This window comes from Catenovulum adriaticum (assembly GCF_026725475.1).
In the GTDB taxonomy this organism is placed as follows: Bacteria; Pseudomonadota; Gammaproteobacteria; order Enterobacterales; family Alteromonadaceae; genus Catenovulum; species Catenovulum adriaticum.
The window spans coordinates 2,363,706-2,479,048 of the sequence record NZ_CP109965.1 but is presented as its reverse complement, the minus strand read 5'-3'; the positions used below and the strand labels follow the sequence as shown (position 1 = coordinate 2,479,048).

100 protein-coding genes, 10 tRNA genes and 2 pseudogenes (2 of these 112 cut by a window edge) are annotated in these 115,343 nt (G+C 38.3%); 63 read left to right on the top strand and 49 right to left on the bottom strand.

Going from position 1 to position 115,343, the window contains the following annotated elements; all coding sequences use genetic code 11:
- From lon to OLW01_RS10795, 3 genes are all read left to right on the top strand, one after another.
- Window positions 1–542 carry the 3' end of an endopeptidase La gene (gene lon / locus OLW01_RS10805; RefSeq protein ID WP_268073928.1) on the top strand. It extends 1,810 nt beyond the left edge of the window, so the window shows 542 of its 2,352 coding nt (coding positions 1,811–2,352); its start codon lies beyond the left edge, outside the window; its stop codon occupies window positions 540–542.
- Between the two features lie 229 nt (window positions 543–771).
- A complete protein-coding gene (locus tag OLW01_RS10800) occupies window positions 772–1,047 on the top strand; it encodes an HU family DNA-binding protein (RefSeq protein WP_268073927.1) in 276 nt (91 codons plus the stop codon).
- A gap of 217 nt (window positions 1,048–1,264) precedes the next feature.
- The gene (locus OLW01_RS10795) at window positions 1,265–3,169 is read left to right on the top strand and encodes a SurA N-terminal domain-containing protein (protein WP_268073926.1); all 1,905 of its coding nucleotides are present in this window, start codon (window positions 1,265–1,267) and stop codon (window positions 3,167–3,169) included.
- Window positions 3,170–3,279: 110 nt separating this feature from the next.
- Here the strand turns inward: OLW01_RS10795 and OLW01_RS10790 are convergent, their stop codons facing one another.
- From OLW01_RS10790 to pspF, 6 genes are read right to left on the bottom strand one after another with little or no spacing between them, the layout of a single operon-like run.
- Window positions 3,280–4,059, bottom strand: a complete 780-nt coding sequence (locus OLW01_RS10790; protein ID WP_268073925.1) for a peptide ABC transporter ATP-binding protein — start codon at window positions 4,057–4,059, stop codon at window positions 3,280–3,282.
- A 4-nt stretch (window positions 4,060–4,063) separates the two neighbouring features.
- Window positions 4,064–5,050: an oligopeptide/dipeptide ABC transporter ATP-binding protein gene (locus OLW01_RS10785; RefSeq protein ID WP_268076213.1), complete on the bottom strand. Its 987-nt coding sequence runs from the start codon at window positions 5,048–5,050 to the stop codon at window positions 4,064–4,066.
- 9 nt (window positions 5,051–5,059) lie between these two features.
- Window positions 5,060–5,950, bottom strand: coding sequence for an ABC transporter permease subunit (locus OLW01_RS10780; protein ID WP_268073924.1), 891 nt, complete (start codon window positions 5,948–5,950; stop codon window positions 5,060–5,062).
- Complete coding sequence (locus OLW01_RS10775; protein ID WP_268073923.1) at window positions 5,940–6,968, bottom strand: ABC transporter permease subunit; 1,029 nt, start codon at window positions 6,966–6,968, stop codon at window positions 5,940–5,942. Before OLW01_RS10775 ends, OLW01_RS10780 begins: the two co-directional genes overlap by 11 nt.
- Window positions 6,968–8,590 (bottom strand): ABC transporter substrate-binding protein, encoded by a 1,623-nt coding sequence (locus OLW01_RS10770; RefSeq protein WP_268073922.1) that lies wholly within the window; start codon window positions 8,588–8,590, stop codon window positions 6,968–6,970. The genes OLW01_RS10775 and OLW01_RS10770 overlap by 1 nt, the downstream gene beginning before the upstream one ends.
- The gene (gene pspF, locus OLW01_RS10765) at window positions 8,583–9,638 is read right to left on the bottom strand and encodes a phage shock protein operon transcriptional activator (protein ID WP_268073921.1); all 1,056 of its coding nucleotides are present in this window, start codon (window positions 9,636–9,638) and stop codon (window positions 8,583–8,585) included. Before pspF ends, OLW01_RS10770 begins: the two co-directional genes overlap by 8 nt.
- 179 nt (window positions 9,639–9,817) lie before the next feature.
- Here pspF and pspA point away from each other — a divergent pair, with 179 nt between their 5' ends.
- The 7 genes from pspA to OLW01_RS10730 all read left to right on the top strand — a co-directional run bounded on the left by pspA (window position 9,818) and on the right by OLW01_RS10730 (window position 14,026).
- A complete protein-coding gene (gene pspA, locus OLW01_RS10760; RefSeq protein WP_268073920.1) occupies window positions 9,818–10,504 on the top strand; it encodes a phage shock protein PspA in 687 nt (228 codons plus the stop codon).
- Between the two features lie 3 nt (window positions 10,505–10,507).
- Window positions 10,508–10,747, top strand: a complete 240-nt coding sequence (pspB, locus tag OLW01_RS10755) for an envelope stress response membrane protein PspB (RefSeq protein WP_268073919.1) — start codon at window positions 10,508–10,510, stop codon at window positions 10,745–10,747.
- Window positions 10,740–11,162: an envelope stress response membrane protein PspC gene (gene pspC / locus OLW01_RS10750; protein ID WP_268073918.1), complete on the top strand. Its 423-nt coding sequence runs from the start codon at window positions 10,740–10,742 to the stop codon at window positions 11,160–11,162. Before pspB ends, pspC begins: the two co-directional genes overlap by 8 nt.
- A gap of 86 nt (window positions 11,163–11,248) precedes the next feature.
- Window positions 11,249–11,587, top strand: coding sequence for a 4a-hydroxytetrahydrobiopterin dehydratase (locus OLW01_RS10745; protein WP_268073917.1), 339 nt, complete (start codon window positions 11,249–11,251; stop codon window positions 11,585–11,587).
- A 154-nt stretch (window positions 11,588–11,741) separates the two neighbouring features.
- Window positions 11,742–12,806 carry a quinolinate synthase NadA gene (gene nadA / locus OLW01_RS10740; RefSeq protein WP_268073916.1) on the top strand — a complete coding sequence of 355 codons (1,065 nt, stop codon included), beginning with the start codon at window positions 11,742–11,744 and terminating at the stop codon, window positions 12,804–12,806.
- 188 nt (window positions 12,807–12,994) lie between these two features.
- Window positions 12,995–13,085 (top strand) — tRNA-Ser (locus tag OLW01_RS10735).
- A gap of 425 nt (window positions 13,086–13,510) precedes the next feature.
- Complete coding sequence (locus OLW01_RS10730) at window positions 13,511–14,026, top strand: YgjV family protein (RefSeq protein WP_268073915.1); 516 nt, start codon at window positions 13,511–13,513, stop codon at window positions 14,024–14,026.
- Window positions 14,027–14,108: 82 nt separating this feature from the next.
- Here the strand turns inward: OLW01_RS10730 and smpB are convergent, their stop codons facing one another.
- Window positions 14,109–14,594 (bottom strand): SsrA-binding protein SmpB, encoded by a 486-nt coding sequence (gene smpB, locus OLW01_RS10725; protein ID WP_268073914.1) that lies wholly within the window; start codon window positions 14,592–14,594, stop codon window positions 14,109–14,111.
- 315 nt (window positions 14,595–14,909) lie between these two features.
- Between smpB and OLW01_RS10720 the strand changes: the two genes are divergently transcribed.
- The 3 genes from OLW01_RS10720 (at window position 14,910) to OLW01_RS10710 (ending at window position 17,447) form a co-directional block, all read left to right on the top strand.
- Window positions 14,910–15,341: a type II toxin-antitoxin system RatA family toxin gene (locus OLW01_RS10720; protein ID WP_268073913.1), complete on the top strand. Its 432-nt coding sequence runs from the start codon at window positions 14,910–14,912 to the stop codon at window positions 15,339–15,341.
- 76 nt (window positions 15,342–15,417) lie between these two features.
- Window positions 15,418–15,744 (top strand): RnfH family protein, encoded by a 327-nt coding sequence (locus OLW01_RS10715; protein ID WP_268073912.1) that lies wholly within the window; start codon window positions 15,418–15,420, stop codon window positions 15,742–15,744.
- A gap of 134 nt (window positions 15,745–15,878) precedes the next feature.
- Entirely contained in the window at window positions 15,879–17,447 is a 1,569-nt protein-coding gene (locus tag OLW01_RS10710; protein WP_268073911.1) for a SulP family inorganic anion transporter, read from the top strand.
- A 216-nt stretch (window positions 17,448–17,663) separates the two neighbouring features.
- Here the strand turns inward: OLW01_RS10710 and OLW01_RS10705 are convergent, their stop codons facing one another.
- On the bottom strand, window positions 17,664–17,996 hold the full coding sequence (locus OLW01_RS10705; protein ID WP_268073910.1) for an outer membrane protein assembly factor BamE: 333 nt from the start codon (window positions 17,994–17,996) through the stop codon (window positions 17,664–17,666).
- 118 nt (window positions 17,997–18,114) lie between these two features.
- Window positions 18,115–18,621 carry a primosomal replication protein PriC gene (priC, locus tag OLW01_RS10700; RefSeq protein WP_268073909.1) on the bottom strand — a complete coding sequence of 169 codons (507 nt, stop codon included), beginning with the start codon at window positions 18,619–18,621 and terminating at the stop codon, window positions 18,115–18,117.
- 183 nt (window positions 18,622–18,804) lie between these two features.
- Here priC and OLW01_RS10695 point away from each other — a divergent pair, with 183 nt between their 5' ends.
- Window positions 18,805–20,277 (top strand): TyrR/PhhR family helix-turn-helix DNA-binding protein, encoded by a 1,473-nt coding sequence (locus OLW01_RS10695; protein WP_268073908.1) that lies wholly within the window; start codon window positions 18,805–18,807, stop codon window positions 20,275–20,277.
- 119 nt (window positions 20,278–20,396) lie between these two features.
- Here OLW01_RS10695 and rrtA read toward each other — a convergent pair whose 3' ends face one another.
- Entirely contained in the window at window positions 20,397–21,023 is a 627-nt protein-coding gene (rrtA, locus tag OLW01_RS10690; protein WP_268073907.1) for a rhombosortase, read from the bottom strand.
- Window positions 21,024–21,157: 134 nt separating this feature from the next.
- Here rrtA and ggt point away from each other — a divergent pair, with 134 nt between their 5' ends.
- On the top strand, window positions 21,158–22,936 hold the full coding sequence (gene ggt / locus OLW01_RS10685; protein WP_268073906.1) for a gamma-glutamyltransferase: 1,779 nt from the start codon (window positions 21,158–21,160) through the stop codon (window positions 22,934–22,936).
- A 15-nt stretch (window positions 22,937–22,951) separates the two neighbouring features.
- On the opposite strand, the gene OLW01_RS10680 is transcribed toward ggt, so the two are convergent.
- From OLW01_RS10680 to OLW01_RS10665, 4 genes are all read right to left on the bottom strand, one after another.
- Window positions 22,952–23,920 carry a hypothetical protein gene (locus OLW01_RS10680; RefSeq protein ID WP_268073905.1) on the bottom strand — a complete coding sequence of 323 codons (969 nt, stop codon included), beginning with the start codon at window positions 23,918–23,920 and terminating at the stop codon, window positions 22,952–22,954.
- 37 nt (window positions 23,921–23,957) lie between these two features.
- Window positions 23,958–24,404, bottom strand: a complete 447-nt coding sequence (locus OLW01_RS10675) for a hypothetical protein (RefSeq protein WP_268073904.1) — start codon at window positions 24,402–24,404, stop codon at window positions 23,958–23,960.
- Window positions 24,405–24,618: 214 nt separating this feature from the next.
- The gene (gene cysK / locus OLW01_RS10670) at window positions 24,619–25,584 is read right to left on the bottom strand and encodes a cysteine synthase A (protein WP_268073903.1); all 966 of its coding nucleotides are present in this window, start codon (window positions 25,582–25,584) and stop codon (window positions 24,619–24,621) included.
- 299 nt (window positions 25,585–25,883) lie between these two features.
- Window positions 25,884–26,201 carry an isoamylase early set domain-containing protein gene (locus tag OLW01_RS10665; RefSeq protein WP_268073902.1) on the bottom strand — a complete coding sequence of 106 codons (318 nt, stop codon included), beginning with the start codon at window positions 26,199–26,201 and terminating at the stop codon, window positions 25,884–25,886.
- Between the two features lie 477 nt (window positions 26,202–26,678).
- On the opposite strand from OLW01_RS10665, the gene OLW01_RS10660 reads away from it, so the two are divergent.
- The 8 genes from OLW01_RS10660 to OLW01_RS10625 all read left to right on the top strand — a co-directional run bounded on the left by OLW01_RS10660 (window position 26,679) and on the right by OLW01_RS10625 (window position 37,979).
- Complete coding sequence (locus OLW01_RS10660; protein WP_268073901.1) at window positions 26,679–27,848, top strand: efflux RND transporter periplasmic adaptor subunit; 1,170 nt, start codon at window positions 26,679–26,681, stop codon at window positions 27,846–27,848.
- The gene (locus OLW01_RS10655) at window positions 27,848–30,961 is read left to right on the top strand and encodes an efflux RND transporter permease subunit (protein WP_268073900.1); all 3,114 of its coding nucleotides are present in this window, start codon (window positions 27,848–27,850) and stop codon (window positions 30,959–30,961) included. Before OLW01_RS10660 ends, OLW01_RS10655 begins: the two co-directional genes overlap by 1 nt.
- A gap of 383 nt (window positions 30,962–31,344) precedes the next feature.
- Window positions 31,345–32,748, top strand: a complete 1,404-nt coding sequence (locus OLW01_RS10650) for a mannose-1-phosphate guanylyltransferase/mannose-6-phosphate isomerase (protein ID WP_268073899.1) — start codon at window positions 31,345–31,347, stop codon at window positions 32,746–32,748.
- A gap of 145 nt (window positions 32,749–32,893) precedes the next feature.
- A complete protein-coding gene (locus tag OLW01_RS10645) occupies window positions 32,894–34,060 on the top strand; it encodes a nucleotide sugar dehydrogenase (protein ID WP_268073898.1) in 1,167 nt (388 codons plus the stop codon).
- A gap of 169 nt (window positions 34,061–34,229) precedes the next feature.
- Window positions 34,230–34,304 (top strand) — tRNA-Arg (locus OLW01_RS10640).
- A 494-nt stretch (window positions 34,305–34,798) separates the two neighbouring features.
- A complete protein-coding gene (locus OLW01_RS10635) occupies window positions 34,799–36,403 on the top strand; it encodes an IS1634 family transposase (protein ID WP_268073897.1) in 1,605 nt (534 codons plus the stop codon).
- A 252-nt stretch (window positions 36,404–36,655) separates the two neighbouring features.
- Window positions 36,656–36,826, top strand: coding sequence for a hypothetical protein (locus OLW01_RS10630; RefSeq protein ID WP_268073896.1), 171 nt, complete (start codon window positions 36,656–36,658; stop codon window positions 36,824–36,826).
- A 394-nt stretch (window positions 36,827–37,220) separates the two neighbouring features.
- Complete coding sequence (locus OLW01_RS10625; protein ID WP_268073895.1) at window positions 37,221–37,979, top strand: DUF4197 domain-containing protein; 759 nt, start codon at window positions 37,221–37,223, stop codon at window positions 37,977–37,979.
- Here the strand turns inward: OLW01_RS10625 and OLW01_RS10620 are convergent.
- The 3 genes from OLW01_RS10620 to mfd all read right to left on the bottom strand — a co-directional run bounded on the left by OLW01_RS10620 (window position 37,974) and on the right by mfd (window position 45,150).
- Window positions 37,974–40,334 carry an ABC transporter substrate binding protein gene (locus OLW01_RS10620; RefSeq protein ID WP_268073894.1) on the bottom strand — a complete coding sequence of 787 codons (2,361 nt, stop codon included), beginning with the start codon at window positions 40,332–40,334 and terminating at the stop codon, window positions 37,974–37,976. The two genes, OLW01_RS10625 and OLW01_RS10620, sit on opposite strands and share 6 nt — an antisense overlap.
- A 116-nt stretch (window positions 40,335–40,450) precedes the next feature.
- On the bottom strand, window positions 40,451–41,656 hold the full coding sequence (locus OLW01_RS10615) for a CsiV family protein (protein ID WP_268073893.1): 1,206 nt from the start codon (window positions 41,654–41,656) through the stop codon (window positions 40,451–40,453).
- An 8-nt stretch (window positions 41,657–41,664) separates the two neighbouring features.
- Entirely contained in the window at window positions 41,665–45,150 is a 3,486-nt protein-coding gene (gene mfd / locus OLW01_RS10610) for a transcription-repair coupling factor (protein ID WP_268073892.1), read from the bottom strand.
- 175 nt (window positions 45,151–45,325) lie between these two features.
- On the opposite strand from mfd, the gene OLW01_RS10605 reads away from it, so the two are divergent.
- Together OLW01_RS10605 and OLW01_RS10600 are read left to right on the top strand one after the other, a co-directional pair.
- Window positions 45,326–46,291, top strand: a complete 966-nt coding sequence (locus OLW01_RS10605) for a GGDEF domain-containing protein (RefSeq protein WP_268073891.1) — start codon at window positions 45,326–45,328, stop codon at window positions 46,289–46,291.
- A gap of 143 nt (window positions 46,292–46,434) precedes the next feature.
- On the top strand, window positions 46,435–47,652 hold the full coding sequence (locus tag OLW01_RS10600; RefSeq protein ID WP_268073890.1) for an aspartate aminotransferase family protein: 1,218 nt from the start codon (window positions 46,435–46,437) through the stop codon (window positions 47,650–47,652).
- 320 nt (window positions 47,653–47,972) lie between these two features.
- Here OLW01_RS10600 and OLW01_RS10595 read toward each other — a convergent pair.
- Window positions 47,973–48,944: pseudogene (locus tag OLW01_RS10595) on the bottom strand (integron integrase).
- A 240-nt stretch (window positions 48,945–49,184) separates the two neighbouring features.
- Between OLW01_RS10595 and OLW01_RS10590 the strand changes: the two are divergent.
- The 4 genes from OLW01_RS10590 (at window position 49,185) to OLW01_RS10575 (ending at window position 52,621) form a co-directional block, all read left to right on the top strand.
- The gene (locus OLW01_RS10590; RefSeq protein WP_268073889.1) at window positions 49,185–49,583 is read left to right on the top strand and encodes a hypothetical protein; all 399 of its coding nucleotides are present in this window, start codon (window positions 49,185–49,187) and stop codon (window positions 49,581–49,583) included.
- Window positions 49,584–49,628: 45 nt separating this feature from the next.
- Window positions 49,629–50,003: a hypothetical protein gene (locus tag OLW01_RS10585; protein ID WP_268073887.1), complete on the top strand. Its 375-nt coding sequence runs from the start codon at window positions 49,629–49,631 to the stop codon at window positions 50,001–50,003.
- Window positions 50,004–50,613: 610 nt separating this feature from the next.
- A complete protein-coding gene (locus OLW01_RS10580; RefSeq protein WP_268073885.1) occupies window positions 50,614–50,886 on the top strand; it encodes a hypothetical protein in 273 nt (90 codons plus the stop codon).
- Window positions 50,887–51,319: 433 nt separating this feature from the next.
- Window positions 51,320–52,621 carry a hypothetical protein gene (locus tag OLW01_RS10575; RefSeq protein ID WP_268073883.1) on the top strand — a complete coding sequence of 434 codons (1,302 nt, stop codon included), beginning with the start codon at window positions 51,320–51,322 and terminating at the stop codon, window positions 52,619–52,621.
- Between the two features lie 259 nt (window positions 52,622–52,880).
- On the opposite strand, the pseudogene OLW01_RS10570 reads toward OLW01_RS10575, so the two are convergent.
- A pseudogene (locus OLW01_RS10570) lies at window positions 52,881–53,893 on the bottom strand (IS91 family transposase).
- 34 nt (window positions 53,894–53,927) lie between these two features.
- On the bottom strand, window positions 53,928–54,839 hold the full coding sequence (locus OLW01_RS10565; RefSeq protein WP_268073881.1) for a tyrosine-type recombinase/integrase: 912 nt from the start codon (window positions 54,837–54,839) through the stop codon (window positions 53,928–53,930).
- A 1,013-nt stretch (window positions 54,840–55,852) separates the two neighbouring features.
- On the opposite strand from OLW01_RS10565, the gene OLW01_RS10560 reads away from it, so the two are divergent.
- Window positions 55,853–56,728, top strand: coding sequence for a YncE family protein (locus tag OLW01_RS10560; RefSeq protein WP_268073879.1), 876 nt, complete (start codon window positions 55,853–55,855; stop codon window positions 56,726–56,728).
- 506 nt (window positions 56,729–57,234) lie between these two features.
- On the opposite strand, the gene OLW01_RS10555 is transcribed toward OLW01_RS10560, so the two are convergent.
- Window positions 57,235–58,275 carry an IS110 family RNA-guided transposase gene (locus OLW01_RS10555; protein ID WP_268073878.1) on the bottom strand — a complete coding sequence of 347 codons (1,041 nt, stop codon included), beginning with the start codon at window positions 58,273–58,275 and terminating at the stop codon, window positions 57,235–57,237.
- A gap of 932 nt (window positions 58,276–59,207) precedes the next feature.
- On the opposite strand from OLW01_RS10555, the gene tnpA reads away from it, so the two are divergent.
- From tnpA to OLW01_RS10525, 6 genes are all read left to right on the top strand, one after another.
- A complete protein-coding gene (gene tnpA / locus OLW01_RS10550) occupies window positions 59,208–59,426 on the top strand; it encodes an IS66 family insertion sequence element accessory protein TnpA (protein ID WP_268073876.1) in 219 nt (72 codons plus the stop codon).
- A 330-nt stretch (window positions 59,427–59,756) separates the two neighbouring features.
- A complete protein-coding gene (mtnN, locus tag OLW01_RS10545) occupies window positions 59,757–60,464 on the top strand; it encodes a 5'-methylthioadenosine/S-adenosylhomocysteine nucleosidase (protein ID WP_268073875.1) in 708 nt (235 codons plus the stop codon).
- Complete coding sequence (locus OLW01_RS10540; protein WP_268073873.1) at window positions 60,461–61,447, top strand: cobalamin biosynthesis protein CobD/CbiB; 987 nt, start codon at window positions 60,461–60,463, stop codon at window positions 61,445–61,447. The genes mtnN and OLW01_RS10540 overlap by 4 nt, the downstream gene beginning before the upstream one ends.
- A gap of 16 nt (window positions 61,448–61,463) precedes the next feature.
- The gene (locus OLW01_RS10535) at window positions 61,464–62,465 is read left to right on the top strand and encodes an adenosine kinase (RefSeq protein ID WP_268073871.1); all 1,002 of its coding nucleotides are present in this window, start codon (window positions 61,464–61,466) and stop codon (window positions 62,463–62,465) included.
- A gap of 75 nt (window positions 62,466–62,540) precedes the next feature.
- Window positions 62,541–63,905 (top strand): adenosylhomocysteinase, encoded by a 1,365-nt coding sequence (gene ahcY / locus OLW01_RS10530; RefSeq protein ID WP_268073869.1) that lies wholly within the window; start codon window positions 62,541–62,543, stop codon window positions 63,903–63,905.
- A 244-nt stretch (window positions 63,906–64,149) separates the two neighbouring features.
- Window positions 64,150–64,659 (top strand): hypothetical protein, encoded by a 510-nt coding sequence (locus OLW01_RS10525; protein ID WP_268073868.1) that lies wholly within the window; start codon window positions 64,150–64,152, stop codon window positions 64,657–64,659.
- A 68-nt stretch (window positions 64,660–64,727) separates the two neighbouring features.
- Here the strand turns inward: OLW01_RS10525 and epmA are convergent, their stop codons facing one another.
- Both epmA and efp read right to left on the bottom strand, forming a co-directional pair.
- Window positions 64,728–65,696, bottom strand: coding sequence for an elongation factor P--(R)-beta-lysine ligase (gene epmA, locus OLW01_RS10520; RefSeq protein WP_268073867.1), 969 nt, complete (start codon window positions 65,694–65,696; stop codon window positions 64,728–64,730).
- Window positions 65,697–65,779: 83 nt separating this feature from the next.
- Window positions 65,780–66,346 (bottom strand): elongation factor P, encoded by a 567-nt coding sequence (gene efp, locus OLW01_RS10515; RefSeq protein ID WP_268073865.1) that lies wholly within the window; start codon window positions 66,344–66,346, stop codon window positions 65,780–65,782.
- A gap of 171 nt (window positions 66,347–66,517) precedes the next feature.
- Here efp and epmB point away from each other — a divergent pair, with 171 nt between their 5' ends.
- Window positions 66,518–67,513 (top strand): EF-P beta-lysylation protein EpmB, encoded by a 996-nt coding sequence (gene epmB / locus OLW01_RS10510; RefSeq protein ID WP_268076212.1) that lies wholly within the window; start codon window positions 66,518–66,520, stop codon window positions 67,511–67,513.
- 104 nt (window positions 67,514–67,617) lie between these two features.
- Here epmB and OLW01_RS10505 read toward each other — a convergent pair whose 3' ends face one another.
- Window positions 67,618–67,815 (bottom strand): hypothetical protein, encoded by a 198-nt coding sequence (locus tag OLW01_RS10505; protein ID WP_268073864.1) that lies wholly within the window; start codon window positions 67,813–67,815, stop codon window positions 67,618–67,620.
- Window positions 67,816–68,013: 198 nt separating this feature from the next.
- On the opposite strand from OLW01_RS10505, the gene OLW01_RS10500 reads away from it, so the two are divergent.
- Together OLW01_RS10500 and OLW01_RS10495 are read left to right on the top strand one after the other, a co-directional pair.
- Complete coding sequence (locus OLW01_RS10500; RefSeq protein ID WP_268073863.1) at window positions 68,014–68,337, top strand: hypothetical protein; 324 nt, start codon at window positions 68,014–68,016, stop codon at window positions 68,335–68,337.
- A gap of 55 nt (window positions 68,338–68,392) precedes the next feature.
- The gene (locus tag OLW01_RS10495) at window positions 68,393–68,746 is read left to right on the top strand and encodes a hypothetical protein (RefSeq protein ID WP_268073862.1); all 354 of its coding nucleotides are present in this window, start codon (window positions 68,393–68,395) and stop codon (window positions 68,744–68,746) included.
- 28 nt (window positions 68,747–68,774) lie between these two features.
- On the opposite strand, the gene prmA is transcribed toward OLW01_RS10495, so the two are convergent.
- From prmA to cutA, 5 genes are all read right to left on the bottom strand, one after another.
- Window positions 68,775–69,653: a 50S ribosomal protein L11 methyltransferase gene (prmA, locus tag OLW01_RS10490; protein WP_268073861.1), complete on the bottom strand. Its 879-nt coding sequence runs from the start codon at window positions 69,651–69,653 to the stop codon at window positions 68,775–68,777.
- 91 nt (window positions 69,654–69,744) lie between these two features.
- Window positions 69,745–71,094, bottom strand: a complete 1,350-nt coding sequence (gene accC / locus OLW01_RS10485; RefSeq protein ID WP_268073859.1) for an acetyl-CoA carboxylase biotin carboxylase subunit — start codon at window positions 71,092–71,094, stop codon at window positions 69,745–69,747.
- Window positions 71,095–71,108: 14 nt separating this feature from the next.
- The gene (gene accB, locus OLW01_RS10480; RefSeq protein WP_268076211.1) at window positions 71,109–71,558 is read right to left on the bottom strand and encodes an acetyl-CoA carboxylase biotin carboxyl carrier protein; all 450 of its coding nucleotides are present in this window, start codon (window positions 71,556–71,558) and stop codon (window positions 71,109–71,111) included.
- 43 nt (window positions 71,559–71,601) lie between these two features.
- Window positions 71,602–72,048, bottom strand: a complete 447-nt coding sequence (aroQ, locus tag OLW01_RS10475; protein ID WP_268073857.1) for a type II 3-dehydroquinate dehydratase — start codon at window positions 72,046–72,048, stop codon at window positions 71,602–71,604.
- A gap of 214 nt (window positions 72,049–72,262) precedes the next feature.
- Entirely contained in the window at window positions 72,263–72,589 is a 327-nt protein-coding gene (cutA, locus tag OLW01_RS10470; protein WP_268073856.1) for a divalent-cation tolerance protein CutA, read from the bottom strand.
- 129 nt (window positions 72,590–72,718) lie between these two features.
- Between cutA and OLW01_RS10465 the strand changes: the two genes are divergently transcribed.
- On the top strand, window positions 72,719–73,228 hold the full coding sequence (locus OLW01_RS10465; protein WP_268073855.1) for an FxsA family protein: 510 nt from the start codon (window positions 72,719–72,721) through the stop codon (window positions 73,226–73,228).
- Between the two features lie 161 nt (window positions 73,229–73,389).
- Complete coding sequence (locus OLW01_RS10460) at window positions 73,390–76,317, top strand: hypothetical protein (protein WP_268073854.1); 2,928 nt, start codon at window positions 73,390–73,392, stop codon at window positions 76,315–76,317.
- 96 nt (window positions 76,318–76,413) lie between these two features.
- Here the strand turns inward: OLW01_RS10460 and OLW01_RS10455 are convergent, their stop codons facing one another.
- The 7 genes from OLW01_RS10455 to OLW01_RS10425 form a co-directional block, all read right to left on the bottom strand.
- Window positions 76,414–77,403: an alpha-L-glutamate ligase-like protein gene (locus OLW01_RS10455; RefSeq protein ID WP_268073853.1), complete on the bottom strand. Its 990-nt coding sequence runs from the start codon at window positions 77,401–77,403 to the stop codon at window positions 76,414–76,416.
- Window positions 77,400–78,932 (bottom strand): inactive transglutaminase family protein, encoded by a 1,533-nt coding sequence (locus OLW01_RS10450; protein WP_268073852.1) that lies wholly within the window; start codon window positions 78,930–78,932, stop codon window positions 77,400–77,402. Before OLW01_RS10450 ends, OLW01_RS10455 begins: the two co-directional genes overlap by 4 nt.
- Window positions 78,932–79,723 (bottom strand): ATP-dependent zinc protease family protein, encoded by a 792-nt coding sequence (locus tag OLW01_RS10445; RefSeq protein ID WP_268073851.1) that lies wholly within the window; start codon window positions 79,721–79,723, stop codon window positions 78,932–78,934. The genes OLW01_RS10450 and OLW01_RS10445 overlap by 1 nt, the downstream gene beginning before the upstream one ends.
- A 293-nt stretch (window positions 79,724–80,016) precedes the next feature.
- Complete coding sequence (gene olsF / locus OLW01_RS10440) at window positions 80,017–81,723, bottom strand: bifunctional ornithine lipid synthase OlsF (protein ID WP_268073850.1); 1,707 nt, start codon at window positions 81,721–81,723, stop codon at window positions 80,017–80,019.
- A gap of 91 nt (window positions 81,724–81,814) precedes the next feature.
- Window positions 81,815–82,618, bottom strand: a complete 804-nt coding sequence (locus OLW01_RS10435; protein ID WP_268073849.1) for a UDP-2,3-diacylglucosamine diphosphatase — start codon at window positions 82,616–82,618, stop codon at window positions 81,815–81,817.
- Window positions 82,619–82,752: 134 nt separating this feature from the next.
- Window positions 82,753–83,223 carry a hypothetical protein gene (locus OLW01_RS10430; protein ID WP_268073848.1) on the bottom strand — a complete coding sequence of 157 codons (471 nt, stop codon included), beginning with the start codon at window positions 83,221–83,223 and terminating at the stop codon, window positions 82,753–82,755.
- Between the two features lie 12 nt (window positions 83,224–83,235).
- On the bottom strand, window positions 83,236–84,654 hold the full coding sequence (locus OLW01_RS10425; protein ID WP_268073847.1) for a M28 family peptidase: 1,419 nt from the start codon (window positions 84,652–84,654) through the stop codon (window positions 83,236–83,238).
- A gap of 179 nt (window positions 84,655–84,833) precedes the next feature.
- On the opposite strand from OLW01_RS10425, the gene OLW01_RS10420 reads away from it, so the two are divergent.
- Window positions 84,834–87,734 (top strand): putative bifunctional diguanylate cyclase/phosphodiesterase, encoded by a 2,901-nt coding sequence (locus tag OLW01_RS10420; protein WP_268073846.1) that lies wholly within the window; start codon window positions 84,834–84,836, stop codon window positions 87,732–87,734.
- A 141-nt stretch (window positions 87,735–87,875) separates the two neighbouring features.
- Here OLW01_RS10420 and rpsT read toward each other — a convergent pair whose 3' ends face one another.
- Window positions 87,876–88,136: a 30S ribosomal protein S20 gene (gene rpsT, locus OLW01_RS10415; RefSeq protein WP_268073845.1), complete on the bottom strand. Its 261-nt coding sequence runs from the start codon at window positions 88,134–88,136 to the stop codon at window positions 87,876–87,878.
- A gap of 313 nt (window positions 88,137–88,449) precedes the next feature.
- Between rpsT and murJ the strand changes: the two genes are divergently transcribed.
- The 12 genes from murJ to OLW01_RS10350 all read left to right on the top strand — a co-directional run bounded on the left by murJ (window position 88,450) and on the right by OLW01_RS10350 (window position 102,776).
- The gene (gene murJ, locus OLW01_RS10410) at window positions 88,450–90,006 is read left to right on the top strand and encodes a murein biosynthesis integral membrane protein MurJ (protein WP_268073844.1); all 1,557 of its coding nucleotides are present in this window, start codon (window positions 88,450–88,452) and stop codon (window positions 90,004–90,006) included.
- Window positions 90,007–90,092: 86 nt separating this feature from the next.
- Window positions 90,093–91,055, top strand: a complete 963-nt coding sequence (gene ribF / locus OLW01_RS10405) for a bifunctional riboflavin kinase/FAD synthetase (RefSeq protein ID WP_268073843.1) — start codon at window positions 90,093–90,095, stop codon at window positions 91,053–91,055.
- A gap of 23 nt (window positions 91,056–91,078) precedes the next feature.
- Window positions 91,079–93,922, top strand: a complete 2,844-nt coding sequence (gene ileS, locus OLW01_RS10400; protein ID WP_268073842.1) for an isoleucine--tRNA ligase — start codon at window positions 91,079–91,081, stop codon at window positions 93,920–93,922.
- On the top strand, window positions 93,923–94,429 hold the full coding sequence (gene lspA / locus OLW01_RS10395) for a signal peptidase II (RefSeq protein ID WP_268073841.1): 507 nt from the start codon (window positions 93,923–93,925) through the stop codon (window positions 94,427–94,429).
- 9 nt (window positions 94,430–94,438) lie between these two features.
- Window positions 94,439–94,876 carry an FKBP-type peptidyl-prolyl cis-trans isomerase gene (fkpB, locus tag OLW01_RS10390; protein WP_268073840.1) on the top strand — a complete coding sequence of 146 codons (438 nt, stop codon included), beginning with the start codon at window positions 94,439–94,441 and terminating at the stop codon, window positions 94,874–94,876.
- Between the two features lie 15 nt (window positions 94,877–94,891).
- On the top strand, window positions 94,892–95,821 hold the full coding sequence (ispH, locus tag OLW01_RS10385) for a 4-hydroxy-3-methylbut-2-enyl diphosphate reductase (RefSeq protein ID WP_268073839.1): 930 nt from the start codon (window positions 94,892–94,894) through the stop codon (window positions 95,819–95,821).
- A gap of 350 nt (window positions 95,822–96,171) precedes the next feature.
- Window positions 96,172–96,717 (top strand): type IV pilus modification protein PilV, encoded by a 546-nt coding sequence (gene pilV, locus OLW01_RS10380; protein WP_268073838.1) that lies wholly within the window; start codon window positions 96,172–96,174, stop codon window positions 96,715–96,717.
- Window positions 96,718–96,727: 10 nt separating this feature from the next.
- Window positions 96,728–97,768, top strand: coding sequence for a PilW family protein (locus tag OLW01_RS10375; RefSeq protein WP_268073837.1), 1,041 nt, complete (start codon window positions 96,728–96,730; stop codon window positions 97,766–97,768).
- Entirely contained in the window at window positions 97,756–98,238 is a 483-nt protein-coding gene (locus OLW01_RS10370; RefSeq protein ID WP_268073836.1) for a pilus assembly PilX family protein, read from the top strand. Before OLW01_RS10375 ends, OLW01_RS10370 begins: the two co-directional genes overlap by 13 nt.
- A 1-nt stretch (window position 98,239) precedes the next feature.
- Window positions 98,240–101,938, top strand: coding sequence for a pilus assembly protein (locus OLW01_RS10365; RefSeq protein WP_268073835.1), 3,699 nt, complete (start codon window positions 98,240–98,242; stop codon window positions 101,936–101,938).
- On the top strand, window positions 101,938–102,387 hold the full coding sequence (locus OLW01_RS10355) for a type IV pilin protein (RefSeq protein ID WP_326498577.1): 450 nt from the start codon (window positions 101,938–101,940) through the stop codon (window positions 102,385–102,387). Before OLW01_RS10365 ends, OLW01_RS10355 begins: the two co-directional genes overlap by 1 nt.
- Before the next feature lie 89 nt (window positions 102,388–102,476).
- A complete protein-coding gene (locus OLW01_RS10350; protein WP_268073834.1) occupies window positions 102,477–102,776 on the top strand; it encodes a TapY2 family type IVa secretion system protein in 300 nt (99 codons plus the stop codon).
- Window positions 102,777–102,811: 35 nt separating this feature from the next.
- Here OLW01_RS10350 and OLW01_RS10345 read toward each other — a convergent pair whose 3' ends face one another.
- The 8 genes from OLW01_RS10345 to gltX form a co-directional block, all read right to left on the bottom strand.
- Window positions 102,812–103,378, bottom strand: coding sequence for a GspH/FimT family pseudopilin (locus OLW01_RS10345; RefSeq protein ID WP_268073833.1), 567 nt, complete (start codon window positions 103,376–103,378; stop codon window positions 102,812–102,814).
- A gap of 105 nt (window positions 103,379–103,483) precedes the next feature.
- A complete protein-coding gene (locus OLW01_RS10340; RefSeq protein ID WP_268073832.1) occupies window positions 103,484–104,086 on the bottom strand; it encodes a GspH/FimT family pseudopilin in 603 nt (200 codons plus the stop codon).
- 101 nt (window positions 104,087–104,187) lie between these two features.
- Window positions 104,188–104,263: transfer RNA gene (locus OLW01_RS10335), tRNA-Glu, on the bottom strand.
- Between the two features lie 42 nt (window positions 104,264–104,305).
- Window positions 104,306–104,381 (bottom strand) — tRNA-Glu (locus OLW01_RS10330).
- A 42-nt stretch (window positions 104,382–104,423) separates the two neighbouring features.
- Window positions 104,424–104,499, bottom strand: a tRNA-Glu gene (locus OLW01_RS10325).
- A gap of 42 nt (window positions 104,500–104,541) precedes the next feature.
- Window positions 104,542–104,617 (bottom strand) — tRNA-Glu (locus OLW01_RS10320).
- A gap of 24 nt (window positions 104,618–104,641) precedes the next feature.
- Window positions 104,642–104,717: transfer RNA gene (locus OLW01_RS10315), tRNA-Ala, on the bottom strand.
- A 131-nt stretch (window positions 104,718–104,848) separates the two neighbouring features.
- Window positions 104,849–106,258: a glutamate--tRNA ligase gene (gene gltX / locus OLW01_RS10310; protein WP_268073831.1), complete on the bottom strand. Its 1,410-nt coding sequence runs from the start codon at window positions 106,256–106,258 to the stop codon at window positions 104,849–104,851.
- Window positions 106,259–106,600: 342 nt separating this feature from the next.
- On the opposite strand from gltX, the gene OLW01_RS10305 reads away from it, so the two are divergent.
- The 9 genes from OLW01_RS10305 to OLW01_RS10265 all read left to right on the top strand — a co-directional run bounded on the left by OLW01_RS10305 (window position 106,601) and on the right by OLW01_RS10265 (window position 113,232).
- Window positions 106,601–106,676: transfer RNA gene (locus OLW01_RS10305), tRNA-Val, on the top strand.
- A 16-nt stretch (window positions 106,677–106,692) separates the two neighbouring features.
- Window positions 106,693–106,768, top strand: a tRNA-Val gene (locus tag OLW01_RS10300).
- A gap of 18 nt (window positions 106,769–106,786) precedes the next feature.
- Window positions 106,787–106,862: transfer RNA gene (locus OLW01_RS10295), tRNA-Val, on the top strand.
- A gap of 109 nt (window positions 106,863–106,971) precedes the next feature.
- Window positions 106,972–108,306 carry a 23S rRNA (uracil(1939)-C(5))-methyltransferase RlmD gene (rlmD, locus tag OLW01_RS10290; protein WP_268073830.1) on the top strand — a complete coding sequence of 445 codons (1,335 nt, stop codon included), beginning with the start codon at window positions 106,972–106,974 and terminating at the stop codon, window positions 108,304–108,306.
- 15 nt (window positions 108,307–108,321) lie between these two features.
- On the top strand, window positions 108,322–110,523 hold the full coding sequence (relA, locus tag OLW01_RS10285) for a GTP diphosphokinase (protein WP_268073829.1): 2,202 nt from the start codon (window positions 108,322–108,324) through the stop codon (window positions 110,521–110,523).
- A gap of 136 nt (window positions 110,524–110,659) precedes the next feature.
- Window positions 110,660–111,466 (top strand): nucleoside triphosphate pyrophosphohydrolase, encoded by an 807-nt coding sequence (gene mazG / locus OLW01_RS10280; protein WP_268073828.1) that lies wholly within the window; start codon window positions 110,660–110,662, stop codon window positions 111,464–111,466.
- A gap of 66 nt (window positions 111,467–111,532) precedes the next feature.
- A complete protein-coding gene (locus OLW01_RS10275) occupies window positions 111,533–112,189 on the top strand; it encodes a hypothetical protein (RefSeq protein WP_268073827.1) in 657 nt (218 codons plus the stop codon).
- 141 nt (window positions 112,190–112,330) lie between these two features.
- Complete coding sequence (locus OLW01_RS10270) at window positions 112,331–112,618, top strand: hypothetical protein (RefSeq protein ID WP_268073826.1); 288 nt, start codon at window positions 112,331–112,333, stop codon at window positions 112,616–112,618.
- Window positions 112,619–112,665: 47 nt separating this feature from the next.
- Window positions 112,666–113,232, top strand: coding sequence for a CBS domain-containing protein (locus OLW01_RS10265; protein WP_268073825.1), 567 nt, complete (start codon window positions 112,666–112,668; stop codon window positions 113,230–113,232).
- A 108-nt stretch (window positions 113,233–113,340) separates the two neighbouring features.
- Here the strand turns inward: OLW01_RS10265 and bfr (OLW01_RS10260) are convergent, their stop codons facing one another.
- The 4 genes from bfr (OLW01_RS10260) to OLW01_RS10245 all read right to left on the bottom strand — a co-directional run.
- Window positions 113,341–113,808, bottom strand: a complete 468-nt coding sequence (bfr, locus tag OLW01_RS10260) for a bacterioferritin (RefSeq protein ID WP_268073824.1) — start codon at window positions 113,806–113,808, stop codon at window positions 113,341–113,343.
- 12 nt (window positions 113,809–113,820) lie between these two features.
- Window positions 113,821–114,285, bottom strand: a complete 465-nt coding sequence (bfr, locus tag OLW01_RS10255; RefSeq protein WP_268073822.1) for a bacterioferritin — start codon at window positions 114,283–114,285, stop codon at window positions 113,821–113,823.
- A 151-nt stretch (window positions 114,286–114,436) separates the two neighbouring features.
- On the bottom strand, window positions 114,437–115,036 hold the full coding sequence (locus OLW01_RS10250; RefSeq protein WP_268073821.1) for a paraquat-inducible protein A: 600 nt from the start codon (window positions 115,034–115,036) through the stop codon (window positions 114,437–114,439).
- 129 nt (window positions 115,037–115,165) lie between these two features.
- Window positions 115,166–115,343, bottom strand: the final stretch of a protein-coding gene (locus OLW01_RS10245; RefSeq protein WP_268073819.1) for a tetratricopeptide repeat protein. It continues 446 nt past the right edge of the window; the window shows 178 of its 624 coding nt (coding positions 447–624); its start codon lies beyond the right edge, outside the window; it ends in the stop codon at window positions 115,166–115,168.

The following is a 115,343-nucleotide window of genomic DNA, read 5'->3' as shown; positions in this document are numbered from 1 at the left end:
CGGAAGTCGGTGGTGAGCTTTTAACGATTGAAACCGCAGCTGTAGCAGGTAAAGGTAAAATGACATCAACAGGGTCGCTTGGTGATGTGATGCAAGAGTCGATTCAAGCTGCAATGAGTGTGGTTCGTTCTCGAGCTAGTAAACTTAGAATTGCTGAAGATTTTTACGAAAAACGTGATATCCATGTGCATGTACCAGAAGGTGCGACACCAAAAGATGGCCCAAGCGCGGGTATTGCTATGTGCACCGCGTTGGTATCAAGCTTAACGGGCAACCCGGTTCGATGTGACGTTGCCATGACAGGTGAAATTACACTGCGCGGCGAAGTACTTGCAATTGGTGGTTTGAAAGAGAAATTGCTGGCTGCACATCGTGGAGGAATTAAAACCGTGGTTATTCCTAAAGATAATGCGCGTGATTTAAAAGAGATTCCAAAAAATGTAATTGGCGATCTAGATATTCATCCGGTTCAATGGATCGATGATGTTTTAAAGTTAGCTTTAGAGCAGCCACCAGAAGGCTTTGAAGCGGTAAAAAAATAAATTAATTGAGCTTTACGGCTTCTTATTTATTTTTTTTATGGTAGCCTTAGTTTTGTTTGCTAGCCCTTTAAAAATAAGGGCTAGAGAAAATTTAATTTTTAAGTCATGTTGGGCTAATTTGCTTGATTAGTTTAATAAAGCCTGATATAAAACTGTGACTAATTTTGAGCTGCATCGGCCTTGTGTTCGATTTTGTGGCAGTATAATAACAATTGAAGGGGATGAAATCTTGAACAAATCTCAACTTATCGAAAAAATCGCATCAGGCGCTGATATCTCTAAAGCTTCAGCTGGTCGTGCATTAGATTCATTTATTGATGCTGTTTCTGGCGCATTACAAGAAGATGACCAAGTTGCTTTAGTTGGCTTTGGTACATTCTCTGTACGCGAGCGTGCTGCTCGCACCGGCCGTAACCCACAGTCAGGTGAAACAATTGAAATTGCAGCAGCTAAAATTCCTGCATTTAAGCCTGGTAAAGCATTAAAAGAAGCAGTAAATAAGTAATACTGTTTCTTAAATTGTGTATTGTTATGTGGGCTTCGATGAAAATCGAAGCCTTCTTTGTTTTGAGCCTGAATAAATTTTGCAATTGCAAAGTTTAGCAGGTTTAGTTTTTTTGGTTTTAATACTGTTCTATCTCATTAAAATTGGGTCTGTTTTCAGTCCAAGCTCATAAAGTTTGCAACGGTAAAAATTCTTAATATAAGAAAAGAGAAATCACATGTTAGAAAGAATCCGTGAAGGTAGTCAGGGCCCTGTGGCTAAGACTATTCTTGGTTTAGTTATTTTTAGTTTTGCTTTAGCGGGTGTTGGTTCATACATTAATGCTGGCGGCGAGCCCAATGCAGCAGAAGTGAACGGTTCAGCAATTAAACAAAGCCAGCTTGAGCGAGCATATGAAAATGAACGTTCAAGAATGGAAAGCCAGTATGGTGAAATGTTTTCAAGATTGTCTTCAGATCCAGCTTATATGGCTAACTTCAAGCAAGGCGTTTTAGAACGTTTAGTATCAGAAGAGCTAGTTAATGAGTTAGCACAACGTTTATCGGTACGCATTAATGATGAACAAATTAAAAAAGCTATTTTTGAAATGCCTGAATTTCAAGTTGATGGCAAATTTAGTAACGACAGATATTTACAATTATTAACTCGTGCGAATTACACCCCTGCTCAGTTTAGAGATATGATGCGTCAAGATATGACACGTCGTCAGTTAGTTTCAGCATTAACTGACTCTGAATTTGTATTAGAACGAGAAGCTAAACAGTTTCAAGCGTTGCAAGCTCAAACTCGTACCATTGACTATGTTGAAGTACCAGTTGACTTGTTTAAAGACAGTGTAAAGGTAGAGCAAGCTGAGATTGAAAACTATTACCAGCAAAACATGGTTAATTTTGAAACGCCGGAACAGTTAAAACTCAGTTATGTTGAATTAACGTTAGATGAAGTTGCGTCACAGGTTGACGTCAGCGAGCAAGAAATAAGCGAATATTACGAGGCTAACCAAGCAACATATAAAGCACCAGAACGTCGTCGAGCATCTCATATTTTAATTGAAAGTGGTGACGATAAAGACGCAGCAAAAGCAAAGGCGGAAGCATTATTAGCTCAAGTTGAACAGGGTGCTGAGTTTGCTGAATTAGCAAAAGAACATTCTGCGGATACGTTTTCAGGTGAAAATGGTGGTGACTTAGACTTTTTTGGTAAAGGTGTGATGGATCCAGCTTTTGAAGAAGCAGCATTTTCACTGGCTAATATAGGTGATGTTTCGGATGTCGTAGAATCTTCATTTGGTTTTCATATTATTAAGTTAACTGGTGTTGAAGAAGCTAAAATTAAACCGTTAGCAGAAGTAAAAAATGATATTATTGAGCAGCTTCAGCATAATCAAGCTCGTGATATTTTTGTTGAAAAACAACAGCAGTTAGCAGATACCGCATTCGAAGTGCCAAGCACACTAAATGATGCGGCTGAGGTGACGGGTCTTGAAGTTAAAACAACCTCGTTATTTGATGTGAGCAATCCTCCAGCACCTTTGAATACGGCTAAAGTAACAGATGCGGCTATGTCGGATGATGTTTTAAATCAAGGTTATAACAGTAGTGTCATCGAGTTATCAAACGATCATTTAGTGGTGGTTAGAGTAGAAGCTCATGAGCCTGCTCGCACTAAAAAATTGGCTGAAGTAAAACAGCAAGTGACTAATGCAGTGAAACTTGATTTAGCAAAACAAGCTGCGCAAGACTGGGTTGATTCTGTTAATGCTAAATGGCAACAAGGTGAATCAATTGAAAGTTTGCTAGCTGAAAAGTCGTTAACGATTAAATCAGAAGCTGATATGCCACGATTTGGCAGTTCAGTACCAGCGCCTATTGCACGTAAATCATTTGAAATGGCTAAACCAAGCGGCGAAGAAGCATCTACCACGTGGATCGAAGTTTCACCTGCACAGTTTGCTTTAATTAAAGTAAATGCGGTAGATACGCCAAAGGTTGCTTCGCCTGATGACGCAACTAAACAGCGTTTATTACAAGCAATGACTAACTATCATTACCAGTCAGTCATTAAAGCGTTAAGAGAAGCAGCTGAAGTAAAAGTTTTTACAAAAACCGATGAATCTGCTTAAAATATAATATTAGCCCCTTTAAAAAGGGGTAATGAAGATAAAAAAGCCAGCAATTGAGCTATCAATTGCTGGCTTTTTCGTTTTTAAGTTTGAGCTTTTGAAGGCAAGTTTTAAGCTTTTTTCAACATTTGTTGAGAGTATAATAATTTTTGGGTTAGCACATGGCGTGGCGATTTTAACACCTCTAACGTTTTCCCTTGCTCTACAACTTTACCATCTTGCATCACAAATAATCGATCGCTTATGTGTTTCACAATATTTAAATTATGAGATACAAAAATATAAGCAATCCCAAATGTTTGTTGAAGCTCGAGTAATAAATTAACCATTTGTGAGCGTGAAGATGGATCCATAGCAGCAAAAGGTTTGTCGGCAACGATGACCTTAGGATCTAAAATAAGCGCACGAGCAAGTGCGACACGCTGTTTTTGTCCACTGGATAACATGTGTGGGTAATGCCAAATATAATCAGATAATAAGCCCACTCTAGCGAGTGTCTTTTTAATTTTTTGCTCTCGTTCTAATGAAGTTAAACTTGTATTTAATTTAAGTGGCTCTTCTAATATTTGTCCAATAGAGACACTTGGATTAAGTGATGTGGCTGGATCTTGAAAGATCATTCTAATATTCTGGCAGCCTATCTTATGATTTTTAGTAAATATAGGCTGACCGTTTAAGAGAATTTTACCCGTTGAAGGCGCTTCTGCACCAGCCAGTAACTTAGCTAAAGTGGATTTGCCTGAACCGGTTTCGCCAACAATGGCTAGAGTTTGAAATGAATCCAGTGAAAAGCTAATTTTTTCAAGCGCGGTGATGGCGTTATGTTTCCATGGCAACACTCGCTTTTTATAGGTTTTTGATAAATCGTTAACTTCAAGTAACACTGACATGAATTTATTCCAAGTTAATCGGATGATGACAACTAAACTTATGGCCTTTAAGTTTGATGCTTTTAGGCGTCACTACACACTCTTTTTGGGCACGGGGACAGCGAGGTCCTAAACGACAACCTATAGGTAAATGTTGCAAAGGTGGCGTCGAGCCAGGCAAGGTTTCGAGCCGAGATTTTGGTCGCGTATCTGTATTAAACTTAGGGATACTTTTAAATAAGTTTTGGGTATATGGGTGATATGGCCTTTTTAATAAATCACGCACTGGGCCTGATTCTGCGCTTTGGCCGCTATACAAAATGGTCATTTCCTCTGCATAATTTATGACAGCCTCTAAATCATGCGTTATTAATAAAACCGACATGTTTTTTTGTGTATTGAGCTTTTGTAGTAGTCTCATTATTTGAATTTTTGTGGTGCTTTCCATTGCATCAGTTGGCTCATCGGCAATTAAAAGTTTAGGGCTGCGCACTAGCGCCATTGCAATCATCACTTTTTGGCATAAACCTTCAGATAATTCGTGCGGGTAACTCTCATAACATTTTTGGTAATCTTTGATCCCGACTTTAATTAGTAAGTTTTTGGCTATTTTTAGCCGTTCTTGGTGTCGGCTAAAAATACCACCGGTAAACTCGCTTTTGGGGATCACTTCGTTAATTTGTTCACCGATAGTGGCGGTTGGATCTAGACTGCGGCTGGGCTCTTGGAAAATCATTGCCATGTCACGATTAATAATTTGGCGTCGTTTTTGGGGTTTTAACTTTAATAAGTCTTCACCTTGCCAGAACATGCGATCGGCTTGAACTGTCCACTTATCAGATAAGGTGCCAATTAATGCTTTTGCAAATAAAGATTTACCTGAGCCGGTTTCGCCAACAAGACCATGAATAGAGCCCTCCCGCATAGATAAGCTCATTTTATCAATAGCATTAATGGTTAGGTTTGGGCTATTGAGCTTAACGGTTAAATTACGTACATCTAGTAACATGATTTTTCCTTATTAATCGCTTCTGTGTCTTAGCGCATTGCGTAAGCCATGACCAACACTATTAACAGATAACAAGCATAAAAACATGGTAATTCCGGGTAAAATAGCTAACCAAGAAGCGCGATAAATTAAATCAATGCTATCGGCTAACATAGCGCCCCACTCAGGTGAACCATGTTGAGCACCTAAACCTAAAAAACCTAAAGCGGCAATATCTAGCATGGCAGCCGAAACCGCTAAACTGTATTGTAGAATGATGCTTTCAATGACATTTGGAAAGATAGAATTTTTTAATATTTGAAACTCGGTCGCACCATCCAACCTAACTGCCGTTATGTACTCTTTTTTTAGCTCTTCTCTAATCACAATTTGGGTGCGGTGAACAAATTGGGGAATTAATACCAATAGCACAGCCCAAATAGTATTATCTAAACCTGGGCCTAATATTGCCACTATGACCACGGCTAATAAAAGGGAAGGGATAGAGAGAATGGCATCTAATAAATGGTTAAAAACACTTGAACGAATGCCTTTACTCATCCCTGCTAACGCACCTAATGCAACGCCAACTAGCAATGCGGCAAAGGCAACCAATAAACTAATACCAAAAGTTAAACTGGCACCATGAATGAGCCGAGATAGAACATCTCGGCCTAAATCATCCGTGCCCAATAAATAATATACATCGCCAGCGCTTTGCCACGACGGTGGCAGCAAAATAGATTGAGTGTCCTGATAATCTGATGAATATGGGCTAATAATGGGGGCAAGCAAGGCTACTATTATAAAAAAAACGACAATACAAAAACAGACCCAAGAAACATGGTTTTGTTTAAATCGGTTCCATGCTTGTTTATACGGACCCGGATAGTCAATTTCGTTATAGATATCGCTATGTGGCATTGATTTCTTTTCTCATCAGTGGATTAACCAGCATGTGGACAATTTCTAATAAAACATTAATGCTAATCATCATAGATGCAACTAGCAGTAAAGCTGCTTGGATAGCAGGGTAATCTCTTTGATAAATTGACTCTATTATCCAATGGCCAACACCAGGCCAAGAAAAAATAACCTCGGTAATCATAGTACTGGTAACTAGCGTGTTAAATAGCAATCCAAATTGTGGAATAATCGGTAGTAAAGCGTTCCTAAAAATGTGTCGGCTAATTAATTGCCAGCTGGTTAAGCCCTTTGTTTGAGCTGCTTTTATATAAGGCAAGCTCATTACATGGATAACTGAGCTGCGCATCATACCAATAACTAAGGTAACAGGCAGCACAGCAAGCGTTATAGTGGGTAAGAATAAATGCGACACTGCATCTAAATACACGTAACTTTTGTTATTTAAATTACTTAAGGCAATATCTATTAGTAAAAAGCCCGTATGTGTCGGCACTTCGTACAATAAATTTAGTCGGCCAGACATGGGCAGCCAACTTGAGTTTAAAGTAAAAATAAGAATAAAGAGTAAACCAACCCAAAATATAGGGATACTATTGAAAATAGTAGCTGTTGAAAATATTACTTTATCAATCAAACTATTATGTTTAACGCCAGCCCATAACCCAAGTGGCAAACCAATAACCAAAGTAACAATTAAGGCGTATAAGCTAAGCTCAACAGAGGCAGGTAATACACGTAAAAACTCATCAAAAATAGGTTTTTGTGTACTAAATGAAACACTTAAATCACCCGAGATGATATGCTTTAAATAAATTAAATATTGCTCAAAATACGATTGGTTGAGCCCGTACTTATCACTTAGCAATTCATATTCAGAATAAGTTAAACTTTGCTGGCCGGAAAAATTAATGACAGCATCGCCTGGAAACAAATGCCCAAGAGAAAAAGACAGTAAGCTGATTAAAAATAAAGTGGTTATTAGCAAGTTAAGGCGGCGCAATAAATAGATAAACATTATAGTTTCTCAGTTTCTCTGAATGAAATTGCGGAAAACGCAGAAAAATTCACTTTTAGGATGTTATCTTGTTTTGCTAAAAAGCTCATTGAGTGGGCGATAGGCATTACCGGAAGTTGTTGGTTTAAAATGCTCTGCGCCTGAAAATAGAATTTTTTTCTGGCATCTCTATTTTCGCTTAATTGCGCTTTGATTAGCAAGGTATCAAACTCAGGAGAGCACCAAGCTGCGCGGTTGCTCCCTAAAATAGCAGAGGTACAGGTTAAAATAGGGCGTAAATAGTTATCCGGGTCAGGAATATCAGCATTCCAGCCAATCAAGACAGAATCATGCTCGTTGGCAGATAATTTTTTACGTAAAGTTGTCCATTCATAATCCACGATTTTTACTTTTATGCCTACAGCTGCCAAATTCGCTTTTATCAGCTCTGCCATTTTGACGGCGTTAGGATTATAAGCTCGTTCAATATGAGGCGCCCAAACTTCCATTTTAAACCCTTTAGGGACACCCGCTGCACGTAGCTCTTTTTTTGCTAATTCAGGGTTATATTCATAGTGGCTTAAATTAGGATTAAATCCCCATGAGCTAGGAGGAACAACCGATTTTGCCGGAAATGCCATACCATAATAAACGGTTTTAAAAATGGTTTTAACGTCAATTGCTTTAGCTAATGCTCGGCGAACTTGTGGGTTATCAAACGGCGGTTTTAAGGTATTAAATGCCCAAAATGCTGTATTTTCGGCATTTTTGCTTTGCAGTGTGATATCTCGTCGTTCTTGCAATATTTCCATTTCGCTGGCAATAGGGTAGGCAATAACGTCACACTCTTTGGTGACTAACTTGGCTAAACGAGTTGAACTTTTGGGGGTGATATCAAAAATAAGTTGCTTTAATTGACTGCTCCCTCCCCAATAATCAGGGTGAACTTTAAACCGGATATACTCATCAGGAATAAATTCAGTAAATAAAAAAGGACCTGTCCCGACAGGCAATTCATCCATTTGAGATTTTTTATCCATCAACGTCAAATAGTGGCCATATTCAGCAGATAAAATAACCATATAATCTGTCGTGAGCTGAGTAATAAAAGAGCTGCTGGGTTGCACTAAAGAAATTTGTACATGGTAAGGGGAAACGGCTTTGATATCTTCGATTAGTAAATTGAGCTGATGGGTTTGAAAATAAGGATAATCTGCAGCTTCTTCATGAAAAGGGTGAGATTTTAATCGCCATCGGTTAAAACTAAATACCACGTCATCGGCGTTAAATTTTCGAGTCGGTTTAAAGTATTGGGTTTGGTGGAAATCTACATTTTTGCGTAAATATAAGTCAATAGTTAAACCATCGTCACTGGTTTGCCAGCGGGTCGCTAACCCAGGTTCTAATTCTTGGGTGGTCGAGTTGTAATTAATTAAGCGATCATAAAGTTGGCGAGCACTAGCATCTAAAGTAATCGCTGAAGTGGTTGTTTGTGGGTTAAAGCTTTCGGGATTGCCTTCTGAGCAATAAATTAAGCCATCCTGCAATCTAGGGTCATTTGTCACACCCTGAAATTCACAGCCAAGTAGGCAAAATAAACTAACACTAAATAACCAACAATATCTGATATCTGGCTTAATCATGCTTAAGCGAGTCCAATAATTTATATTTTTTTAAATAGCCACGTAACTGATGATAACTAACTTGTAATAACTGAGCGGCTTGCTTTTGGTTGTATTGGCTCTGTTTTAGCGCATTTTTTATCATGTTAATTTCAAGTTCAGCGGAAGCTTGTTTAAGACTTACCTTATAATTGTACGCTTCATTTTGAGAATTTAAATCATTTATTTGGGGTGAAGGCTTAGGCCGTTCACTTTTATTGGTTGAAATGTTAGTTGAAACGGGTCGAAAAGGAGATTCAAATGGATCAAATACGATCTCATTCAACGCCTGATTTGGGTTACCTGCTCGATATAAGCTGCGTTCAATTACATTTTTAAGCTCTCTAACATTGCCTGGCCAATGATAGTCAAGTAAAGCTTGAGTCGCGTCTTCACTAAAGCCTGAAAACAAATCGAACTTTAATTCTGATGCCATATTGATTGCAAAATGTTCTGCTAATAACAAAATGTCTTCTTGTCGGTACCGCAGCGGTGGAATGGTAATCACATCAAAGGCCAATCGGTCTAGCAAATCGGCACGAAAGCGTCCTTGTGTCGTTAAGTTGGGTAAATCTTCGTTTGTCGCAGCAATTAAACGAACGTTCGCTTGTAAGGTTTTATGTCCGCCTACACGCTCGTATTCTCCGTATTCAATTACTCTGAGTAATTTTTCTTGGACCGAGGTGCTGGTATTGGCTAATTCATCTAAAAATAAACTGCCCCCATGAGCTCGCTCAAATCGACCGGCATGTTGCTTTTGCGCGCCACTAAATGCGCCAGATTCATGACCGAACAGTTCGCTCTCAAGCAGGTTTTCATTAATTGCAGCGCAGTTAAGTTTAATAAGAGGCGCTTGCCAGCGACTAGATAAATAATGAAGCCGTTGAGCTACCAGCTCTTTACCTGTGCCCCTTTCACCTATTACCAAAACCGGCTTATTCAAGCTTGCTAGTTTGGAAATATGCTCCAGCATACTTGAAAAATAATGTGATTGACCAATTAATTTTAATGAGTTGGTTAAATTAGCCATAATTTCGTTAAATAAACTATAATTTGGTTTTTATTATTATGGGGGTTAGTAAGATAAAAAGCCAACATAACTTTTTTAATTTAAAATCATGAGCTTATAATTCTGGCATAAAATTCGCTATCTATATTAATTAACAAACCTAATTAAAGATTAGTTAATTAATAACGTAGAGGTAATTTATGGGTATTTTTTCTCGGTTTAATGACATTATTAATTCAAATTTAAATGCATTATTAGATAAGGCTGAAGATCCGGCCAAAATGGTGCGTTTAATTATTCAAGAAATGGAAGATACGTTAGTTGAAGTCCGTTCTAATTCAGCTAAAACTTTAGCGCAGAAAAAAGATTTAAATCGTCAATTAGACAGAGTGGCGCAACAAGAACAAGAGTGGCAGCAAAAAGCTGAACTAGCATTAAACAAAGGTCGTGAAGATTTAGCTAGAGGTGCATTGATTGAAAAAAATAGATTAGCCGATGTGGCTAAGTCTATTTCAAACGAATTAAATCAGCTTGATGTACAAGTGGAAAAGCTCCAGTCAGAAATCCATCAACTACAAAATAAACTAACGGATGCCAAAGCACGCCAGCAAGCTCTACTGTTAAAACAAAACACAGTCTCATCAAGATTATCGGTTAAGCGCCAGCTCGATAGTAGTAAAGTTGAAGATACGCTGAATCGTTTTGATGCTTATGAACGAAAAATAGATGATCTGGAAGCGCAGGTTGATAGCTATGATTTACAGCAACAAAATCTAAAAAATGAATTTGATGAGTTAATTGTTCAAGACGAGATTGATGCTGAAATTGAAAAAATGAAAGCAAAAATGAATACAAGCTCAACAGGCAATCATTCAAATGAGGTGTAAAGCATGACTGCAATAGTGGCTTTAATTATTACTCCGCTCATTTTATTTACCTTATTTGTAGCCCCTATATGGTTGTTTTTAAGCTATCGTAGTAAACGAGAAGTTAAGCAGGGGCTAACTGAAGAAGAAAAATATCAAATGAGACAATTGGCTCAGCAAGCGGAAAAACTGGCAGAGCGGATTAAATCACTTGAAAAGATTTTAGATGCAGAATCCCCAAGTTGGAGAGACCGACATGAATAAGCCAAATACGCGGCTAACACGAGATATCAAACATGCCAGAATAGCAGGAGTGTGCGCTGGTATAGCTCGCCACTTTTCATTAGAAACTTGGGTTGTACGAATTATCACGTTTGGCGCTTTGTTTTTTTCAGGTAGTTTGATTTTATTTGCCTACATTGCCGCTTGGCTAATTTTAGAACCCGATAATAAGCCGGATGACCGCCGAGATTCAAACTCATATGGCCAGAATAACTTTGGTTATGATGATTATCATTTTGACATCAAAGAAAATACCTGGCGCTCGGGTGAACCACCTAAGCAGGCATTAGTGACGATAGCTAATGGTTATCAAAAATTAGAGCAGCGCATTCAACAGATGGAGAAGCATGTAACTTCACAGCGTTTTCAAGTTGAAAGGGAAATAAATAAACTCTAATTTAACCTCAATTCGGGTTAAGGTTAATTTAAATAGCTAACATGTTTAGATTATAAGATGTTTTCTCAAGCAAGAGGCGTTATTTTATGCAGTCAACTCAGTTAAATACACAGGCATGCGAAGCGTGTCATGTAGAGGCTCCGCAAGCGACTGAGCAGCAAAAAAATCAGTGGTTGTCGGAATTATCAGGTTGGCAAATACAAACGGAACAAGGTGTTGAGCAGCTTTATAAGACTTATCAATTTAAAAATTTTGTTCACGCACTTGAATTTACAAATAAAATCGGTGAACTGGCTGAATCTGAAGCGCATCATCCAAAAATTGTTACACAGTGGGGTGAAGTAACATTAGCTTGGTGGACGCACAAAATTAAAGGCTTACATAAAAATGACTTTATTTGCGCAGCTAAATCAGACCAAGTTTAACCACTAAAGCCATGCTTTTTTGTTTTGTGAATTAGATAGTTTACAAAATTAACAGGGAAAACCGCAAAACAACAGGCATGAAACTGTACTTTGAAGCCTGTTATTGCGTATAATTCGCCTCAAATCAACTAGCTTACTTGATATAGTGATAGAAATGGTGCAATTGCAAACCCAAGCTGAATACGAATTTAATTTTCCGGCCAAACCGGCTCCGCTTTCGTCTGAGCAAAAAGCCCAGTATAAAGCGCGGATCAAAACGCTGCTCGCAGAAAAAAATGCGGTGTTAGTCGCGCATTATTATACTGATCCTGAAATCCAGGCGCTGGCTGAAGAAACCGGAGGCTGTGTCTCTGATTCATTAGAAATGGCGCGCTTTGGTCGAGACCACCCCGCAAAAACCCTGATTGTTGCTGGGGTTAAATTTATGGGTGAAACTGCCAAAATTTTAAGCCCTGAAAAACGTGTATTTATGCCGACGTTAGAGGCAACTTGCTCGTTAGACTTAGGCTGTCCAGAAAAAGAGTTCTCAGATTTTTGCGATGCTCACCCGGATCACACCGTGGTAGTTTATGCCAATACCTCTGCAGCAGTGAAAGCAAGAGCTGATTGGGTTGTTACTTCATCTATTGCGCTTGAAATTGTTGAGCATTTAGATAGTGAAGGCCATAAAATTATTTGGGGTCCAGATAAACATTTAGGCGCTTATATTGAAAAGCAAACAGGCGCAAAAATGCTTAAATGGAACGGCGCTTGTATTGTTCATGATGAATTTAAAGCTAAACATTTACATGATTTAAAATCAATGTATCCGCAGGCTGCGGTATTGGTGCATCCTGAATCACCGTCTTCAGTGATTGATTTAGCCGATGCGGTTGGCTCAACTAGTCAGCTAATTAAAGCCAGCCAAGAAATGGACAATGAAATGTTTATTGTGGCAACGGATAAAGGCATTTTTTATAAAATGCAGCAATTAACGCCAGATAAAACCTTTATTGAAGCTCCGACAGGCGGTAATGGCGCTACTTGTAAAAGTTGTGCGCATTGTCCGTGGATGGCGATGAATGGCTTAGTTGCAATTGAAAATGCGCTCATTGCGGATGATTTGTCTGAACATGAAATTTTTGTAGATGACGATTTGCGTGAAAAAGCATTGATTCCATTAGATCGAATGCTTAATTTTGCACAAGAACTTAAAATGAAAGTTAAAGGCAACGCATAAACTTATTGTACTATTAATAAGTAAATTAAAGGCATCGCGATTTAGCGATGCTTTTTTGTATTAAAAATCAACAAATTTTTATTTCAAACCAAGAATCCTAGATTTTATTCAGAATCCGCTTGATAAACTGAGTCGATTTCCCTATTATTCGCGGCCTAGCCTTAAAGGTTAGGTTGATTATTTTATCCGGTGAGATGGCTGAGCGGCTGAAGGCGCACGCCTGGAAAGTGTGTATACGTTTGTAGCGTATCGAGGGTTCGAACCCCTCTCTCACCGCCATTTCTTTTGCTGCGGGTAACTTAACCCCTGCAACATCCCTCCATGCATATTGAATGATTTTTTAAGGTAATGTAACTTTTTGGATCATGGATAACTAGCCTTGTGGTGTTTAGCTATCTATTTTGAGTTTTAATTTGCTGCGTAGAAACATTGAGCTACACAAATCTATAGCATTTTATTCCCAACTGATAAACTAATTAATTTCATCTTGTATTTAAATCATTTTCATTTCTTTATTTCTATTAAATAATTTACAATATTTTCATTTTAAAACAACAAGTTAACTCTTATCCAAAGTACTGGTAAGTGATATACTAGTCGGTTCTTAATGCATTAAACAGTCAGTTATAAACCGTTAATTTACGCGGCTAATACTGATGTTGAAATTGCCCGATTTGTTAATTAATTTGCTGTAAAGGTTATTCATGTCTAGCATTATGATCGCACAAGCCGTTGGCTTATTGAGTGTGGCTTTATCTTTGCTCTGCTTTTTTCAAAAAGATGATTTACGTTTGAAATCAGTTATGCTGATTTTTAATATAAACCATGCATTGCACTTTTTTTTATTAGGCGCATCTACGTCTGCATTTTGTTGTTTATTCTCTGCGTGTCGTACCGCTACTTCGATTAAAGTAAAATCAAGACTGGTTGCATGCGGATTTATTCTTGTCACTATTTCTGTTGGCGCATTTATTGCCCAGCAATGGACAGATATGATTGCTATTGTTGGTGCTTGTTGTGGTACTTATGCATTGTTTTGTTTAGACGGTATTAAAATGCGTTTATGTTTATTTGCAGGTTCATGTTTTTGGTTAACCAATAATATTATTGTAGGTTCAATTGGCGGTATGATTTTAGAAAGTGCGGTCATTGTTATGAATTTAACCACTATGTACCGTTTGTACCGGGACTGTGGTAGTTTGAAATTAGCATTAGCTTAAATGAGTTATCCAAGGTAGCAGGTCATTTAACCTGCTACCTTTTATTTTGAGTTAAGATATTTATTAATGTCATGCAATAAAACTAACGCAATTTAGTTTTCATCATGCGTTCTTTTTGACGAGCCCAATCTTTATCTTTAATATCACTGCGCTTATCATGCATTTTCTTACCTTTAGCCAGACGTACTTCTAGCTTTACCCAGCAACGCTTCCAATACATACGGGTAGCGACCATTGAGTAACCATCGCGGTCTCGAGCACCAATTAAATTGTCGATCTGCTTGCGGTTAAGTAATAGTTTTCGAGGACGAACCGGATCAGCGACCACATGGGTTGATGCTGAGTTTAACGGGGTAATTCGGCTACCAACCAAAAATGCTTCATTGTTTTGGATAATGACATAGCACTCAGAAATATTAACTTTGCCTTCACGGATACTTTTAACTTCCCAGCCCTGTAGCTCCATACCGGCTTCAAAGTTATCTTCTAAAAAAAATTCGTGTTTCGCTTTTTTATTTTGCGCAATTAGGTTGCTATTATTGCCGTTTTTTTTCTTTGTTTTTGCCATAAATAAATTGTTAATCCTCGATTTGCCTGTTGCAAGCGATTGAGGCCATTTACAGTTGATTGTGCAAATGGAGTGCTTGTGAATGTGATAATGCCATGCCGCCCAACTTACATTTGAGTGGCTGAATTAAGGTAAGGCACTTGCCAATATCTTAAGTATAAGGTAATCATTATACTGAGTTAGCGCATCAGCTGCCAGTTTCGTTTTAATTTTATCAGTATAATCGCCCATTTTAGTTGTATTTAAGTTAGGGATAACTGCGTTTAAGCGCTTTTTATGTTAATATCCGCGCTCGTTTAATTCAGGGAGTTATGAATGCCAAAAGTTCATCGCCATGCGTTGGTTATGTTTAGTGCCAAGCAAATGTATGATTTGGTTAATGATGTTTCTTCATACCCGAAATTTGTACCTGACTGTTTAGATGTAAAAGTGATGAGTCAATCTGAGACTGAATTAAAAGCGTCAGTCCAAATTGGTAAAGCGAATATAGGCAAATGGTTTACAACTCATAATAAAATGCAAGTAGGTCGTCAGGTTGAAATTAACTTAGTAGATGGGCCTTTTAAAAGGTTAACTGGCTTATGGCAGTTTATCCCTTTGGACGAAGAAGCTTGCAAGGTTGTACTAGATCTTGAGTTTGAATTTTCTTCAAAACTTGTTGAAATCGCATTTGGCTCTATCTTTAATCACATGGCAAATAATATGGTCAAGGCTTTTACCCAAAGAGCTAACGTAGTTTATCGTTAATGATGATACAAGCCCAATTATTACAATGATAAGTTATTACACCAATACCCTTTGTATTTATTAATTAAGTTTAACTATGAATGAAAGTTTATTAAAAATTGAAGTTGCCTATGCATTACCGGATGAACAAAGTTTATTAACGGTTCATGTAGCAGAAGGTGCTGATATTCAAACTTGTATTGAGCAATCCGGTATTTTGCACCGGCATTCAGATATTGATTTAGAAAGTAATAAAATAGGTATCTGGAGTCGCAGTAAAAAATTAGCAGATCGAGTTAAAGACGGTGATAGGATAGAAATTTATCGCCCGCTGATAGCTGATCCAAAAGATGTACGTCGCCGCCGAGCTGAAAAAGCTAAAGAAGAGGGGCGTGCTAACAAAATTACAGGGGGCAAAGCGTAAATTAACAAGTTTTAATTTAGTTAGCTTTGTTCACTGTGCTTTAACGGCTTGATTACGATCAAGCCTGTCATTTCTATATTATTTTCGTGTCGAATTTTTTCGATTTCATTAGTCATTTAACACAAGAGATTTACATGTTTAGTTTAATTTCTAACAATCAATCGAACGTTAAAAATGATGTGCTGTCAGGTGTAACCGTAGCGCTTGCTTTGGTACCTGAGGCTGTTGCTTTTGCGTTTGTTGCAGGTGTTGAACCTATGGTGGGTTTATATGCTGCATTTATGATGGGGCTATTAACCTCTATTTTTGGTGGTCGCCCTGGGATGATTTCTGGTGCAACCGGTGCAACCGCAGTCGTTATGGTTTCTTTGGTTGCCATATATGGGGTGCAATATTTATTTGCTGCTGTTGTTTTGGCTGGCTTGTTCCAAATATTAGCCGGTATTTTACGACTCGGTAAGTTTATTCGGATGGTACCGCATCCGGTTATGCTGGGTTTTGTAAATGGTTTAGCTATTGTTATATTTTTAGCGCAAATGGGTCAATTTAAGTTTTTAAATGACTATCAGCAGTGGCAATGGTTACAGGGCGAAGCTTTGTGGATAATGCTAGGCCTAGTTGCGCTAACGATGGCAATCACCCATTTTTTACCTAAATTAACAACGGCAATTCCCTCTGGTTTAGTTGCAATTGTTGTCGTAACTGGGATTGTTATTGGACTTGATTTAGAAGCACGCACAGTGATTGATTTTGTGAGAGATATGCTACCACCAGAGCAAGCCGCAACGGCTTCACTAAAAGGGGAGCTACCCAGTTTTGCGATTCCTATGGTGCCTTTCACATTAGAAACCCTTTATATTATTTTCCCTACTGCATTAATTATTGCGGCAATTGGTTTGATTGAATCATTATTAACCTTGACTTTAATTGATGAAATTACCGGTACACGAGGTCGTGGTAATCGCGAGTGTATTGGTCAAGGCATTGCAAATACGACTAACGGTTTTTTTGGCGGTATGGGTGGTTGTGCGATGATTGGTCAAAGTATGATTAATATCAATTCAGGTGGTCGAGGTCGGTTATCTGGGATAACGGCGGCTATGGTTTTACTTGGTTTTATCTTATTTGCGTCGGGCTTAATTGAGATGATCCCACTAGCCGCTTTAGTCGGTATTATGTTTATGGTGGTTCTTGGCACCTTTGAGTGGTCTTCATTTAGAATTATGCCAAAAATACCAGTAACAGATGCTTTTATTATTATATTAGTGTCAGGGATTACGGTTGCGTTTGACTTGGCGATCGCTGTTATTGTTGGTGTGATAGTTTCAGCTCTAGTTTTTGCTTGGAAGCATGCAAAACATATTCAGGCAGATACTTATGTTGATGAAAATGGCTATAAAGTTTATGACTTACGCGGCCCTATTTTCTTTGCGTCTATTGCTGACTTTAAAGGGTTATTTACCCCAGAAACAGATCCTGAACATGTGGTCATTGAATTTAAACGCTCTCGAGTGAGTGACCATTCTGGGATTGAAGCTTTAGATGGTTTAGCCGAAAAATATGAAGCTTTAGGTAAAAAATTGCATTTACGACATTTAAGTCCTGAATGTCGCCAATTATTAAAACGCGCAGGTAGTTTGTGTGAAGTTAATATAATGGAAGACCCTGACTATCATGTTGCTTCTGATGAGTTGGGTGGTTAGCCAGTAGCTGACTGTCCTTGCTTTACTTTTACCCTCGGTATCAGTCGGTAAAAGTAAAGCGATGTTTGGACCTTTATTTTAGAGAGTTTAGGTACAAAAAAAGCCGCATTTTAAAGTACGCCATTTATCAACTGGATACTTTAAAATGCGGCTTTTTTAATTGTCTTTTAGTCTGAATTAAAGCCTTTAAATGTGGTTTGCATTTAAAGGCTTTTTTTATAAATCTAATGATTTTTCAAAGTCTTCGGGCTTGTCAATTGAGCCTTCTAAATCTTGGAGTTTGTTCTCATCAAATTGTAAGGTGAGTTCGATACGTCTATCAGGACGACCATCACCATAATTTACATGGTATAAATAATACCAAGTGTCTTTATTAAAAGCGTCTTCGATAATAGGTTTTCCTAATACGTAAGCAACTTGCTCTTTTGTCATATTTTGTCTGAGTTTATCTACATCTTTCTTTTCAATGTAATTGCCTTGTCTAATATCGATGCGATACGCACAGCTTGCTAACGCAACTGCCAAAATTAGGGTAATAAAAGGTTTCATTTAGCGCTCTTTTCATTTAATAATTCGAGTTTTCGATATCTGCACCCAAAAGATAGGGTGAATATCGATTGTCAGTGAACCAGTATATCTTGATTTGCATAGAGACAAAAGGTTCAACTTATTTGAAATATCGATTTGTACCGTAACCTTTCTGTTCTATCTTACTGATTTTGTCTTCAAGTTGATTAATCGCTTGTAAGCAGCGCTCTCGTCTTTGGTAAATTGAATGGTTATCAGGCAAATTTGGATTAAGCCGAATTTGGTCATCAAAGCGAGCTAAATACTGACGATATTCAGCAAGCGTTTTATGCATTTTTCCAATGCGACTGCGATATTCAGTGACCGCATTATGTTCAACTAATTTACCATTTAAAGCGAGTTTGGCTAATAGTTCTAATTGAGCATTCAGTCTGTCAGATAGACGCTCGCTGTCTTGAGTTTGGCTTTTAAAGGCCAGTTTAATGAGTTGCTGGGTTTCTTGTAAATAATCCGATAGCTGTTCAGATTGACAAATAAAGCTATGGTGTTCTTGTAAAATGCTCGCTAGTTTTTCTTGCTCTTTATTCTTTTTTAGCTTGTCAGATAGCTTATTAAAAGTCTGCGAAACTTGTTCAAAAAGTGTCATGCATGTCTCATTTTAAAAGTTGGTGTGCAAGTTAGTTGCGTTTCAACAAACTAACTCTGTTTAGCTTACGGGTTTTATTTAAACTGCCTAGTATTTCAAGTACAGCTTTAAATAGCGCATTTAAAGCTGTTAGGCTAAGCTTAAAAAAATAAATTTATTAATATGCTCAAAGGTGTCAACTTAATGAGACTAAAAATCTGTTGTGAAAATCGCCTCGGCATCACTCAGGATATTCTCGAAATATTAGTACGTCATCAAATCGATTTACAAGGTATTGAGGTGCATGCAGAGCAAATATACTTACATTTTCCGAGTATTGAGTTTGCTGAGTTTCAACATCTAATGCCTGAGATTCGACTTGTTGATGGTGTCAGTGATGTTAAAACGGTTAGTTCTATGCCGTTTGAACGTCAGCATTATGAGCTTATGCTATCACTTAAAAGTGACTTAGAGCCAGCTTTATCGATTGATGAAAAGGGTAAAGCAATTCGAGCAAATCAAGCTGCGTTAAATTTATTTAATGTCAAAAGTGAAACTGATCTGGGGCAAGTTTCAGCTAGGATTAAAGGTATTAATATTCAGCGTTGGTTAGATCAACAAAGCCAAGAAAAACGGCTACAAGTGGGTGAGATTGAACAACAAACGTATCAAATTGAATTTTATCCTCTTTGGTTGCCTGCAGAGCAAAATACGCAAGTTTATTCAGGCGCATTTATTCGTTGTAAATTAAGTAAAGCACCATACCCGCAAGCCAATCAACAGGCATTTATTTTAAATCAAGTTGTGCAGCATGCATCCGTAAGTCGAAAAATGGTTCGTGACCTGAAAAAATTATCTCGCACCAACCTAGCAGTTGTATTTGAAGGTGAGGCTGGGACTGGCAAACACTTTTTTGCTACTTTATGTCACTACTTAGGAGGAGACTCAAGTAAAACCTATCAAAGTATTGAATGCATTGGCTTAAAACCGGATAGGCTCAATACTCAGCTTAGTGCGCTGGCGGATGAAGACCGTTTGGGCAGCGTGATTTTCAGGCATGTAGATATGCTAGAGATAGATGCTCAGAAAATTTTGTTGGCTTATTTAAAACAAAATACGCATTCAGGTTTAAGGTTTATGTTCACTAGCCAGCAAAACTTGGAATATTTACAACAAGAAGGCGCCTTTAATGAAAATTTATCTCAAACAATCACCCAATTAGTGATATTAGTTCCGGCGCTTCGTGATAGAAAAGAAGATCTACCTAATTTAATTGAAATTTTATTAAAAAAAGCCGCTAACCGGTTTGAAAAAGCTGCGGTTAGTCTTTCAAATAATGCACTATCGTTGCTGTTAGCGCATCCGTGGTTAGGTAATGTGACTCAATTAGAGAAGGCGATAAACCAAGCAATATTGACCCATAATAAAGACTTATTAGAAGCAGATGATTTTAATTTAGCCAAAACTGACAAGCAATATTATAGCTTGCAAGCCGATTTATCAGGCTCGTTGGACGATGCAGTGAAGCGATTTGAAAACGCCTTGTTAAGGCAGTTATATCCACACTATCCAAGCACTCGGCAATTAGCGCAAAAATTAGGTCTGAGTCATACCGCAATTGCAAATAAGTTACGAGAATACGGAATTAATAAGCACACGGTAAAAGTCATCAAATAACCCCAACTCGGTTTAATGAATATGTTTCAAACGACCTTTTTCACGGACACAAAGCAAAAAAATATCGTTAGAAACCATGAAGAGCTATAAAGTTAAATACACTTTCACCCAAGTAGAGGTTAAATAAATTTGGGGCGGCTTTTAAATACAGGCGCGAATACAAAGAATAATAAAGCAAATATAGCACCTGCTAAATGCGCTAGTGTGGCCACTTGCATACCTATTAGCTCCACTGTTGAATCGCTGGCGCCTGATATTTGCTCCCAAACAAGCTTGCCAGTAACCGCTAATAATAGTATGTAGCCTGTGCTTTCTTTTTGTTTTATATCGATTAATGCGCCCCAAACGACTAATGTGTGTAACACGCCAGAGAACCCAACGTAAACATCAATATCACTAAATAAAAATAAATAGCCTGAAATAAATAAACTGCTGCTGAAAACTAAATAATTAAAAGTTTTAGTTTTATAATATTGGCCGTGCAAACTCCATAGTGTGAGTAAACCAGCCATATTCATTAATAAATGATTTAAATTGCTATGCACTAGGTGGCCGGTAACGGGCTGCCAAAATTGAGTGAGCTGACCATGAGTAACTTGATATTCTAGCCAGGTTTGCTGGAAAAACGTTTGAGATAAATAGTGCGCACCCTGAATCAAACATAAGATACAAAGCCAAGTTAAAATCAGTGGAAATTTCGACCAGGGTAGCTGTGATATAAATTTGGGCGCTTGAATAACAGGCATGTTGAGCATTCTATTATTTGATAATCGATATTGGGTAACCGAGTATAACGGCAATACTTTGTTAATCTCAACTTTGTCTGTTTTATTTGTTACTCTGTCTTTCTGTTTTCATCATCGCCGTATTTGAGTTTATCATGTATTTTTTTAAATTTTTTAAGTTAGCCAGTTGCTTTGGTATTTTATTATTAAATTCAGCCTGTTCGAACCCAAAAGTAACTGATACTCAGTTAGCACCCGAATTCACACAGCGCGAAGCACGAGACCCAGAAGCTGCCACTGGGTTAACTGAGCAAAAACTGGTAACAGCATCTCAGGCAATGGTTAGCAGTGCCAACCCATACGCAACTAAAGTTGGTTTAAAAGTATTAAAAAATGGAGGGAGTGCTTTTGACGCAGCTGTTGCTATTCAAGCTGTTTTAACTTTAGTTGAGCCTCAATCATCCGGGATTGGTGGCGGTGCCTTTATTTTGTATTGGGATCAACAAACGCAAAAATTATTTGCGGTGGATGGCCGAGAAACAGCACCAAACAGTGCAACTGAATCTTTATTTTTTGAAAATGGAAAAGCCATTAGCTGGCATGAAGCGGTTGTTGGAGGGCGCTCTGTTGGCGTGCCGGGAGTATTGGCTGCATTAGAGCTTGGCCAAAAAAAATGGGGTAAGCTTAACTGGCAGGCTTTATTTGATGATGCAATTCACTTAAGTGAGCAAGGGTTTGTTGTGTCACCTCGGCTTGAACAATTAATTCAACGAGCGTTAAATCCAGGCTTAAAAAAAATGCCGCAAGCAAGCCAGTATTTTTATCCGAATGGGCAAGGTTTAAAAGCAGGAATGCTTAAAAAAAATCCAGCGTTAGCGGCACAGTTTAAGCAAATTGCAAAACAAGGTTCGCAGTACTTTTATCAAGGCGAGCTTGCTGAAAAAATAGTTAATGCGGTGCAGCAAAGCCCAATAGCCCCAGGTCAATTGACTTTATCCGATTTAAAGCGCTACCAAGCAAAGTTAAGGCAGCCTATTTGTGGTGAATATAAAACCAGTCAAATTTGTGGCTTTGGTCCCCCTAGTTCTGGTGGATTTACTGTCTTGCAAATTTTAAAGTTATTAGCGCCTTATGATTTAGCTCAGTATTCTGCCAACGCGCCGCAAGCCTTGCACTTATTTACCCAAGCCTCCAAATTAGCCTATGCTGATAGAAATGCTTATCTTGCAGATAGTGATTTTGTGACAGTGCCTGTTGAATCTTTATTGTCTGCTGATTATCTTGAAAAAAGGACGGCATTGATTGATCAATATAAAGATTTAGGCATAGCTAAAGCGGGTCAAATTAATTCGATAACCGCTGTGGAGTCAGCTAATTTAACTCAGCCAAGTACCTCTCATATTAGTATCGTTGATAAATGGGGGAATGCTGTTTCAATGACAACTAGTATTGAAATGGCCTTTGGTTCAACGGTAATGGTCGAAGGCTTTTTACTAAACAATCAATTAACTGATTTTTCTTTTTCGCCTTACAAAAATGGCGAACGAGTGGCTAACAGAGTCACCGCTAACAAAAGACCTCGTAGCTCGATGGCACCGACTATGGTATTCCAGAACAATGAACTAGTTGGTTTGTTAGGTTCGCCAGGCGGCTCTCGTATTATTGATTATGTTGCACAAACCTTAATTGCAAAATTAGACTGGAATTTATCCATTCAGCAGGCGATTAATTTAGCCAAAGTGACCAATTTAAATGGTAAAACCTCGTTAGAAGCTAATACCAATTTAAGTGAACAAGCTGCTTATTTTAAAAACTTAGGGCATAAAGTCGAAGTTAGAGAATTAAATAGCGGTTTGCATGCGATTTGGAAATCTAATAACGGTTGGCAAGGCGCAGCTGACCCACGACGTGAAGGGCTAGCACTAGGTTATTAATCTTAGCGTACTCTTCTATTTTAAGTTCGAATTTTCAATTTTTTTTAGTTCTTGCATTGTAAAATTATATTGTTGATGTTGCGTACCTAAATTTTTGATATACGGATTTTTTAGTTTTATTAGGTGTCTTGTACTTAACTGGCTAGCTTGAATACTTTTAGCATAATGACTTCGCCACAAGGTTTGCAGCTGACCTGTTTGATAAGCTTTTAGTAAACCTTGCTGGACTCGTTTTGCATTTTTAGTATTGTTTTGGCTGGTAAAAAAGAAGCGGGGCAGCGCATAATGCAATGCAATATGTTTATCGTAACTGATATTGGGTTGGTGCGTTTGCATTATTTTATATTCATTTAGCCATTCGTTAATGCCTCTGAAAAAAAGTTCGGCGCGTTCATTGGCAATCATTTCAAACATTTTGTTGTATTTAGCAATTGTAAATACCGATAAGCCATTTGCACTTAAGATATTTGAATCAAGCCAGCCAACGCCTTGTACTATCGTTTTATTTTTTAATTGACGTATATTTTTAACGTTTTTTAGGAGCGCTTGGTTACTCTGAGCGATAAGTGAGACTCGGTAGCCTGCAATACCTCGATCAATGGGAAAAGGAATCGCGAGTAGCTTATTGGCAAGCGCATCAGAATAGGAAAATTTAAAAAAGAAATTTTTAAAATGCCCATTTTTTGCTAATAATTCAGTTTGCTTAACACTAATATTAGGCTGGCTAGGTAGCAATTTATAATCACCATATTTGGCTTTGGTTAAATCAAGTGCAAGTGTTAATAATTGTTTTTCGTAGAGGTAGCGGGTATCGTTAATACCATTGGGTGCCATATACGTGAAAATTTCTTTATCAGCGTTTGCCGCATTGCTGATAAAAGGAGTTACACATAAGGTTATCAATAATATTAGGTTATATTTAAAAATGTTATTGTGAACGGTGGCTTTTTTTAACTGAACTTTTTGATGAATACATTGATGCATATAATGCTAACCCTAACTCATTAGCAGTAAACATCGATTATCGATAGACATCTGCTTTTAGTTTATCGACTCGCCATTTACCACGTTGCTTTTGCATGACAACTTGTTTTAAGTCTCTAAATCGGTCGCCGTTAAAGGTACCGTCAAGCATGAGCGTGACGTAAGCTTTCTTTGCCTGAGATTTAGTAAATGAAATCCCAGATAAGTTACGATCTTCTTCTATTTCTACGCTATCGTAGCGACGATTAAACAAGACTTTCTGAACTCTTTCCACAGTATAGTAGCTTTTTAAAATTCGGCTATATTGGGGGGTTGCTAGATCGGCTGCGGCTTCTAAATCTTGTTGATTATAAATTGCTTCAAAAAACGCTATCGCAATTTCACCGGGTTCCTGTGTAAATGTCTGGTTTTGTCCGCATGCTTGTAAGAAAAAAAATAAACCACTTATTAGGCTTACTTTAAGCAAAGAGTTGATGTTTAACATAGGGTGTCTTTTAGGCTTGTTGATCGAACTAAATTATTGTGCAAATCAATAGCGTACTTGACGCTAAAGTAACAACTAGATTTATTGAGTTTAACACGTTTTAAGAAAAACAGGGGAAGGTAGTATTTGGTTTTTTCGCGTTTTTTTAAGACTAGATAAAACAATAAGTAGCTGACCGTTCGATAAGCTACTTATTGAAAAATAATCGTGATTATTATTGAACTAGTTCTGCGTCGCTGAATACTTCAGCAAATAATGGGCTGCTTAAATATCGCTCAGCCGAACTTGGTAAAATAACAACAATATTTTTGTCTTTGTTTTCTGGCTTTTCAGCTAAACGAGCAGCTGCCACAACCGCAGCACCTGAAGATATGCCCGCTAGAATGCCTTCTTCTTTCATTAGGCGATGTGCCATTGCCATTGAATCTTCATTGGATACGGCTTCTACTGAATCAACTAAAGATAAATCTAAATTGCCAGGAATAAAGCCTGCGCCAATTCCCTGAATTTTATGTGGGCCAGGCGTTAATTCTTGACCAGCCATAGCTTGCGCAATAACCGGAGAATCTGTTGGTTCAACCGCTACTGACTGAATCGCTTTACCTTTCGTTTGTTTGATATAACGCGTAACACCCGTGATAGTACCGCCGGTGCCAACGCCTGAAACAAAAATATCAATGTTGCCGTCAGTATCTTGCCAAATTTCAGGACCTGTTGTTTGCTCGTGAATTTCAGGGTTAGCCGGGTTTTCAAATTGCTGTAGTAAAATATATTTTTCAGGATCAGCATCACGGATTTCTTCCGCTTTTGCTACCGCACCTTTCATGCCTTTAGGGCCTTCGGTTAGCACAATGTTTGCGCCTAACGCTTTCAATAATTTTCGACGTTCTAAGCTCATAGTTGCAGGCATAGTTAAGGTTAACTTATAGCCTCGTGAAGCTGCTACAAATGCTAACGCAATACCTGTGTTACCACTAGTTGGCTCTACAATTTCTTTGCCTTGGGTTAATAAACCTTTTTTCTCTGCATCCCAGATCATATTTGCGCCAATGCGACATTTTACGCTAAAACTTGGGTTACGAGATTCTACTTTTGCATATACATTACCAGAGCTAACTCGGTTTAATTTTACAAGCGGAGTTTTACCGATTGAAAGAGAATTATCATCAAAGAAGTTCATACTCAGTCCTTATTATTATAACAAGATTGATATCTTGTTTAGCTTATACCGATATAGGGTAAACAGAAGTGCTTTTTTGTTATAACTAATAGCTATTTGCTTCAAACAAAATCACATTTTAAAGCTGATTTTACTTTGATTGCAATACGCGAATGCAGATGGATTAAAATTAATGGTGCGCTTAAACTATTTGGCACTTGAGAAGAGATTAGGGCTTGTTTGCATTTTATTGCAGCAAGTTACAACAAACCCTATTTGTTAATTACGCAAGTTGGGGTAAAAAAACAGTGCAAGTAAACTTAACTATTTAAACATTCAACAACTGAGTTATCTGCGCCACCTATAGGCGATGGTGCATAATTATCGGCATCCCAATCATTCTCCCAGGTTTCGCCGTCCAGTAAATATTTAAATTGGTACGACTCGCCAGCATCTAAGTTAACGTTGAGCGTAAAGTCGCCATTTTTTAATTTTTTCATTGGGCTTGCTTTGTGATCCCATTCGTTAAAGTCGCCAACGACACATACGTTATCAGCTTTTTGAGCTTGTTCAGCAGTGAGTCGGAAAGTGACTTTACAGACAGGTTTTGATTTAAGGTATTGCTTTTTCAGGCTCATACTCGATCCCTTAAGTTGATGGTTGACAGGCAAAAAATTAAATAGGTTTAATTAATCAAAAAGCTAAATGCTGTAATTAATCATATTAAAATCAAATACACTAGGGCTGTTGTGAATTTATGCCCTATTTTTCTCTCAGCTCAAATTAAAAACAAAGATAAACATACACAAGGCCAATACAATTACCGTACCAATACTAAATTTTTATGACTAAAATAAAAATACTCGGTTAAGTGATTAACGGGTTTTAATTCATTTGCTGGCTCTATTATAACCGATACTAGCAGCTAATTTGAAACCTTGTTTAAATTATTTTGTTTAAATTAATAGACTTTTTTTATTTGTATTTGTTTACAATTTTTACTTGCCACCTTAATGCATTCCTTTAAACAAATTGATGATGTGCTTATCAATTTGTCATTTTTGGCATAGAATCATATTGGTTGCCCTCAATATAATAATGACGGATAAAAATAAATGTTAAATCAAAAGCAGCTTAAGTTTGTACTACCTCTCGTTTTTTTAATAATCGCGATATTTATTGTCATGGGGTTAATGGCATCAAAGTCAGAACCCGATAAAAAACCGTTAGCCGCTAAACCTATTTTGGTTACCTATCAAACCGTTTCAGCTCAAGACCTACAGTTTAAAATACCATCTCAGGGGGTTGTTTCTCCACTCCAAAAAACTCAATTGACTGCGCAAGTATCCGGCAAAGTGGTGTCGTTAGCAGATGTTTTTATTGAGGGCGGATTTTTTGAGAAAGGGGACGTGTTGGTTAGCCTTGAAGCAAGTGATTATCAAACCCAAGTAAAATCGGCTCAAGCAGAGTTGGCGAGAGCTAAAGCGGCATTAAAAGAAGAAACAGCACGTGGTGAAGTCGCCAAGCAGGAATGGCAGCAAATGGCTGATAAAGCGACCGACCTAGCACTACGCATTCCACAACTAGAAACGGAACGAGCGAATGTCGTATTTGCACAAGCCCAATTAGAGCAAGCCAAACGTAATTTAGAACGTACGCTAATACGTGCACCTTACGATGGAATTGTCGTCACACGTAATGCGCAACTGGGTCAGTTTTTATCAGCGGGTAGCTCTGTGGGATTAATTTATGCAACACAGGTGGCAGAAGTTCGTTTACCCGTTAGTATGGAAGATTCAACTTATTTAGCTAATTTGCGCCCTAAACAAGTGAAAAATGCACCAGCTAAGGTCAATATAAAAGTTAAAATTGGCAGTAATAACTATCGGTGGCAGGCCCAATTAACACGTAGCGAAGGTATAGTGGATAGTGATAGTCGAATGCTATATTTTGCGGCTCAAATTCAAGATCCTTACAATTTAAAGAACACACATGAACAAGCATTACATTTTGGCCAATTTGTTGAAGCTGATATTTTTGGTAAACAAATGACTCAAATTTTTAAAGTAGAACGCAATTTATTGACCGTTGAACAAAAATTAATGGTTTTAGATGACAACATGAAACTGAATTTGGTGAAGCCGCATATTGTCCGTAGTGAACATGGATTTGTATATATAGATAAAGGTTTAACCAATCAAGCTAAGTTGATTACCTCGCCTGTTAGCAATCCGGTTAATGGTATGGCAGTCAGAGTCGCTTCTGACGAAAACGAGGCGATTTAATGACAACTCAACAAACACAACAAGGTCTTATAGCTTGGTTTACCCGTAATCCTGTTGCGGCTAACTTGTTGCTAGTCTTAATTGTATTAGCCGGTATTTATTCAATTTTTACAATCCGTAAGCAGTCATTTCCAACCATTACGCTGGATACTATTTCAATTCAGGTGCCTTATTTGGGCGCTGCACCAGAAGAAGTTGAAGAAGGGGTTGTATTAAAAATTGAAGATGCTGTTAAACGCATCGAAGGTATTAAAAAAATAACCTCTACTTCAAATGAAGGAATGGGTTCTGTAACCATTGAAGTTGCATATAATTATGATGTTCTAGAGTTATTAAACGAAGTGAAAGTACAGGTTGATGCGATACCACGCTTGCCCGAAAATACTGAAAAACCAGTCGTTTACCGCGTTAAACCAGAGCAAGCAGTGTTATGGGTGCAAGTTTACGGTGATATGTCTGAACGAACGATGAAAGAATACGCTAATTCTATTCGTGATGAAATTGTACTTTTACCCGGGGTTAGCGCAGCGGAAGTAGTTGGCGCGAGGGCTTATGAAATTTCAGTAGAGGTCCCAGAAACCATACTAAGAGAACATAATTTAAGTTTATCTTATGTTTCAGAGCAAATTCAAAAAAGTTCAGTTAATTTACCAGGCGGCTCAATTAAAACCGAAAATGGTGATATTTTATTGCGGACTACAGGACAGGCCTATTACGCTGATGACTTTGCTAAAATTGTATTAAAAACAAACCCAGACGGCAGCCGGTTATATCTGAGTGACATCGCTAATATACGGGATGGATTTGTGGAGTATGAAAGTTACTCACGGTTTAACCAGCTCGATAGTATTGGCATTCAGGTAAAATCAGTAGGCGAGCAAAATGATTTACAAATCGCAAAAACGGTAAAGCAATTTATTCAAGATAAGCAACAAACATTGCCCAGCGTTGTTAAGTTAAAAATGTGGGGTGATAGCTCTTATTATTTGCAAGGCCGCTTAGATTTAATGCTTAATAATATGATGATGGGGGCCGCATTAGTATTTATTATTTTGTCATTATTTTTGCGCTTCCGTTTGGCGATTTGGGTGATTGTTGGTTTATTTGTTAGCTTTTTAGGTGCGCTGGCGATGATGCCAGCAACCGGCGTTAGTATCAATATGATTAGTCTTTTTGCCTTTATATTAGTATTAGGGATAGTCGTGGATGACGCTATTATCATTGGTGAAAGTGTCCATGCCACCACTCAAGCGCATGGATCTAGCATTGAAACTGTTATTCGTGGTGCTCAACGGGTTGCTATGCCGGCTACTTTTGGGGTATTAACCACTATAGTTGCGTTTGCGCCTATGCTAATGGTTTCAGGACCTTCATCACCCATTTGGAGTTCGATTGGGGTTGTCGTTATGTTGTGTTTGGCATTTTCTCTGGTTGAATCTAAATGGATTTTACCTTCGCATTTGGTGGGCATTAAAGTAACAGCCAAAACCGAAAGTATGTGGCTGCCGCGCTTTAGAAAAAAAGTAGATAAAAAATTAAATCATTTTATTGAGCATTTTTATCGGCCTTTTTTGCACTTATGTTTAACATTTAGATATAGCACACTGGCTGCTTTTGTTGGGGTGTTGATTGTTGTAGGTGGACTGATTGGGTCGGGCGTGGTTCGTTTTGTTTTCTTCCCTAATTTACCAAGCGACTATGTTCAGGTTTCATTAACCATGGAAGATGGTACTTCAGCCGAACTGACTAATAAAACCATAGGTGAGTTAGAAAAAGCCTTATATCAGGTTGATCAAAAGGTACAAACCCAAAGTGGTGAATCGTTACTGGGTAACTCAATGGCTTTTAATACTGGGCAAACCTCTGGCATGATTTGGGCTGAACTTGACCGATCAGAAACCAGACCTATTAATGGTTTTGAAGCTGCAAACCGTTGGCGAGATGCGTTTGGCGAAATGCCAGGTGTTCGTTCTGTCAATTTTTCCGGCTCGATTCAAGGCGGTGCAGGCGCTGATTTAGCGTTTTTATTTAGAAGCGATGATTTAGCTCAAATTGATGCGGCGGCGAGTGAATTAAAGGAAATTTTAAAAGGTTACCAAGGCGTTTACGACGTAGATGATTCATTTAGCGGTGGTAAAGATGAAATTAAACTTAGCATTAAACCAGAGGCTCAAGCTCAAGGGTTAACTTTACTAGATTTGGCTCGACAGGTTAGATTAGCATTTTACGGGGCAGAGGCTCAACGCATTCAACGTGACGAAGAAGAGATTAAAGTTATGGTGCGTTACCCTAAAGCAGAACGCACCTCGATATCGAATCTTGAAAACATGTGGATCCGGGTTCCTAGTGGTGCGCAAGTTCCGTTTTCATCTGTGGCTGAATATGAAATAGGCGAAGGTTACGCCACTATTCAACGTATAGACTACCAGCGTTCAATTAGTGTTACCGCAAAAGCAGACAAAGCCTTGATAGAACCTGGAAAAGTGGCAGCAGAAATTGCCGAGCAAGTGATACCTGACATTTTAACAAAGTACCCTGAGGTGAGTTTTGAGCTAACCGGTGCTTCAAAAGAAGAAAAAGATGCAATGGCGAGTCTAGCTATTGGCTTTTTATTTGCATTAGTTGTGATTTATGCACTTATGGCCATACCGCTTAAATCTTATTCACAGCCGTTAATTATTATGTCTGTGATTCCATTTGGGATTGTAGGCGCGGTTATCGGGCATGTGATTTTTGGTCTTGCAATGAGTATTTTATCTATGTTTGGGATAATTGCTTTAGCTGGGGTGGTGGTGAACGACTCGCTCATTATGGTCGATTTTGTTAACCGAGCTCGCGAACGAGGATTGGCAATCAAAGACGCAGTGGTGCAAGCTGGAACAGAACGTTTTCGAGCCATTTTATTAACTTCGTTAACAACATTTTTTGGCTTAATACCGATAGTTTTAGAAACGAGCTTGCAAGCCCAAATTGTGATACCGATGGCGATTTCGTTAGCATTTGGTATTTTGTTTTCAACTGTAATAACGTTGGTTTTAGTACCATCGCTTTATTTGTTATTAAACGATATTACGCAATTGAAATCTCGTTTAGCGGGTAAAGCTGCATCTTAAATAAACGTTGTGTATGATTTAAGCCAGTGTTTACTGGCTTAAATCATTAAAAATATCATTAAAGGGTATTGACCCTTAAAAACTCGCACCAATTAACATATTTAAGCTTTACCTAGGTAAATGGCTTACTCCACTATTTATTTAGTGATAATATTTTTGAGTTGATAACTAATTTCAACTCAGGATAATACATACCTAGTAGCGTTTCTTTGGCAAAGTTGCCTTTTTCGCAAAAAAATCGCCTATTAGACATGAAAATACAACATTTTATGTAGATGATGTTATATGCCAAAACAGTTTGAGCTAGAATCTTTAGCTTGTTTTGGTATAAACCGCTTATTCTAAGTTGAGCTTAACTAAAAATATAACAAGGATCCCCGTTTATGTTTATACCCGTTATTATGGCTGGTGGTACTGGCTCTCGATTGTGGCCTTTATCTCGTTCAGCTTACCCCAAGCAATATTTACCCCTTGCCAGTGATAATACGATGTTGCAAGAAACGGTTTTACGCTTGAAAGGCGCAGAGCATTTGGCTCCTTTAGTCATTTGCAATGAAGACTCGCGTTTTATGGTTGCAGAGCAGCTTAGAGCGATTAAAGCTTTAGAGTGTCCTGTCGTTTTAGAGCCAGTTGGCCGCAATACAGCGCCAGCCATTGCATTGGCAGCACTGCAAGCGATAGCAGACGGGGAGGATCCTTTATTATTAATACTAGCAGCGGATCATGTTATTCAAGATCAAAAAGCTTTTTTAACCGCGATAGAGCAAGCGCAAGTGTTAGCCCAAAACGATGCCATGGTCACTTTTGGGATAGTACCTACTCATGCAGAAACAGGTTATGGTTACATTAAGCGAGGTTCAGCATACAACGACGCTTTTAAAGTAGATAGTTTTGTTGAAAAGCCAAATTTAACAACCGCCACCGAATATTTAAACAGTGGAGAATACTATTGGAATAGTGGCATGTTTATGTTTAAAGCCAGTCGTTATTTAACTGAGCTTGAAAAATATCAACCCGATATTTTAGCAGCTTGTAAAAAAGCCATTGGAAATACTTCAAACGACTTAGATTTTGTCCGTGTCGACAAAGCTGCATTTGAAGCTTGCCCAGACGATTCAATTGATTATGCTGTTATGGAAAAAACGGATGCAGCTGTCGTAGTGCCTTTAGATGCAGGCTGGAATGATGTTGGTTCTTGGTCAGCTCTGTGGGAAGTGAACGAAAAGGACGACAATGGAAATGCAATCAAAGGCGATTGTATTACGCATGATACTAATAATTGTCTTATCCAAAGTGGAGAGCGTTTAATTGCAACGGTTGGGGTTGATGATTTGGTTATCGTCGATACCAAAGATGCCGTTATGGTTGCCTCAAAGGACAAAGTTCAAGATGTAAAAAAAGTGGTTGAAAAGCTTAAAGCGGAATCACGTAGTGAATTTATGTTTCATCGCGAAGTTTATCGTCCGTGGGGTAAATATGACTCTATAGATCATGGCGCTCGATACCAAGTTAAACGGATTACGGTTAAGCCGGGTGCAAAATTATCTGTGCAAATGCATCATCATAGAGCGGAACATTGGGTGGTTGTATCAGGCACCGCAAAAGTGACGAACGGCGAGAAAGAGCTGTTATTAACCGAAAACCAATCAACTTATATTCCAGTTGGCGTTATTCATGCATTAGAAAATCCAGGCAAGGTTGATTTAGAGTTAATTGAAGTACAGTCGGGGTCTTACTTGGGCGAAGATGACATTGTCCGGTTTGAAGATAGATACGGCCGAACTTAAAATTTTTAAGGTTGTTGAGTGTTTAGTTATTCCTTTTTATGAATCACTTTTATAAAAATGCAAACTAAATAAAATAATCTGTTTGGCAAAAATGAAGCGCAGGGGCGACCCCTAAAGCGCACTAAAAAATAGGTAGGAGAACAGGATGAAAATCGCAGTAGCGGGTACTGGCTATGTGGGGATTTCAAATGCGGTATTATTGGCACAACACAATGAAGTGGTTGCAGTTGATATAGTGGCTGAAAAAGTTGATTTATTAAACAACAAAAAATCACCCATTGAAGATGAATATATTGAACAATATTTAGCGAATGAACCGTTAAATTTTAGAGCTACACTCAATCCGGAAGAAGCGTACACAGATGCTGAATTTGTGATTATCGCGACCCCAACAGACTATGATCCGCAAACTAACTATTTTAATACGCGCTCTGTTGAAGCTGTAATTAAAGATGTAATGCGAATTAACCCTAATGCGACCATGATTATTAAATCGACGGTTCCTGTTGGCTATACTCAACAAATTAGTGAAGAAACAGGGTCAAATAACATTTTATTTTCGCCTGAATTTTTACGTGAAGGTAAAGCTTTGTACGATAACTTATATCCGTCTCGTATTATTGTTGGTGAGCGTTCAGAGCGAGCTAAAGTATTTGCTAGTTTGTTAGCGCAAGGCGCAATAAAAGAAGACGTTGAGGTTTTATTTACTAACTCAACCGAAGCTGAAGCTGTAAAACTATTCTCTAATACGTATCTTGCAATGCGTGTATCATACTTTAATGAGCTAGATACCTACGCAGAAGTGCATGGGTTAGATAGCCGTCAAATCATTGAGGGTGTGAGTTTAGATCCTAGAATCGGCAACCATTATAATAACCCTTCGTTTGGTTATGGTGGTTATTGCTTGCCTAAAGACACCAAGCAATTATTAGCTAACTACAATCAAGTACCTAACAATATTATTGGTGCAATTGTGGATGCAAATACCACACGCAAAGACTTTGTCGCAGACTCTATCATTAACCGAAACCCTAAAGTGGTAGGGATTTATCGATTAATTATGAAAGCTGGCTCTGATAACTTTAGAGCGTCATCTATTCAAGGGATTATGAAACGTATTAAAGCCAAAGGGATTGAGGTGGTTATTTACGAACCTGTGCTTGAAGAAGATGACTTTTTTAACTCAAAAGTAATTAAAGATTTAGCCGAGTTTAAAGCCATGTCGGATGTTATCGTTTCAAACCGAATGGCTGAGTCGTTAGAAGATGTTGCCGAAAAAGTTTATACCCGAGATTTATTCGGTTCAGACTAAACTGAAGTTTTAGTTATTACTAAATAATAAATAAACACTAAAAACAGAGCGCAATGAGCGCTCTGTTTTTGTATATAAGTATATAAATAACAAATGTAAGCTTAAGTGGTTGATCATTGAGCTATATTGGCTACACATTTGTATCTATACTTGGTATATTTATTGTTAAGTCCCTGTAGTTTAATGGATAAAACAAGAACCTCCTAAGTTTTAGATCCAGGTTCGATTCCTGGTGGGGACGCCATTTTTACCTGAGTGCAGATTAGATCAGATTAACAGGCCTTAAGCTTGTTCTGATGATTATGGACGCTTGGTTTGCGATTCATGCAATATCCTACTTTGCCACCTTGAATTAATTCTAATGGTCAGTAAATACAATATAATTAATCTCAACTCGGTTTAGTGAATATGTTTCAAACGGTCTTTTTCACGGGAACTGCGTTAAATTCTCCTGCAATAGGCTAGCTTTTAACATGTGAATTTGCCTTGTCCGTGCAGAAAAAATCTCGTTAGAATCCACCTCGTTTCCTGCCAACGAATACATACGGGTAATGACCATGTCTTTAATCACGCCTGTATTTCTTTCTTATCTGGTGTTTACCTTTTATCCGTCATTCCGCACCTAGTTTTTAATTAATCTTGGTGTTTTTTTATTCAGTTGATCGTATTATTTAAAAAAAGACTTGACCTAGATCCCAGATCTTGATCTATTACTCTCTTTTGAGAGTGGTGATCACAATGCCTAACCCTTTTACTAAAACACTTGAACATCACGGCTTGGTGGCTGGTTTTTGTCATGAAATCCAATTGGTCGACTTAATTGACCGTAAACTCGGTCAATCAAACGATCGTACTTTAAGCTTTGGCCAACTGGTTTTGGCTATGGTGATAAATGGCTTGGGGTTTACTGGCCGAACGCTACACATGTACAGTGAGTACTTTAAAGATAAGCCACTTGAGCGCTTAATTGGTGAAGGCGTCAAGGCTGAGCAAATCAATGATGATGCGTTAGGTCGATGTTTAGACAAGCTGTATGAATTTGGTGTATCCAGTTTATACCAAGATCTCGGCGAAACGGTTGTTAGTCACCTTGGTCTGGGCGGAGAATCACTACATTTAGACTCCACTAGCTTCCATTATGATGGTCAATCAAACGATGTGGATGATGATGTTAATACTATCCACATTGCCAAAGGGTATTCTCGCGACCACCGCCCCGACTTAAACCAAGTGGTTTTAAACCTCATCTGTGAAAATCAATCCGGCATTCCGGTTTATATGAAACCCGCCAGTGGCAACTGCAATGATATGGATGGGTTTAAAAAGATAGTTAAAGCCCATGTGAATAGCTTAAAGGCAGCACAACGCTGTCGCTACTTGGTGGGGGATGCTGCTTTATATGTTCAAGAATCCCTTTCTCATTTACAGCAAATCAATCAACTATTTATCACGCGTGTCCCTCAAACACTCAAAGAAGCTAAAACGCTCATCAAATTAGCTCCGACTTTAAGTTTTACGCCTTTATCTTCAGGCTACGAAGGCGTGTTTCATGAATGTGAATATGGTGGCGTAAAGCAAAAGTGGTTGCTAGTACGCAGTGAGCAAGCTGCTAAACGCGAAACACATACGTTAAGTAAGCGCATGCACAAACAAGCAGAGCAAGCACGTAAAAGCTTTAAACAACTCAGTCAAAAAATATTTGCTTGCGAAGGTGATGCACAAAAGTCATTGGAGGAATGGAAAAAGAAACAAATACTCTGTGATGTTGAAGGGCAAGTTGAAAAAGTCCCCGTATTTGCCGGAAAAGGGCGACCTAAAAAAAATGAAAACCCGATACGGATTGATTACCAAATTACAGGGCGTTTATTTACTCCACTGGCTCGACGCCAAGCGGCATTGGAACAATTGGGGCTGTTTATCATTGCCAGCAATGACATGAGTGAAGCGTTAACCATGGATAAAATGCTCAGCACGTATAAATCACAGCAATCAGTAGAAAAAGGCTTCCGCTTTCTGAAGAGCCCAGACTTTTTAACCAACGCCATTTTCTTGAAAAAGCCAGAACGAATAGAAGCGTTATTAATGGTGATGACGGTCTGTTTAATGGTATATGCAGCCTTGGAGCATCAGATCCGCAAACAACTTGTAGAGCAAGAGCAGTACTTCCCGGATATGAAATACAAACCCCATCAGAAACCCACCGCTCGCTGGGTGTTCCAATGCTTTCAAGGGATCACCATCATGTATATCAACCAAGACACTGAGATCGTTGCTAATCTTGAGGATCGCAATCACACGATCATTGATTGCTTAGGTTATCATTACCAGAAAATTTATTCCTAAAAGTGGTGCGGAAGATCGGTTTTATCACTTGCGCTACAAAAGCTTGGTAATCTTACTGCGTTAAATTTATATTTCGTTGAACCTAAAAGCAATTTTGATATTGCGTGAGGACGCTTTCTATTAGTCTAAATCAAACTTACGTTTATGCTCGCTGAGCAATTCGGTGGCGTTTAAATAAAATATACTGTATAGTCATTGGCTATATGTTGTATATACACTATACTAAGTTAAATGATTAGGTTGGTAATATAAATGGTTAAAACCAAGGTAAAAAAGAAAAAAGATAGCCAGCTGATTATTCGAATTAACGATGAAGACAGGCGAGAGTTTATTGAGTTGTGTGAAGCACTTGATACTTCAGCAGCCCGTGAAATTAGACAATTCATCAAAGATTTTAGTGCAAAGCAAAAGCAATCTAATTGAAGTAGAATTAGATTTTTTTGCTTTGCTTAACGGCAATTTTGCCAATATCATCAAGGAGGCCAATATGGCTAAAGTAAAATCAATTAAAAAAGAAATTAAGTCTCGTAAAGCTAAAATCGCTAAACAAGAAAGCAAACTTAAAAAGTTAAAAAAACAGCTAAAAAAAGCTAAATAGTGTTTTAGAGCTTAATATTGCAAGATGCAAGATAACAAAGCACATTGAGTTATTGACTTGATGCGCTTTGTTATCTTTACACAGTATGAGTGGCGCCCGCTACCAGCTCAATTGAAATTTATTAATACTTCTTCGTTTTATCGCTTGCCACTATCTAAGTTGCACGTTAGTTTATTGATTATCCCTTCTTTCATAAAGATGATAACTCAAGGAATTGAAATGAAATTTTATAAACGTTCTTTATTAGCTATAGCCGTAGCATCCGTTTTTTCTACTCAAGCATTGGCTGATAGCTGGTGGGATAAAGCTACTGATTTTCTTAAACAATCGAGTGACACTAGCGAATCGTCTACTGAAGCTTCAGGTCAATCAAACTTAGCAGTGAGTGAAATTGCAGATGCATTTAAACAGGCACTGAAAATTGGTTCAGAAAAAGTGGTGAGTCAACTGGGGCAAACCGATGGTTTTAATGCGGATCCACAAATTCATATACCGCTTCCCAGTGAGTTGCAAAAAGTACAATCAGTATTAGATAAAGTTGGAATGGGGTATTTAGCGGACGATTTGGAGCTTAAGCTCAATCGTGCGGCAGAAGCTGCTACACCTAAAGCAAAAGCATTATTTGTTCAAGCGATTCAAGAAATGAGTTTTAATGATGTGAGAGATATTTATGAAGGTGAAAAAGACTCAGCGACCCAGTTTTTTAAACAAAAAATGTCAGCTCAATTAAGCGCTGAAATGAAGCCTATAGTGGATGATACCATAGCTCAAGTGGGCGCAGTTCAAGCGCTAGATAAGCTAATTGGTGAATATAAAGATTTACCTTTTGTGAGTAAAGTTAAGACAGATATTAGTGAGCATGTTGTTAATAAAGGCATGGAAGGGATTTTCCACTATATTGCCAAAGAAGAAGCCGCTATTCGTGAAAACCCCTCAGAGCGCACCACAGACTTACTTAAAAAGGTATTTGGTTTATAAGTTTGATTGATTGAGTTGCTCTAAATAAATCAAACCTGAATCTATTATTTGGGCATCAGGTTTGCCCAAATAATAACCTTGAGCATAGTCAAATCCCATTGCTTTAGTTTTATTGAGCAAAGCATCTGAATCAACAAATTCGGCCACAGTTTTTATCTCCATCCGTTTCGCGTATCCAATAATCGTTGCCACCACAAGTTCGGTTTTTGCATCCGTTAGTAAACGCTTAATGATAGAGCCATCAATCTTCAAGTGATCAGCATTTAAATCAATTAGATGAGAAAAGTTAGCGTAGCCAGTTCCAAAGTCATCTATGGATAATCGACAACCTAAAGATTTTATTTTTTGGGTAAACTCGTTGATTTGTTCATGGTTTTCGATGCCTTCATTTTCAGTCACTTCAAAAGTGATATATTGTCCGACATTATCTTTTGAAAGTTGCTTTAATAAATAGTTAACGGTTTCTTGATGGTAAATGTCAGCTAACGTTAAGTTAATTGAAACATTGACGCGCTTTTGTTTAATCAACTGAATTGATTTATCGAGCATTATTTTGGTAATGAGAGGATACTGACGGTTCTTTTTCGCTATTTCTAAAAAGTGAAATGGAGATACAACGCTGCCGTCTTTATCTATTAGCCGTACGAGTGCTTCATAGCTACAAATATGGCCTGTTTGTACGTTCACTATAGGTTGAAAGTATGCTGTGATTCGGCCAGCAAATAAAGCTGATTTAAGCTTTCTGGACCATACAGCGTTATGAGTTTGTTTTTCTTGTAACAATAAATTAGGCTGGTAAACGGACCAGCTCTTTCTTTCTTGCTTAGCATTATTAAGTGCAGTTGTTGCTTGGTTAATGCGCTGAGAACTGCCGCTAGAACTAATCCCCGCGACTACATTAATTGATATATTTAAATCGCCACTAATAAAAGTATAGTTTTCAAGCTGAAATATTAAGTTTTCGGTAAATGTTATCGTTTGCTTATTAGTGAAATGCGACGGTAGTAAGATGGCAAAAATATCACCAGATGTACGATAAAGATCCATACCTCTAATTAAATGATTTCGGGCGACGCGAGTGAACTCTTGCAATAGCTTGTCACCAATTTGATTACCATAAAAATTATTTAGTACACTAAAATCATTTATATCAATAAGTAGCAAAATTTGGTCTGGCGAGAGCTTAAGTTGGTTAATGAGTTTTAGTCGGTTAGGGCATTCAGTCAACGCATCTCTTTGTTGTTCTTCGATAAGTTTATTCCGTTGTTTTATTATCCATACCGCGCTTAAAATTGTCAGAATAGCAATGGCACACAAAATAATACTTAACCAAAAAATAGTCGTTTTATACCGAGTAAAAAAATTGCTGGGTTGATTAATTATTTTAACATCGTTTAATAAAGCTTGGTTAGGGGTTAAACCTAAATCTTGAATTTTATCCCAGTGCAAGATGAATTCTGTTGGTGGGGAAATAATCGGAGAGGTGGATTCTATTGATTGGCCTTGGATAATTTTAACTGCTAAATCAGCGGCTAACTGACCGTATGGCGTAGTGGGCTGAAAACCACCTAAAACCCCCTCTCTTACTCTACTGTTTTTAAAAACAGGCCGATTTAATTGGGAAAGATTGTCTAGTAACTCATTGGTACTCATTATCTTGTTTTGCTGGTTTAAAATAGCGCCCAAGGAACCGGAAACTATAGGAGAATTTGGATATTTTTTAATTTGTTTCAGTAAGTCACTATAGTGGCTTGCTTTGATATGAATCACTTTAATAGAGGACGTTCCGTCTACATCTTGAACAGTTAATTGCTGCGCTATCGCTTCATCGGTTGTAGAGGTATCTCCTAGAAATAGGAGTTGCTCTGTTTTCGGTAATAATTTTTTTATAAACTTTATATTGGTATTTAAATCTTCGTTCTGAAATACCCCCGTGACATTTTGATGTATTGCTTGTTTGAGTAAATTCATATTATTAACCCCTGAAAATACAATTGGGGTTTGTTTGATAAATTTTGCTGGCTGGTTTAATAGAATTTGAGCTGCGGGGTCATCCGTTACATAAATTAAATCGGGTGGGAACTGTAAATATTTTTCATTTGCATAAGCATAAAACCGATTTATTAGTTGGGCGTTAACAGGAATATGCTTAGCATTGAGGTATTCCACCGAAAAGCTAATATCGTATTCTGGCAATTTTTGGATTAGTTCAGCTCTAAACTCTTGATCTTGCTCTTGAGTCCACAAATATGACTGGTGATACGAGTGAACTGTCAAAATGTGTAAAGGTTGCTTTGCTAGTACTTTATTAATAATTAACAAGCATAAGGCTGACACCAAAAGAGGTCGAAACATTAAATAAACCTGTTTATGCAAAGAGCCGTTATTATAATCTAATCAGCTTAGCACTTTTTATTAAAATAGTTATAAAATTTACGATTGAGTTTAATATTTTTTTAAGTAGCTAAACATTAGTCATTTTCAATTTGAGGCTCTGGAAAGTATTTGCGAACTTGCAATACGATACCCATTTTAGGGTGGTCAAAGTAATGTACTTCACCACTGATAATGCGCTTGTTTTGTTGAAAATAAATAGGATACAAAAATGCTTTATCTTGCGTTGCGGGCTGGCCTGATGAAGAATTTGATGCGAATTTTTCGTTTTTCAAATGAGGATGCTGACCCACTTCCCTTAAATTAAACTCTGTTTCAATGTATAAATAATGACGCAGATATATTTTAAATAATCCATCTAGTTGCCAAACATCTTCAGGTTTTGATTGCAGTTGCTGGGCTTGCCAAGCTTGTGTTTTTTTATCCATTAGTGCGGTTTCTGGCTGCCAGCTTTGGTTATTTATTTTATTTAAAACGTGCTGAATATTATTTTGTATTTGATTATAGACCAGCTTGTTGTCTGCTGGGGTGATTGATTCAGATTTAGCTTTAGCTTGCGTAGTGTGCTCAGTTGGCAATGCATCTTCGGCTTGAACCATTTCACCATTATATTGAAACTGTTTTGCATAGTTTTGACCTGCAAAAACACGCCATGGTGTTTCTTGCGACTCTGACTTGACTACTTGGCGCCACCCCATATGTAACAGCGGTGTCATATCATCACGCCAAGCTAACTTGGCTTTTAATTCGTCCAATTGCAGAGCTTCTTCTGGTAGCAAATAAGGTCCAGTTTCATTTTTAGGCGCTGGAGCTTCAATTGTTACTGGTAAAGTCGGTGTGAAATGCTGGCGCTCTAGTGCAATGAGTTGTTCACGATCTGGTTCAAGTAAGTTCGGCTGGGGTTGCAAACAGCTAATGTTAAAATGCCAGCTGGGTTTATTAAACGCAAAAGTAATGGCTTCAATATCAAAACTAAAGTCGCTGGTGGTTGTCGTTTGCGATTCTGGTTCATGTAGTGAATAGCTTGAACCTTGGTCATTACACTCAGGCAATAATGCGCGTACTTTTGTGATATCTGGATTATATTGTGGGCTTATTAAATCACGTGCATTTATTAGGTTAATGGACTTAATTTGAGGGTTAAAATTTTCATTTAATACATCTGGCGAATTGCGTTTAAAAATAAGTAACTCAACCTCAAACCAGCGGTCAGCTGCTTGTAAATAAGATGAGTATAGATTTAAAGCTAAAACGCAGAGCAAAGCTTGCAAAATGTTATTCATAAGTATTGTTAAGCCGTTAGTTTTTGCGCGAAGTCATTTAACATAGAGTCTACCAGTTTGATCCGCTCTCGGGTATCTTCCACGTTAATATTAAACCTTAATTTATCTGGTCCAGCCATCGAATAATATTGAGGTTGTGATTGAATCAAGCCAATAATAAAACCAGGGTCAATTTTAGTTTGTTGACTAAATTCAATTACTCCTCCTCTGGGACCAGCTTCTAAACGTTTTATAGATAACTGACTGGCTTTTATACGAAGTAAATTAACTTTAATCAGGTTTTTAGCCGCGTCGGGTAATAAACCAAAACGGTCAATTAATTCAACTTGAAAATCATCTAATTCATTAGCGGTTTTACAGCTCGCTAAACGTTTATACAGCGACAAACGCAGGTTTACATCGGCAATGTATTCGTCCGGAAATAGGGCAGGTATTCTTAACTCTACTTCAGTTTGATTTTGTAGTACATCGTCAAGCGAAGGTTCTCGACCCTCTTTTAAGGCTTCTACTGCTTGCTCTAACATATCCATATATAAGCTAAAACCGATAGAACTAATTTGCCCACTTTGATCTTCGCCTAATAACTCCCCAGCGCCTCTAATTTCTAAATCGTGGGTGGCTAGCGCAAAGCCTGCTCCTAAATCTTCTAAATTTTCAATAGCGGCAAGGCGCTTTTGGGCGTCTTTCGTCATCCGCTTTGGATGCGGTGTCAACAAATATGCATAAGCTTGGTGATGTGAACGACCAACTCGGCCTCTTAATTGGTGAAGCTGGGCTAAACCAAAATTATCGGCTCGGTCTAAAATAATGGTATTGGCGCTTGGTACATCAATCCCTGTTTCAATAATGGTGGTACAGACTAAAACATTGTATCTTTGGTGGTAAAATTCTGACATGACGCGTTCAAGTTCACGTTCTCGCATTTGACCGTGAGCCACAATTACATTGGCTTCTGGCACCAGCTCTTGAATGGTTTGTGCCGTTTTATCTATCGTTTCGACTGCGTTGTGTAAAAAATAAACCTGACCGCCGCGCATTATTTCACGTGATACGGCTTCTTTAACTATATTCTCATCGTATTGACGAACAAAGGTTTTCACGGCCAATCGTTTTTTCGGAGGCGTGGCGATAATAGATAAATCCCGCATGCCACTCATGGCCATATTTAAAGTTCTTGGGATTGGGGTCGCCGTCAAGGTTAAAATATCGACATCAGCTCGACGAGATTTAATTAATTCTTTTTGTTTAACTCCAAATCTGTGTTCTTCATCGACAATTAATAGGCCTAAGTCTGAAAACTTAATGTCTTTTGATAGGAGTTTATGCGTACCAATAATAATATCAATTTTGCCTTCGGCTAGTTCAGCTAGCGCCGCATTTTGTTGTTTAGTGCTTTTGAAGCGAGATAATACTTCAACTTTAATTGGCCAATCTGCAAACCTGTCTTTAAAATTATCATAATGTTGCTGAGCAAGGAGCGTGGTAGGGACTAAAACTGCTACTTGTTTGCTCTCGCTAACTGCTGCGAAAGCTGCTCGCATGGCTACTTCTGTTTTACCAAAGCCGACATCACCACACACCAATCTGTCCATTGCATTGGCTGATTTCATGTCTGATAACACATTTTGAATTGCATTTTGTTGATCTTCTGTTTCTTCAAACGGAAATCCTGCGCTAAATTTGCGGTAATCGTTTTTATCCAGTTTGAATGAAAAGCCCGGCTTGGCACTGCGACGGGCGTATATATCTAGTAAATCAGCCGCTACATCTCGTACTTTTTCTAACGCTTTGCGTTTGGCTTTGTCCCACGCGTCACTGCTGAGTTTATTCAGCGGAGCATGGTCGGCATCACCGCCAGTATAGCGGGCAATTAAATGTAGAGAGGAAACGGGCACATATAGTTTTGAATCTGCGTATTCTAAAGTAACAAATTCGGTAGGCACACCGCCAGCATCTATTGTTTGTAAACCGCTATAACGGCCTACACCGTGATTAATATGCACAACCGCTTGGCCATGTGTTAGTTCTGCTAAGTTTTTAACCACCGCATCTGTTGTGGTAACACCGCCTTTTGCTTTATTTTTGCGAGTGCGTTGGATTACTCTATTACCCAATAACTCAGTTTCAGTAATGAAGGCGATACGCTGCTGATTAACGGTTGCGACAAAACTATGTTCAAGCTCTGAAATACAAACGCCTAGCTTATCATTACTGGTAACAAAGTCTTGTACACTGGTTTGATTTTTAAGTTTTAGCTTAGCTGGGGTGAGTAATTCTTGTAAGGTTTCTCGTCGGCCTTGAGATTCCACCAAAAACAAAACCCGATCAGTTTGAGCCTCAATAAATTGGGTTAATGCCGCTAAAGGTTGTTTTAATTGGGCGTTTACTGCAATTTCGCCAATTGGTGTGGTAGCAAAGTTAGTTCTTCCGGCTTTATCTTCTACAGTGCTTGTGGATACCTGCACACGAGGAAATTGCTTTAACTTAGCAAACAATTCGTCTGTGGTTAAAAATAACTGATTGGGCGCTAACAATGGCCTTTGTTTATCGTACCTTCGGTTCTCGTATCTTTTATTAACTTCTTGTTGAAAATGCTCTGCGTGCGTTTGAATTTCACTGCTTAATACGAGCGTGCTCTGGCTGGGTAGGTAATCAAATAAGCTGGCCGTCGTTTCAAAAAATAGTGGTAAATAATATTCAATACCGGCCGGCATAATTTTTTTACTGACTTGATAGTAAATAGACTCTTTATCTGTACTGGGATCAAATTGTGCTCGCCAGTTTTGACGAAAAGTTTCAATGCCGGTTTCATCAGTTGGAAATTCATGCGCGGGCAATAAATCAATTGAATCAATGGCATCGCCGCTGCGCTGAGTTTCCGGATCAAACAAACGAATTGAATCAACTTCATCATCAAAAAAATCAATTCTAAATGGATGTTGGCTACCCATAGGAAATAGGTCGAGTAACGAGCCGCGAACGCTAAACTCACCGTGCGCCATGACTTGTTCAACCAAACGGTAGCCCGCTTTACTTAAACGCTCGCGCATTTGTTGTATATCAAGTGTCTCGTTTTTATTTAAAATAAGCGTGTATTGTTGTAAAAAATTAGCAGGGGCCATTTTCATCAATAGGGTATTGACGGCAACAACAAATACGCCTGATTTTTTTTGTAGCTTATTTAAGGTATGTAAACGTTGTGAAATGATATCTTGGTGAGGCGAAAAGGTGTCATATGCTAAGGTTTCCCAGTCAGGGAAAAAGTACGCATCTAGTGTTTCGTCTGCTAATACGGAGTCGATTTCAGCCCACAATTTTAACGCGCTGCTGGTATCTGGTGTAATCAGTAAAACCGGCTCAGTTTGCGATAAAGCGAGCTGACTTATCGCGATAGCTTGGCTGCTGCCGTGTAACTGCCCCCAACGGATAATGTCGGCGGTATTTTTAGATGAAGATTTTGGGCGGCTCGGAGTTAAGATTTCACAAAGTGTCATTATTAAATAAACAATTATTGATGAGTTAATTTGCGGCTAGTTTAATCAAGTTTGTAAATAAACGCCATTTTAATGAAAATTTTCAATATCAAATTAGCCCAATAAACTATTTCACAGTATGCTTATTAACGGATAAGCTAAAATTAAGAGTATACAGAGTTAAATGGAGATTACTGTGATTGAGCGTATATTGGATGGTAGCTTAATGCCGCATGGGCAATGTTTATTGTGGCGCGCCGACTTACTTTTTTTGCATTTGGTAGGCGATTTTTTAACCGTGCTAGCCTACGCTTTGATTCCCGGCGCTTTGGTGTACTTTATTTTTAAGCGTGAAGATTTAAGGTTTAATTGGGTCAGTGTATTATTTGCTGGTTTTATTGCGTTTTGTGGATTAACGCACGCTATTGGGCTAGTAAACATTTGGCATGGCTACTATTTTATTGAGGGTATGGTTAAGCTGCTTACAGGAGTTGTCTCAATTGTTACTGCTTATATGTTATGGCGCTTAATGCCATCATTTTTATCCGTTCCTAGTATTGCGATGCTAAAACAACGAAATCACGAGCTTGAATCTGTTAGAGCTGAACTTGAACGAGCGAATAAAACACTGGAAGCTAGAGTTAAACAACGCACCTATGAATTAGAAAAAAAAGCGAATACGGATTCTGTAACGGGCTTATCCAACCGGTTTTCAATTATTGAAAAATTACAAAGTAACTTTTTTCATTTTCAGCGTTACAAGCGAACCTTTTCCGTATTAATGATAGATATAGATCATTTTAAACAGGTTAATGATTTACACGGACATCAAGTTGGTGATCAAGTATTAGAAGAGGTGGCTAAAAGCATTAAAAAAACATGTCGCCAAACTGACTTTATTGGTCGTTATGGTGGCGAAGAGTTTTTAGTGATATTACCTGAAACCGGTAGTGAACCTGCAACTAAATTAGCACAACGAATTAGAGCTAACATTGAAGCTTTACCTTTATCAATTGACAGCCACGTCACCTGTAGTATTGGGGTTGCACATATTGAACCAGGTTTAAGCCAAAAAACTTTAGTAAAACAAGCTGATGAGGCCATGTACTCGGCTAAAAATTCAGGACGGAATAAAGTTGTCGCTTATAAAAGCAAAATTTAATGTTATTGAATTTAAGTATTGGTTGAATAATTATTCTTAAATAATGGTTTTTTATTCTTTATTGTTTTATCACATCTTGTTAATCTGAGGCGTAAACGTGCCTCTAAACTCAAAACGGCTTAATTTATTTAGGAGAAATTTAAATGTCTGAGCAATCTGTTACCCGAGCAACCTTTAATGAGGTTATGTTACCTAATTATGCCCCGCTGGAAATGATACCAGTTAGAGCGCAAGGCTCGCATGTTTGGGATCAAGCAGGTCGCGAATATATTGATTTTTCTGGTGGTATTGCGGTGAATTGCCTAGGGCATTGCCACCCTGATTTAGTAGCCGCAATTCAAGAACAAAGCCAAAAGCTTTGGCATGTCAGTAATATTTGGACTAACGAACCAGCGTTAGAGCTAGCTCAGCGATTAGTAAATGCGACTTTTGCCGATAAAGTATTTTTTTGTAATTCAGGTGCCGAAGCCAACGAAGCTGCATTAAAGTTAGCCCGTCGTTATGCGGTTGATAATTATGGCGAAGATAAAGATCAAATTATTGCGTTTAAACAAAGCTTTCACGGGCGAACCTTATTTACCGTAACGGCGGGTGGGCAAACCAGTTATTCGGATGGGTTTGGGCCTAAACCGGGTGCAATCGATCATGCTATTTATAATGATTTAGAATCACTCGAAGCGTTAATCTCAGATAAAACTTGTGCCGTGATTATGGAGCCAATGTTAGGTGAAGGAGGGGTTACGCCAGCCACTAAAGCATTTATTGAAGGCGTGCGGGCCTTATGTGATAAATACAATGCTTTGCTTATTTTTGATGAAGTGCAAACCGGTTTTGGCCGCACCGGTTATTTATATATGTACCAAGCGTATGGTGTAGTGCCTGATATTTTATCAACCGCCAAATCATTAGGGGGTGGTTTTCCTATTGGTGGCATTTTAACAACAGATGAAATAGGTAAACATTTAAAATTTGGTACGCATGGCACCACTTATGGCGGTAATCCATTAGCGTGTGCGGTTGCAAATGCAGCTTTTGATATTATTAATACAGATGCTGTATTAAGTGGTATTGAGCAACGTGAACAAATGTTTCGTGAACATTTACAAGGCATCAATGATAAATATCAAGTGTTTTCTGAAATTAGAGGCCAAGGTTTATTATTAGGCGCAGTGGTTAATGAAGCGCATCAAGGCCAAGCCCGTGAATTTATGGCAGCTGCAATGGAACAAGGGCTCATGTGTTTAGTAGCCGGTGCTGATGTGGTTCGTTTTGCGCCTGCTTTAGTCATTGACCCACAAGATATTGCTGAAGGCTTTGCTCGGTTTGAAAAAGCAGTAGCACGAGTTGTCGCGGCTGATTAAGCAAGCTAGCCTGAATCTGAATTTAAATTTACCTTAAGCAAAATAGTGCGCCGCGTTTTTGTTATAAGCGTTTTTGTTATAAATAAAGCGCGGCGCTTTTTATTTTTAAAAACGACAATAATCGCTGAGATACTATTTAGTTTATTGAGTGAAAGAATTTAGGGTTTTATCTACCAAACAGCACATATTTGCTCAGGTTGGGATTTCATATAACAAGAAGCTATGAGCGAAAAGCAGACGGTCCAAGTCGTTTAATACTATTGGCTCTATTCTACAAAGCGAATGTTCCGCTAACGCATTTTTTCGCCTCATAATATTAGCTAGAAAATTTTGCTTAATGGGCTTACAACACCGTTTGCCCCTTGTTGTAAAACATGAGTGTAAATCTGTGTGGTTTTGACATCAGAATGGCCCAATTGTGCTTGAATGGTGCGAATATCGGCGCCACTTTGCTATAGATGCGTTGCAAATGAATGACGCAAGGTATGCGGTGTTATTATCTTTGTTAATCCCGATTTTTGAACAGCTTTTTTTATTTCTTTTCTTATACACGAGTGATGAAAATGATGTCGTCTTATTTCACCACTCTGAGGATCTGTACTTAATATATGAGAGGGAAATAAATACTGCCACGCGAGTGATTTTGAGGCAAAAGGGTATTTTTTTGTTAAAGCATATGGCATCCATACGCCAGCATATTCCGGATTATTTAAATCAAGTTTTAGATAGTCATCAACGTGCAGAATTTGATTTCTCAGCATAGGTATTAGCTCGGTGGCCAGCGTTACAATACGATGTTTATTACCTTTGCCATTCCATACTTGAATGCACTTGTAATCAAAATCAATATCTTTCACTCTTAGTTGCACCGCTTCCATTACTCTTAAACCACTTCCGTACATAAGGGCTGCAATAAGGTAATAACGCTTATTTAAATGAGTCATAAGCAGCTTAACTTCTTCTGGCGTCATAACTACAGGTAGTTTTGCTTGTTTTTTACTGCGGGCAAAATTTAAGTTTAACGACAGTTGTTTTTTTATTATGTGTTTGTATAGAAATGACAATGAATTGAGTGCCGTGGCTTGCGTTCGTGGTGCAACGTTTTGTTTTAACACTAAGTACTCTAGATAGCGTTCGACTTCATTGTCTCCCATTGAGGCGGGGTGGCGCTTATCATGAAAATGGATATAAGATGCAATCCATTTTAGGTACGTATCCACGGTGCGTAATGAGTACTGACGTACCAACATATAATCAGCGATATGATTCAAAAATGGAGAGCGCGTTTTCATGTCATCACCAATACAAATAACTGTATATATATACAGTTTAGTTGTTGTGCTCCCATATTCAAGAAAATGAGCGACGAGCGCACTTTCTTTTTTTTTGAATCTCTTTAGCGTCAATAAAAAATTATAGTTGGCAATGCATTACGTTATTTGTTAAAAATAGATTTATTAATACATGAGCGTGACATCGGCAGAAATATGCGCGACGCGCGCACTATAAATTGTTATAGCTCAAGGTAGAGTATGCGTAAATTCCTAATTCTTTTATTATTTTCTATACCAAGTTACGCAACTAGTGTTTTCTATGAATTTATTGAATTGAAAAGTGATGATTTCAAAAAGCTAAAGATTTTTGCTTCTAACGGGAATCGTTCAACTGAAATCCATGAATTTTTTGTTCACGTACCAAATTCATTGGACGGAAACAAGCTGCAATCGATATCTTTAGAGTTGTGGCAGGATCAAGAAATGCTTTTTTCATCTTTGTCTGAGTTTTCAATATACAACGAGGGAAGTCGCTCTGCTTTTCCAGTAACTTTGAAGGTAGATACAGGGGTAAGAGTTAAAGCAACGTTATGCTATGCACATAAATGTTTAGAAATAAATTCTATTAGTACTTTGCCAATTAAAGATGCAGAGTAAATTGAGCTATAACAAGCGCCTAAACCCCGACAATGTTGTGTTGTCATGGTTTTGGCAAACAACGCAAAAAGCCACGCCAACACATTGCGTGTTAGGCGGGCGTTATATTGCAGGATGAAATTGAAGCACCTATTTATCGGAACAGTAATCCATTTACTTGTTTTAATTGTATTTCTATTTTTGGGATTGGGTGCATCACTTGGGCTTGGCTTTAAAGATGACTTAACCTTATTCGAAGAAGTATATAAGTTCTTTGTATATTACGGCGCAATGGTAATTACTAGCTACTTTCCGTTTACTGATACCTTTGTAAAACTGCCAGGCGCAATTCAAGTGGGCTACTACTTACTCAACAGCATTTTACAAAGTGCAGCAATAATATATGTTTATAAAAAAGTACGGCGCAACAATGCAATATAACAAGTTGCTCAAGTTCGTTCGTAAACTCACTGGGACAATTAACAGTTGGCTTGGCGCTTCGCGCAAGTATAGCCAACTGTTAATTGCCCCTTAGCAAAGCGTTATAGCTAGCAAGGATAATCATGAGAATCTTTCAAGTTTTGCTTTTTCTGATGCTAATATCTGGATGCGTTCAACATCAAAAACTTGAAGGTTTAGATGTCGCATCCATAGAAAAATCATCACTCGAACTTTTAACTAGATACCCTCAGAATATCGTTCTAAACCTTGAAGATTTGCAAACTTCACTATTAGTATTAAATCCACAGGCAGTCCGAATAGACGAGACTGGCATCTATATCTCACTTGAAAAACTGTTTGTCGAAGAGAGTGGATTGTTCATACCGCGTTTGGGTTATTCTCCAGATTTATCAATGGGCTTAGATCCTAGTTTTAAGTTATTGAAGAGTAGGACATATAGTTACTTGGTGAAAGGCTAGCTATAACAAGTCGATGAAGTAAAAGGACATAAAATCATTGGCTTATCGCTCGTCCCTCGCTAAAGTATAACCAATTATTTTATTGCCTCTTATCGAGGCGTTAGCAGTACAGGAAGTTTCGAGAATAAATCATGGATACGAGTTCATCTAAAACTAAGTTTTCCTTTCTTTGGGCACTAGACATATCTAAAGGTATTCTATCCTTAATCTTTGCTATTGCTGGTATCAAAGTTTTGTTATCGCCTGGAGAAGATCCTATAAATGTTATTCTTTGGCGCTTAGTTGAGATCTCACTAGTTGTAGTTCCTGCAGTAATCCTTTGTGGCTTTGTTTATGCTTTAATCAACTACGATAGTTTAGTCGCAAGTGAAATAGAGTCTCAAAAAAATAGTAAAAGCAAATAATTAAGTGGTAATGTACTGCTAACACATATGAGCTTCCCCGAGGTCAATAGGTAATAGTGATCTTTTCGGCAACTTTTCGGTTGTCGAATCCAAGTTAATCAGCAAAACGATCTACTTCGTCTGTCATTAATGGCTGTCAGGTCACTATACAAATGGCTAAACAGACGCAGTCAAAGGCACAGTTTTAACTGGCATGGGTTTAAAGATATGCTAGGATATTTTCAAATAAAACCACTCCGGGTCAGCAAACGGCTGATTGCAGTAGATTGGTATTAGGGGGCTTTGTGTTTTACACGGGCAATGATATTAATGAAGAGCCGGATGCGGTAATTCCGCACGTCCGGATCTGTATGGGGGCGGCTCAGTAATGGGTCGTTCTACCATGACTATTCCTAGTCAGAACCCGAACAGTATTTAAATAGTGGAGTTTAGCTTGAACGAATTTTCATTAGAGGCTTTAAGTGAAAAAATTTATAACCATAAAACAATAGACTATTTTGAAGAGATAGTTAGTTCATATAATAATAAGAGCTTCCGCTCCGCTACCGTAATGCTTTGGTCGGTAACTGTTATTGATCTGGTTTTCAAACTTACTGACTTAGTAGACTTACATGAAGATAAGTCAGCAAAAGCCATCCTAAAAGAAATGATAGATATTCAATCAAAAGACAGAAAAAGTTCAAGGTGGGAGTTGAAGCTTGTTGAAGAAGTAGCAAAACGGACAAACTTATTAAGCTCTGATAACGTTTGCTTTTTGGAATACTTATATCAGCAGAGAAACCTATCTGCGCACCCAGTCTTAGACTCAAACTTGGAGCTGCATAGACCAAATAGAGAAACAGTAAGATCATTAATAGTAAATTCTGTAGATGGTGTTTTGTCAAAACCTCCTTTTTTCTCTAAAGATATTGTCGGTAATATAGTTGAGGATTTGGAAGCATCCAAAGAGTACTTGGAAGATGATAAAAGTAAGCTTAAACATTACCTAGAAAGTCGATTTTTTTCAAAAATGACATCAAAAGTCGAAATGGAGGTGTTTAGGTCTTTATGGAGGTTTGTTTTTAAAATGGAGAATGAGCGAGCTTCAAGCAATAGAAATATAAACTTCCTAACTTTAAGCTACCTATATAAAAAACACTCTTCCCAAGCGCTTGAGATGATCGGCAAAGAAATTGATTATTTCTCTGATATATCAAAGGAAAGAAAGACTGTTTCGGCCTTAATTAAGCTGCTTTCTCGAAATCCTGAAATATATAAGAAGCTAAACAAAAGTGCCACGATAATTGTTGATGATATTGTTGGAAAAAAAGAGAGAGATTTTTATTATTCAAACTTTCAATATGATAGCTTAGCTGATTTCCATGATGAACTTCTTGCTTATTTGCTTGATGATGGGGGCAGTATATTGAAATCAGATTTGGTGCATTTATTTACGCTTTCTGATTCTCCTGAATGGAAATCGAGAGTAAGGATATTAAGAAATGCTTATTACGGAAAAAGTGGATGCTTTGACTCAGCAGAGACTCGCTATAATAAATTTATTTCACCCGTTCTTAAAAAATACAAAGAAACCGAAATGATTGATCTAATTGAAAGAATCAATAGTAATAGTCAGATTTATGGGCGAAGCTTTAATAAATATATCAATAAAAGAGTAAAAGAGGCCTCTGATAAACTACTGGGTGACGAATATGATTATTCTGCATATCCCAACTTTTTAAGCGCAATAGAATAGGAATATAATAAATAAGGATATGTTGCGCGAAGCCGCAACTTAATCCTATTGTTGGACAAGCCCGGTGTTGAGTTCTGCTTATATAAGGAAATAAATCGGTTTGTCGTCATGGCTGACTTTTTTCAAGGCGAGTGAAGTTAGACCGTTTTCGGCCGTGATTTTTAACGCATTGTTTTCATGTTAGTTTTTGTTTCTCCTGTCAGTTTGTTTAATGCTTTAGGTGAGCCATCATCCATGCAGTCGTAAACACTTCCTTGTTTTACCTCGTCGTCATATTAACTCGTTTACGCACCATCCCAGTACAAACCATTTCATGATGGCAGCACGGGCAAGTAACCTTCGGTCTTGGTGTTGGTATTATCTCAGGCAACTTCACTTTCAACCAGAGTTGAATACGACTGAGCTTGAGTTTGGCATTACCATGCAGCAACCCCATATTGCGGCTGCGGCGAAACCCTTTTGGCAAGGTATGTTTGATAACACGCCATAAAAAATCAACGGCGTTATCACAGCGCGAAACAAACTGTTTCGTTTTACTCTCTTTATATTGCCAAGTAACGGTATGCTTGTTGAGTGCGAGGATATTTTTTCAGCAATCACGCCGCGATATAAATAACGAGATAAATAAATGAGCGCCTTTTCACCTTGCTCGACATGCTGACAATCTGCTATCCAGCTTTTAGGTGAGCGTGGTACTTTGAATTTTGCATCGGTTAAGGCTTGGTGCATTTTAGCGCGAAAAACTTTGGCTAAATTTTGGGCATTAAACAAATAACGTCCGCGTTTTTGCTTAACCAGCTGACCTGATTTATCCAGAGCCAGCGCAGGCACAATACAATGAACATGCGGATGAAATTCAAGTTGGCGAGAATGGGTATGTAACACCATACAACAGTCAAATTGCGCGCCCAGTTGTTTATCGCGGTTAAAAAAGCTGGCTAAGGTATCGGTCGCACTGTTAAATAAAGCATTAAATACTGTTTTCTGGTACCCATAACATAATCCACGCCACTGACTGGGTAGGGTAAACGTCACTAAGTAATATTGAGTTGGTAATAACCTTTGTTGCTGGTGCTGCAACCACTTCATATTATGATGTTGCTGACAACGTGGACAATGGCGATTACCACAAGATGGGTAATTTTGTTGAAGCGTTTTACAATCACGACATTGATATTCAATACACCCCAGCGCTTGCGTATGGCAAAGCTGAATGTCATCCAATACGCGAAGATGCTCAGGTCGAATTTGATTGGCATATTTTTCAATCATCGCGTTTGCGTATCGATTCGCTATGATGGCTAGATTAATCATGAGTATCCCCTTGCCAATGAATCGATAAGCTATCCACTAAATCGTTTAGCATTAGGGCAGAATTTTGGGCGGTTTCTTGCGTCATCCGGGTATATTTAGCGGTTGTATCTGGATTGGCATGACCTAAAAACAACTGAATACTACGCAAGCTTAATCCACGCTCAAGCATGTGAGTGGCAATGGAGTGTCGCAGGGTATGAATATGCACATTTTTACTAATACCCACTTGTTTGGCGACTAACTTAATCGCTTTTTGTACACCGCCTTTATCCATCACCATAGGTTGACCATTACGCTCAAATGGTGGTTTGCCACCGGGGAAGAGTAAAGTTGGATGACGGTGGGTTTTCCAATAGCGGCGCAGGGCTAATAATGTTACTTGGGGTAGTGGAACAAAACGGTCTTTTTTAGATTTAGTGAAGCGTAAATGTACCCGCATTAAATGACTATCAATGTCAGAGACGGTTAAACTCAGCGCTTCACTTAAGCGCAACCCTAAACTATAGGTGACTAAAAAATAGGTTTGATAACTCAGTTTACGAGTCGCGTTAATAATGAGCTCAATTTCAGTGGGCGTCAGCACATCCTGCACAGTTTGTATTTTGGGTGGTTTAACGATGTCGACCCAAACCCACGGGCGGTGCAGTATGTGCTTGTAGCAAAATTGAATGGCATTACGCGCAATTTTAACCGCACTCCATGATTTATTGTCAACCAGATAGAGGAAGTAACGTTTCAAATCTTCAACGGATAAGTCGTCTGGGCAAGTATCAGAAAAGTCAGCAGTTTGGCGCAAGGCCCGACTATAACACTCAATGGTTTTATCGCTTTTACCTTGCAATTTTAACTCGTTGATATAAGTTAAATATAAAGTATGAAATTGAGTTTGATCGTGGCTGTTCATGGTGGTGGACTCCAATTAAATGGCTGCCAGTATTAGCAGTTATTTAATTAAAGCCACGATCGCTTTATTCTGCCGCATAGCGGCTTCGTCCAACAAGTTGCTTAAACGGACAAAAAACAGTTGGCTTTTGCTCGTTCCTCGCTAATTTTAGCCAACAATTTTTCGCCGCTTAGCAAGGCGTTAGTGCGACAAGCGAAGCTTGGCGCATCTTACAGGGTGAAAGTCCTTGTCTGGTAAGGCCTAGCCAGCCACCAGTATCGAGTCTTGCGTGTTGTGCGGAGATTATGGATTATTGAAGATTTTCCCGTGGTGCGGCCACACATAATCGAACAAGCAGTGCGAAGCGTAGACAGAGAATGATATAGGCCATAGGGGATGCGCGTCCCTGAAGTGTTGCGATCGCTGCGAAAACTAAGAATTCTGATTGACGAGGCCTGTAACGCAGTCGAAGTCCAAGCTAAGCAACCGACAAGGCAAGGTTGTGGTGAGTCAGCGCAGTTCTAAAACCGTGGCATGTATCAAAAGATGTGTTGAGAACTTGTGAGACCCAGTATAACTCCCAAAGGATATGGGTAGGGGTGCTGAGCAAAAAGCGAGGCGAACGATGGTGTATTGGGAGTCGGACCACTCATAGTAGTCTGAAAACGGGAAAGCCGTTTACATGGCGAAGGGGTTGGCGGTTATATTGCGTTTGTAACGGAAACATAAACCGGACATGTAGGGCTGGATATTGTATGAAAACTAAGGTACAAACTATACATTCAGTTGAGCTGAAGATTGATTAAATTATCCTCGGGTGAAATGGAGAAGATGGCTAAATTAAGCAACTTTGTGAAGGCAATAAACTGCGCGGTAAATAATATAACTGAGGAGCCGGATGCGGTAATTCCGCACGTCCGGATCTGTATGGGGGCGGCCCAGTAATGGGTCGTTCTACCATGACGGTTTCGTTGTTGTGACTACTAATCCCGATTAGTCATAGTTGTTTTAGGGAAGAAACAAGGAGATGAAATATGAAAGTATCAATCCACGCTAAGAACTTACTTAATCCAAACCATATGGAATGGACAAATGACGGGAGATTACTGGCATCTGAATTTAGTGCGGGAAGAGTCAAAGATGTCACAGCTGGCGGCGACATGTCGAATGTTAAGCCATTTGCCAAAGGCCTATCTGGCCCTGCTAGCATCTTGCCTTTGGATGATGGAAAAGTCTTAGTGGCTGAAAATTGGGCAGGTAAAGTAACTGATATATCTACTGGTGGAGATGTTTCAAATGCTAAGCCATTTATTTCTGGAAGATCAAATCCATACAGCCTTGCTAAAAAAATAAAAAATGGCACAGAAAAGTTATATGTAAGTGAGCACTATAATGGCCGGAATAGTTGGATATCAGATATAACAGACCCTGAATCACCTTCAATTTATGTTGATAACATACCCGCAAGACCCGGAGCTCCGGGTCTGACTCCTGACGTGAATTTTGACGATTGGCAACACTATGCGTCCGCTGGTTGCGTAATAAATTGGCAGGATGGTGGTGGTTCAGCACACTTCATATCTGTTGGTGGTCTAGGACAAATTCTTGACGTTACGGATTCTGGTGGAGACTACATTGACTTATTAAAGAACAAGCGCGCCGTAGCTTGGGATTTAGGGCGGTTGGGTGCTATAAAAGAACACCCTACAAATGGCTTACTTTATGCCGTAGAGCCTGAGAGGGGCGATGTCGTAGCAATTGATCCTGCTCAACCAAAAAATATGAGATTTGAACCACCTGTTATTCGAGGGCTAAATTTTCCAACTTGCCTAAGGTTCTCTGCTGATGGAAGCATCATGTATATATGCTCGCAAGGTGATGGAGTTGTCTGGAAGGTTGAAGATTTTTAATACACCTAACACATATGAGCCTCCCCGAGGTCAATAGGTAATAATGATCTTTTCGGCAACTTTTCGGTTGTCGAATCCAAGTTAATCAGCAAAACGATCTACTTCGTCTGTCATTAATGGCTGTCAGGTCACAATCGCCTACAGCAAACACATATAGAGGCTCTCTTACAGCGGTCTCACCACAAGCCTGTTTTGTTTTAATCCGTTAAGTTAAACAGGGGCACTAGACATTCATCGGTTAACCTTCATATGGCACTATTCAAGTTGGCGGGTTTAATAAATTACCCAGTTAGTAGCAGGCTCAAAGAAGGTGTAAACGATTTTGCTGATTAAATTAAATGCACGCCAACCGGATGTCTAATCAAGGCCAAGAGGCTAGCTAGCGGTGAAACATAAACCCTGATGAACCTAATTTAATGGGTTAGTTACGAATTAACGCAGGATTTAGTGTGTTTTCTGCTTAAGCTTCCAGTTAGACGTTCAGCTCATCCGGTTGCGTGACTGACTTAACCTAATAATCGTGTTTCATCGAATACCTTTTTATTTTTAAGCATAAAATAGACACAGCGTCCTAACTTATGAGCCAGCGCAGATAAGGCTTTTGCTTTGCTCATTTTCTTTTGTAACTTAACTAAATATTTTTGAGCTTTTTCATTGCCGCGCAAATACAAAACGGCCGCCTCAGAAAAAGCCCACTTGAGGTGCTGATTACCAATTTTATTGCCTTGAGTACCGTAAGATTTGCCAGCCGATTCAGCTTTGCATTTAACTAATCGGCAATAAGACGCAAACTTTTGAACGGAATCAAAACGCGCAATATCCCCAATTTCATAAATAATTGTTAGCGCAAGGATTTGACCAACACCAGGAATGGATTTGAGTAAATGGAAATCGACCGGATTATGCTGTTTGGCTTGTTTTTCGATATACCATTGGATTTTAGACAGTTGGGCATTGATATCACTAATCAAATTTAAATCTAAATCGATATTGGTTTGGATTGTTTTATCCTCGAATAAGCCACGCATTTGTTCTCTAGCATTGGGATAGCGCAGGTTTAAATTGTTGGGTGGTAAATTGTATTGTCCAGTCGTATTTTTTACATGCGCTTTTAAATCTGCACCAAAACGCATGATGCGCATTCGACGACGTAATAAATCGCGTGTGGCGCGCATATTTGATGGGTAGACATAGGCTAAAGGAAAGGTGCCACCCCGAATCAAAGATGCAATTTTAAATGAATCAATTTTATCGTTTTTAGCTTTCCCGCCATGAATGGCTTTCATGTAAAGGGCATGGCCTAAAATAAAATCAATGCCATGCTCCTGACAAAAATCAGATACCCAATACCAGCAGTGCATACATTCGACGCCAACCACGATATTACCAATGTAAGGTTCGAGTAATTGAAGTAGTTTATCAGGTGTTGCTTTAATTTCTTTGTGTAGCACTTTGTTGCCATTTTGGTCTAAAATGCAGACATATAAAGAACGGGTGTGTAAATCTATTCCGCAGTAATAGGGATGCATGTTATTGTAAAAATTCATTGAGTCTTCTCCTTGTAGTTGGCGCTTTTTAGCTTAGCCAATTATGGCAGGCTAAAGAGGAGGCTCAATGAGTATCAAGTCATTTCAGCAGGACAAAAAACAGCTGGTTTTTGCTCGTGCCTCGCTAATTTTAACCAGCTATTTTATTGCCTCTGAATGAGGCGATACGTACAGGGAGGTTTCGTGCTAATTTTCTTCATTATTTTTTCTGCAATGTTTGTTGTAAATATTGTTGTTATATCGAAATTAAAAAGTAAATATCCCAAAGTTTTAGATAAAGCTGGCTCCCCTTCTGGTTTGCTGAGCAATACTACCAATGCTTCATTTACGTATGGTTTTATTGGCTTAAGATTGTACCGACATGAAAATCTGGACTCTAACACTATGAATTGGTGTAACTTACTTTTTATTATTGCTTGGTTATTTCTAATTAATTTCGCTTGGTTTTCATATAGTATGATTGAAGCGAGGTTATAGTACGTATAATAAATAAGGATATGTTGCGCGAAGCCGCAACTTAATCCTATTGTTGGACCGTTTCTCTGCATCCTGCAGTCACGGCATTAGTGCATCCTTGCACGTCACAAGCCCGGTGTTGAGTTCTGCTTATATAAGGAAATAAATCGGTTTGTCGTCATGGCTGACTTTTTTCAAGGCGAGTGAAGCTAGACCGTTTTCGGCCGTGATTTCTAACGCATTGTTTTCATGTTAGTTTTTTTCTCCTGTCAGTTTGTTTAATGCTTTAGGTGAGCCATCATCCATGCAGCCGTAAACACTTCCTTGTTTTAACTCGTTACAACATTTATTCGTTTGCGTATCATACCTGTGCACACTATTTCATGATGGCAGCACGGTAACCGTCGGCTAAAGCACACCTAAACATTCATTGTATTTTCGCTAAGCTCACTTCTTTTTAATAACAGGCGTGAGTCATGCAGACTAATCGAACACAACAATGGCTGGATTTAATTCGCCAGCAACCGAGCTCTGGCTTAAACATTCAAGATTTTTGTCTGCAAAATAACTTAGCGACATCTACTTTTTATAAATACCTAAAGCAGCTAACGGCCCAATCTAGCTTCAGCAAAGTAACGATTCAAGCTGAACAAGTAACTCATCAGAATATGGCTGAGCCCGAATCTATTTTTTAATGGGTCGTTCTACCATGACAATTTTTTGCGCATCTTGCTTGAGTCAGCTAACTAGCTGATAGCCGACATTAAATAACCCACGCTTGAGCTTCTGGCACTGAGCTGCCATTAATTGCTAGATTTGATTTAATTCTAAAAATCAAAGCTGCCCGTTCAAGTTAACACTTATTCAACTCAGCGCATACAATTGACAGCTAACCCCTAAAAAGTCATTTTGCCTCAAATCTCAAATCTCTCACTTTCAAACTGAATTTATTACAATTCACATTCGCCTATTTCATGCTATTCTTTGTCTATCATTTTTTATATCAATAATAAATAACGTTATTAATGACTAAAGCCTCAAAAATAGCTGTAATTGGCGCAATGGAACAAGAAGTCGCCATTTTGCGAGAACAATTAAATGACCGCCAAGTTGAAGTTCACGGGCCTTGTATAATTTATACCGGTCGAATTGATCAGCACGAAATTGTATTAGTGCAAAGCGGTGTTGGTAAGACGGCTGCTGCGATGGCAACCACTTTGCTATTGGATAATCATCACCCTGATATTGTTTTAAACACAGGCTCAGCCGGCGGTTTTGCGAGCGATTTAAATGTAGGCGATTTGGTGATTTCAAATCAGGTTCGCCATCATGATGTTGATTTAACCGCGTTTGGTTTTGAAATAGGACAAGGCTTTGGTTTTCCGGCAGCGTTTGATTCAGATCCAGCGTTAATTAAACGAGCTCAGCGAGCGGCTGATCTACAGCCTGAACTGCAAACTAAAATTGGACTTATTTGCTCAGGCGACAGCTTTATGGCTTGCCCTGACAAAGTTTTAATCGCCCGTCAAAATTTTACAGACATGATAGCGGTGGAAATGGAAGCTGCCTCAATTGCCCAAGTTTGTGCCCAATTTAATACGCCTTTTGTGGTGGTTAGAGCTTTATCTGATATCGCGGGGAAAGAGTCACGTGGCAGTTTTGATAGTTTTTTAGCGCAAGCTGCGCAACATTCATCTCAGTTAGTTCTTGACTTTATTAGGTTAGGTGAGTGACTCCGTATCTAGCTGAATTTGCAGATTTACCCGATTTTGTCATTCGAGTGGCTATTATCTTAGTTGCTTTAGTGCTGAACTGGCGTTTGCCAATTGCTAAACGATATCATCCAATTTATTTTTTTCAGCAAGTAGCAGAGCGTCTAGCCGATAAAGTTCATCCTGATCCTGACAGACATAAGAAGCAGTTACTTATATCTGGTTTATTAGCCATGTTGTCAGCTGTCTTGCCTGTCGTGATCATTTTTTATTTATTTTTGCCTTTGGTTGAGTTTCCGTGGTTTATTGATTTATTAGTCGTTTGGGGTTGTTTAGGTAATCAAGAATGTCAGCAAGCTAATTTAAAAATTTATCTTGCGTTAACTAACAATCAAAAATTTTTAGCCCGCGACCGGCTTAGCGACTGGGTATTACGAGATACTCAAAATTTATCAGAGCTAGGTATTATTAAGGCCAGTATTGAAAGTCAAACGTTAAGAAGCGGCTATTACTATCACGCGATTATATTTTGGTATTTATTAGCCGGCCCTGTTTGGTTATTAGCTTTTAGGTTGTTGTTAGAGCTCAATACCAGTTGGAATGCTAAAATTTTACGTTTTAGTGATTTTGGCAAACCTACGCAGTTACTGTTACATATTTTAGCTTGGCTACCGTTGCGTTTATTTGCTTTTATTTTAGTTTTAGGTTCAGGGGTAAACCGAGCAAAACAAAGTGTTAAAACCTATAAAAGTAGCTGGCTTTATACTAACAATTTATGGCCATTGGCAGCCGTGTCTCAAACTTTAAAAGCACAGTTGGGTGGGGCAGTCAGCTATGCCGGTAATAAAACCCGCCGGCCTCAACTCAATCAATATAGGGCCGTTTCGCAAAGCGATATGCTCAAAGTTGATAAAATTTTACGTCGTTCACAACAGATCTGGTTGATAATCATTGTAATTACCGCCAGCCTCGTTATGATCGGTCATCGTTTTTTTTCATGGTAAATTCAGGCTTCACAAAATGCGTAAATATCAGGTATACGGCTTAGGCAATGCTTTAGTTGATCAGGAATTTGAAGTAACAAATGAATTTTTAGCTGCTAACAAAATTGAAAAAGGGTTCATGACTTTATTAGATGAAGCGCAGCATATTGATTTGTTAAATAATTTAACTCAAGAATTTGGGTTAATTAAACGTGTTGGCGGTGGTTCAGCGGCCAATAGCATGGTGGCTATCTCACAATTTGGTGGGTCAACTTTTTATGCTTGTAAAGTAGGCGATGATGAAACCGGTGAGTTTTATTCTGCAAACTTAAAACAAGCTGGTGTGCATAACCGTGTCTCTGAGCTTAATTTAACCGGCCAAACGGGTAAGTGTATGGTCATGGTGACGCCCGATGCAGAGCGCACTATGAATACGTATTTGGGTATTACTGCAGACTTATCTGAAAATGAATTATTTATTGATGAGCTAGGTGACGCGGATTATTTATATATTGAAGGTTATTTAGTGCCTTCTGATACCGCTCGCCAAGCTATAGCCAAAGCTAAGCAGCAAGCTAAGCAGCAAGGCTGTAAAATAGCGGTCACTTTTTCAGACCCTTCAATGGTAAAATACTTTAAAGCAGGTGTAGAAGAAGTATTAGGAACTGATCCGGTTGACATTTTATTCTGTAATGAAGAAGAAGCATTAACTTTTACCGGTGAAACTGAATTAGGTAAAGCAGCTGATGCTTTATTAAAACGCGCAAAACAAGTGGCTATCACCCGTGGCGCAAATGGTGCCAGCATTTACAGCGAATCAGGTGTTATTACGGCAGAGTCACCTAAAGTGACAGCGGTTGATAGTAACGGTGCGGGTGACATGTTTGCAGGTGCTTATTTATACGCTATTAGCCAGAACTGGACAGTGCAAAAAGCCGCTAGCTTTGCCTGCGCAGCCGCTGCTAAAGTTGTTACGCAATTTGGCCCACGAATTAGTGAAGCTGAGCAACAAAGTATACTGACCGAATTTAAAGCATAAATAGCAAGTCAACGCGACTTAGCTATAGTAAACAATCAAATTTAAACTGAATTAGAATAACTGGAGCAAGATTCAATGACAGATTACAAAGTAGCGGATATCAGCCTAGCTGATTACGGCCGTAAAGAACTTAAAATTGCAGAAAGCGAAATGCCAGCACTAATGGCTATTCGAGCTAAATATCGAGATGAGCAACCTTTAAAAGGCGCAAAAATTTTAGGTTGTATTCACATGACCATTCAAACGGGTGTGTTAATTGAAACTTTAGTTGAACTAGGCGCTGAAGTACGCTGGTCATCATGTAATATCTTTTCAACTCAAGATCATGCCGCAGCAGCTATTGCAGATTCTGGTGTGCCTGTTTTTGCTTGGAAAGGTGAAACTGAAGAAGAGTATATTTGGTGTATTGAGCAAACCATTACTAAAGATGGCAAGCCTTGGGACGCTAACATGGTGCTAGATGACGGTGGTGATTTAACTGAAATCTTACATAAAAATTACCCTGAGCTATTAGCTAATATCCACGGTGTGACAGAAGAAACCACAACGGGTGTTCATCGTTTGCAAGAAATGTTAGCCAAAGGTGAGTTAAAAGTACCGGCTATTAATGTTAATGATGCCGTAACTAAATCTAAAAACGATAACAAATACGGTTGTCGTCATAGCTTAAATGATGCGATTAAACGTGCGACTGACCATTTATTGTCGGGCAAAAAAGCGCTTGTTATTGGTTATGGTGATGTAGGTAAAGGTTCTGCTCAAAGTTTACGTCAAGAAGGCATGATAGTGTCTGTAACAGAAGCGGATCCAATTTGTGCAATGCAAGCTTGTATGGATGGTTTTGAAGTTGTTTCTACCTACAACGATGGTATCAACACAGGTAAACTTGAAGATATTAATACCGCATTATTAGCGAAAACAGATTTAATTGTTACCACAACAGGTAACTATAATGTTTGCGACTCGAATGTTTTACAATCGTTAAAATCAAGCGCAGTGGTATGTAATATTGGTCATTTTGACAATGAAATTGATACTGCATTTATGCGTAAAAACTGGCGCTGGGAAGAAGTTAAACCTCAAGTTCACCAGATATATCGTAGCGACAATGAAAACGATTTCTTAATTTTATTATCAGAAGGTCGTCTAGTTAATTTAGGTAATGCGACAGGCCACCCATCACGTATTATGGATGGTTCTTTTGCAAACCAAGTTTTAGCACAAATTCATTTATTCAAAGAAAAATTTGCGGATTTACCAGCAGCTGATAAAACAGCCGCTATTACCGTTGAAGTTTTACCTAAACAATTAGATGAAGAAGTTGCAGCTTATATGGTTAAAGGCTTTGGTGGCGTGGTAACACAGTTAACCAAGGAGCAAGCTGAATATATTGGCGTTACTGTTGAAGGTCCGTTTAAACCAGATACTTATCGCTACTAAAATTTAGCCTAATTAAATTTAGTTTTTAAGCCTTAATCATGCAAGTGGTTAGGGCTTTTTTGTATCTGGCTTTCATGGATTACAGCAGGATAAATGATCGTTATTTACGGCTATATGATGAACAATTGTTGGGTAAATTTACAATTTTCAGCTTTTTAGTACAAGTAGTTCTGTTCGAAAATTGACCAAATTGAAAGCTTAAACTGTACTCAGGATTCCTAAACAGCATTGTACAGGAGTTAAAATGAAACGTTTATATTTTATTGTTGATCATCTAAAGCATACTGAAAGTATCTCAGATGATATTCATAAAGCGGGTATTAGTGATTGGCATTTTCATGTGTTGAGTAAAGACGAGTCAGGTTTGTATCGTCGTCATGTTCATACAGCTAATATTTACCACCGAAACGATTTAGTACACAGCGGACAGCGAGGACTCATATTTGGGGTGCTGTTTGGTATTTTGCTTTTACTCGGCCTGCACTTTTTTAATATTGAATTACCTCAATATATACCGCTTATCTTTTTTGTTATGGCAAGTTGTTTTGGTGCCTGGCTAGGGGGCTTTTATGGTATCCAAATGAATAATTACCAACTGAAACGGTTTGAAGCTGAGATAGATAAAGGTAAATATTTAATTTTTATTGATGTAACTCGAAAAAATCAGCAACAAGTGAAAGCGCTAATGCACCAATATCACCCAGAGGCTAAAGAGATGGGTCAAGGGAATACGCTGATTTTACCTTTTGCATAAATGGGGTCCTTCAATATTAAATACAGCTGTTTTACGTTTGCTACGTGAAACAGCTTTTTTCATTGGGACTAGCAGCGATTTAAATCAAAACTTAAACTTTGTTTAATCTCAGTATGATTAAGTGCCAACATGATTAGGCGATCAATTCCAAGCGCGACGCCAGCACAATCCGGTAAGCCACTTTCAAGCGCGGCTAATAAATGTTGATCGATTGGTTTGGCAGGTTTTCCATTATTTTGTCTTAGCTGATTGTCTTGTTCAAATCGCTTTAACTGTTCGTCTTTATCGGTTAACTCATGAAAACCATTGGCAAGTTCTATGCCTTTAAAATATACCTCAAAGCGCTCAGCTACTCTTTGATCCGCTTGACTTAGTTTAGCTAGGCTGGCTTGCGCTGCAGGAAAATGGTATACAAAACAAGGTGCTTTCTGACCAATATTAGGCTCAATAAAGTCGCTAAAAATCCATTGTAATAGGTCTGTTTCGGTGTGAAGACAGTTTGCTATATCAATTTGGTTATGATCTTCTAAAAACGTTTTTAGCGCACCAACTGAGGTTTTTAGCGGGTCAATTGACGTATACTTTAAAAACACTTGCTGATAAGTTAGCCGCTGTGCTGGTGGGCAATTTAAAACTTGACGTAGTAAAGCTTCGGTTTCGTCCATGAGTTTAAAATGATCAAAACCGAGCCGATACCATTCAAGCATGGTAAATTCGGGGTTATGAAAGCGACCAGATTCATCGTTTCTAAAGGCTTTACAAATTTGGTAGATGCAACCCGATCCTGCGGCTAAAAGCCGTTTCATTGCGTATTCTGGTGAGGTTTGTAAATAAAGTTCAACGCCTTGATGAAACCCCGGGCCATTAAACTCAGTCGTTAAATTTTCTAAGTGTAAATCGGTCACACCATGTCTTGCGAGCAAGGGGGTTTCAACTTCTAATACATTTTGTTTAGAAAAAAAATGACGAATGGTTTGAATGATTTGGGCACGTTGTTTTAATGCCTGAATTGACGCACTGGGTTGCCAGTTTTGCATAAAGGTTGGGAATTTCTTTTGGATGAGGATAGAAATAAATAAACAGAAAAAACGTTTGGTTTTTTCTGTTTATTTAACTGTGCTTATTTTACGCGTGATACATACTCACTTGAGCGAGTATCCACTTTAATCACTTCACCAATTTGCACAAATAAAGGGACACGAACAACTGCACCTGTGCTTAGCGTGGCTGGTTTACCACCTGTGCCAGCTGTATCACCTTTTAAACCCGGATCGGTTTCAGTAATCTCTAACTCAACAAAGTTTGGTGGTGCAACGGCAATTGGATTGTCATCCCATAAAGTAATAGTACAAACGTCTTGTTCAACTAACCATTTGTCAGCATCGCCTACTGCTTTTTCATCGGCAGCGATTTGCTCAAAGGTTTCGTTATTCATAAAGTGCCAAAACTCACCATCGTTATATAGGTAGGCTAGTTCATGATCCATTACTTCTGCTTTTTCGACTGTTTCGCCTGATTTAAAGGTTTTTTCTAACACTTTGCCTGAAATTAATTTGCGAATTTTTACACGGCTAAAGGCCTGACCTTTACCTGGCTTAACAAATTCATTTTCGATGATGTTACAAGGTTCACCATCTAACATAATTTTTAAGCCAGCTTTAAATTCGTTGGTGCTAACTGTTGCCATTTAATCCTCTATAAATCGTATATCGTCAATAATTGATAAATTTTACCGCATATTCTGTCATAAAAAAGTAGTTTTTAACAAAAAAGCTTGAATACCAAATAAAATATCCAGATGGTCGCTGCAATCCAGTTAAGGTACAATAGTGATATCGCATTAGAATTGATTGCATCCATGTTTAATTATGAATCTAACTGGCAAAAAGAGCTAGCCCATACGATTACCAATCCGGCTGAGCTTTTGTCTTTACTCGATATTAACCCTAAAGATTATCTGGCCGACTTTGCGGCCAGAGAATTATTTCCGGTTCGGGTTCCCAGACCTTTTATCGGTAAAATGGAAGCTGGTAATATTCACGACCCTTTACTAAAGCAAGTGATGGCATCGGCATTAGAGTTTGAGCAAAAAGCGGGTTTTGTGGCGGATCCCTTAGGCGAGCATGAACCTGTGTTACCTGGGGTATTACACAAGTATAAAAGCCGGGTGTTGTTAATGGTGAAAACCGGCTGTGCGGTTAATTGCCGTTACTGTTTTAGACGTCACTTTCCTTATCAGGAAAATGCGCTTAATAAAAAAAATTGGCCTGATGTTATCGCGTATTTACAGCAAGATAATGCGATTAACGAGGTGGTATTAAGTGGTGGCGATCCATTAATGGCACAAGACAAGCATTTAGCTGAGTTAATTAAATTAATAGAGTCAGTTGAACATATTAAAAGAATTAGAATACATACGCGTTTGCCTGTGGTTATCCCGCAACGGATCACCCCTGAACTGACTCAAACGTTATTAGAAAGTCGGTTAAAACCTATTATTGTATTACATATTAACCATGCAAATGAAATTGATAAATTATTGTCAGATTCATTAGCGCGTTGGCGTGATAGCCGAATAACCTTATTAAATCAGGCAGTGCTATTAAAAGATGTGAACGATAGTATTAGCGCTTTGGTTGAGTTAAGCGAAACCCTATTTGATACTGGCATTATGCCTTATTACATTCATTTATTAGATAAAGTACAAGGCGCTGCTCATTTTTATCGGCCTGACGCAGAATTAGCCAAATTGCAGCAAGGGCTACTAGCTGAATTACCAGGGTTTTTAGTGCCTAAATGGGCAAGAGAAGAGGCGGGGCTTTTAAGTAAAAGCCCCGTAGTTCTAAGTTCTTAATAGGCAAAACCAAATTAGGCATAAAACCCATAAGTTACGAGGGGTCGCCAGAGCTAAATTATTTTTTACAAAATAAAAGGGGTTAGCCCGGCTTTTTCATCAAGTTAAACCTTAATGTTGATATTTTGACCGACTGCCAAATCTGCAGAGCGAGGAGGGGATACCTCAGCAGATTGCAACAAATCAACCGCAGCTTTCCCTTCGGTTTCTTGTTGCGACTTAGCTAACTTTGCAGCTCGTAATTCTGCGCTACTGTTATCTAGGTTTGACGTTTGGCCTAAACCAGCTGAACTTACGTCCATTAGGACCTCCAATACAACATCGAGCAAAATTGCTCTGGTATAACGAGAGCAGAATTACCCTCACAAAGCTTATCGGCAATAAGCGGCAAGACTTTAGGTTTTATTATTCAATTTTATATATTTTTTTACACGCTCAAGTGATCCCCACGTATGACTTGGGTATAATAGGATTTAAGTTTTAATTAGCGGAGAATCAGTTTGCAAAATGTAATAGAAACCATCAGACAAAATATCGCGTTAGCGCATCAACAAGCAGTTGATTGCGATAAGCTTATTGAGGAACTTAAAACTCAAGGGAAAGGCAAATTTAGTGCTATTTTTAGTGAAGGTTTCGCAACCCGTTCTGATAAATTTTTACCTTATGTAGAAGAAATGGCTTCGCACTTCCATGATTTAATTGGACAAGGGCAAACTGATATTCCAAAAGATGATTTGGCAAGAATTGTTCAGCAGTTGGAAATTATTTTTTCCACTCAAGCTAAATTTTTTGAAGCTATATCTGACAAGACGCAAATGCATTAAGGCTAAATTTAAGCGTTTGGCTATAATTAAATCAATAATTGAATGAGGTTTGATTATGGTCGACATGACTCAGCCCGGCTTTATTAACTCTGGTTTACAGACTGGATTATATCAGCCTGCCACACAAGTTCAGAGTGTATCTGCATCGTCAAACGTCGTGAATGCTCAGCCTTTAACTGAGCAAGTTGAGTTATCTCCTCAAGCTAAGCTATTACAGCAAAACGAGCAGCTTAATCAAGCCAGACAAGATAGCTTATTTGCAAATCCACAAGACGAGAAAAAAAGTGAAGCCGAACCTAACTTAGATTCGGTGCGGATATCGTCTAGTATCGGCGAAGCTGCTAGCTCTGTTGGCTTGACCGAGCAAGAAGCAATTAAGTTATATCAGAGTATTAAAGAGCTTTTGTAATCACTAATTTAACCCGAGTTAAGATTAATTAAGCTTTTTTCACACCAGACACACGACACCAATCGCCTTCAATTTCAACTGGATCTAAATCGAACCATTGCTGGTAAATATCGCAAATAGCCTGAGCTTGGCTTTCTAGTAATCCAGATAGTGCCAGCTTACCTTGTGGTTTAACATAAGCTTGGATAATAGGTGCTAGCTCTTTTAATGGCCCCGATAGAATATTGGCAACCACTAAATCAGCTTGCGTTTCAGGCTGGTTTTCTGGCAAATATAAATCAATTTTATCAGCAACTTGATTGCGCTCAGCGTTAGCTAAAGAGGCTTGAATCGCTTGAGGATCAATATCAATGCCGATGGCGTGTTTAACCCCAAGCTTTAAACCTGCAACGGCTAAAATACCTGAACCACAGCCAAAATCGACAAGTGTGTTATTAGCTTGCACGTGTTTATCTAACCATTTTAAACATAAAGAGGTAGTTGGATGAGTACCAGTACCAAAGGCTAAACCCGGGTCTAATATAATATTAACAGCATCGGGTTCAGGAATATCACACCAACTTGGGCAAATCCATAATCGTTGCCCGAATTGAATAGGTTCAAAGCTGTCCATCCATTCTCTGATCCAATCTTTATCTTCTAATTGCTCAACCTTATATTCGCCGTTTTGTCCAAATGGGAACTGTTTAAGTTGCTCAATTATTTGCTCTGGATTGATTTCAGCATCAAATAAGCCAATGGCTATCGTTTCATCCCATAGTAAAAAATCACCTGGTTTAGGTTCATAAATTGGGGTGTCTTGAGCATCTAAAAAGGTAACAGAAAATGCGCCTAGCTCTATCATTTCGTCAGAGATTAAGTCTGCATTTTGTTTATTTGTGGTGTAGCGGATTTGAATCCAAGGCATGGCAGTAACCTATCATAAATGGAGGAATGGTAAACACAAATAAAAAAGCCGAAACAGGTTTCGGCTTTTTTGCTGTTAGGATTGTAACGGATTAATGACCGCCAATACCCAATTTTTTCTCTAGGTAGTGGATGTTAGTACCACCATTTTGGAAATTTTCGTCTTTTAAAATTTCTTTATGTAAAGGTACGTTTGTTTTGATCCCTTCAACGACAAGTTCGTTTAATGCATTTTGCATACGAGCAATAGCAATGCCGCGATTTTCCCCATAAGTAATGAGTTTACCTATCATTGAATCATAGTTAGGAGGCACACTGTAGCCTGCATAAATGTGTGAGTCCCAACGAACGCCTAAACCACCCGGAGAATGGAATCGGTTGATTTTTCCCGGGCATGGCATAAAGGTATCAGGGTCTTCTGCATTGATACGACATTCAATTGCATGGCCATGAAATTTGATTTCTTCCTGAGTGATAGATAGTGGCTGACCTGCAGCAATTTTTAACTGCTCCTTGATCAAATCAACACCAGAAATCATTTCTGTAACAGGGTGCTCAACTTGGATACGCGTATTCATTTCAATAAAGTAGAATTCGCCGTTTTCGAATAAAAATTCGAATGTGCCAGCACCACGGTAGCCAATTTCAACACAAGCGCGGCGACATCTATCACCAATAAATTTGCGCATTTCTTCAGTAATGCCTGGTGCAGGTGCTTCTTCTACTACTTTTTGGTGGCGGCGTTGCATTGAACAGTCACGCTCACCTAAATGAATAGCACTGCCTTGGCCGTCGGATAACACTTGAACTTCAACATGGCGTGGGTTTTCAAGGAATTTTTCCATGTAAACCACATCATTATTAAATGCTGCGCCAGCTTCTTGTTTGGTTAGCTCAATTGATTTTATTAAATCAGCTTCAGCACGAACAACACGCATACCACGACCACCACCGCCGCCAGCTGCTTTAATGATAACCGGATAGCCAATGCGTTTTGCAATTTGGATATTTTTTTGCGCATCATCACCTAATGGACCATCAGAACCTGGAACACAAGGTACACCCGCTTTTTTCATGGCATTTATAGCAGAAACTTTATCGCCCATTAAGCGAATGGAGTCGGCGGTAGGGCCAATAAAAATAAAGCCACTTTTTTCAACTTGCTCAGCAAAACCAGCATTTTCAGATAAAAAACCATAACCAGGGTGAATTGCAACTGAGTCTGTTACTTCAGCAGCCGCGATAATTCTTGGAATATTTAAATAGCTTTCATTGGCAGGCGCTTTACCAATACAAATCGTTTCATCAGCGAGTAAAACGTGTTTTAACTCACGATCAGCAACAGAATGAACTGCAACTGTTTTTATACCGAGCTCTTTACATGCACGTAAAATACGCAATGCAATTTCACCTCGGTTAGCAATTAATACTTTATCTAACATGAGTCACAAACCTCTTAGCCAATAATGAATAGTGGCTGTTCAAATTCAATTGCGTCGCCGTTTTCAGCTAAAATTGACTTAACAACGCCCGCTTTGTCGGCTGTGATTTCATTCATCATTTTCATCGCTTCGATAATACATAAAGTATCACCAACGTTTACTGTGTCGCCTACGCTCACAAAAGGTGCAGCGCCAGGTTTAGAAGCCGCGTAGAAAGAACCTACCATAGGTGATTTTACTTCATGACCTGCTGGTGCAGCAGGCGCTGCTTCAGCTGGTGGTGCCGCAGGTGCAGGCGCTGCTGGAGCTGCAGGAGCGGGTGCATATTGCATTGGTTGGTTAAACTGTGCAATTGGAGCCGCACGGCTAATGCGTACTGCTTCTTCACCTTCGGTAATTTCTAATTCTGAAATACCAGATTCTTCAACTAATTCAATTAGTTTTTTGATTTTTCGAATATCCATAGCCATAATTTTGCTCTCTCTTTAATTTGTTTTGCAATGGTCATTATTTGATAGTTCGATGCGCAGCATCGAGTGCGTAAAAGTATCCCTGATGGCCTAAACCGCATATCACAGCTTGAGCTACATCAGAAAAGTACGAATGATGTCTAAAACTTTCTCGTTGATGTACATTGGACAAATGCACTTCGATAAAGGGGATGCTAACCGCGAGCAGTGCGTCTCTTAACGCTACACTAGTATGTGTAAAGGCTGCTGGGTTAATAATAATAAAATCGATTTTTTGGTGAGCCTGATGAATCGCGTCAATTAATTGGTGTTCGGCATTTGATTGAACGTGAGTAAGTTCTATATTGAACGTTTCAGCTTGTTGCTGAAGTTGCGCTACAATGTCATCTAAGGTTTCGTGGCCATAAATTTCAGGTTCACGCTTACCCAGCATGTTTAAATTGGGACCGTTGAGTAAAAGTACTTTTTTATGACTGTTTTGCATGTTTCTTTAACTTTTAGGCTAATTTATCAGTTAACTTCGGTGAAAACGAGGCGAAGTTAGAAATTTCCCTAACTATAGAAGAATCTGACGCAATTTAAAACGATAATTTCAAAAAAAATGGTCTAACCAGTTACTTCTTTGCAAAATTGGCGAAAATACCCCGCTTTTTGCCGATTTTTCCCTCAGTTGTAAAGTTGGAGCTAGAACGGTTTATTTATTCAGCTATTAGACAACTGTTAGCCAGCCAAGTTCGGTAATCATCTGATACTTGTTGAATCGGGCAAGCGATAATTTCTGGCACTTGGTAAGGATGTATTTGTTTGACTTTGTCTTCAAGGCGACTAAACAAACTATGATGCGTTTTGGCGAGTAATAAATACTCAGTGTTGGTTTCAACTTGTCCTTGCCACTGATAAGTTGAAGTAATAGGGGCTAATAATTGTGTACAAGCAGCTAATTTATCGTTTACTAAGGTTGTCGCTATTGTGTTTGCAACGTCTACATCTGGGCAGCTTATATTGACTTGAACAAAATCAGTCATGATATTATATATTCCTTATTTCATTTTCGTCTAAACGATTTTTAAATGTATTAGTCATATAGACGGTAGACTTGAAGTTTTGTTCATTAGTTACCATATATATAAGTTAATACTAGCGAAGAGTGAATTATGTTTTTTAAATTATTTATTTTATTTGTTGTCTTGCCTATTTTAGAAATAAGCGTGTTGCTTGAAGTAGGTGATGCAATTGGCGGTTGGACAACCTTAGCTATCGTAATTTTTACTGCTATAGTAGGCGCTCAACTGGTTAGAGCTCAAGGAATCGCAGCTTTAGCTGAAATCAAACAAAAAACCGCAATGGGCGAATTGCCAGCCGAATCTATAACGGAAGGTATTATGATACTAGTTGCTGGTATTTTATTAGTGACCCCAGGTTTTATTACCGATGGTATTGGCTTATTAATGACAATTCCACTTACTCGTAAACCTTTTGCCCATGTTTTAGTTAAGCAACTTAGCCAACAAATGAAAGCTCAGCATTTTACTTATCAAAATCATGCGGGCTTTCAGCAGCATTCTGGCTCTCCTTTTAATTCGCATCAAACTCATTCAAAAGATGACAGCACTGTTATTGAAGGTGAATTTGAACGGAAAGACGACGAGAAAAAGCTAAAATGATCCATGTTCGTGCTTCATCCCTTTCCACATCTGCTATCTTTTAGATAATCAAGCTTACGCAATTGATTGTAGAGTCGCTGTTTTAGTTGTCATTTTAATTCTTTAGAATAAACGCGGCTCTTTTCATTTTCAGCACAGTGTCACCAACATAAGGATTTTACGTGAAGACTCGTTATAAACTTTCAATTGGCATTATTATTTTTATTTTTGTGTTTGTATTAGCTGATAAGTTGATTGATCGCACGCCAATTGTGCAAAGTATTTTAGACGATGTTAACCAAAATGCGCCTTACACTTTAACAATTAAACACTTAGAGCATAGCTTTTTGCAGCCAGGTTTAGTGATTGTGGACGGATTTAATTATCAAGATGAGTTTGCTCAATCGGCGCGCATTGAGCACGTAAAGCTAAATGTTAATATTCCTGCTTTGATTAAGCAAAAGGTACTTGTTGAGGTACTTGGAATTAACGATGTTACGTTAGATTTTTCTGAACAAGGGATTAACGATTTAATTAGTGCTTTAGCAAAAGAACAACCAGAGCCTAATGAAGAAGAAAATAAAGCGTTACCTATCTCAGTGGTTGAATTAGATGAATTAGTCGTTTTGCCAGTTAAATTAGATTTTGAGGCTCAAACTGGAAATATTAAAGCTGAAGCGGTTCAAGTAAAACTGAGCAACTTTAGTTTGTTGCATGATGGTGTGTTTGATTTAAATCAAGTTAAAGGGCTCGTTGAAATTAAATCAGATAACGTCGAGTTGATGGTACAAGATCTTAAAAATACACGAGACAATGCGAAAATCGAACTGGCATTTGCTAAAACGGATATCCGTATAGATATAAACCAAACCAAACCCAGCCAAGTTACTTTGCAATCTTTTAATTTACAGCAGCTTGATGCTTTAGTTGATTTGGGCAAAATAGAAGAAGCCTCGCAAAATGTCGTTGAAGAAGTGAGTGAGGAAGTGAAAGTTAAAAGTAAAGAAGTGGCAGCCGATCTAATAGAACTACCGATTGATTTGTTTATTCAGCAAGCTAAAGTGCAACAAGCCAATCTTGAATTAAAACATGGATTACAAACGGTTCACGCGAAGCAGCTATCAGTTGATTTAACTGATTGGGCGGTAACCGATAATAAGCAGTTTATTTTAGCTAAGCTTAAAGGTCAGTTAGCACTAAAACTTGCGCAAGTTAGCCAACGTGAAGCAACGCAAGCTGAGTCTGATCATATTGATATAACCCCCGGTTTTCATAGTTTGGCTAAATTAAACGATTTAGAGCTGCAATTAGACTTGAATCAAACGCAGTCTGGTCAACTGACGGTTCAGAAAATGAATTTAGCTGAAGTTGAATTAGAGCTTAATGCAGATTCAGCAAAAGCTGAGCTTGGCGCGACACAAACAGATGAATCAACACAAAATGAAGATCAGGTGAGTCAATCGAGCTCTGAACAAGCATTAAATGAAACTGCTGCACAATCGGCTGATTCGCCAGAAAGTGAAGCAAAGCCTGACCCAAAACCAGGATCATCCAAGGGAACTCAGGCTGAGGGAAACCAGCAATTATCTATCGAAGTGCCTTTTGATGTAAAGGTTGAGTATATTGGCGTAAATAAATTTAACGCAACCTTGGTGCGCGATGAGCAAAAAGTGCAAATTAAAAACTTGAGCGTTGCCCTTAAACAAACCCAATTAACTCAAAATAAGCGCTTTATGTTAGATAAAATTAATAGCCAAATTGAGTTAAGCATTGAACAACTCAATGCATTGGATTATCAAGCTAAACAATTTATTGCCAAAGCGAGTGTCGCAGAAGGGAAAGTTGATTTGGTGCAACTTGACTCTGAACTTTTAGGCGGTGAACTGAGTGTTACCGCAGATGCAACTTATATTGCACCTTATGTGGTTAATTTAAATTCATTTACAGCTAAAAATATTTCAGCACAGGTTAAATTGGCACAACCTAAATCTTCATCAGCAAGTGAGTCAGAAAACCCAGCACAAGCGGAATCAAATGAACCTGAAGCGGTAGACAATTCATCTAAGCAAACTGACGAAATTGAAGCTATAGAATCATTAATCGTTAATGCTATTTCAATTAATAATGTAAACCTTGAGTTGCTCGACCCAGAGCAAAACAAAGTTTGGTTTGCGGCTAAGCAATTTTCATTTGAATTAGATCACTTACCACTTGTACAAGCTCATAAAATGCTAGCATTAGAAACATTAAAGTCTGGTAGTAACATGAAATTAAAATTAGATGAGTTGACGTATTTATCATCTATTGTTGATTCAATCGCACTGAATGTTACAACGTTAGATCAAGGTATTGAAGTTAATCAATCGGGCTTTCAGTTAGATGGTGGGCATTTAATTGCAAACAGCAAATTAACGACCAATAACGAAAAATTAAATAGTGTTGCAAACATTGATTGGAAAAATTTGAATTTAGACCGAATTCAGGCTTTTGTAAAAGACAGCCCTATTAAACCGCAAGGTCGTATCTCTGGTAATTTACAAACTCAACTTAACTTTTTACCCACCAGTAAAGATATTAAAGACATAGATGGCGAAATTAAACTGGAAACATCAGAATTTGATTTAAAAGGGATCGCGCTAGATAAAATTATTGATGGCTTTCGTTCTAGTCAAGAAACTTCATTACTTGATGTTGGCGCATTTATGGTATCTGGACCTTTAGGCATGGTAGCAATGAACTTTGCTCAGCTTGGTTCGGGCGCAGCACAATTAAGCGGCTCAACGAAAATGAAAAAAATTAAAGTGGATAGCCATTTAAAAGACAGTGTATTAACCTTAAACCGTGCTAACATTCAAACTAAAGGCAATCATTTAGGTTTGTACGGAAAGGTCGATTTAGCTAAAAATAGATTTAAAAAACTACGCTTTGGTATTTTAAATGATGAAGGCTGTGCCAATATAAAACAAACTTTAGATGGTCCTTTTGCCGAAGTGAAAGATGTATTATTTAGTACTACAACAGGCGCAGTAACCAGCCCATTATCCAGTGTATTTAATCAAGCGGCAAATTTAGCTAATGGCGGGAAATGTAAGTCATTTTTTCCTGAGTAAATAAAAAATCAGGCAACAAAAAAGGCTAATCCAAATTAGCCTTTTTATACTTCATAAGCACCCAATAAGCACCCTTATTAGTCGATTTATTAGAGCTTAATTTGGGTCTTGCTCTATTTCATCAAAATCGGGCTTAGATGCAAAATGTTTTTGTGCATACTCCACGCGATGTTTTGCATCTCGCTTGTGCTGAATCTTTGCTATCTGCTGTAATCTAGGTTTTAAACCAGAACCATTGGCAACTTGAATGGATAAGCCGGGTCTGGCATTGAGTTCTAACACTAGTGGACCAATTTGTTTATCTATTACAATATCTGCGCCTAAATAGCCTAAGTTGGTTTCTTCATAACATCTTGAAGCCAATAATAAAAGTTCATGCCAATCGGGAACACATAGCTCTGAGAGCGCTTTTTGAGTATCTGGATGATGACTAATGGGTTGCCCAAATTGCACAGCGTGCAAAGCTTTACCTGTACCTAAATCAAGCCCAACGCCAACGGCTCCTTGATGTAAATTAGCCTTACCGTCTGAGTCTTTGGTTGATAATCGCATCATAGCCATCACAGGATAGCCTTGAAAAATGATAACTCGTATATCAGGCACCCCCTCATGGCTAAAACCATCAAACATAGGATCAAATTCGATCAACTCTTCAATTATCGCTACATCAGGGTTGCCACCTAAACTATAAAGTCCAGCTAATATATTTGAGCAGTGGTGTTGGAGTTGCTCCATATTTAGCATTTTCTGATTAGGTTTAACATATAAATCGTTATCTTGGTTAATGATAACTAAAATGCCTTTACCGCCACTCCCTTTGGCGGGTTTAATTGCAAAACCTCGATTTTTAGGGAGGTGGTGTAGCAACTGCTTAACTTGCGATTGATGGTTAATGGTTGCAATTAACCCCGGCACTTTTATTTCGGCATGCAACATTAACTTTTTAGTTTTTAGCTTATCATCAACGAGTGGATATAAATGACGGTCGTTATATTGAGAAATATAACGACTGTTTCGCTCATTCATACCCAAAATACCAAGCGCACTGAGTTTAAAAGGATTTGCGAGCCATGCCGGAAATATCATTTGTTTGAATCCTGATCGGCTTGGTGAGATAACATAGGCTTAAATCGATAAAGCTCTAATAAACGGTAGCCAGTATAATTGCCTAATAACAAAATGGCAGCTAAAATAATAAATTGCATGCCCAAAAAGTTAAAAGTGAGATGACGTAAAACATCGCTGGTCATTGCAAGGTATGCGATTAATGCGGTTAATAAGCTGCCACCACCTTGAATGAGTACCTCTTTTGCGCCTTCTTCTTCCCACAAAATAGACATACGCTCAACTGTCCAAGATAAAATAATCATTGGGAAAAAGGTCACTTTTAACCCTTCAGTTAAGCCAACTTTGTAACTTAGTACACTAAATACGGCAATAATGGCAATAACACTAATAATGACCGCGGATATTCGTGCTACCAGCAATAAGTTTAAATGGGACAGATAACTTCGAAGCATTAAACCGGTTAGTACTACTAACAAAAAACCAACTAGGCCTGTAATCAGTGAGGTTTGAATAAAGGCGACGGCGATTAATACCGGCATAAATGTACCAGAGGTGCGTAAGCCCACTAGTATTCTTAATAAACAAACGACTAAAGCACCAACAGGTAATAATAAAATGGTTTTAAATAATGCTTGTTCTTCAATAGGTAAACTGTGAATCGAAAAACTGACTAAATTTTGCTCAGTATCTTGTTTAGCTTGCACCGCTGCGGCAATAGATTCTTGTTTTTTGATGATAGAGAAACTGACCCCAGAGTGATTCGCGCCTACAACTTCCAGTACAGGAGACTGCAATTGTTGCCATAAAATATATTCTTCTGGCAAGCCTCTTAATCCAGTCATAGGTTGAAATATTTCAGTTTCTTCATTTTGCCACACTCGTACAAAAGGGACTAAGTCTTGGCGGCGGCGTCCATCTTCTAACTTCAACCCATATATGAGTTGGGCTGGAATAGCCGCTTGATTTAATAAATCAACCGCTAAGCGTGCTAAATTAGACTGCTTGTTTTCTAATAGCGCAATGTTTTGATCTTGTTCTTGCTGGGTGAGTATTTTAAACAGTTGCTGAGCAAAGCTAAACTCGTCAGCGGATTGTTGTCTAACTTGACTTAAAATTTGATTTGCTGCTGTTTTAAAAGGTTCTTCCCAATTTATTAAATTGAGCTTAGGAGCAGGAATATTCGCTGTCGCTTGGCTGTTATCAACTAAAAAATCGGCGCGGTAAAACAAAGTTTGCTCATTAATGGCCTGACGAATTGACCATTCACTTTTAGGTGGTTGGTCAATAAAAGCAACACCATATCCTGGGGATGCTGTACTTTCGTTAATCAACGTAAACCCATTTTGACTTTGAGGGCGGCTGAGGTTGACTTTTACGGCTTCACCTATGGCATCAAATTCGACTCTGGCTTCTATTGACCAAATGGTCGATTTTTCGCCTGGCATCCAAGGCACCTGGTATTCTAGGTGACGAAAAATAGATAAAACCAAACCAATGGTAATTAACCCGGTAATTAATAAGTAAAATGGGAGCTTGGAGCGTTTCATTATTTAAGGTCGCTTTTTTTATATTTTGGGTGAATATATGTTTGGCCAACATCAATTAAAGTAATGTCTTGTAAAAATTCACGACCAAGTAAAATAGGGTAGTCCATGTCTGAGCGATCAGCTAAGGTAAATTCTGCCATTTGATGCAGTTTACCCAAATGCATGCTTAATTGCACAACATGACGGCGCTCAGTTTTATCGCTTGATGATTGACGAATACGAACGGTGCGTTCAATTTTAGCTTCAATTTCACGACCATCTAAATCGGTGACTTGATGAAGCAACTGAAAGCGAACCCAATTTTCGCCATCTCGTTCAAATTCCACGATATGTTTAGCACTCAAAGAGGAAGTTGTTGCGCCAGAATCGACACGTGCTCTAAAGTGCTCGTCAACGACTGAAAAATAAACCCATTCCAGCTCACCTACAATCACTTTACCATTGAGCTTTTGTTCTACCACGGTTGGTTTGGGACAGTTTGCAGTGCTGCTTGAAGGGGTTTTAGCCTGAAGTTGATTTAGTTTTTGTTCAATTTTTTTGGCTGTTTTTATTAGCAGCTCATTATCAGCTTGTTGTTGGGTTAATTGTTGCTCAACCGGCTTTAAGGCGGCCTGGCAGTTCATATTAGTGTTTTCTTGGTAAGCTTTAAATTGCTCACTAATATGGGTATTTATCTCAGTTTTAAGTTCATGGTTAGCTTGTGAAGGCGCGCTTAAACTACTACAGGCCGTTAAATTTATCGTAACTAAACATATAAAAAAAGTAATGCATTTGCGCTTGTTCGATATCATATAATTTAAAATCTATAGGTTTGATAAGATTAGTTTTTTATTTTCTCACTTTCGAGGCGGACTTGGCAAGTTAACTCTGTAGTCTGTGATTTATTTGTGACTAATTTGACGGTTATATAGGTGTTTGAAGCGGTTGTTACATAAGGTTAGCGTTTAAAAATTATCTTAGGCTAGGCAGAAATAAAACGCTTTAGTTCTCTAAACGAATGATTCCTAATCCAGCCCAAGATAATTTTGCTCACCGTTCTTTTTGTAATACAAAAAATAATGCGCCTAACCGATAACCGATTACGCTAATCCAAGTAGCGAGCTTTTTTATTTGGCTTTAATTTATGGGTGTCTACTAATACTAAGCCATCTATGCAATCAGCAAAGTCTGGGTCAACGCCAAAGTCTAAAAATTGAACGCCGCCCACTTCCGTTAATTCACTATACTGTTTGTATAGTGTGGGCACATTGCACCCCATATTGGCTAACATTGATTTTAATTTTATGAAATCTTGTTTGTAATCATTACCGCTAAAAGCCGTTTTAAGCTCGTTTAATACAATCTCAGATATTTGATAAGGTCGCTTTGAGCTGGCCAAATCAAAGGTTGATTGAAAGTAAAGTTTATAAAAATAGACCATTAGATCTTTCGCGGCTTTAGGCATGCTATTACTCATGCTCACCGGTCCAAATAAATATCTAATGTTGGTATTTTGTTTTAAATACGCACCAATGCCATACCACAGATAATCTAAGCTGCGCATACCCCAATATTTAGGTTGAACAAAACTCCGGCCAAGCTCTAAACCTTGATGAAAATAAGGCTGCATTTGCTGACCATAATTAAATAAAGAATCTGTATATAACCCTTTTTGGCCATACAAATCGACAATTGTTTGGGTGTTCCCTAGCCGATATGCGCCAACAATTTCTGATGCCTCATCATCCCATAAAATTAAATGTTCATAGTAAGCGTCATATCTATCAATGTCGCGGCGGCAACCTGAGCCTTCGCCAACGGCCCTAAAGGCGACTTCTCTGAGTCTGCCTATTTCACGCATTATGGGGGAGCTGTCTAAAAACTGATATAAATAAATATCTTTTTTATCCGACGTTTGCCCAATTAAGCTGCATTGTTTAATGGCGTGTTTTAGTTCACTTTTAGGTTCGGGGCGGGCAATTGCGCTCTCGGTTTTAAAGCAGCCTTTTTTTTGCTTTCCAATTCGATATAAATGCCTTTGAAACAGTCTAATTTTCTCTTTTTTATTTAGCTGCATGCCTTTGAAGCTTTCATAAGGAATTAATTCACCAATGCGCACAGGCATGCTTTTATCTTGCTGTTTAAACATTTCTTTGACCAAAAATAGGGTTGATAAAGGTTTGTACAGCATGGATAAAAAATAAAATGATGTGGAATTTTTGCCTTGTACATACATAGGTAAAATGGGTGTTTGTGTCGCCAATGCTAACTTTAAAAAGCCGCCATTCCAGTTTGTGTCTCTGATGCCAGATGGCTTTAATCTGGATACTTCACCAGCCGGGAAAATAATAATTAAACCTTCGTTGGCAAGGTAATTTTGAATACCTTTAATGTTTTCGCGCGCGGTTCTGCCACCCATGTTATTCACAGGTAATAATAGTTTTTCGAGCGGTTCTACGGCCATTAACAGTTCGTTGGCGACGACTTTAAAATCTTTTCTAACTTCACTGACTAATTTAATTAAGGCTAAACCATCCAATGAACCTATTGGGTGGTTGGCAACAATAATGCATCGACCATGGCTTGGAATACGCTCAAGTTCTCTATCTGTTATGGTGTAGCTAAAGTCAAAATAATCGAGTACTTGTTCAACAAAATCTAACCCAGTTAGATGGGGATATTGGTCTGCAAATTCTATAAATTCGCGTTCGTGTAATAAACGCCGTAAAGCAAATTTTGTAACCTGAGTTAAAAAAGGGTGCCTTTGCAGGCTAGGTATATTTCGTTCGATCACTTCATCTACGGTAAACATAGCTTGTACTCCAAGTAAATATCACTTGGAGTGTAAGCGGGTAGTATTAAGGTTAGATGCCAAATTTATGTCAGAATAATGTCAAAATACATTAAGCTGCTTGTTTGTTTGGGATAGGGCGATTTTGCTCAAACTGGGTGAGCGATTCTATGCTTTCAGTCCAAAATATTAGTTCAATGGTGCCGTCTAAATTTTCCGCAAGCAAGGTGCAGTTTTCGATCCAATCGCCATCGTTACAATAAAGGCAGTTATCGATAACCTGTACATCGGGTTGGTGGATATGACCACAGATTATACCATCTACTGATTTTTTCTTGGCATAACGAACGGCGGCAAGTTGATACCTTTTTATTGCATCATTTGCGCCTTTAACTTTGTTTTTGATATAACCGGCCAAGGACCAATATCGACAACCCAATAATTTGCGTAAACGAAAACAGCTACGGTTTAAAAATAAGAGAAAGTCGTAAAGTAAGTCGCCTAGTATCGATTGCCATTTGCCTAGGCAAACATCGCCATCAAATACATCGCCATGGGTGATGAGTAATTTTTGGCCAGATACTGTCGTGTGGATTATCTCTGGGTGTATTTCTATTTTCGCAAAAGTCATACCCAAATATTTTTTGATTTTTTCATCGTGGTTACCCGGTAAATAAATGACGCGGGTGCCATTGTTAGCTTTATTAATTAGGGCATCTATGACTTGGTTGTGTTTATCTGGCCAGCTAAATCGACGTTCGAGTGCCCAAATATCAATGATGTCGCCCACCAAATATAAAGTATCACAGCGGGTTTTAGACAACATGTCTAATAAATAATCGGCTTTGCAGTCTTTACTCCCTAAGTGAAGATCGGATAGCCAAATAGATTTGTAGCAATAAGTGTGCGAAACCATAAACTTGTCCTTTTTAATGACCTAAAGGCAGCATGGTTTATAAAAGTTAAGTTAACTTGACTGTTTAATGAAGGTTAGATGACTGTCGAATCGGTAACTTTCGTCTAAATTGTTAACTTACCTCAACTCTGTGTTTATGAATTACCAGTCAAGTATAGTTTCATCGCTGAAAAAACACCTTTTATTTCAACAATATCGTAGCGATTGCAATGTCTTTTTGTTTGTCTGTCGCATAAATATAGCCAGCGATGATCATTATCTAAATCGACTTGGTAGTGAGTATCTAAAAAGAACTCTGGGCTACCAAAACGACTAGGTATATAAATGCTTTGTGCAACGACCCCCAGCTTTTCGTAAACAATGACTTTAGGATAAGGAAAAATTACCAAAATAATGAGTAACAGGGCGATAAATGCATATCTGAGATTAGACTTTTTTGCTGAGCTGGTGCTATTAGATGGTGCGTTAACTTCAATATCTGTTTGAAGCTCTGCCTTTTTTTGTTTAATTAACGCTTGTTGGCGTTCAATGGCTGAGCGTTGGTTTGTTTGCTTCAGCTTTTTTTGAAACGCTTCTTTATCTAATAGTTTTTGCTTTTGCTTCATAGGATGATTTAATTATTGTTCTTCAGTTTTTGTTGTTTCAGCTCGAAAGTCGATATCAGAATTAGCCAATACATAAGCAAATAAACTATATACAGCAACATTTTGTTGTAGTGACTCTAGCTTTACTTTATCAAACGTATCATTGGCGGAATGTAAATACTTAAAATATTCTTGACTATCTTGCACCCAATTAACAACCGGAACATTGTATGGTAATAAATATTTGGAATTAGTACTGGCAGTACTACTATTATGGCCTCGTTCAATATTGAGGTCATTAACTAATGTATGCAAGTAGTCTACATCTGTCAGTTTGCTTGTTGGCAGGTGAGTATCTAAACGAGTGATAAAATCAGCGCCTAGGTCAGACTCTGCAACAGCAACAATTTGATTTAATTCGTCTTTATATGTTTTTATGAATGTTTGCATACCTGATTGTTTCAATTGGCTATTAGTCAAAATAGCTAGGCGAATGCTTCTTTTGGGTGCTTGTTCTAAATTCATTAACTGTTTTATCGTTGCCAGCATAATACCAACACCAGCAGCATTATCTAGAGCCCCCGTACCTAAATCCCATGAATCAATATGCGCGATAAGTAAAATAATTTCGTCAGGTTGCTCTGTCCCCGGAATATCCGCCACTAAATTATATGAATTGAGCCATTTATCTTCAGTATTATTTAGGGTTAGCGTAAGATGAACGGGTAAATTTTTTGTGAAAAGTCGATCGAGTAAATCCGCATCAACACTAGAAATGGCTGCCGCTGGAATTTTTTTGACATCAGCTTGATATAGCACCGAACCTGTATGAGCGATTCGAGAATTTAAAGTTGTTAAAGAGCGTACAATGACAGCTTTGGCGCCTAGTTTGGCGGCAACAATAGCGCCTTGCTGGCGTATATTTAGTGTTTTTATATATTCATTGCTATGGACGTCTTGTTTAAGTGCTTTGGCAATATATACAATTTTATCTTTAACGGCTTCAGGTTTAGCAGAACGCAGATCTTCAATCGAGTTAAACCGTATAACTTGCGCATTTATACCATTATGTGTGGTTGAAATAGACCCCCCCAGCGAGGTAGTTACAAGTTGGTGTTGGTATGGCTGAGTCACTTGTGCTGACGCTGCATGCCTACGCCAATTTCGAACTGGGACTTTTTGTTTATTAATTTGGGTAAGCCCAATTTCTTGAAGTTGCTGTTCTAGCCAATTTATACTATTAATTTCAGCTTGACTCCCTGCTTGGCGTGCACCAAACTCAGTAGTGAGCGATTCTGCAACAAAATAAGAATAATCGTCTGCCAGCGCTGTTTGTTTTAAGTGTTCTAAATTTTTATTTTTTAATAAAGGGTCAGTATTTGCCTGAATATTTTGGCTAATTAAAAATAGGAATAAAAATAAGGAAAACAGGTGATTAAGTTTTTTTTGCATATATTATCGTAAAGCGTTAGTTCGGTAAGCCTGATATTAGAGCAGGTTAGCTTTGGTATTGCTAGTTTTATTCAGGTTAACTTGCCAAATATAACACAAAATTGAAGATTTTTAATTTGCCTGTTAATTAGTTGTATTTCTCAGCGTTTTTATAGGTTATTGCGGAGCTTGATGTTTTAATGATCACACCTTGGTATTTTATTTCTGCTGGCATGGCTGTTATTGCGGCTTTAGTTTTAATGGCGATATTATGCTTTAGTTATAAAAAACAACAAATGGTCTCTTTATTCTGTGTGTGTACTATTGCAGCTGCCGTTCAGTGGCTTACAGGTATGCAACATTTAGAATTTAGATTAGAACAAACCATTTTGTATGAAAAGTGGATGATGAGCTTTGCCGTTTTTTTCCCTTCCTTTTTATTTCTTTTTTTAACTAGTTTTTTAAAGCCTGCTAATTTTAATTTTTTTGCTGCTAGTTATTTTATCTGTTCTGTTGTTTTGCTGTGTTTAAACTGGCTATTGCCTTATGGTCTTATATACGAGCAAATAGAACATATTGTTAGCGTTTCATTTGGTACGCAAGATATTGCGATTCATTCAGGAATCATGAGCCGATGGAGCTATGTGTGGATTGCATTTTTATTGGCAACTTTAATTTGGGCGTTGTACTGGTGTATTCATATTAATCGTAAAGTGAGCCGACAAACAGCGTATTTTCTATTTTTGTATTTGTTTATGCAAACCGGCTTTATCATTGCTGGACGGATTTTACGAGAGTCTGAATACCCAGGTATTATCTTGCATGGTTTTGGCTTTTTGGCCTTGATTATTTTGATGTGTTTGGCATTAGTGATCGAGTTTAAAAACTCGAACCGAGTTTTACTGGCCAGAACTCGAACTTTAAGCCGTGAAGTTAAAAAACGGACATTAGCTGAAAATGAAAGTAGTAAGTTAACTCAGATAGTAGAACAAGATCCAATCGCCACACATTTGTTATCTTTGCAAGGTGATATTTATAGTGGTAATGAAGCAAGCTGTTTATTTTGGGGAGAGGATTTATCTAAAAGGCCAGTTAATTTATTGAATGAGATTAAAAAATTATGTGCCTTTAATTTAACCACGATTCAACTGGGCGATGACAATATGAAAATTCCACCGCTTAGAGTATCTGAAGAATTTAAAATGGCATTTCCAAAATGTGATTGTGAGAGCTGGTTAAAAATTTATTTATTCCCAATAATGGATAAAGAAGGGGAGTTGATAGAATATTGTCTACGGGTGAGTGACGTTTCGCATGAAAAGTATGTTGAGCAAGCCATTAAACAAATTGCTCAAGGGACTATTATTCAAGGCTCAACCAATATTTATCAGCAACTCGTACTATCGCTAAACCATATATTTAATTCAAAATTTGCTTTTGTCGGTTTGTTGTCAGATAAGTTTGATAAAGTCGAAACGATTGCATTAGCTGAATATGACAACATCATTGATAACTTTTCGTATAAATTGGAAAATACGCCATGTGAGCATGTTATCGGGCAGAAGGTGTGTTGTTTTCCGCATGGCGTTACTACGCAATTTCCTCAGGATGCATTATTAGAACAAATGAACATTGAAGGGTATTTGGGCGTACCTATGTTCGATGCGACAAATACACCTATTGGTATTTTAGTGGTTATGGATACCAAGCCGCTAAATACCAGTCATCAGCTAAATGAAATTTTAGAAATTTTTTCTTCTAGAGCGTCAGCTGAAATTCAAAAAAATAACGCTGAAGCCAAAATGAGAAAAATGGCTTATCAGGATTATTTAACCAATTTACCAAATCGAGCACATTTACTATCGACTTTAAATCGCTTAGTGAAATTTGCTGATGTGGATAACCCACATGCATTATTACTCTTAGATTTAGATAACTTTAAATATGTGAATGATTCACTGGGTAACGATGTTGCAGATGAAGTACTTAGAACGGTCGGACGCAGGCTTGCCCATTTTGATGGAGAGCATATAGCAGCGCGTTACGGTGGCGACGAGTTTATAATTATTAGTCGATCTCATCCAGATATCGCCACTTATGCAGCTAACTTGGCGGAACAAATTTTAGTTGAAATATGCCAGCCTATTCAAATAGGTGAGCGTATTGTTAATATTCGGGCGAGTGTAGGTATTTGTATTTTCCCACTGCATACTTCGAATCGTTTGGATATTCTTAGGTTTGCAGAAACGGCCTTGTATCAAGCCAAAGAAGCGGGCCGAAACCAATTTAAATTATTTAGCCCTCAAATCCAAAAACAGGTAGATGAGCGGATTCAAATTGAGACCGAGTTAGCACATGCAATTGAAAACCAAGAACTTGAATTATTTTTTCAGCCCCAGGTTAACTCTCAAGGTTTATGTTATGGCGCAGAAGTATTGCTTAGATGGCAAAGTACTAAATTAGGGTTTATATCGCCGGCTGTATTTATTCCTATTGCAGAAGAAACCGGGTTAATTCACTCAATAGGTGATTGGGTGTTAGCTGAATCTATTCATTGTTTACGCATTTGGCGCCAGCGTTACACTCACCTTGAACTATCGGTTAATGTGTCAGCTTGGCAATTTGCCGGTAATACGTTTATTGATAAACTTAAAGTAACCATTGAGCAGTATCAGGTGTGCCCAGCTCAGCTCACGTTAGAGTTAACGGAGACGAGCTTGTTACATAATTTACAAGAAACAAAAATTAAGCTTGCTGAGTTACGCAAACTTGGGTTTAAAATTGCGTTAGATGATTTTGGTACAGGCTATTCATCGCTCTCTTATTTACGAGATTTGCCACTGGACGAAATTAAAATAGATAAAGCATTTGTAGATGAAGTGGATGGCATAACAGCGCAGCCTTTGGTTGAATCTATGATTTCTATTGCTAAACATATGCAGCTCAGTGTGATTGCTGAAGGGGTAGAAACGAGCGTTCAAAAAACAGCATTATTGAATATGGGGTGCCCTAATTTTCAAGGTTATTATTTTGCAAAACCAATGAACAAGCAAGACTTTTTAGTTTGGTTGGAAGGCCGAGACTGGGGTGAGAAACAATAAAGAATATTAAACTGATTGATTTACTATGAGTGATCACAGTCACCGTTATAAAATTTAGATATAAAAAAACCAGATAGCAGGTGACTGCATCTGGTTTTTTATTTTGAACTACTTATCGCTGGAACAGCAAGAAAAAGTCAATTATAAAGCTTTAATCTGAGCAGATAAACGGCTCTTATGACGTGCAGCTTTATTTTTGTGGATTAAACCACGTGAAGCGAATCGATCTAAAATTGGTTGTACTGTTTGGAAAGCAGCAGTTGCGCTTTCTTTGTCACCAGCTTCAATAGCGGTAACAACTTTTTTTAAGTACGTACGCATCATTGAGCGACGGCTTGCATTATGCTGGCGACTTTTCTCGGCTTGAACCGCGCGCTTTTTAGCAGACTTGATGTTAGCCAAAACTAAACTCCTAAATACTCGAAAATCAGGGAACACCCTTATCTAAAGGCGCGAGAATATGCCTGTAATTTTTAAAAAAGTCAATCGCTTTTGAATAAAAAATAAACTTAAGTTTACTTTAGCTAGCGACTTAACTTGTTAATATAGGCATATAATTAAGTATCTTTTAAACGTTGCAAATACGGTTTTAATATTTGAACAAAAAGGTATACTCGCTGGCCGCAGATTCTAACGCGTTTCTGGTACTTTCGAAAGTAAATTAACGTTTTTATTTCGAGTTTAGGTTATTTAGATTATTTTAAAGGAAATTTCATTGTCTAAAGCTTTATTAAAGTCAGGTATTTTGTTTAGTGCGATGACATTTATTTCTCGCGTTCTCGGGTTAGTTAGGGATGTAGTCATTGCTAATTTATTAGGGGCCAGCGCGGCAGCTGATGTTTTTATCCTAACCAATAAAATACCTAATTTTTTACGCCGTTTATTTGCAGAGGGAGCATTTGCTCAAGCTTTTGTTCCTGTTTTAACTGAATATAAAGAAAATAAAACAATTGATGATACCCATTTATTGATAGCACGTGTCTCTGGCACTTTAGGCTGCATTTTAATGGTTACCACTTTAATCGGGGTCATTGCATCGCCTGTGGTTATCATGTTGTTTGGTACAGGTTGGTTTATTGAATGGCTGCAGGGCGGACCGGCTGGCGATAAATATGAGCTTGCCAGCGTTATGCTCAAAATTACTTTTCCTTATTTGTTTTTTGTGGCTTTAACTGCTTTTTCTGGCGCGGTGTTAAATACTTGGGGTAAATTTGGTGTTGCTGCTTTTACGCCAGTGGTGCTCAATATTGCAATGATTACCGCAGCCATTGGGTTTGCCGATAGCTTTGCCGAGCCAGCCTTTGCATTAGCTTGGGGGGTCTTTTTTGGTGGTTTATTACAATTTTTGTTTCAATTACCATTTTTAAAGCAAGCTGGGTTAATTGTTTGGCCTAAATGGGGATGGAAGGATCCAGGGGTTAAAAAAATCCGCTTATTAATGTTACCTGCTTTGTTTGGTGTGTCTGTTAGTCAAATCAATTTATTATTTGATACGGTTTTAGCGAGTTTTTTACAAAACGGCTCTATTAGTTGGTTGTATTATTCTGATCGATTATTGGAATTTCCGCTAGGGTTATTTGGAATTGCGATTGCAACTGTGATTTTACCCCAGTTATCTAAAGACCATGTTAAGTCGAGTGAAGCGAGTTTTCAGCAAACCATGGATTGGGGTATTCGCATGGTATGTCTGTTGGGGGTTCCTTCTGCATTAGGATTAATGGCGTTAGCTGAACCTATGATTATGGTATTGTTTATGCGTGGTGAGTTTACGGCGGTAGATGCGGCGCAAAGTAAATTAAGCTTAATGGCTTATTCAACTGGGCTTTTATTTTTTATGCTAATAAAGGTACTGGCCAGTGGTTTTTTTGCCCGTCAAGACACTAAAACGCCAGTTAAAATTGGGATTCAGGCGATGATCGCCAATATGGTTTTTAATTTACTACTTATTGTTCCTTTGGCACATGCAGGGCTTGCTTTAGCGACTAGTTTATCTGCACTTTTTAACGCCAGTTTTTTGTATGTTAATTTAAAACGATTAGGCGTTTACCAATTAAGTCAAAAAACTAAATATTTGGTGATTAAAATAGCGTTAGCTGGGGTGGGTATGTTAGCTTTAATTTTAGTGCTTGCACCTAGCTCAGCTGGCTGGGTTGCGTTATCTATTGAGCAGCGTATTTTGCATTTAACCGGATTAATTGCAGCAGGCGGATTTGGCTATTTAATTTTATTGTTTTTACTGAGAGTGAAAGTATCTGAGCTTAAAGCAGAATAATGATGGGGGATTCTTGTGCTAATACTCGCAATTTGTGGTGGTTTGGGTTTATAATCGCCCGCGTTTTTTGTTATTGACGGTTGAGCATGGAGTTAATCCGAGGTATTCACAATATTAAAGCCAAACATCGAGGCTGCGTTTTAACTATTGGTAATTTTGATGGGGTGCATCTTGGCCATTTATCTGTTTTGGCGCAACTTAAGCAAAGTTCAGCAGAGCTGTCGCTTCCTGCCTTGGTGATGACGTTTGATCCTCAACCGGTTGAAGTTTTGTCGCCGCAAGTTGCACCTGCGCGTTTGATCCGCTGGCGCGAAAAATATAACTTGTTACAAGCTCAAGCGATCGACCGCTTATTATGCATCCGTTTTAATCGCGAATTAGCGCAGTTAAATCCGACGGAATTTGTAAGTGAGTTATTGGTCAAACGATTGGGCGTTAAACACATAGTGGTGGGTGACGACTTTAGATTTGGCTGTAGAAGAATGGGTAATTTTAATTTACTGACCAAACTTGGCAAGCAGTTTGGATTTACAGTAGAAGACACCCGAAGTTGTATGATTGATGGTATTCGAGTAAGCAGTACCGCGATTAGGCAAGCGATAGCAAATAATCAATTTAATTTAGCGCAACAATTATTAGGTCGACCTTATAGTGTTTGGGGCACTGTGATTCACGGTGAAAAAAAAGGCCGAACGATTGGTTTTCCCACAGCCAATATTTTATTGAATAGAAAAGTATCACCGGTGCAAGGGGTTTTTGTGGTTAAAGCTCAGTTTGATGACAAAACCTATACCGGAGTCGCCAATGTTGGATGTAGACCCACGTTAGCAGGCACACAAAATCAGTTAGAAGTACATTTATTCGATTACACTGGAGATTTATACCAAAAGCGGATCGAAGTCATATTTTGTGAAAAATTAAGAGATGAAATAAAGTTTGAATCTTTTCAGGCTTTAAAGAAACAGATCGAATTAGATGCTCAAGCCGCAAAGCAATATTTTACAGATAACGGTTTATCGCTTGAGCAAACCCGAACATTAAGACATTAGATTAGCAGGAATACAGCAAGGCAATGAGTGAATATAAACAAACGCTAAACTTACCAGAAACTGAATTTCCGATGCGTGGCGATTTAGCTAAACGCGAACCTAAAATGCTTGAAAGCTGGCAAAAAGCGGGCTTGTATCAAGCGGTCCGTCAATCACGTGAAAACTGTGAACAGTTTATTTTGCATGATGGCCCTCCGTATGCAAACGGCGATATTCACTTAGGTCATGCCGTTAATAAAGTCTTAAAAGATATTATTATCAAATCTAAAACTTTATCTGGATTTGATGCGCCTTATGTACCAGGCTGGGATTGTCATGGCTTGCCTATTGAGCTTCAAGTAGAGAAAAAAGTTGGCAAACCGGGTCGTAAAGTTACCGCTGCTGAATTTAGAGAAAAATGCCGAGCTTATGCAGCTAAACAGGTTGATGGTCAAAAAGCTGATTTTATTCGTTTAGGGGTGATGGGCGAGTGGGATAATCCTTATTTAACGATGGATTACCAATTTGAAGCGAATATCATTCGTTCGTTGGGCAAAATTGTTAAAAATGGTCATTTAGAAAAAGGTTTTAAACCGGTTCATTGGTGTACTGATTGTGGTTCAGCGTTGGCTGAAGCTGAAGTCGAATACAAAGACAAGCAATCGCCAGCGATTGATGTACGTTTTACGTTAGTTGATGAAACCATTGCCGATAAGTTTAATCACCCAGAAGGGAAGACTGGCAGAGGTCCAATATCAACGGTGATCTGGACAACGACCCCTTGGACATTACCCGCTAATCGTGCTGTTGCGGTTCATCCAGAAGTTGAATATACGCTAGTTCAGATAGAAAACGGTGAGCAAAGTGAGCGTTTAATTTTAGCGAGTGATTTAGTTAACGCTGCAATGGATAGATTTGGATTTGAGCATTTTCACGCTTTAGGTTTTTGTAAAGGGGCTGAATTAGAATTCGCTCAAGCTCAGCACCCGTTTTATGACTTTACCGTTCCAGTTATTTTAGCCGATCACGTTACCACTGAGTCTGGTACGGGTTGTGTGCATACCGCACCGGGACATGGTCAAGACGATTTTGTCGTGGGTCAATTATATGATTTAGAAGTCGCTAACCCAGTGGGTGCCAATGGCGTGTATTTAGAAGACACACCTTTATTTGCTGGTCAGCATGTGACTAAAGCGAATCCAGTTATTGTGGACTTGTTGACTGAAAAAGGTGCATTAGTTCATCACCATGCTTATGAGCACAGTTATCCGCATTGTTGGCGTCATAAAACGCCTATTATTTTCCGAGCGACGCCTCAATGGTTTATCGCCATGGAAAAAGCAGGTTTACGTGAAGATTCACTAGCTGAAATTAAGAAAACCAAATGGATCCCAGCTTGGGGTGAAGGTCGAATTCAAAATATGGTTGAAAGTCGACCTGATTGGTGTATCTCTCGCCAGCGCACATGGGGGGTGCCAATTGCTTTGTTTATACATAAAGATTCAGGTGAATTGCATCCTCGTTCAGTGGAATTAATTGAACAAGTGGCACTTGAGGTTGAAAAAGAAGGTATTCAAGCTTGGTTTGACTTAAAAGCGGAATCACTAATTGGTGACGATGCAAAAGAATATATTAAAGTACCAGATACATTAGACGTTTGGTTTGATTCTGGGGTAACACATGCTTGTGTGCTTGATGCTCGAGATACTTTCCGTAAAAAGCAAGCCGATTTATATTTAGAAGGTTCAGATCAGCACAGAGGCTGGTTTATGTCATCTTTAATGACAGGCATTGCAATTAAAGATCAGGCTCCGTATCAACAAGTATTAACGCATGGTTTTACGGTAGATAAAGACGGTAAAAAAATGTCTAAATCGCTTGGTAATACCATTAGTCCACAACAAGTAATGGGTAAATTTGGCGCAGATATTTTACGATTATGGATAGCTTCTGCCAACTATACAGCTGATATTACGGTATCGGATGAAATCTTTAAGCGTTCTGCGGACGCGTACCGTCGAATTCGCAATACTTCTCGTTTTTTGCTCGCGAATTTAAATGGCTTTAATCCAGAAACCGATATGGTTGCACTAGACGATATGGTTGAATTGGATCGCTGGGCTGTCGCAAAAGCATACGAAGTTCAAGAAGAAATTAGAACTGCATATGATGAATATCAATGTTTGATTGTGGTTCAAAAATTAATGCATTTTTGTTCAATTGATATGGGTAGTTTTTATCTGGATGTTATTAAAGACAGACAGTATACGGCTAAGTCAGACAGTAATGCTCGGCGCTCTTGTCAAACCGCATTATATTTGATTGCACAAGCGCTTACCCGCTGGATGGCACCTATTTTAAGTTTTACTGCACAAGAGCTTTGGCAGGCACTGCCGGGTCAAAAAGATGCAGACAAAACACAAGCATTTATCTTTACGCAAACTTGGTTTGATAAATTAGCGCCATTGCCTGAAGGTGCTCAATTTAACGATGAATTATGGCGTCAATTGATGCTGGTAAAAGATGAAGTGAACCGCTTGATTGAAACGGCTCGCCGTGAAGATGTCATTGGTGCTTCATTGGAAGCGGAAGTTGTACTTTATGCTGATACACAATTACATCAACAACTTGCTTTATTAGAAGATGAATTACGTTTTGCACTGATTACATCTAAAGCTAAATTAGAGACAATTGAAAACGCACCGGCAGATAGTGCTGAAACTGAATTAAGTGGACTTAAAATTAAAATTAGTCGAACTCAAGGTGCTAAATGCGATCGTTGTTGGCATCACCGCGAGGATGTAGGCTCACACGAAGCTCATCCTACAATCTGTGGCCGCTGTGTCACTAATATTGATGGAGCTGGTGAAGTTCGCCAGTTTGCATAAATGAAAAAGTTATTTAAAGAAACTGGCTTATCTTGGCTTTGGTTAGCTATTTTGGTCATTATTGTTGATCAGGCAAGCAAGATTGCTGTTATTCAGCAGTTTGAATTGTATGATAGTAAAGTGATAACTGACTTTTTTAACCTAACTTATGTACGAAATCATGGCGCTGCTTTTAGCTTTTTAGCTGATAGCGGCGGTTGGCAACGCTGGTTTTTTACGGTAATAGCAATGGTTGCTGTCGTATTAATTACTTATTGGCTTAGCAAAACGAAAAAAGATCAGCTTATTTTAGTGATGGGGTTTAATAGCATTTTAGGTGGCGCAATAGGTAACTTGTATGATCGTATAGCCTATGGTTATGTTATTGATTTTTTTGACTTTACTATACCTTTATACGGTCGATGGCCAGCGTTTAATGTTGCAGATATGGCCATAGTATTTGGTGCAGGTTGCATTTTATTAGACTCATTTATTAATAAAGACAATAAGCAAGAGAGTAAAAGTTAAAATATTATCATGACAAACAAAAGTATTGAAACAAACAGTGAAGTGGTAATGCACTTTGCGATTAGGTTAGAAGATGGTTCTGCGGCTGAGAGTACCAAAGTTCATGACAAGCCCGCTAAATTTACAATGGGTGATGGGTCGTTAACCGCGAATTTTGAAGCTTGCTTAATTGGCTTAAAAGCTGGCGATAACCGCACCTTTAAATTACCACCTGAAGATGCTTTTGGGCAGCCTAATCCTGATAATATTTATTATTTAGACCGTAATAAATTTTCGGCTGAAGCGCCCGCGGAAAAAGGTGAAATTATTGCTTTTACTCAACCTGATGGGCAAGAAATTCCGGGTATTGTTCGGGATGTTACCGGTGAATCAGTAACGGTTGATTTTAATCATCCACTTGCTGGTTTAACCGTTGAATTCGACGTTGAAATTATAACAGTTAACTAATATTACAGGTGAGATATGCAAATTCAACTTGCTAATCCAAGAGGCTTTTGTGCAGGCGTTGATCGTGCGATTAGCATAGTCGAACGCGCATTAGAGCTATTTGAAAAACCTATTTTTGTACGTCACGAAGTGGTACACAATAAATATGTTGTTAATGGTTTAAGAGAACGAGGCGCCGTTTTTGTTGATGAGCTAGAAGAAATTCCTGACGATAGCATAGTCATTTTTAGTGCTCATGGCGTTTCTCAAGCTGTGCGTCAAGAAGCTAAAGCGCGAGGCTTAAAGATTTTTGATGCAACTTGCCCGTTAGTTACTAAAGTTCATATGGAAGTGACGCGCGCTAGTCGTAAAGGTATTGAATGTATTTTGATTGGGCATCATGGTCATCCAGAAGTGGAAGGCACTATGGGGCAATATTCAAACACTGAGGGTGGCATTTATTTAGTTGAATCAGCAGATGATGTCGCTAAGCTAAAAGTTAAAGATGAATCTAATTTATATTATTGCTCGCAAACCACGTTATCGGTTGATGATACAGCTGACGTGATTGATGCGCTTCGCGATAAATTTCCTGAAATTATGGGTCCTCGAAAAGATGACATTTGTTACGCAACTCAAAACAGACAAGATGCAGTTAGAGAGCTTGCGTTAACCAATGATGTTGTATTTGTTGTAGGCGCTAAAAATAGCTCTAATTCAAATCGCTTGCGCGAACTGGCTGAAAAAGTAGGTTGCAGAGCTTATTTAATTGACACCGCAAGTGATATTGACTCAACTTGGTTAGAAAATACAGCTTCAGTTGGGGTAACCGCTGGGGCCTCCGCACCTGAAGTATTAGTGAAACAAGTTATTGAAAAGTTAGAATCACTAGGTGGTCAGTCAGTTCAAGAAAATCCAGGTATTGAAGAAAATGTCGTATTTTCATTACCTTTAGAATTACGTTAAACCTGTCTTAGAATATTTTTGCAGTCTCTTGTTCATCTATTATACTCAATAGACTTGGGTGGTTAGAGTGAGAGATTGCGATGTCCTCATCAGTTATTTTTAACACTCGTTTTTTTAACGCGTGTTGCTATCAATTTGAGCCTTGTTGGGGGGCAATTTTTGTCTTTAAATCCATTAGTTATATGGGTTTTTTCTATTTTTATCTTCCTGCCTTGTACGCTTTATATATTCAAATGCGAGATATTATTGTATATTTTGTATTCAGTACATTAGCCCCTTATTTTATGCTTTTTAAGAGGTTATTTTGTCGAAACAAAAAGTTAAACAACTTTAAAAACTATTTTTAAATTATGAAACGATATAATAAACAAGGCTTTACCATTGTTGAGTTGATTATTGCAATGGCCGTAATGGCGATTGGCATTGTGGGTGCTGTCGCTACTCAAGCAACAGCTAAGCGAAATAGTGTCGATGCAGGTCAGCGTTCTGTTGCCATGTTTATGGCTCATGATATTTTAGAGCGGATGAGACTTAATAAAAACCAGCTTGAAAGTTATGAAGGCGCAGATTACGGCACAGCCGCTTTTTCAGTTGAATCTAACCAAGATTGCTCTATTGAGAGTAGGTGTAGCTCAGCGCAATTAGTCGTGTATGACACTATTCAATGGCACTGGATGCTCAAAAAAGGTCAAACTAATAGTGAATCGAAAACGGTTGCTTTATTAAACCCAACGGGTTGTATTGATCATTCAAATGGATTAGTGACAGTTGTCGTGAGCTGGTTAAGTCGTGAAGCGACACTCGATGCGGCAAATAGTGGTAGCGATTTTGAGAAAGCGTGTGGTGATGCGAGTGACAAACGACGGCAAGTCACTTTTAGTGCGCATATTTATTAAGGCTTAATTTATGCTAAAAACTCAACAGCGAACGTTAGGCTTTTCATTAACTGAATTAATGGTGGTAATGGCCGTTGGCTTGCTTATTTTTTCAGGGGTCATTGGGCTTTTAATGGTATCGGATGAAACCGTTGGTGATACCGTTCAACGTGGCGAAATGCAAGAAAATGGCCGCTTGGCGTTAACCTTAATTTCTCGTGATATTGCGATGAGTGGATATTGGGGACGCTTTACTGGTATGAATATTCATGAAGCTTCAGGTGCTGATATTCAAGCGGTGCAACTCAATCAATTTGATGGCAATAAGGTTGCTGTGAGTGGCACTGATTGTATTGGCGGCGGTGAAAACAATCGTACCTTTTTCATTGAAAATAGTGATTTTTATTTTCGAAATATATGGGGCTCACATGTTCAAAGTAGTGAAATTTATAATAAGTGTATTACAGATGCCAAAACAGGCAGTGATTCAATTCAAATAAAACGTATTTTAGGGCAAGAAATAACAGCGGGTAATGAGAGTGATCGTCGTTATTATTTTATCTCATCAGATAATCAAGGTGTTTTCTATTCAGGCTCTGACCCAACGCCCAATATTCAAAATGGACTCATCGCTGAGTACCAGCACCATATTTACTATATTACTGAAGAAAAGCGCGGAGACGCAATTATACCAACCTTAAAGCGAAAATATTTATATAAAGCAGAAGATAGCACAGCTAATCAAGCTAAATTAAAAAGCTTTAGTTTAGTTGAAGGTATTGAGCAATTAGGGTTTTTATATGGTATAGACGATGATAACGATGGTGTGGTGAATTATTATGCGTCAGCTGATAAGTTAACTAGAGAGCATTGGGAAGGTGATGGGTATGACATTTTATCGGTCCAGGTACATATACTCGTTAGAGCATTAGAGCCAGCGGCGAGAGTTAACAATACCAAAACTTATGATTTAGGTAGTTACAGTGTGACCGTAAATGATAACTATAGACGGTTGCTGTTGATCAATACGATTAGCATTATTAATGCAGGAGCTGAAGTATGGCGCAGTTAAGTAAAAGCTTGCCTTCAAAACAATCAGGTGCGGCTTTAGCTGTTGCTTTAGTCTTAATGACAGTGCTGACGACTTTAGCAGTGACATTAATGTATAACAGCTCACTAGATACCAAAATGTCACATGCTGCGGTGACAAAAAAAGTATCTTTAGATGCAACGTTAGGCGGCTCGGATGAATTTATTGATAAAGCGCATCATAACGATGCAATTTTTGGTGGTCGTAATCCATTGTCTTCTAATAATGATGTGACAGGGGTTGATTTGACGGGTAAAAATTTACGAGGTGAAGCTGACTCATTAATTCCTAAGCCGACTAATTGCCCTCATTTTTCTCGGAGTCAAGCGAGTGATTCTTACATTCGTTGTAACCGCTTTGAAATAAAAGTTGACCATCAATACGGCAAAAACAATCAAGCGAAAAGTGAAGTTGTGACGGCTGTTGCCAGCCAAGTTCCTGGAGATAGTTAAGATGTTTAACAATATAAAGTATAAGCTGCTGATTGGTTTGCTATGCTCTGGCTTTTTTGCTCATTTAGCTGCTGAAGATATTGATCTTTATGTGCGAAGCATTTCAGATCGTGTAGGTACTGCTCCACAGGTTTTAATTATTTTTGATAATTCGGGCAGCATGAGAACCAGTGAAACGATTAAAGCTGGTTATAATCCAAATGAAGTTTACCCAGGAAAATTTACTAACGGTGCTAATGATAGAGCTGTATTTTTTAGTTTCGGCGCAGCAGGTTTAGAACAATTACCTGAACCAGATGGCGATACTCGACGTTTTAATGAGTTAATTAATGCATGTAATCAATCCTTTATTCCTTTATATGGTTTATGGCAGCACAAAAGCAACGGAACTAAAATTAATGGCTTTGAATTAGAAAAAGCAGGTGGTAATTATTCGAATTATAAATTAATTGAAGGTGGCCAAGGTTTTTATTCGGATCGCGTCGGCGAATACTATGAAACTGGTAAAAATAAACAAAGTTGGCAAAGTTTACGTCAAAATAATGGGATGAACGCTACTGATGTCATGGATTGTTTAGGTGATATTTTAGAGGTTGATCAAAATAATCCTGGTGAATTTGGTGCACAAAATGGCTCTGGAGATACAATTGGCGCTGGCCTGCCAGTTGATGGTTATGCAACAGGCTCGGGTAATAAAAAAGAAACCAAGACGCATTATTTTGTTAGCGATCCTAACAATATTGACAGCGATAGCGAATATCAGAGTGTGAAAGCTAACTTTGCCAACGTATCTATGGTGACTTTATATACGGGAAATTATTTAAATTGGAAAACTGCCAGTTCAGATGAAGTTGGAACACAAGACCGCAGCCGACTAGCGATTGCTAAAGAGGCTATTTCATCCGTTGTTAATTCAACTGCGAATGTTGATTTTGGTTTGGCGTTATTTAACCGTAATACAGATGGTTACGGGAGTAATAGTAATAATGGTGGAAGAATCGTATCAGCTATTCAAACTAGAACGTCCAGCCAAACTGATGAATTGCTGAGCACAATAGATGCGATTGTGGCGGAAACTAATACACCACTATGCGAAACTTTATATGAAGCTTATCGTTATTATGGTGGTTTAAATGTAAAATTTGGTAAACAAAACCGAAATCATAAAATTTACCCAGATAGGGATTTAGGTGCTGAAAAGTCAGGTACCTATATCTCACCCTTTGGTAACAACTGTCGGAATGAAAGTTATGTTATTTTAATCACTGATGGTCGTCCTGTCAGTGATGGGCATGCAAATGATTTAGTTAAAGCACTACCTAACCGAAATACCAGTTTAAAAACGAATAATAGTTTTTTGCCAGTTTTATCTCACTGGATGTATAACAATGATGTAAATCCAACGTTGAATGGGCAGCAGCATGTAGTAACTTACACCATAGGTTTTGGTACGGGCGCATTGGATGCAGAGCCTATTTTAAAAGCGGGAGCAGAGCATGGCGGCGGTCATTATTATGCCGCAACCGATCCTGATGAATTATCTAATTCTTTACAAAAAGCGCTGATAAGTATTATTGAAGAAAGTGCCTCTTTTACCTCTCCCTCTGTTGCCTCGAATAATTTTGATCAAACGCGGAGTTTAGATAGCGTTTATTATTCTATGTTTTTTCCGGAAGATAGCCCACGTTGGCCTGGAAATTTGAAAAAATTGTCAGTTAAAAATAATGTGATTGTTGATGCTAACGGCCAAGCCGCAATTGATACGAATGGTAATATCAATAATAACGCCTATAGCTATTGGGGCGCTTCATCTGAGTGTGCGTCAGGAGGTAATAACTGCGCAGATGGTAATGATGTTTCTCGTGGTGGGGTAGCAGAATACCTGGCAGGTGTAACACCCAGTAATAGAACGATTTACACAAATGCCGCAGCCAGCGGAGAGTTATCTCCTTTCACTGCAAGCAGTTTATCGAGTGGTGTACCAGAGTTGTCTACAGTTTTAGGTGTTAATTCAGGTGAAGAAGCTGATTTAATTAACTGGGCGAGAGGTGAAGACATTTATAATGAAGATAATGATGATTCGACTCAAACTCGTGTTGATTTATTTGGTGATCCTTTGCATTCAAAGCCTTTAGTGATTAATTACGGTGGTAATACCAGTGACACCCAAGATTTGAGAATTGTAATTGGCACCAATGCGGGATTTTTACATATGTTTAACGATAAAGGTTTAAGCATTACTGAGGATTGGTCGTTCATACCAACATCTTTATTTGAGAACTTAGACGCACTTAGAGATAACCAACCAGATGCTAAGAAAGTTTATGGCATGGACGGATCGCCTATTGCCTATATTAAAGATCCGGATGGCAAAATTAATGCGTCTGATGGCGATAAAGTTTGGCTATATACTGGAATGAGGCGGGGGGGCAATCAATATTTTGGGTTTGATGTAACAACACCAAACTCACCTAGTTTGATGTGGACAATTAAAGGCGGCAGTAGTGATTTTCCAACATTATCGCAAACATGGGCACAACCAACTATTGCGTTTATTAAATTAAATGGACAAGACGCAAGCAAACCTGTGCTTATTTTTGGCGCAGGTTACGTGAGTGATAGTGATTCTACTGCCAGCACTGATTTAGGACGAGGTGTATACATTGTTGATGCGCAAACTGGTGAGCGCTTATGGAGTTTTACGCCTGAGTCTTCTTTAGGGAAAAACACTCAGGTCAATATGCAAGATGCTATGCCAGCAAAAATTGCGGCTTTAGACTCTGATTTTGACGGTTATGTTGATCGCTTGTATGCGTCTGATTTAGGGGGAAACGTATGGCGTATGGATTTATTTAGCAGTGACCCCAGTCAGTGGAGTGCATTCAAACTTGCTAGTTTAGGAGGCTCAGAGGCCAACAACAAACGTAAATTTTTTAATGAACCCACAGTTGTCCGAACTTTTTTTAATGAGAAAAAAACAGTTTCAGTAGAAGGTGAAGAAAATTCTTCTGTTGTTGTCTCAAAAGAAATTCCGTATGAAGGGATATTGCTAGGAAGTGGAAACCGTGCTGATCCGAACTCAACTTCGGTAAATGATAAGCTTTATTTAATCCAAGATAGAAATATTATTACACAATCATTTAAATCTGCACCAAACTGGAGTGGTATTACGCTAGATCAGTTATACGACATGACGAACGACCCTTTTGCAAATGCTGATAGTAAAAGTGAGATTGATTCGTTAATTCTTAATGGATTATCGAATAAAAAAGGTTGGTTTGTTGATTTAAATCGTCAGGGTGAAAAATCATTATCTTCAGCACGAGTTATTGGCGGGGTTGCTTATTTTACGTCTTATACGCCCCCAGCAAGTGCTATTTTACAAAACAGTTGCGAAATTAAGGCTGGGGTGGGCCGTTTGTACGCCATGGATTTAAGTTATGGCACGCAAATTTATGATTGGAGAGAAAAAGAAATAGGCAATCGCATTCCTGATACACCAGTCACTTATGCGGGTGAAAACGAACAAGGTGAAAGCTTATTATCGTTTATTGGCGTTGGCCAAGGTGATGATGGTTCTGGTGTTATTAAAGCTAAAGGCTCATCCGGAGAGCCAGGCGAAGCCTGTGAAGGAGACAATTGCGCGATAGATTTTGGCTTGAAAACTTATAAATTACACACACGGATAACGGAGCACTAATGAATTTTATTAAGCCTCGATTGTATTTAGGTTTTACGTTAATTGAATTAATGGTGACGGTAGCTATTGTAGGGATTTTAGTTGCGGTCGCGACGCCAGCTTATGTTAGTTATTATGCACAAAGCTATCGAAGTGATGTATTGCGTGAATTGGTTAGAGTTGTGAATAGGCAAGAAGAATATTTTTCTGATCAATTGACTTATACCGCCGATATGACTCAATTAGGAATGGGGGCAGATCCGTATGTGGTGGAGTCGGGCCTTTATACAATCGATGTTGTTACCACAGACAGTACTGATTTAACCCAAGGCTATTTATTACGTGCGACGGCGAAATCAAAACAGGTGAATAACGATCCTAGTTGTAAAAGCATTAGTATTGATCATTTAGGAAAAAAATCTGCTTTAGATAATGATGGTAATGACTCAACTAGTACGTGCTGGTACTAAAAGTGGGAGTTGTTAGGTAATTCAAGTGTGTATTTAACTTCAACTCGGGTTAAGGTTATTTAATCTTGGACAATCAAAAAAGGTCTATCATGAAAAAAATACTGACTAAGCTCACAATAATTTGTTCGCTTTTGTATACGCAAATCGCATTGTCACAAGAGTTTAAATGTTTTGTTGAGCTTTCAAATAATAAATCAGAAATTAGATTAGTTAAATTACAAGAAGATAAAAAGGCGAAAGATGCTGAGCGGGAACTTTTATTGCACGGGGTCTATGCGGCAGACGGCCAGCGAAAAATAAATGTATTAAATGTATACGAATGTGTACCTTATGCAGAAAATTTCACGAGTAATCAAGCTAAACAGTTGGAACAAAAAAATCCGCTTTAAGCTTTATTCAGCTTATTGAAACCGCTATAAATCACCTAAGTTTTACAGCTAATGTGTTTATTTTTTTGGTTTAATTCGTCTTTGCCATCACCGTCAATATCTTTTGAAACTTTTGGTCGTCCGCTTAAACTGATCACCACAGCTTTAGCATACTCCTCATCATTTTCTAACGCTGGGCAATATCTAAATGTGCCACTTAAACCGTTCAAGTGGCCGTCAGCATCATATGTTAGTTGGTTGCTGCCGCTAAATAAAATAATGTCATTAAAGGTTTGATAGTCTCGTTCTAAGATGAGTTTATCTGTATTGGCTTGGTAAATTTCGTCTCTATTACTATCAATAAATATGCTATAACCCATGCTCCAATGTTTATCACACTTATTTTGTGTATTTAGATGGCATATTATCACTTGTTGAGCATGATGGACCGCATGGTTTCTGGCTAACAAAATATCTTTAGATAAATTATAAATGTGATTATTAATACGGCTTTGCACTAACGTTTTTTGCAGGGTTGGCACTCCAATCGTTAATAAAATAATAACGACTGCAGATACGACAATCAATTCAAGTAAACTAAATCCTTTGTTTATATTCAGCATGTTTATTATCCATAATAATGCTACCGCTATAAGTATGGATAATAATCAGCGTTTTTCCAGTTTAAATAAATTTTAGATCGTTACTATTTTTAGTAAAAAGTAAAATCATGAACAGGTGATATGATCGTTATTGCCATTGAGTTCGTCTTTGTTGTCATTATCAATATCTTTGGATGTTCTGGGGCGGCCACTTAAATTAAGCATAACGGCTCGAGCGTAGTTTTCTGAGTCTGCGACATTTGGACAGTATTTAAATGCGGCTAGGTTTTCGTCAGAAAATTGAGTCAAAACGGTCCCGTCAAATGAAAATTGAACTGAGTTTCCATCGGTAAAAATAAGTGTGTCTTTTGAATTAATTTGGTTTCGGTTTAATAGTATTTGATCATCTGCGGCATCAAAAATATTATTAGCGTTAGTGTCAATAAAGATAGAGTAGCCCTGAGACCAATTTTTATCACATTGTTTGCTGGAATTTAAATGGCAGATAGTAACGTTATTTTCGTAACTAACTGCAAAATTACGAGCACTAATAATATCTTTATTTAAGCTAACAATTGCAGTGTTAACCCTATTAGTTACTAAAGTATCTAGTAAGCTGGGGATGCCTAACGTCATAATGATTGCAACAACAGCTAAACTGACCATTAACTCAAGAAGGGTAAATGCTTTTTGTAATTTTATGTTGGAGCACTGAGCGATGGCTATCATACGAATTGAGTTACAAATTAAGTGCAATAATGAAGTATGATAAAAAAGAAACTGAAAATCAATAATCAAACGATCAGATTTTAACTAACCCTAATATGAAATGGCATCCCGTAGGGGATTCGAACCCCTGTTACCGCCGTGAAAGGGCGGTGTCCTAGGCCTCTAGACGAACGGGACACTTAGGAACTTACCAATGTTTTATTTGCTGGTAAAAGCAAATGGCATCCCGTAGGGGATTCGAACCCCTGTTACCGCCGTGAAAGGGCGGTGTCCTAGGCCTCTAGACGAACGGGACACTTAGGAACTTACCAATGTTTTATTTGCTGGTAAAAGCAAATGGCATCCCGTAGGGGATTCGAACCCCTGTTACCGCCGTGAAAGGGCGGTGTCCTAGGCCTCTAGACGAACGGGACACTTAGGAACTTACCAATGTTTTATTTGCTGGTAAAAGCAAATGGCATCCCGTAGGGGATTCGAACCCCTGTTACCGCCGTGAAAGGGCGGTGTCCTAGGCCTCTAGACGAACGGGACACTTAGGAACTTAATGGATTTTTTTGGTGGAGCTAAGCGGGATCGAACCGCTGACCTCCTGCATGCCATGCAGGCGCTCTCCCAGCTGAGCTATAGCCCCAATCCATTTGGCTTTGCATAATTTAAAGTAAATTTAATGCGCAACCTGCATTGATAAGAAAACTTATTAAAGGCTTTCCCCTCAACGCGGGGCGCATTCTATGTACCTCGACATCGCATGTCAACAAAAAATTAAGCGTTTTCTCGTTTATTTATAAAATTAATGGCTAAGTCGATTCTTTCAAGCGTTTTTTCACGTCCTATTAAATTTAATGTAACATCTAATGAGGGGGAATTACCTGCGCCTGTTACGGCGACTCTTAGCGGCATTCCTACTTTACCCATGCCAACTTCTAATTCGGTCGCGGTCTCGTTAATGGCGGCTTGGATATCATCTGCTTGCCAATTTTCTAATAAAGCTAATTTAGCCTGTACGGTTTGCAAAGCTGTTTTTGCAACCGGGCGTAAATGTTTTTTAGCCGCATTTGCATCAAAATCAGTAAAGTCTTCAAAAAAGTAGCGAGATATTTCAACTAATTCTTTTAAGGTTTTAACTCGATCAGCTTGCGCTTTAATGACTTGATCTAAATTTGCGCCTTGAGTTGTATTAAGTTGTTGGTCATCAAGATGCCACTGTAATTCGTCTTTTAAGCGTTCAACCGGTAATGATTTGAGATAATGCTGGTTTAACCAAATTAATTTTTCAGTATTAAAGGCAGAGGCTGCTTTGTTAATATCTTCTAATTTAAATAATGCTGTCATTTCCTTAATACTAAACACTTCTTGATCTCCATGTGACCAGCCTAATCTGACTAAATAATTGAGTAAGGCTTCAGGTAAAAAACCATCATCGCGATATTGCATAACGCTAACGGCACCATGGCGTTTAGATAACTTTTTACCGTCGTCACCTAAAATCATAGATACGTGAGCATAAGTTGGAATAGGCGCGCCTAACGCATTTAAAATATTTATTTGGCGTGGGGTATTGTTAATATGATCTTCCCCTCTAATCACGTGGGTGATGCCCATATCCCAGTCATCTACGACAACACAAAAGTTATAAGTAGGAGAACCATCTGAACGCTGAATAATTAAATCGTCTAATTCTTTATTGCCAATTTCAATTTTCCCGCGAATTTTATCATCAAAAGTGACACTGCCTTCCAGTGGGTTTTTAAAACGGATAACGAAAGGTTTATCTGTTGGGTGATCGCTTCTATCTCGCCACATACCATTATATCGGGCGGCTTCACCAGCTTGCATTTGTGCTTCGCGCATTGCATCTAATTCTGCTGACGTGCAAAAGCACTTATAGGCTTTACCTTCATCTAATAATTGCTGAATAAGCGCTTTGTAACGATCAAATCGTTTTGTTTGGTAATAGGGGCCTTCATTCCAACTTAGGTTTAACCAGTTCATGCCATCCATAATGGCGTCAATGGCTGGCTGAGTTGAACGTTCTAAATCAGTGTCTTCAATTCGTAACACAAAATCGCCTTGATTGGCTTGTGCAAATAACCATGAATATAAAGCAGTACGTGCTCCACCAACGTGAAGGTAGCCAGTTGGGCTGGGGGCAAAACGAGTTTTAACAGTCATTGATAATTCCTAACGCTAATAATGTAAACAGCGAGCGGTTGTCTACTTTTGTGATTCAAGTAATAAAAGTGCTCTACTGTTGAGTAAAAAGTAATACAGAGCATTTTAACAACCCCTAGTCGAGTTTCCTAATTTTGAGCCTGATTTTTACTAAATTTTATTTTAAGTGCATGGTATTTATTTTAGCGCTGCTTTTTTAGTCATTTTTGAATGAAAAAACAGCGATTATTCAGTTTTTACAAAAGAATATTTATTTTTTTATATTTTTTATTGACAGGCCAGTAAGCATCCCTATAATGCGCACCACACACAGCAACAGACGCTTATTGTTTGTGACTGTATGGACGCTTAGCTCAGTTGGGAGAGCATCGCCCTTACAAGGCGAGGGTCACTGGTTCAAGTCCAGTAGCGTCCACCAATTTTATTTAAAAATTGGACGTTTAGCTCAGTTGGGAGAGCATCGCCCTTACAAGGCGAGGGTCACTGGTTCAAGTCCAGTAACGTCCACCATCTATTTTTAAAGTCTTCGGACGCTTAGCTCAGTTGGGAGAGCATCGCCCTTACAAGGCGAGGGTCACTGGTTCAAGTCCAGTAGCGTCCACCATCATCTCTTTTTATATCTTTTTAAAATCACTTCATAGCAGCATATAAATCTAAACGCTTTTGCTTTAAAATCTTAAGTATCTTACTAATACTTCGCGTTATTTTTTACTATGGTTCAAATTTTTCGTTCGACTGCTCAAAAATCTGCTAAAAGTCATTCCCTTAATAAAATAATTGAGTTGGATATAAACGATTTAGATCATCAAGGTCGAGGCGTTGGTCGCTATAATGGTAAAGTATGTTTTGTTCAAGGCGCACTACCTAGCGAAAAGGTTCAAGCAATCATAACCGAAGATAAAAAGCAGTTATTGACCGCTAAACTACATAAAATTTTGCAAGTTAGTGATGAGCGAATTGAACCTAACTGCCCTTGGTTTTCTGAATGCGGAGGCTGCCAATTACAGCATTTAAGCTACGCGGCTCAAACTCAACAAAAACAAACTAGAGTTGATCAACTTTTAGCTAAGCAAGGTATCAAACGGCTACCTTGGCAACCTATCCTCAACAGTCAACCTTTTCAATATCGAAACAGAACTCGGCTATCAGCTTGGTACGAAGGCAAACAAAATAAATTACATTTAGGGTTTCGGCAATTTAATAGCAAAAAACTAATCGAAGTGGATCAATGTTTAGTTATTGCACCTAAATTTAGCACGTTATTGCCCGAGTTAGTGCAAATTTTGAATAAGCTTAAATGTAAAAAACACGTTAGTCACGTTGAATTAAATTCTGCTGGTCAGCGTTATTGCATTATCCTTAGAGTGTTAAATAAACCGGCCGAGCAAGATTATATAAAGCTCACTGAGTTTGCGTTAGCCCATAATCTTGATATTTATTTTCACCAAAATGATGATGAATATCTTAAGGTTCAGTCAGATTCGGATAAGCTTTATTATTCAATTGATTCATTGCAGCTACAATTTGGTTTATCAGATTTTACCCAAGTGAATTCTCAAGCAAATAAAGACATGATCCAACAAGCCCAAAATTGGCTTGAACTTAATGAAGACGATGTAGTGTTAGATTTATTTTGCGGGCTAGGTAACTTTTCATTGCCGGTGGCACAAAAAGTGCTAAAGGTTGTGGGGATTGAAGGCAGCCGTTCTATGGTTGAGAAAGCAAAACGCAATGCAAGCGACAATCAATTGACTAATACTGAGTTTTATAAGCAGGATTTAAGCTCAATTGATGGTTTAGATAAAATTGATTGGGGCGCATTTAACAAAATTATTTTAGACCCATCTCGACAAGGCGCAATGCAAATATGCCAACAAAGTGAGCAATGGACAGCAAAGCAGGTGTTATATATTGCTTGTGATCCCAATTCATTGGCTCGAGATTCACAATATTTATTAGCAAGTGGCTACAAAATGATTAAAATAGGCTTGATTGATATGTTTCCTCAAACATCGCACATAGAAACAATGGCTTTATTTAGTCGCTAAACAAACGGATTCACAATGGTTTCAGTTCGACAATCACATCAAAAAAATAATCAGTTTGCAGACTTTTCAGACTGGATTGCTAATTTAGATTTTTCAGATGATGCTCGCTTAGAAGCGGTAACTCGTTGTCATCATTATTTGTTTAAGATAAATAATGACCCTTTAATTATGAGTATCTCTCGTGAGCTAGTGGAAATTTTAAATACCTTGAATATGGATGCAGAAACTTTAACGGCAGCCATGTTATATCCGTACTGGCAACGAAAGTTAATTGATCAAACTCAAATTACCGAATTTGCGTCTAATACCGTTTTTTTATTAGTTAATGGTATTGAGCAGATGGCTGCCATTCGTTTTTTACATAAGCAACGCTCAGATCTACCCAGTGAGCAAATTGATAATATTCGTCGAATGTTATTGGCGATGGTTGAAGATGTTCGAGCGGTCGTCATTAAACTTGCAGTTTGCATTATTGAGCTAAGGTTAGCTAAAAATGCAGATGAAGAAACTCGAGTATTAGCGGCTAAAGAAGCTTCAACTTTATATGCGCCACTAGCCAATCGACTGGGGATTGGTCAGCTAAAATGGGAAATTGAAGATTATTGTTTTCGTTATCAGCACCCGGAAACTTATCAGCGTATTGCAAGTATGCTGGACGAAAAGCGAAAAGATAGAGCCAGCTATATTAAAAACTTTGTGTCTCAAGTTCAAGCTCAGCTAAGTGCTATGGAAATTGAAGGTGAAGTGTTTGGTCGACCTAAACATATTTATAGTATATGGAAAAAAATGCAAAAGAAAGGGCTGAATTTTGAGCGCTTATTTGACATCCGAGCCATTCGTATTTTAGTGCATTCAGTTAAAGATTGTTACGCTGTAATGGGGGCCATTCATGTTAAATGGCGGCCCATTTCGAAAGAATTTGATGATTATATATCAGCGCCTAAGCCAAATGGCTACCAGTCAATACATACGGTTCTTATTGGCCCTGAAGGCAAAGCGGTTGAAGTGCAAATTAGAACCCATCAAATGCATGAAGACTCAGAACTAGGCGTAGCTGCACATTGGCGCTATAAAGAAGGGACAGCCAATGGAAAAGAAGATAGCTATCAAGAAAAAATAAACTGGTTAAGAAAATTACTGCAATGGCAAGAAGACGTCAATGATGACAGCAATATGCTGGAAGAATTACGTAGCCAAGTTTTTGAAGACAGAGTTTACGTATTTACGCCCAAAGGTGATGTAGTTGATTTACCACAAGGTAGTACACCGCTAGACTTTGCTTATTATATCCACAGCAATGTTGGCCACAGATGTATAGGTGCTAAAGTATCAGGCCGCATTGTGCCGTTTTCATATGAATTACAAAATGGTGATCAACTGGAAATTTTAACCAGTAAATCGCCTAATCCTAAACGAGATTGGTTAAATGCGAGTTTAGGTTATATCAAATCGAGTCGCGCCAGAGCTAAAATACATCATTGGTTTAAACAACAGGATAAAGATAAAAATCTGGAAGAAGGTCGAGATGTATTAGAGCGAGAATTAAAACGTTCAGGGCTCACATTGCAAGATGCACAGCCTGCTATTAGCCGGTTTAATATGCACAGCTTTGATGATTTACTCGCAGCCGTTGGTGCGGGGGATATTGGCAGTAATCAAGTGATTAACTTTATCCAAAGCCAGCAACAAAAAAGCAAAGCGGAAGACGACCAGCGCTTATTAGAAAAATTAGAGCAACCAGCTAATAATAAAAAACTAGTCGGCAATGCGTCAGGCATTGTGGTTCAAGGCGTAGGTAATTTATTAACTTATATGGCTAAGTGTTGTCAGCCCGTAAAAGGCGATGCGGTGACCGGTTATATTACGCATGGCAAAGGGGTTTCTATTCATCGAAGCGATTGTGATCAACTGGCTCAAATGTTAGATCAACATCCTGAACGTCAAGTCGATGTTGATTGGGGTGATGCTGACTCTAAAGGTTCACGCGTAACTGTGCGTGTAATTGCAACGGACAGAGCAGGGTTATTAAGAGATATCACCACAATACTTGCCAATGACAAAGCTTACGTATTAGGTGTGCAAAGTCATTCTGATGAAGCAAAGCAGGAAGCTGCAATTGACATTGATATGTCAGTTCCTCATTTAGACAGTTTAACAAAAGTTCTAAGCAAATTAAGCCAGTTGCCCGATATATACGAAGCAAAACGTTTGCATTAACTGGTTTACGTCAACTCTAGTTTGAATGCTTTGAGGCTTGCGATATATTGTTATATTTATCTGTGTATTGATGCCCAACTGGCAAGCTTAATAAGGGCTTGAACAAAAAATTAAAAATAGGATTATTTTATTACTTATGTCACAAGCTCATAAAATTCAGCAACTAATCGGTATTATGAAACAGCTTAGAGATCCTCAAACAGGTTGTCCTTGGGATCTTAAGCAAAACTTTCAAAGTATCATTCCTCATACTTTAGAAGAAGCTTATGAAGTAGCTGATGCGATTGAACAGAATGATTTTAATGAACTTAAATTAGAATTGGGTGATTTGTTATTTCAAATTATTTTTTATTGCCAGTTAGCGCAAGAACAAGGTGAATTTGAATTTAATGATGTAGTTGAAGGTATAAGCGAGAAACTGATTAGACGACATCCCCATGTTTTTTCAAATGCAGCGCTGCTAACCGAAGATGCAATTAAAGAAAATTGGGAAGCTGAAAAAGCGAAAGAGCGCGCAGCAAAAACAGCCGAAAATGAACAAAGTATTTTTGATAACGTGCCTAATGCCTTGCCAGCACTTATTAGAGCTAAGAAATTACAAAAGCGGTGTGTTAATGTCGGTTTTGATTGGCCTAATGTTTCGGGCGCAATTGATAAAGTAAAAGAAGAAATTGAAGAATTAGAAGATGAACTTAATGCTCAAGAGGTTAATGAAGATAAGGTAGCAGAAGAATTAGGTGATTTGATGTTTGCGTTGGTTAATGTTAACCGCCACTTGAAACTCGATCCTGAGAGTACATTAAGAGCTGCTAATGCTAAATTTGAGTCTCGTTTTAGAGGGGTTGAAGAATTAGCGCGTTCGCAAGGAGAAACCTTATCTAATCTGTCTCTAGAACAAATGGAAGTGCTGTGGCAACGGGTTAAAAAACAAAGTCGCGATTAATAATTGTCAAATGGCTAAACTTAATCTATTGTAAACATTCAATATTTATAAAGTAGGATTTATAGCGTGACAAGAGGAAATTCAGTTCTTTTTGTGCTGATATTCGCATTTATCTGTTATCGAATTATTCAACCTTGGTTTTCAGAAGAGGCGAAGCCGCAAAAAAAAGTGCAAAGCCGAGAGAATAAAGTAAATGATGATGAGCGCTTTTTTATTGATAGGCAATCAGAAAATATGCCAAAGCTTTATGCTTGGCAAAGGCTATTACAATTACAAGAAGCAAACTCAGAGGTTTCCTATTTTTTATATTTAGATGAATGGTTGGCAAATAACCCAGAACAATTATTTAATAAAGCTTTTAGGCGCAATCAAGGCAATTTATTAAGTCCTGTCCAGCAAGATATTATTAAACGCTTTACTTATCATTATAAGTCACAAGCACAGGCTAATTTAGATAGTTGGTTTAATAGCGACACTAGTGAGCAGATGGACAAAATTGTCTGTCAGTCATTGGCTGAATATTCGCCTGAACATTTAGAAGCCTGGTTTGTCGGTAAGCTTTCAACTGCTCAAAATAACGCTGTTGCTAAAGCTTGTTTTACTAGTTTGTTGTCACAAAATAAGTTAAAAACTGAAAGCTGGTTTAATTCAACCGAGCAATTACAGCATTTGCCAAATATTAGTAAAAGCTACCACGCATTAATTCAAACTCAAAAACCTTAATACTTGAATTCAAGATATGAATTGACGCACGATATAAATATAATAGATTTAAATAATCCTTTTTTTGTTGGCTGCTTTGATCTATATTTAAGTATATTCTGATAAGTTTTATGCTTATTATCATTAGTTAGGTTGTTCTGAATGATTAAATATTTTGCTATATTTAGTTTGTTAATCAGTTTAAGTTGTGTTGCAGAACACAGCTCAGAACAATCTTATGCCTCTAGTGATCATTCATTAGCCGTAACAACTGAATCAGTTGAATTAATCACCCCCGATATTAACGACGATCACCAAGCGGTATTAGTTAGCTTTTCTGATTTATTACCAAAAACAAATATTAGTAAGGCTCATATTGTTGTTTATCGAGGTATTTCTTACCATCGTCCATTTTCCTACAGTATTAGAGCACCACCTCATTTTTCATAACACCACGCTTATTTTTAATTAATTTAAATAAATTTTTGGAGTTTGTTATGAAAACACTTGCCTTACATGCCATCGATCAAATTGATCATTTAGTTCAACCTGAAGAATTTCAGGAAATTACGTTAAGTTCATCAGCATTAGATATTTTTACCGATTTTAAAAAGCACCGGCCATTAATGATTGATAATCAAACGTTGGCAATAGATGCAGAGCGTGAGATGTTGCGTTCGCACGTTAAAATGAAATTAGTAGTAGATAATCAAAAAGAGTTGGTTGGTTTAATTAGCTATGAAGATATTGTTTCGCAGAATGTTGTAAAACTGGTCGCAAATGGCTTTCAACGTGATGAATTAACTGTAGATGATTTAATGACGCCAAGAGATTCAATTAAAGCGCTCAACTATAGTGATGTAGAACACGCCAGTATTGCTAATTTAGTGGATACTTTAAAGCAAAATGGGGTTCAGCATTGCTTAGTGGTTGATCCGGCTCGTCATCATATTAGAGGATTAATTTCAGCCAGCGATATTGCACGTAAGCTCAAATTGTCTATTTCTGTGGTAAAAGCGCCATCTTTTGCGGATATATTTCGGGCGATTAAAAGTGATTTTTAATTTAATCGGTTAATTGTTGTATATTCAATATAAATTAAAGTGATTGATTTAACTACAAAAAAAACCGATGTTTAAACATCGGTTTTTTTATTTTAAACGTAACAGTGTTTACATTTGAGACTGCAAATAGTTAGGTAAACCAAGCATTTTAATTAAGCGTAACTGCTGTTCTAACCAGTATGCGTGATCAACCTCAGTATCATCTAATAAGGTGACTAACATATCTCGGGTTACATAATCTTGCTCTTTTTCACAAAGACTAATGGTTTCTTTGAGTAAGCGAGCAACGCTATATTCCACTCGTAAATCACTTTCTAACATTGAAGGGACATCTGTACCTACAACAATACCATCTCGGGTTGTCATATCAGGTGTGCCTTCTAAAAATAAAATGCGTGCGATCAATGCTTTCGCATGAGATTTTTCATCATCAAACTCGTGGCTGATACGTTCATACAGTTTTTCTAATCCCCAATCTGCGTACATTTCAGAGTGGATAAAGTATTGATCCATAGCTGCAAGCTCATTAGCTAGCAGCTTATTTAGTGCATCAATTATGATTTTTGGGCCTTGCATGTTCGCCTCCGTTTATAACTGTGCTTGTAGGTATTTTTCTAACCCTAAAGCGTTAATTTGATATTGCTGCGTTTCTAGCCAATCTACGTGGTCTTCTTCATATTCTAAAATGTCTTCAAGTAGTTCACGGCTCACGAAGTCTTGATGCTGTTCGCAGCAAACAATTGCTTCTTTTAGTAGTGGTAGTTGTTCCAACTGAAATGCTAAATCGCAGTTAAGCATTTCAGGTGTATCTTCACCAATTCGAAGCGATCCCAAACGTTGTAAATTGGGTAAACCTTCTAATAATAAAATTCGCTCAATAAGATCATCTGCTTGTTTCATATCTTTAATCGACTTTTTATAGTCAACTTGGTTTAATTTTTCTAATCCCCAATTTTTGAACATTCGAGCATGTAAAAAATATTGATTGATAGAGGTAAGCTCTGCAGTAAGAACTTTATTAAGGTATTCAATAACTTGCTTATCGCCTTTCATGGCCACACCTATTATTTAAATTAACTGTTTATAAAATATGCGTTGAGTATAGACGATAAAATAAGGCTGGTCAAAAAAAGCTTATATATCAATGGATTGCATTTATTAATCATTATCATTTAGAGTTAGATTTAGGTTGCTTACTGTATTATTAACCTGAACATGCGACCAGATTTTCACTATTTGCTTTACGGTGCTTTAAACTGCTTTGACAAAGCTGAGTACCGAGTAAAGACAATAGGCAATACCCTACAAAGCAATAAAAACCAATACCCGCGTTAGAAAGAGTTTGGCTACTGATAAGTAAATCCATGTTAAAACCAAAAAGTGAAAAACTTTGCGGGGTTGACGTTTCTGAGTGGTTGGTCGATAAGACGGCTAAAAAAACAGCTACGACAAAAACATCCGCCATAGACCATTTACCTATAGTATTAAGCCAGCTGAGAATGCGAGCCTCTAACTGTAAATCTTTTATAAAGTATGCGCAGCAAAGCAAACTGGTTTTTAAAATAGGCACACAAATTGAGAAAACAAAAATTAAAACAGCAACTAAAAACCGGTTATCTTGCCATAGTTCATTGACGGTCGCTAAAATAGAAAGCTCTTTATCAAGTAAAGTAGAAGACAAAGCTGATTGAGATAATGTAGCCGTCATTTCCATACTGAGCGAAATCATAGGTAAAATAATACCAGGTACAAATAAGCAAATGGCAATTAAATTAAATAAAAAGCCGAGATGTTTTTTGAGCATAAATAAAATAACCTTGGTTGGAGTTGCTAGTGGTAGGAATCATGTCAAATTTATCAGTGCTGGGCAATTCATTGACCGTTAATTTATTACATGCCGCTTGCAGAGTGATATTCAAACATAGGTGTTAATCTAATCTAAAGCTCGTTTTGCTCGATTAACCACACGAGTCGGCATTTTTGTTTCGAGTTTATTTAATGCAGTTTTGGCTCTTTGATGTTGTTTTTTATCAGCAATCACGCTGTTGTGGAGCCAGTGATAAGCGTCTTCAAAATCAAGTGGACTGCCCATGCCTTCATTTAAAAATTCT

What these genes read in the sequence shown, in the direction of transcription:
- OLW01_RS10270 (WP_268073826.1), top strand. Translation starts at nt 112,331, where the DNA reads ATGATTAAATATTTTGCTATATTTAGTTTGTTAATCAGTTTAAGTTGT.
- OLW01_RS10655 (WP_268073900.1), top strand. Translation starts at nt 27,848, where the DNA reads ATGACAACTCAACAAACACAACAAGGTCTTATAGCTTGGTTTACCCGT.
- OLW01_RS10565 (WP_268073881.1), bottom strand. Translation starts at nt 54,839, where the DNA reads ATGAACAGCCACGATCAAACTCAATTTCATACTTTATATTTAACTTAT.
- OLW01_RS10745 (WP_268073917.1), top strand. Translation starts at nt 11,249, where the DNA reads ATGCAGTCAACTCAGTTAAATACACAGGCATGCGAAGCGTGTCATGTA.
- efp (WP_268073865.1), bottom strand. Translation starts at nt 66,346, where the DNA reads ATGGCAACAGTTAGCACCAACGAATTTAAAGCTGGCTTAAAAATTATG.
- OLW01_RS10620 (WP_268073894.1), bottom strand. Translation starts at nt 40,334, where the DNA reads ATGTTTCGACCTCTTTTGGTGTCAGCCTTATGCTTGTTAATTATTAAT.
- ribF (WP_268073843.1), top strand. Translation starts at nt 90,093, where the DNA reads ATGGAGTTAATCCGAGGTATTCACAATATTAAAGCCAAACATCGAGGC.
- accC (WP_268073859.1), bottom strand. Translation starts at nt 71,094, where the DNA reads ATGTTAGATAAAGTATTAATTGCTAACCGAGGTGAAATTGCATTGCGT.
- epmA (WP_268073867.1), bottom strand. Translation starts at nt 65,696, where the DNA reads ATGCAAAACTGGCAACCCAGTGCGTCAATTCAGGCATTAAAACAACGT.
- OLW01_RS10355 (WP_326498577.1), top strand. Translation starts at nt 101,938, where the DNA reads ATGAATTTTATTAAGCCTCGATTGTATTTAGGTTTTACGTTAATTGAA.
- pspC (WP_268073918.1), top strand. Translation starts at nt 10,740, where the DNA reads ATGAATAAGCCAAATACGCGGCTAACACGAGATATCAAACATGCCAGA.
- cysK (WP_268073903.1), bottom strand. Translation starts at nt 25,584, where the DNA reads ATGAACTTCTTTGATGATAATTCTCTTTCAATCGGTAAAACTCCGCTT.
- OLW01_RS10695 (WP_268073908.1), top strand. Translation starts at nt 18,805, where the DNA reads ATGAGACTAAAAATCTGTTGTGAAAATCGCCTCGGCATCACTCAGGAT.
- OLW01_RS10680 (WP_268073905.1), bottom strand. Translation starts at nt 23,920, where the DNA reads ATGCATCAATGTATTCATCAAAAAGTTCAGTTAAAAAAAGCCACCGTT.
- OLW01_RS10625 (WP_268073895.1), top strand. Translation starts at nt 37,221, where the DNA reads ATGAAATTTTATAAACGTTCTTTATTAGCTATAGCCGTAGCATCCGTT.
- tnpA (WP_268073876.1), top strand. Translation starts at nt 59,208, where the DNA reads ATGCAGACTAATCGAACACAACAATGGCTGGATTTAATTCGCCAGCAA.
- smpB (WP_268073914.1), bottom strand. Translation starts at nt 14,594, where the DNA reads ATGGCAAAAACAAAGAAAAAAAACGGCAATAATAGCAACCTAATTGCG.
- OLW01_RS10445 (WP_268073851.1), bottom strand. Translation starts at nt 79,723, where the DNA reads ATGATATCGAACAAGCGCAAATGCATTACTTTTTTTATATGTTTAGTT.
- bfr (WP_268073824.1), bottom strand. Translation starts at nt 113,808, where the DNA reads ATGCAAGGCCCAAAAATCATAATTGATGCACTAAATAAGCTGCTAGCT.
- olsF (WP_268073850.1), bottom strand. Translation starts at nt 81,723, where the DNA reads ATGTTTACCGTAGATGAAGTGATCGAACGAAATATACCTAGCCTGCAA.
- OLW01_RS10615 (WP_268073893.1), bottom strand. Translation starts at nt 41,656, where the DNA reads ATGAATAACATTTTGCAAGCTTTGCTCTGCGTTTTAGCTTTAAATCTA.
- OLW01_RS10790 (WP_268073925.1), bottom strand. Translation starts at nt 4,059, where the DNA reads ATGTCAGTGTTACTTGAAGTTAACGATTTATCAAAAACCTATAAAAAG.
- OLW01_RS10705 (WP_268073910.1), bottom strand. Translation starts at nt 17,996, where the DNA reads ATGAAACCTTTTATTACCCTAATTTTGGCAGTTGCGTTAGCAAGCTGT.
- mtnN (WP_268073875.1), top strand. Translation starts at nt 59,757, where the DNA reads ATGACTAAAGCCTCAAAAATAGCTGTAATTGGCGCAATGGAACAAGAA.
- mfd (WP_268073892.1), bottom strand. Translation starts at nt 45,150, where the DNA reads ATGACACTTTGTGAAATCTTAACTCCGAGCCGCCCAAAATCTTCATCT.
- OLW01_RS10450 (WP_268073852.1), bottom strand. Translation starts at nt 78,932, where the DNA reads ATGAAACGCTCCAAGCTCCCATTTTACTTATTAATTACCGGGTTAATT.
- OLW01_RS10665 (WP_268073902.1), bottom strand. Translation starts at nt 26,201, where the DNA reads ATGAGCCTGAAAAAGCAATACCTTAAATCAAAACCTGTCTGTAAAGTC.
- aroQ (WP_268073857.1), bottom strand. Translation starts at nt 72,048, where the DNA reads ATGCAAAACAGTCATAAAAAAGTACTTTTACTCAACGGTCCCAATTTA.
- mazG (WP_268073828.1), top strand. Translation starts at nt 110,660, where the DNA reads ATGTCACAAGCTCATAAAATTCAGCAACTAATCGGTATTATGAAACAG.
- OLW01_RS10430 (WP_268073848.1), bottom strand. Translation starts at nt 83,223, where the DNA reads ATGAAGCAAAAGCAAAAACTATTAGATAAAGAAGCGTTTCAAAAAAAG.
- ahcY (WP_268073869.1), top strand. Translation starts at nt 62,541, where the DNA reads ATGACAGATTACAAAGTAGCGGATATCAGCCTAGCTGATTACGGCCGT.
- OLW01_RS10350 (WP_268073834.1), top strand. Translation starts at nt 102,477, where the DNA reads ATGAAAAAAATACTGACTAAGCTCACAATAATTTGTTCGCTTTTGTAT.
- OLW01_RS10710 (WP_268073911.1), top strand. Translation starts at nt 15,879, where the DNA reads ATGTTTAGTTTAATTTCTAACAATCAATCGAACGTTAAAAATGATGTG.
- OLW01_RS10555 (WP_268073878.1), bottom strand. Translation starts at nt 58,275, where the DNA reads ATGAATTTTTACAATAACATGCATCCCTATTACTGCGGAATAGATTTA.
- OLW01_RS10730 (WP_268073915.1), top strand. Translation starts at nt 13,511, where the DNA reads ATGTCTAGCATTATGATCGCACAAGCCGTTGGCTTATTGAGTGTGGCT.
- relA (WP_268073829.1), top strand. Translation starts at nt 108,322, where the DNA reads ATGGTTTCAGTTCGACAATCACATCAAAAAAATAATCAGTTTGCAGAC.
- lspA (WP_268073841.1), top strand. Translation starts at nt 93,923, where the DNA reads ATGAAAAAGTTATTTAAAGAAACTGGCTTATCTTGGCTTTGGTTAGCT.
- OLW01_RS10375 (WP_268073837.1), top strand. Translation starts at nt 96,728, where the DNA reads ATGCTAAAAACTCAACAGCGAACGTTAGGCTTTTCATTAACTGAATTA.
- pspA (WP_268073920.1), top strand. Translation starts at nt 9,818, where the DNA reads ATGGGTATTTTTTCTCGGTTTAATGACATTATTAATTCAAATTTAAAT.
- OLW01_RS10250 (WP_268073821.1), bottom strand. Translation starts at nt 115,036, where the DNA reads ATGCTCAAAAAACATCTCGGCTTTTTATTTAATTTAATTGCCATTTGC.
- OLW01_RS10340 (WP_268073832.1), bottom strand. Translation starts at nt 104,086, where the DNA reads ATGATAGCCATCGCTCAGTGCTCCAACATAAAATTACAAAAAGCATTT.
- OLW01_RS10345 (WP_268073833.1), bottom strand. Translation starts at nt 103,378, where the DNA reads ATGCTGAATATAAACAAAGGATTTAGTTTACTTGAATTGATTGTCGTA.
- OLW01_RS10780 (WP_268073924.1), bottom strand. Translation starts at nt 5,950, where the DNA reads ATGCCACATAGCGATATCTATAACGAAATTGACTATCCGGGTCCGTAT.
- ggt (WP_268073906.1), top strand. Translation starts at nt 21,158, where the DNA reads ATGTATTTTTTTAAATTTTTTAAGTTAGCCAGTTGCTTTGGTATTTTA.
- OLW01_RS10650 (WP_268073899.1), top strand. Translation starts at nt 31,345, where the DNA reads ATGTTTATACCCGTTATTATGGCTGGTGGTACTGGCTCTCGATTGTGG.
- OLW01_RS10630 (WP_268073896.1), top strand. Translation starts at nt 36,656, where the DNA reads ATGGTTAAAACCAAGGTAAAAAAGAAAAAAGATAGCCAGCTGATTATT.
- OLW01_RS10660 (WP_268073901.1), top strand. Translation starts at nt 26,679, where the DNA reads ATGTTAAATCAAAAGCAGCTTAAGTTTGTACTACCTCTCGTTTTTTTA.
- OLW01_RS10435 (WP_268073849.1), bottom strand. Translation starts at nt 82,618, where the DNA reads ATGGTTTCGCACACTTATTGCTACAAATCTATTTGGCTATCCGATCTT.
- ileS (WP_268073842.1), top strand. Translation starts at nt 91,079, where the DNA reads ATGAGTGAATATAAACAAACGCTAAACTTACCAGAAACTGAATTTCCG.
- OLW01_RS10775 (WP_268073923.1), bottom strand. Translation starts at nt 6,968, where the DNA reads ATGTTTATCTATTTATTGCGCCGCCTTAACTTGCTAATAACCACTTTA.
- OLW01_RS10495 (WP_268073862.1), top strand. Translation starts at nt 68,393, where the DNA reads ATGGTCGACATGACTCAGCCCGGCTTTATTAACTCTGGTTTACAGACT.
- fkpB (WP_268073840.1), top strand. Translation starts at nt 94,439, where the DNA reads ATGACAAACAAAAGTATTGAAACAAACAGTGAAGTGGTAATGCACTTT.
- OLW01_RS10525 (WP_268073868.1), top strand. Translation starts at nt 64,150, where the DNA reads ATGAAACGTTTATATTTTATTGTTGATCATCTAAAGCATACTGAAAGT.
- OLW01_RS10645 (WP_268073898.1), top strand. Translation starts at nt 32,894, where the DNA reads ATGAAAATCGCAGTAGCGGGTACTGGCTATGTGGGGATTTCAAATGCG.
- OLW01_RS10720 (WP_268073913.1), top strand. Translation starts at nt 14,910, where the DNA reads ATGCCAAAAGTTCATCGCCATGCGTTGGTTATGTTTAGTGCCAAGCAA.
- OLW01_RS10715 (WP_268073912.1), top strand. Translation starts at nt 15,418, where the DNA reads ATGAATGAAAGTTTATTAAAAATTGAAGTTGCCTATGCATTACCGGAT.
- accB (WP_268076211.1), bottom strand. Translation starts at nt 71,558, where the DNA reads ATGGATATTCGAAAAATCAAAAAACTAATTGAATTAGTTGAAGAATCT.
- epmB (WP_268076212.1), top strand. Translation starts at nt 66,518, where the DNA reads ATGTTTAATTATGAATCTAACTGGCAAAAAGAGCTAGCCCATACGATT.
- OLW01_RS10585 (WP_268073887.1), top strand. Translation starts at nt 49,629, where the DNA reads ATGGTTTTGGCAAACAACGCAAAAAGCCACGCCAACACATTGCGTGTT.
- pspB (WP_268073919.1), top strand. Translation starts at nt 10,508, where the DNA reads ATGACTGCAATAGTGGCTTTAATTATTACTCCGCTCATTTTATTTACC.
- rrtA (WP_268073907.1), bottom strand. Translation starts at nt 21,023, where the DNA reads ATGCCTGTTATTCAAGCGCCCAAATTTATATCACAGCTACCCTGGTCG.
- OLW01_RS10535 (WP_268073871.1), top strand. Translation starts at nt 61,464, where the DNA reads ATGCGTAAATATCAGGTATACGGCTTAGGCAATGCTTTAGTTGATCAG.
- pspF (WP_268073921.1), bottom strand. Translation starts at nt 9,638, where the DNA reads ATGGCTAATTTAACCAACTCATTAAAATTAATTGGTCAATCACATTAT.
- OLW01_RS10425 (WP_268073847.1), bottom strand. Translation starts at nt 84,654, where the DNA reads ATGCAAAAAAAACTTAATCACCTGTTTTCCTTATTTTTATTCCTATTT.
- bfr (WP_268073822.1), bottom strand. Translation starts at nt 114,285, where the DNA reads ATGAAAGGCGATAAGCAAGTTATTGAATACCTTAATAAAGTTCTTACT.
- OLW01_RS10420 (WP_268073846.1), top strand. Translation starts at nt 84,834, where the DNA reads ATGATCACACCTTGGTATTTTATTTCTGCTGGCATGGCTGTTATTGCG.
- OLW01_RS10265 (WP_268073825.1), top strand. Translation starts at nt 112,666, where the DNA reads ATGAAAACACTTGCCTTACATGCCATCGATCAAATTGATCATTTAGTT.
- OLW01_RS10770 (WP_268073922.1), bottom strand. Translation starts at nt 8,590, where the DNA reads ATGATTAAGCCAGATATCAGATATTGTTGGTTATTTAGTGTTAGTTTA.
- OLW01_RS10635 (WP_268073897.1), top strand. Translation starts at nt 34,799, where the DNA reads ATGCCTAACCCTTTTACTAAAACACTTGAACATCACGGCTTGGTGGCT.
- OLW01_RS10580 (WP_268073885.1), top strand. Translation starts at nt 50,614, where the DNA reads ATGGATACGAGTTCATCTAAAACTAAGTTTTCCTTTCTTTGGGCACTA.
- OLW01_RS10365 (WP_268073835.1), top strand. Translation starts at nt 98,240, where the DNA reads ATGTTTAACAATATAAAGTATAAGCTGCTGATTGGTTTGCTATGCTCT.
- priC (WP_268073909.1), bottom strand. Translation starts at nt 18,621, where the DNA reads ATGACACTTTTTGAACAAGTTTCGCAGACTTTTAATAAGCTATCTGAC.
- OLW01_RS10505 (WP_268073864.1), bottom strand. Translation starts at nt 67,815, where the DNA reads ATGGACGTAAGTTCAGCTGGTTTAGGCCAAACGTCAAACCTAGATAAC.
- OLW01_RS10465 (WP_268073855.1), top strand. Translation starts at nt 72,719, where the DNA reads ATGTTTTTTAAATTATTTATTTTATTTGTTGTCTTGCCTATTTTAGAA.
- OLW01_RS10455 (WP_268073853.1), bottom strand. Translation starts at nt 77,403, where the DNA reads ATGATATTTCCGGCATGGCTCGCAAATCCTTTTAAACTCAGTGCGCTT.
- OLW01_RS10370 (WP_268073836.1), top strand. Translation starts at nt 97,756, where the DNA reads ATGGCGCAGTTAAGTAAAAGCTTGCCTTCAAAACAATCAGGTGCGGCT.
- rlmD (WP_268073830.1), top strand. Translation starts at nt 106,972, where the DNA reads ATGGTTCAAATTTTTCGTTCGACTGCTCAAAAATCTGCTAAAAGTCAT.
- nadA (WP_268073916.1), top strand. Translation starts at nt 11,742, where the DNA reads ATGGTGCAATTGCAAACCCAAGCTGAATACGAATTTAATTTTCCGGCC.
- OLW01_RS10600 (WP_268073890.1), top strand. Translation starts at nt 46,435, where the DNA reads ATGTCTGAGCAATCTGTTACCCGAGCAACCTTTAATGAGGTTATGTTA.
- OLW01_RS10560 (WP_268073879.1), top strand. Translation starts at nt 55,853, where the DNA reads ATGAAAGTATCAATCCACGCTAAGAACTTACTTAATCCAAACCATATG.
- gltX (WP_268073831.1), bottom strand. Translation starts at nt 106,258, where the DNA reads ATGACTGTTAAAACTCGTTTTGCCCCCAGCCCAACTGGCTACCTTCAC.
- prmA (WP_268073861.1), bottom strand. Translation starts at nt 69,653, where the DNA reads ATGCCTTGGATTCAAATCCGCTACACCACAAATAAACAAAATGCAGAC.
- ispH (WP_268073839.1), top strand. Translation starts at nt 94,892, where the DNA reads ATGCAAATTCAACTTGCTAATCCAAGAGGCTTTTGTGCAGGCGTTGAT.
- pilV (WP_268073838.1), top strand. Translation starts at nt 96,172, where the DNA reads ATGAAACGATATAATAAACAAGGCTTTACCATTGTTGAGTTGATTATT.
- OLW01_RS10795 (WP_268073926.1), top strand. Translation starts at nt 1,265, where the DNA reads ATGTTAGAAAGAATCCGTGAAGGTAGTCAGGGCCCTGTGGCTAAGACT.
- cutA (WP_268073856.1), bottom strand. Translation starts at nt 72,589, where the DNA reads ATGACTGATTTTGTTCAAGTCAATATAAGCTGCCCAGATGTAGACGTT.
- OLW01_RS10675 (WP_268073904.1), bottom strand. Translation starts at nt 24,404, where the DNA reads ATGTTAAACATCAACTCTTTGCTTAAAGTAAGCCTAATAAGTGGTTTA.
- OLW01_RS10590 (WP_268073889.1), top strand. Translation starts at nt 49,185, where the DNA reads ATGCGTAAATTCCTAATTCTTTTATTATTTTCTATACCAAGTTACGCA.